107 protein-coding genes and 1 riboswitch (2 of these 108 cut by a window edge) are annotated in these 113,623 nt (G+C 70.6%); of the genes, 66 read left to right on the top strand and 41 right to left on the bottom strand.

Annotated elements, in window-relative coordinates:
• Both ACGFX9_RS01945 and ACGFX9_RS01940 read left to right on the top strand, forming a co-directional pair.
• Positions 1-521 carry the 3' portion of a 6-phosphofructokinase gene (locus ACGFX9_RS01945; RefSeq protein WP_393463315.1) on the top strand. 508 nt of this gene lie to the left of the window's left edge, so 521 of the gene's 1,029 nt are visible here — the last part of the coding sequence; the start codon falls outside the window, past its left edge; the stop codon is at positions 519-521.
• Between the two features lie 160 nt (positions 522-681).
• Positions 682-1,686, top strand: a complete 1,005-nt coding sequence (locus ACGFX9_RS01940; protein ID WP_393463314.1) for a 2-hydroxyacid dehydrogenase — start codon at positions 682-684, stop codon at positions 1,684-1,686.
• Here ACGFX9_RS01940 and ACGFX9_RS01935 read toward each other — a convergent pair.
• From ACGFX9_RS01935 to ACGFX9_RS01925, 3 genes are all read right to left on the bottom strand, one after another.
• Positions 1,683-3,563, bottom strand: a complete 1,881-nt coding sequence (locus ACGFX9_RS01935; protein WP_393463312.1) for an anthranilate synthase family protein — start codon at positions 3,561-3,563, stop codon at positions 1,683-1,685. The two genes, ACGFX9_RS01940 and ACGFX9_RS01935, sit on opposite strands and share 4 nt — an antisense overlap.
• A gap of 113 nt (positions 3,564-3,676) precedes the next feature.
• Positions 3,677-3,733: a trp operon leader peptide gene (locus ACGFX9_RS01930; RefSeq protein WP_351162541.1), complete on the bottom strand. Its 57-nt coding sequence runs from the start codon at positions 3,731-3,733 to the stop codon at positions 3,677-3,679.
• 10 nt (positions 3,734-3,743) lie between these two features.
• The gene (locus tag ACGFX9_RS01925) at positions 3,744-4,331 is read right to left on the bottom strand and encodes a TetR/AcrR family transcriptional regulator (protein WP_393463310.1); all 588 of its coding nucleotides are present in this window, start codon (positions 4,329-4,331) and stop codon (positions 3,744-3,746) included.
• A 51-nt stretch (positions 4,332-4,382) separates the two neighbouring features.
• Between ACGFX9_RS01925 and ACGFX9_RS01920 the strand changes: the two genes are divergently transcribed.
• The 3 genes from ACGFX9_RS01920 to ACGFX9_RS01910 all read left to right on the top strand — a co-directional run bounded on the left by ACGFX9_RS01920 (position 4,383) and on the right by ACGFX9_RS01910 (position 7,111).
• A complete protein-coding gene (locus ACGFX9_RS01920; RefSeq protein ID WP_393463308.1) occupies positions 4,383-5,312 on the top strand; it encodes a DUF2867 domain-containing protein in 930 nt (309 codons plus the stop codon).
• 35 nt (positions 5,313-5,347) lie between these two features.
• Positions 5,348-6,700 carry a class II 3-deoxy-7-phosphoheptulonate synthase gene (locus ACGFX9_RS01915; RefSeq protein WP_393463306.1) on the top strand — a complete coding sequence of 451 codons (1,353 nt, stop codon included), beginning with the start codon at positions 5,348-5,350 and terminating at the stop codon, positions 6,698-6,700.
• Positions 6,701-6,835: 135 nt separating this feature from the next.
• Positions 6,836-7,111 (top strand): bacterioferritin-associated ferredoxin, encoded by a 276-nt coding sequence (locus ACGFX9_RS01910; protein ID WP_393463304.1) that lies wholly within the window; start codon positions 6,836-6,838, stop codon positions 7,109-7,111.
• A 7-nt stretch (positions 7,112-7,118) separates the two neighbouring features.
• On the opposite strand, the gene bfr is transcribed toward ACGFX9_RS01910, so the two are convergent.
• Positions 7,119-7,598: a bacterioferritin gene (gene bfr, locus ACGFX9_RS01905; protein ID WP_160504564.1), complete on the bottom strand. Its 480-nt coding sequence runs from the start codon at positions 7,596-7,598 to the stop codon at positions 7,119-7,121.
• A gap of 174 nt (positions 7,599-7,772) precedes the next feature.
• Here bfr and ACGFX9_RS01900 point away from each other — a divergent pair, with 174 nt between their 5' ends.
• Positions 7,773-8,405 carry a sulfite oxidase-like oxidoreductase gene (locus ACGFX9_RS01900; protein WP_393463302.1) on the top strand — a complete coding sequence of 211 codons (633 nt, stop codon included), beginning with the start codon at positions 7,773-7,775 and terminating at the stop codon, positions 8,403-8,405.
• 20 nt (positions 8,406-8,425) lie between these two features.
• Here ACGFX9_RS01900 and ACGFX9_RS01895 read toward each other — a convergent pair whose 3' ends face one another.
• The 6 genes from ACGFX9_RS01895 to thiO form a co-directional block, all read right to left on the bottom strand.
• Positions 8,426-8,932 (bottom strand): DUF4396 domain-containing protein, encoded by a 507-nt coding sequence (locus tag ACGFX9_RS01895; RefSeq protein ID WP_393463300.1) that lies wholly within the window; start codon positions 8,930-8,932, stop codon positions 8,426-8,428.
• Positions 8,933-9,013: 81 nt separating this feature from the next.
• Positions 9,014-9,913 (bottom strand): deoxyribonuclease IV, encoded by a 900-nt coding sequence (locus ACGFX9_RS01890; RefSeq protein ID WP_393463298.1) that lies wholly within the window; start codon positions 9,911-9,913, stop codon positions 9,014-9,016.
• A gap of 87 nt (positions 9,914-10,000) precedes the next feature.
• On the bottom strand, positions 10,001-11,962 hold the full coding sequence (pknB, locus tag ACGFX9_RS01885; protein ID WP_393463296.1) for a Stk1 family PASTA domain-containing Ser/Thr kinase: 1,962 nt from the start codon (positions 11,960-11,962) through the stop codon (positions 10,001-10,003).
• A gap of 91 nt (positions 11,963-12,053) precedes the next feature.
• On the bottom strand, positions 12,054-12,848 hold the full coding sequence (locus tag ACGFX9_RS01880; RefSeq protein WP_393463294.1) for a thiazole synthase: 795 nt from the start codon (positions 12,846-12,848) through the stop codon (positions 12,054-12,056).
• 7 nt (positions 12,849-12,855) lie between these two features.
• Positions 12,856-13,074 (bottom strand): sulfur carrier protein ThiS, encoded by a 219-nt coding sequence (gene thiS, locus ACGFX9_RS01875; protein ID WP_393463292.1) that lies wholly within the window; start codon positions 13,072-13,074, stop codon positions 12,856-12,858.
• Entirely contained in the window at positions 13,071-14,267 is a 1,197-nt protein-coding gene (thiO, locus tag ACGFX9_RS01870) for a glycine oxidase ThiO (protein WP_393463291.1), read from the bottom strand. Before thiO ends, thiS begins: the two co-directional genes overlap by 4 nt.
• A riboswitch (TPP riboswitch) is annotated at positions 14,265-14,378 on the bottom strand. Its footprint overlaps the gene before it by 3 nt.
• A gap of 181 nt (positions 14,379-14,559) precedes the next feature.
• Between thiO and ACGFX9_RS01865 the strand changes: the two genes are divergently transcribed.
• The 5 genes from ACGFX9_RS01865 to ACGFX9_RS01845 all read left to right on the top strand — a co-directional run bounded on the left by ACGFX9_RS01865 (position 14,560) and on the right by ACGFX9_RS01845 (position 18,830).
• Positions 14,560-15,726 (top strand): NAD(P)/FAD-dependent oxidoreductase, encoded by a 1,167-nt coding sequence (locus ACGFX9_RS01865; RefSeq protein WP_393465528.1) that lies wholly within the window; start codon positions 14,560-14,562, stop codon positions 15,724-15,726.
• A gap of 52 nt (positions 15,727-15,778) precedes the next feature.
• Positions 15,779-16,144: an Rv2175c family DNA-binding protein gene (locus ACGFX9_RS01860; RefSeq protein ID WP_365495396.1), complete on the top strand. Its 366-nt coding sequence runs from the start codon at positions 15,779-15,781 to the stop codon at positions 16,142-16,144.
• 86 nt (positions 16,145-16,230) lie between these two features.
• Positions 16,231-16,881 carry a thiamine phosphate synthase gene (gene thiE / locus ACGFX9_RS01855; RefSeq protein ID WP_393463290.1) on the top strand — a complete coding sequence of 217 codons (651 nt, stop codon included), beginning with the start codon at positions 16,231-16,233 and terminating at the stop codon, positions 16,879-16,881.
• Positions 16,882-16,970: 89 nt separating this feature from the next.
• Positions 16,971-17,891 carry a methylenetetrahydrofolate reductase [NAD(P)H] gene (gene metF, locus ACGFX9_RS01850; RefSeq protein WP_393463289.1) on the top strand — a complete coding sequence of 307 codons (921 nt, stop codon included), beginning with the start codon at positions 16,971-16,973 and terminating at the stop codon, positions 17,889-17,891.
• Positions 17,892-17,936: 45 nt separating this feature from the next.
• Complete coding sequence (locus tag ACGFX9_RS01845) at positions 17,937-18,830, top strand: hypothetical protein (protein ID WP_393463288.1); 894 nt, start codon at positions 17,937-17,939, stop codon at positions 18,828-18,830.
• A 9-nt stretch (positions 18,831-18,839) separates the two neighbouring features.
• On the opposite strand, the gene ACGFX9_RS01840 is transcribed toward ACGFX9_RS01845, so the two are convergent.
• The 5 genes from ACGFX9_RS01840 to ACGFX9_RS01820 form a co-directional block, all read right to left on the bottom strand.
• Positions 18,840-20,366, bottom strand: coding sequence for a phytoene desaturase family protein (locus tag ACGFX9_RS01840; protein WP_393463286.1), 1,527 nt, complete (start codon positions 20,364-20,366; stop codon positions 18,840-18,842).
• Positions 20,367-20,411: 45 nt separating this feature from the next.
• Positions 20,412-21,026 (bottom strand): DUF4126 domain-containing protein, encoded by a 615-nt coding sequence (locus tag ACGFX9_RS01835; RefSeq protein WP_393463284.1) that lies wholly within the window; start codon positions 21,024-21,026, stop codon positions 20,412-20,414.
• 379 nt (positions 21,027-21,405) lie between these two features.
• The gene (locus ACGFX9_RS01830; RefSeq protein WP_393463282.1) at positions 21,406-22,023 is read right to left on the bottom strand and encodes a TetR/AcrR family transcriptional regulator; all 618 of its coding nucleotides are present in this window, start codon (positions 22,021-22,023) and stop codon (positions 21,406-21,408) included.
• A gap of 29 nt (positions 22,024-22,052) precedes the next feature.
• Positions 22,053-24,137, bottom strand: coding sequence for a YhgE/Pip family protein (locus tag ACGFX9_RS01825; RefSeq protein ID WP_393463280.1), 2,085 nt, complete (start codon positions 24,135-24,137; stop codon positions 22,053-22,055).
• Positions 24,109-24,879, bottom strand: a complete 771-nt coding sequence (locus ACGFX9_RS01820; RefSeq protein WP_393463278.1) for an ATP-binding cassette domain-containing protein — start codon at positions 24,877-24,879, stop codon at positions 24,109-24,111. Before ACGFX9_RS01820 ends, ACGFX9_RS01825 begins: the two co-directional genes overlap by 29 nt.
• 162 nt (positions 24,880-25,041) lie before the next feature.
• Here ACGFX9_RS01820 and ACGFX9_RS01815 point away from each other — a divergent pair, with 162 nt between their 5' ends.
• From ACGFX9_RS01815 to ACGFX9_RS01805, 3 genes are all read left to right on the top strand, one after another.
• Positions 25,042-25,521, top strand: a complete 480-nt coding sequence (locus tag ACGFX9_RS01815; RefSeq protein ID WP_393463276.1) for an SAV_6107 family HEPN domain-containing protein — start codon at positions 25,042-25,044, stop codon at positions 25,519-25,521.
• A 149-nt stretch (positions 25,522-25,670) separates the two neighbouring features.
• Positions 25,671-26,447 carry a class I SAM-dependent methyltransferase gene (locus tag ACGFX9_RS01810; RefSeq protein WP_393463274.1) on the top strand — a complete coding sequence of 259 codons (777 nt, stop codon included), beginning with the start codon at positions 25,671-25,673 and terminating at the stop codon, positions 26,445-26,447.
• 274 nt (positions 26,448-26,721) lie between these two features.
• Positions 26,722-27,132 carry a DUF3040 domain-containing protein gene (locus ACGFX9_RS01805; RefSeq protein ID WP_383285357.1) on the top strand — a complete coding sequence of 137 codons (411 nt, stop codon included), beginning with the start codon at positions 26,722-26,724 and terminating at the stop codon, positions 27,130-27,132.
• A 69-nt stretch (positions 27,133-27,201) separates the two neighbouring features.
• Here ACGFX9_RS01805 and ACGFX9_RS01800 read toward each other — a convergent pair whose 3' ends face one another.
• From ACGFX9_RS01800 to ACGFX9_RS01785, 4 genes are all read right to left on the bottom strand, one after another.
• Complete coding sequence (locus tag ACGFX9_RS01800; RefSeq protein ID WP_393463273.1) at positions 27,202-29,643, bottom strand: DUF3488 and DUF4129 domain-containing transglutaminase family protein; 2,442 nt, start codon at positions 29,641-29,643, stop codon at positions 27,202-27,204.
• Between the two features lie 49 nt (positions 29,644-29,692).
• Positions 29,693-31,060 (bottom strand): DUF58 domain-containing protein, encoded by a 1,368-nt coding sequence (locus tag ACGFX9_RS01795; protein ID WP_393463271.1) that lies wholly within the window; start codon positions 31,058-31,060, stop codon positions 29,693-29,695.
• Complete coding sequence (locus tag ACGFX9_RS01790) at positions 31,060-32,079, bottom strand: AAA family ATPase (protein WP_393463269.1); 1,020 nt, start codon at positions 32,077-32,079, stop codon at positions 31,060-31,062. The genes ACGFX9_RS01795 and ACGFX9_RS01790 overlap by 1 nt, the downstream gene beginning before the upstream one ends.
• Before the next feature lie 226 nt (positions 32,080-32,305).
• Entirely contained in the window at positions 32,306-32,926 is a 621-nt protein-coding gene (locus tag ACGFX9_RS01785; protein WP_393463267.1) for a beta-class carbonic anhydrase, read from the bottom strand.
• Positions 32,927-33,282: 356 nt separating this feature from the next.
• Here ACGFX9_RS01785 and rsmH point away from each other — a divergent pair, with 356 nt between their 5' ends.
• The 16 genes from rsmH to ACGFX9_RS01705 all read left to right on the top strand — a co-directional run bounded on the left by rsmH (position 33,283) and on the right by ACGFX9_RS01705 (position 50,923).
• Positions 33,283-34,236: a 16S rRNA (cytosine(1402)-N(4))-methyltransferase RsmH gene (rsmH, locus tag ACGFX9_RS01780; RefSeq protein WP_393463265.1), complete on the top strand. Its 954-nt coding sequence runs from the start codon at positions 33,283-33,285 to the stop codon at positions 34,234-34,236.
• Between the two features lie 22 nt (positions 34,237-34,258).
• Positions 34,259-34,807, top strand: coding sequence for a hypothetical protein (locus tag ACGFX9_RS01775; protein WP_393463263.1), 549 nt, complete (start codon positions 34,259-34,261; stop codon positions 34,805-34,807).
• A gap of 5 nt (positions 34,808-34,812) precedes the next feature.
• The gene (locus tag ACGFX9_RS01770; RefSeq protein ID WP_393463261.1) at positions 34,813-36,780 is read left to right on the top strand and encodes a peptidoglycan D,D-transpeptidase FtsI family protein; all 1,968 of its coding nucleotides are present in this window, start codon (positions 34,813-34,815) and stop codon (positions 36,778-36,780) included.
• A gap of 19 nt (positions 36,781-36,799) precedes the next feature.
• On the top strand, positions 36,800-38,452 hold the full coding sequence (locus ACGFX9_RS01765; protein WP_393463259.1) for a UDP-N-acetylmuramoyl-L-alanyl-D-glutamate--2,6-diaminopimelate ligase: 1,653 nt from the start codon (positions 36,800-36,802) through the stop codon (positions 38,450-38,452).
• 4 nt (positions 38,453-38,456) lie between these two features.
• Complete coding sequence (murF, locus tag ACGFX9_RS01760) at positions 38,457-39,869, top strand: UDP-N-acetylmuramoyl-tripeptide--D-alanyl-D-alanine ligase (protein ID WP_393463257.1); 1,413 nt, start codon at positions 38,457-38,459, stop codon at positions 39,867-39,869.
• Positions 39,866-40,936 carry a phospho-N-acetylmuramoyl-pentapeptide-transferase gene (mraY, locus tag ACGFX9_RS01755; RefSeq protein WP_249590431.1) on the top strand — a complete coding sequence of 357 codons (1,071 nt, stop codon included), beginning with the start codon at positions 39,866-39,868 and terminating at the stop codon, positions 40,934-40,936. Before murF ends, mraY begins: the two co-directional genes overlap by 4 nt.
• Positions 40,936-42,336, top strand: coding sequence for a UDP-N-acetylmuramoyl-L-alanine--D-glutamate ligase (gene murD, locus ACGFX9_RS01750; RefSeq protein WP_393463255.1), 1,401 nt, complete (start codon positions 40,936-40,938; stop codon positions 42,334-42,336). Before mraY ends, murD begins: the two co-directional genes overlap by 1 nt.
• A gap of 88 nt (positions 42,337-42,424) precedes the next feature.
• Positions 42,425-43,747, top strand: a complete 1,323-nt coding sequence (gene ftsW / locus ACGFX9_RS01745) for a putative lipid II flippase FtsW (RefSeq protein WP_393463253.1) — start codon at positions 42,425-42,427, stop codon at positions 43,745-43,747.
• A 6-nt stretch (positions 43,748-43,753) separates the two neighbouring features.
• Positions 43,754-44,848: an undecaprenyldiphospho-muramoylpentapeptide beta-N-acetylglucosaminyltransferase gene (murG, locus tag ACGFX9_RS01740; protein WP_393463251.1), complete on the top strand. Its 1,095-nt coding sequence runs from the start codon at positions 43,754-43,756 to the stop codon at positions 44,846-44,848.
• 45 nt (positions 44,849-44,893) lie between these two features.
• Complete coding sequence (locus tag ACGFX9_RS01735) at positions 44,894-45,691, top strand: cell division protein FtsQ/DivIB (protein WP_393463249.1); 798 nt, start codon at positions 44,894-44,896, stop codon at positions 45,689-45,691.
• 274 nt (positions 45,692-45,965) lie between these two features.
• On the top strand, positions 45,966-47,192 hold the full coding sequence (gene ftsZ, locus ACGFX9_RS01730) for a cell division protein FtsZ (RefSeq protein WP_393463247.1): 1,227 nt from the start codon (positions 45,966-45,968) through the stop codon (positions 47,190-47,192).
• Positions 47,189-47,920: a peptidoglycan editing factor PgeF gene (gene pgeF, locus ACGFX9_RS01725; RefSeq protein WP_393463245.1), complete on the top strand. Its 732-nt coding sequence runs from the start codon at positions 47,189-47,191 to the stop codon at positions 47,918-47,920. The genes ftsZ and pgeF overlap by 4 nt, the downstream gene beginning before the upstream one ends.
• Positions 47,921-47,926: 6 nt before the next feature.
• The gene (locus tag ACGFX9_RS01720) at positions 47,927-48,646 is read left to right on the top strand and encodes a YggS family pyridoxal phosphate-dependent enzyme (protein ID WP_393463243.1); all 720 of its coding nucleotides are present in this window, start codon (positions 47,927-47,929) and stop codon (positions 48,644-48,646) included.
• 124 nt (positions 48,647-48,770) lie between these two features.
• Entirely contained in the window at positions 48,771-49,415 is a 645-nt protein-coding gene (locus tag ACGFX9_RS01715; protein ID WP_393463241.1) for a cell division protein SepF, read from the top strand.
• A gap of 70 nt (positions 49,416-49,485) precedes the next feature.
• Positions 49,486-49,770, top strand: coding sequence for a YggT family protein (locus tag ACGFX9_RS01710; protein WP_384554861.1), 285 nt, complete (start codon positions 49,486-49,488; stop codon positions 49,768-49,770).
• Positions 49,771-49,816: 46 nt separating this feature from the next.
• Positions 49,817-50,923 (top strand): DivIVA domain-containing protein, encoded by a 1,107-nt coding sequence (locus ACGFX9_RS01705; protein WP_393463239.1) that lies wholly within the window; start codon positions 49,817-49,819, stop codon positions 50,921-50,923.
• 164 nt (positions 50,924-51,087) lie between these two features.
• Here ACGFX9_RS01705 and ileS read toward each other — a convergent pair whose 3' ends face one another.
• Both ileS and ACGFX9_RS01695 read right to left on the bottom strand, forming a co-directional pair.
• The gene (gene ileS / locus ACGFX9_RS01700) at positions 51,088-54,228 is read right to left on the bottom strand and encodes an isoleucine--tRNA ligase (RefSeq protein ID WP_393465525.1); all 3,141 of its coding nucleotides are present in this window, start codon (positions 54,226-54,228) and stop codon (positions 51,088-51,090) included.
• A 361-nt stretch (positions 54,229-54,589) separates the two neighbouring features.
• The gene (locus tag ACGFX9_RS01695) at positions 54,590-54,781 is read right to left on the bottom strand and encodes a DUF1059 domain-containing protein (RefSeq protein ID WP_365852823.1); all 192 of its coding nucleotides are present in this window, start codon (positions 54,779-54,781) and stop codon (positions 54,590-54,592) included.
• Between the two features lie 304 nt (positions 54,782-55,085).
• On the opposite strand from ACGFX9_RS01695, the gene ACGFX9_RS01690 reads away from it, so the two are divergent.
• The 5 genes from ACGFX9_RS01690 to ACGFX9_RS01670 all read left to right on the top strand — a co-directional run bounded on the left by ACGFX9_RS01690 (position 55,086) and on the right by ACGFX9_RS01670 (position 59,974).
• Positions 55,086-56,000 carry a TraR/DksA family transcriptional regulator gene (locus tag ACGFX9_RS01690; protein ID WP_393463237.1) on the top strand — a complete coding sequence of 305 codons (915 nt, stop codon included), beginning with the start codon at positions 55,086-55,088 and terminating at the stop codon, positions 55,998-56,000.
• Between the two features lie 78 nt (positions 56,001-56,078).
• Positions 56,079-56,696, top strand: coding sequence for a signal peptidase II (gene lspA / locus ACGFX9_RS01685; RefSeq protein ID WP_393463235.1), 618 nt, complete (start codon positions 56,079-56,081; stop codon positions 56,694-56,696).
• Positions 56,697-56,770: 74 nt separating this feature from the next.
• Positions 56,771-57,712 (top strand): RluA family pseudouridine synthase, encoded by a 942-nt coding sequence (locus ACGFX9_RS01680; RefSeq protein WP_393463233.1) that lies wholly within the window; start codon positions 56,771-56,773, stop codon positions 57,710-57,712.
• Positions 57,709-58,233: a GNAT family N-acetyltransferase gene (locus ACGFX9_RS01675; protein WP_393463231.1), complete on the top strand. Its 525-nt coding sequence runs from the start codon at positions 57,709-57,711 to the stop codon at positions 58,231-58,233. Before ACGFX9_RS01680 ends, ACGFX9_RS01675 begins: the two co-directional genes overlap by 4 nt.
• 148 nt (positions 58,234-58,381) lie before the next feature.
• Positions 58,382-59,974, top strand: coding sequence for a Na+/H+ antiporter (locus ACGFX9_RS01670; protein ID WP_393463229.1), 1,593 nt, complete (start codon positions 58,382-58,384; stop codon positions 59,972-59,974).
• Positions 59,975-60,003: 29 nt separating this feature from the next.
• Here the strand turns inward: ACGFX9_RS01670 and ACGFX9_RS01665 are convergent, their stop codons facing one another.
• Positions 60,004-61,095: a mechanosensitive ion channel family protein gene (locus tag ACGFX9_RS01665; RefSeq protein WP_393463227.1), complete on the bottom strand. Its 1,092-nt coding sequence runs from the start codon at positions 61,093-61,095 to the stop codon at positions 60,004-60,006.
• 30 nt (positions 61,096-61,125) lie between these two features.
• Here ACGFX9_RS01665 and ACGFX9_RS01660 point away from each other — a divergent pair, with 30 nt between their 5' ends.
• Entirely contained in the window at positions 61,126-61,695 is a 570-nt protein-coding gene (locus tag ACGFX9_RS01660; RefSeq protein WP_393463225.1) for a dienelactone hydrolase family protein, read from the top strand.
• Positions 61,696-61,704: 9 nt separating this feature from the next.
• On the opposite strand, the gene ACGFX9_RS01655 is transcribed toward ACGFX9_RS01660, so the two are convergent.
• From ACGFX9_RS01655 to ACGFX9_RS01640, 4 genes are all read right to left on the bottom strand, one after another.
• Positions 61,705-63,363: an alkaline phosphatase D family protein gene (locus ACGFX9_RS01655; RefSeq protein WP_393463224.1), complete on the bottom strand. Its 1,659-nt coding sequence runs from the start codon at positions 63,361-63,363 to the stop codon at positions 61,705-61,707.
• 85 nt (positions 63,364-63,448) lie between these two features.
• Positions 63,449-64,267, bottom strand: a complete 819-nt coding sequence (locus ACGFX9_RS01650; RefSeq protein WP_393463222.1) for a thioredoxin domain-containing protein — start codon at positions 64,265-64,267, stop codon at positions 63,449-63,451.
• Between the two features lie 53 nt (positions 64,268-64,320).
• Complete coding sequence (locus ACGFX9_RS01645) at positions 64,321-65,007, bottom strand: hypothetical protein (RefSeq protein WP_393463220.1); 687 nt, start codon at positions 65,005-65,007, stop codon at positions 64,321-64,323.
• 57 nt (positions 65,008-65,064) lie between these two features.
• Positions 65,065-66,405 carry a DUF2252 domain-containing protein gene (locus ACGFX9_RS01640; protein WP_393463218.1) on the bottom strand — a complete coding sequence of 447 codons (1,341 nt, stop codon included), beginning with the start codon at positions 66,403-66,405 and terminating at the stop codon, positions 65,065-65,067.
• Between the two features lie 190 nt (positions 66,406-66,595).
• Here ACGFX9_RS01640 and dnaE point away from each other — a divergent pair, with 190 nt between their 5' ends.
• Entirely contained in the window at positions 66,596-70,138 is a 3,543-nt protein-coding gene (gene dnaE / locus ACGFX9_RS01635; RefSeq protein ID WP_393463216.1) for a DNA polymerase III subunit alpha, read from the top strand.
• A 76-nt stretch (positions 70,139-70,214) separates the two neighbouring features.
• Here dnaE and ACGFX9_RS01630 read toward each other — a convergent pair whose 3' ends face one another.
• A complete protein-coding gene (locus tag ACGFX9_RS01630; protein ID WP_393463214.1) occupies positions 70,215-70,400 on the bottom strand; it encodes a hypothetical protein in 186 nt (61 codons plus the stop codon).
• 236 nt (positions 70,401-70,636) lie between these two features.
• Here ACGFX9_RS01630 and ACGFX9_RS01625 point away from each other — a divergent pair, with 236 nt between their 5' ends.
• From ACGFX9_RS01625 to ACGFX9_RS01610, 4 genes are all read left to right on the top strand, one after another.
• Positions 70,637-71,911 (top strand): NYN domain-containing protein, encoded by a 1,275-nt coding sequence (locus ACGFX9_RS01625; protein WP_393463212.1) that lies wholly within the window; start codon positions 70,637-70,639, stop codon positions 71,909-71,911.
• Between the two features lie 111 nt (positions 71,912-72,022).
• Positions 72,023-73,057 carry an ABC transporter ATP-binding protein gene (locus tag ACGFX9_RS01620; RefSeq protein ID WP_393463210.1) on the top strand — a complete coding sequence of 345 codons (1,035 nt, stop codon included), beginning with the start codon at positions 72,023-72,025 and terminating at the stop codon, positions 73,055-73,057.
• 55 nt (positions 73,058-73,112) lie between these two features.
• Complete coding sequence (locus ACGFX9_RS01615) at positions 73,113-73,931, top strand: ABC transporter permease (RefSeq protein WP_393463208.1); 819 nt, start codon at positions 73,113-73,115, stop codon at positions 73,929-73,931.
• A 34-nt stretch (positions 73,932-73,965) separates the two neighbouring features.
• Positions 73,966-74,634 (top strand): DUF2567 domain-containing protein, encoded by a 669-nt coding sequence (locus tag ACGFX9_RS01610; protein ID WP_393463206.1) that lies wholly within the window; start codon positions 73,966-73,968, stop codon positions 74,632-74,634.
• Between the two features lie 130 nt (positions 74,635-74,764).
• On the opposite strand, the gene ybaK is transcribed toward ACGFX9_RS01610, so the two are convergent.
• From ybaK to ACGFX9_RS01590, 4 genes are all read right to left on the bottom strand, one after another.
• A complete protein-coding gene (ybaK, locus tag ACGFX9_RS01605) occupies positions 74,765-75,277 on the bottom strand; it encodes a Cys-tRNA(Pro) deacylase (RefSeq protein WP_393463204.1) in 513 nt (170 codons plus the stop codon).
• 17 nt (positions 75,278-75,294) lie between these two features.
• Positions 75,295-76,035 (bottom strand): LON peptidase substrate-binding domain-containing protein, encoded by a 741-nt coding sequence (locus ACGFX9_RS01600; protein ID WP_393463202.1) that lies wholly within the window; start codon positions 76,033-76,035, stop codon positions 75,295-75,297.
• Between the two features lie 11 nt (positions 76,036-76,046).
• Entirely contained in the window at positions 76,047-77,054 is a 1,008-nt protein-coding gene (locus ACGFX9_RS01595) for a hypothetical protein (protein WP_393463200.1), read from the bottom strand.
• 150 nt (positions 77,055-77,204) lie between these two features.
• On the bottom strand, positions 77,205-78,719 hold the full coding sequence (locus ACGFX9_RS01590; protein WP_393465521.1) for an oxidoreductase: 1,515 nt from the start codon (positions 78,717-78,719) through the stop codon (positions 77,205-77,207).
• Between the two features lie 224 nt (positions 78,720-78,943).
• On the opposite strand from ACGFX9_RS01590, the gene hisD reads away from it, so the two are divergent.
• The 10 genes from hisD (at position 78,944) to ACGFX9_RS01540 (ending at position 86,709) form a co-directional block, all read left to right on the top strand.
• Positions 78,944-80,266 carry a histidinol dehydrogenase gene (gene hisD, locus ACGFX9_RS01585; RefSeq protein ID WP_393463198.1) on the top strand — a complete coding sequence of 441 codons (1,323 nt, stop codon included), beginning with the start codon at positions 78,944-78,946 and terminating at the stop codon, positions 80,264-80,266.
• Positions 80,263-81,375 (top strand): histidinol-phosphate transaminase, encoded by a 1,113-nt coding sequence (locus ACGFX9_RS01580; protein ID WP_393463196.1) that lies wholly within the window; start codon positions 80,263-80,265, stop codon positions 81,373-81,375. The genes hisD and ACGFX9_RS01580 overlap by 4 nt, the downstream gene beginning before the upstream one ends.
• Positions 81,372-81,974 (top strand): imidazoleglycerol-phosphate dehydratase HisB, encoded by a 603-nt coding sequence (gene hisB, locus ACGFX9_RS01575; RefSeq protein WP_393463195.1) that lies wholly within the window; start codon positions 81,372-81,374, stop codon positions 81,972-81,974. Before ACGFX9_RS01580 ends, hisB begins: the two co-directional genes overlap by 4 nt.
• A gap of 4 nt (positions 81,975-81,978) precedes the next feature.
• Positions 81,979-82,143: a hypothetical protein gene (locus ACGFX9_RS01570; protein ID WP_361826800.1), complete on the top strand. Its 165-nt coding sequence runs from the start codon at positions 81,979-81,981 to the stop codon at positions 82,141-82,143.
• A 15-nt stretch (positions 82,144-82,158) separates the two neighbouring features.
• The gene (hisH, locus tag ACGFX9_RS01565) at positions 82,159-82,803 is read left to right on the top strand and encodes an imidazole glycerol phosphate synthase subunit HisH (RefSeq protein ID WP_393463193.1); all 645 of its coding nucleotides are present in this window, start codon (positions 82,159-82,161) and stop codon (positions 82,801-82,803) included.
• A 17-nt stretch (positions 82,804-82,820) separates the two neighbouring features.
• Entirely contained in the window at positions 82,821-83,549 is a 729-nt protein-coding gene (priA, locus tag ACGFX9_RS01560) for a bifunctional 1-(5-phosphoribosyl)-5-((5-phosphoribosylamino)methylideneamino)imidazole-4-carboxamide isomerase/phosphoribosylanthranilate isomerase PriA (RefSeq protein ID WP_393465517.1), read from the top strand.
• On the top strand, positions 83,546-83,956 hold the full coding sequence (locus ACGFX9_RS01555; protein ID WP_393463192.1) for a RidA family protein: 411 nt from the start codon (positions 83,546-83,548) through the stop codon (positions 83,954-83,956). The genes priA and ACGFX9_RS01555 overlap by 4 nt, the downstream gene beginning before the upstream one ends.
• Positions 83,953-84,708, top strand: coding sequence for an imidazole glycerol phosphate synthase subunit HisF (gene hisF / locus ACGFX9_RS01550; protein ID WP_393463190.1), 756 nt, complete (start codon positions 83,953-83,955; stop codon positions 84,706-84,708). The genes ACGFX9_RS01555 and hisF overlap by 4 nt, the downstream gene beginning before the upstream one ends.
• 127 nt (positions 84,709-84,835) lie before the next feature.
• A complete protein-coding gene (locus ACGFX9_RS01545; RefSeq protein ID WP_393463188.1) occupies positions 84,836-85,441 on the top strand; it encodes a helix-turn-helix domain-containing protein in 606 nt (201 codons plus the stop codon).
• 14 nt (positions 85,442-85,455) lie between these two features.
• Complete coding sequence (locus ACGFX9_RS01540; protein WP_393463186.1) at positions 85,456-86,709, top strand: MFS transporter; 1,254 nt, start codon at positions 85,456-85,458, stop codon at positions 86,707-86,709.
• Positions 86,710-86,718: 9 nt separating this feature from the next.
• Here ACGFX9_RS01540 and ACGFX9_RS01535 read toward each other — a convergent pair whose 3' ends face one another.
• Both ACGFX9_RS01535 and ACGFX9_RS01530 read right to left on the bottom strand, forming a co-directional pair.
• Positions 86,719-87,126 (bottom strand): VOC family protein, encoded by a 408-nt coding sequence (locus tag ACGFX9_RS01535; RefSeq protein ID WP_393463184.1) that lies wholly within the window; start codon positions 87,124-87,126, stop codon positions 86,719-86,721.
• Positions 87,126-87,761, bottom strand: a complete 636-nt coding sequence (locus tag ACGFX9_RS01530; RefSeq protein WP_393463182.1) for a TIGR03085 family metal-binding protein — start codon at positions 87,759-87,761, stop codon at positions 87,126-87,128. Before ACGFX9_RS01530 ends, ACGFX9_RS01535 begins: the two co-directional genes overlap by 1 nt.
• Positions 87,762-87,842: 81 nt before the next feature.
• Between ACGFX9_RS01530 and hisI the strand changes: the two genes are divergently transcribed.
• Positions 87,843-88,223, top strand: a complete 381-nt coding sequence (hisI, locus tag ACGFX9_RS01525) for a phosphoribosyl-AMP cyclohydrolase (protein ID WP_393463180.1) — start codon at positions 87,843-87,845, stop codon at positions 88,221-88,223.
• On the opposite strand, the gene ACGFX9_RS01520 is transcribed toward hisI, so the two are convergent.
• A complete protein-coding gene (locus ACGFX9_RS01520; RefSeq protein WP_393463178.1) occupies positions 88,204-88,668 on the bottom strand; it encodes a hypothetical protein in 465 nt (154 codons plus the stop codon). The genes hisI and ACGFX9_RS01520 overlap by 20 nt on opposite strands.
• 88 nt (positions 88,669-88,756) lie before the next feature.
• Here ACGFX9_RS01520 and ACGFX9_RS01515 point away from each other — a divergent pair, with 88 nt between their 5' ends.
• The 10 genes from ACGFX9_RS01515 (at position 88,757) to lgt (ending at position 97,139) form a co-directional block, all read left to right on the top strand.
• A complete protein-coding gene (locus ACGFX9_RS01515) occupies positions 88,757-90,259 on the top strand; it encodes an anthranilate synthase component I (RefSeq protein WP_393463177.1) in 1,503 nt (500 codons plus the stop codon).
• Entirely contained in the window at positions 90,243-90,938 is a 696-nt protein-coding gene (locus ACGFX9_RS01510) for a TIGR02234 family membrane protein (protein ID WP_393463176.1), read from the top strand. The genes ACGFX9_RS01515 and ACGFX9_RS01510 overlap by 17 nt, the downstream gene beginning before the upstream one ends.
• Positions 90,939-91,027: 89 nt before the next feature.
• Positions 91,028-91,264 (top strand): HGxxPAAW family protein, encoded by a 237-nt coding sequence (locus ACGFX9_RS01505; protein WP_393463175.1) that lies wholly within the window; start codon positions 91,028-91,030, stop codon positions 91,262-91,264.
• A 97-nt stretch (positions 91,265-91,361) separates the two neighbouring features.
• Complete coding sequence (locus tag ACGFX9_RS01500) at positions 91,362-91,805, top strand: DUF2752 domain-containing protein (protein ID WP_393463174.1); 444 nt, start codon at positions 91,362-91,364, stop codon at positions 91,803-91,805.
• 185 nt (positions 91,806-91,990) lie between these two features.
• Positions 91,991-92,800: an indole-3-glycerol phosphate synthase TrpC gene (gene trpC, locus ACGFX9_RS01495; RefSeq protein ID WP_393463173.1), complete on the top strand. Its 810-nt coding sequence runs from the start codon at positions 91,991-91,993 to the stop codon at positions 92,798-92,800.
• 8 nt (positions 92,801-92,808) lie between these two features.
• Positions 92,809-92,973, top strand: coding sequence for a tryptophan biosynthesis modulator TrpM (gene trpM, locus ACGFX9_RS01490; RefSeq protein ID WP_393463172.1), 165 nt, complete (start codon positions 92,809-92,811; stop codon positions 92,971-92,973).
• Between the two features lie 182 nt (positions 92,974-93,155).
• A complete protein-coding gene (gene trpB, locus ACGFX9_RS01485) occupies positions 93,156-94,442 on the top strand; it encodes a tryptophan synthase subunit beta (protein WP_393463171.1) in 1,287 nt (428 codons plus the stop codon).
• Complete coding sequence (trpA, locus tag ACGFX9_RS01480) at positions 94,439-95,254, top strand: tryptophan synthase subunit alpha (RefSeq protein ID WP_393463170.1); 816 nt, start codon at positions 94,439-94,441, stop codon at positions 95,252-95,254. The genes trpB and trpA overlap by 4 nt, the downstream gene beginning before the upstream one ends.
• Positions 95,255-95,317: 63 nt before the next feature.
• On the top strand, positions 95,318-96,094 hold the full coding sequence (locus ACGFX9_RS01475) for a DsbA family protein (protein ID WP_393463169.1): 777 nt from the start codon (positions 95,318-95,320) through the stop codon (positions 96,092-96,094).
• Between the two features lie 100 nt (positions 96,095-96,194).
• Entirely contained in the window at positions 96,195-97,139 is a 945-nt protein-coding gene (lgt, locus tag ACGFX9_RS01470) for a prolipoprotein diacylglyceryl transferase (protein ID WP_393463168.1), read from the top strand.
• An 80-nt stretch (positions 97,140-97,219) separates the two neighbouring features.
• Here lgt and ACGFX9_RS01465 read toward each other — a convergent pair whose 3' ends face one another.
• The 7 genes from ACGFX9_RS01465 to ACGFX9_RS01435 all read right to left on the bottom strand — a co-directional run bounded on the left by ACGFX9_RS01465 (position 97,220) and on the right by ACGFX9_RS01435 (position 105,081).
• The gene (locus ACGFX9_RS01465) at positions 97,220-98,053 is read right to left on the bottom strand and encodes an HpcH/HpaI aldolase/citrate lyase family protein (protein ID WP_393463167.1); all 834 of its coding nucleotides are present in this window, start codon (positions 98,051-98,053) and stop codon (positions 97,220-97,222) included.
• Complete coding sequence (locus ACGFX9_RS01460; RefSeq protein WP_393463166.1) at positions 98,050-99,264, bottom strand: CaiB/BaiF CoA transferase family protein; 1,215 nt, start codon at positions 99,262-99,264, stop codon at positions 98,050-98,052. Before ACGFX9_RS01460 ends, ACGFX9_RS01465 begins: the two co-directional genes overlap by 4 nt.
• Positions 99,261-100,196 (bottom strand): ribokinase, encoded by a 936-nt coding sequence (gene rbsK, locus ACGFX9_RS01455; protein ID WP_393463165.1) that lies wholly within the window; start codon positions 100,194-100,196, stop codon positions 99,261-99,263. Before rbsK ends, ACGFX9_RS01460 begins: the two co-directional genes overlap by 4 nt.
• Positions 100,193-101,605, bottom strand: a complete 1,413-nt coding sequence (locus ACGFX9_RS01450; RefSeq protein WP_393463164.1) for an ADP-ribosylglycohydrolase family protein — start codon at positions 101,603-101,605, stop codon at positions 100,193-100,195. Before ACGFX9_RS01450 ends, rbsK begins: the two co-directional genes overlap by 4 nt.
• The gene (locus ACGFX9_RS01445) at positions 101,602-102,852 is read right to left on the bottom strand and encodes an ADP-ribosylglycohydrolase family protein (RefSeq protein ID WP_393463163.1); all 1,251 of its coding nucleotides are present in this window, start codon (positions 102,850-102,852) and stop codon (positions 101,602-101,604) included. Before ACGFX9_RS01445 ends, ACGFX9_RS01450 begins: the two co-directional genes overlap by 4 nt.
• Positions 102,740-104,020 carry an ADP-ribosylglycohydrolase family protein gene (locus ACGFX9_RS01440; RefSeq protein WP_393465514.1) on the bottom strand — a complete coding sequence of 427 codons (1,281 nt, stop codon included), beginning with the start codon at positions 104,018-104,020 and terminating at the stop codon, positions 102,740-102,742. Before ACGFX9_RS01440 ends, ACGFX9_RS01445 begins: the two co-directional genes overlap by 113 nt.
• A gap of 71 nt (positions 104,021-104,091) precedes the next feature.
• Positions 104,092-105,081: an ADP-ribosylglycohydrolase family protein gene (locus ACGFX9_RS01435; RefSeq protein ID WP_393463162.1), complete on the bottom strand. Its 990-nt coding sequence runs from the start codon at positions 105,079-105,081 to the stop codon at positions 104,092-104,094.
• Positions 105,082-105,326: 245 nt separating this feature from the next.
• On the opposite strand from ACGFX9_RS01435, the gene ACGFX9_RS01430 reads away from it, so the two are divergent.
• The 4 genes from ACGFX9_RS01430 to ACGFX9_RS01415 all read left to right on the top strand — a co-directional run.
• Positions 105,327-106,058, top strand: a complete 732-nt coding sequence (locus ACGFX9_RS01430; RefSeq protein ID WP_393463161.1) for a VIT1/CCC1 transporter family protein — start codon at positions 105,327-105,329, stop codon at positions 106,056-106,058.
• Positions 106,059-106,401: 343 nt separating this feature from the next.
• On the top strand, positions 106,402-110,982 hold the full coding sequence (gltB, locus tag ACGFX9_RS01425) for a glutamate synthase large subunit (RefSeq protein ID WP_393463160.1): 4,581 nt from the start codon (positions 106,402-106,404) through the stop codon (positions 110,980-110,982).
• Positions 110,975-112,435 (top strand): glutamate synthase subunit beta, encoded by a 1,461-nt coding sequence (locus ACGFX9_RS01420; protein WP_393463159.1) that lies wholly within the window; start codon positions 110,975-110,977, stop codon positions 112,433-112,435. The genes gltB and ACGFX9_RS01420 overlap by 8 nt, the downstream gene beginning before the upstream one ends.
• 275 nt (positions 112,436-112,710) lie before the next feature.
• Positions 112,711-113,623: the 5' portion of a sugar ABC transporter substrate-binding protein gene (locus ACGFX9_RS01415; protein WP_393463158.1), read on the top strand. The gene runs 389 nt beyond the window's last position; 913 of the gene's 1,302 nt are visible here — the first part of the coding sequence; its start codon is at positions 112,711-112,713; the stop codon falls past the right edge of the window.

The following is a 113,623-nucleotide window of genomic DNA, read 5'->3' as shown; positions in this document are numbered from 1 at the left end:
TGGGGCGGCACGCGGGGTGGATCGCGCTGCACTCCGGGCTCGCCGGTGGCGCGAACGTCATCCTCATCCCCGAGCAGCGCTTCGACGTCGACCAGGTGTGTGCCTGGGTGACCTCGCGGTTCAAGGCCTCGTACGCGCCGATCGTGGTCGTCGCGGAAGGGGCCATGCCCAAGGACGGCGAGATGGTCCTCAAGGACGGGACGCAGGACTCCTTCGGGCATGTGCGGCTGTCCGGCGTGGGCGAGTGGCTGGCCAAGGAGATCGAGGGGCGGACCGGCAAGGAGGCCCGGACCACGGTCCTCGGGCACGTCCAGCGCGGCGGGACGCCCAGCGCCTTCGACCGCTGGCTCGCCACGCGCTTCGGCCTGCACGCGATCGAAGCCGTACGGGACGGTGACTTCGGGAAGATGGTCGCGCTCCAGGGCACGGACATCGTCCGGGTGCCGATCGCTGACGCGACGTCGAAACTGAAGACGGTGGACCCGAAGCTGTACGCCGAGGTCGGGGTGTTCTTCGGCTGAGGGAAGCGCCCCGAAGGGGCGCGGGGCCGAGACATGTGCGGCTCCGCCGCGTGGGCGCGCCCAGCCCACCACAAGCGGTAGAAGAATCACGACGGGACGGCCCCCGGCCAGCATCGGCTTCCGGGTGCCGTCCCACCAGGCGGTACATAGACTCGCCGCCATGGAGATCCTCGCCTTCGGCGTGCAGGCCGACGAGAAGCCGCTGATCGAGAAGGCCTTCGAGGGGCAGCACGACGTGCGCTGCCTGGACGTCTTCCTCACCGAGGACACCGCCCCCATCGCCGCGGGCTACGAGATCGTCTCCACCAGCGTCAACGCCGACCTCGGCAACCGCGTCCTGCAGACCCTCGCCGCGGGCGGCACGCGGATGATCGCCCAGCGCTCGACCGGGTTCAACAACATCGATCTCCACGTCGCCGAACGTCTCGGCTTCACCATCGCGCGCGTCTCGTACTACTCGCCGTACTCGGTCGCCGAGTTCGCCTGGACCCTGGCGATGGCCGTCAACCGCCGCATCGTCCGGGCCAGCAACCGCACCCGTGACTTCGACTTCCGGCTCGACGGTCTGATGGGCCGGGACCTGCGGGGCCGCACGGTCGGCGTGCTCGGCACCGGGAAGATCGGTGAGGCGTTCACCCGGATCGCGCACGGCTTCGGCATGAATCTCCTCGGCTGGGACGTCGCGCCGAACCCCGCCTGCGTCGAGCTCGGCATGAAGTACGTCGAGAAGGAACAGCTCTTCGCCGACGCCGACCTGATCAGCCTGCACGTCCCGCTGCTCCCCGCCACGCAGCACCTCATCGGCGCCGACGCACTGCGGATGATGAAGGACGACGTGATCCTGGTGAACTCGAGCCGCGGCGGCCTGATCGACACCGACGCCCTGGTCGGGGAGTTGCGGAGGGGCCGGTTCACGGGTGTCGGACTCGACGTGTACGAGGCGGAGGCCGGGCTCTTCTTCCTCGACAAGTCCCTCGAAGCCGTCGAGGACGACACGCTGGCGCGCCTGGTGACGTTCCCGAACGTCGTGGTCACCTCGCACCAGGCGTACTACACCGTGGACGCGGTCGGTCAGATCATCGACACCACCGTGCGCAACGTCCTGGACTACAGGGAGGGCCGCCGCAGCGAGAACGTACTCGTCCCGGCGGCCCCCACGCCCTAGACGAGGACGCCGGACAGCAGCTCCCGCACGATCGCCGTCCCGCGCAGCGAGAGCACCGACTCCGGGTGGAACTGCACGCCCGCGAACCCCGGGCCCCGCAGCGCGTGCACCTCACCGGTGGCCGTGTCCCGGCTGACCTCGATGCCGTGCGCCGCCAGTTCCGCCGCCGTCTCCTCGTCGCAGTGGGCCACGAAGCTGTTGTAGAAGCCGACCGTCTCCGGGCGCCCGAACAGATCGATCCGGGTCTGGGCGCCCTGGTAGGGGACCTCCTTGCGGACGATGTCCAGGCCCAGTTCGGCCGCGAGGAGTTCATGGCCGAGGCAGACGCCGAGGACGCCATGGCGGTGCTCGCGCAGCGCCTCGGCGGCCAGCGAGCGCAGGAAGGTCATCTTCGGGTCGGCGGGGTCCGCGGGGTCGCCTGGGCCGGGGCCGAGGATGAGCGGGCCCTCGTGTGCGCGGACCGCTTCGCGCAGGCCCGGCTCGTCGTAGCGGCGTACGGAGACCGTGAGCCCCGACGAGCGCAGCAGATGCGCCAGCATCGCCGTGAACGTGTCCTCGCCGTCGATCACCAGGGCGTGCCCGGTCAGCTCCGCCGTCGGCTCCTGCATCCGCAGCCAGAACGGCGCGAGCCCGGCCCGCCTGCTGTCGAGGGCCGCCCGCACCCGCGGATCGTCCGCCAGGGCGGGGCGTACGTCTTCGTGGCGGGGGCGCCCAGGACGTACCCCGAGGGCGGCGAGGACGCCCGCGGCCTTCGCATGGGTCTCGGCTACCTCGCCCGCCGGGTCCGAGCCGCGCACCAGCGTCGCGCCGACCGGGACCCGCAGCTTCCCCTCCGCGGAGATGTCGGCGGTGCGGATCAGGATGGGCGAGTCGAGGGTCTGCGCGCCGCCCGCGTCACGGCCGATGAGGGCGAGGGCGCCCGCGTAGTAGCCGCGCCCGCCGGCCTCATGGCGCTCGATGACGCGGCAGGCGTTCTGCACGGGCGAGCCGGTGACGGTCGCCGCGAACATCGTCTCCTTGAGGACCTCGCGCGCGTCGAGCGACGACTTGCCCCTCAACTCGTACTCGGTGTGCGCGAGATGGGCCATCTCCTTCAGCCGCGGGCCGATGACGACACCGCCCATGTCGCCGACGGTGCACATCATCTTGAGCTCCTCGTCGACGACCATCGACAGCTCCTCGGTCTCCTTGCCGTCGGCGAGGAAGCCGAGCAGGTCCTCCGCCGTGGGGCCCTCGGCGGGGTAGCGGTAGGTCCCGCTGATCGGGTTCATGACCACCGTCCCGCCGGACATCCGCACATGCACCTCGGGGCTCGCCCCCACCAGGGTCCGCTCCCCGGTATGCACGACATACGTCCAGTAGGCGCCGCGCTCGCCCACGAGGAGCCTGCGGAAGAGCGCCAGGGCGTCCGCCCTGGAGAAGCCGGGGATCTCACCCTCGTACGTCCGGCGGATGACGAAGTTGGCGCCCTCGCCCCGCCCGATCTCCTCGCGCAGCACCCGCCCGACGATCTCCCCGTACGCGGCGTCGTCGACGTCGAAGGCCCCGCCCTCGACCCGCACATCATGGGCGGGCAGGGACAGCAGCGCCTCGGAGAGCGGGAGTTCGTACGTCTCATCGGGCGTCAGGACCGTGAGCGGCGTGCCGTCGTCGCGTACGTCGAAACCGCGCTCCCTGATCTGCCGGAAGGGGATGAGCGCGAGGCCCTCGTCGGGGATGTCGGCGAGCCGGTCGTACGTGCCGACCGCGCCGATCAGGACCTCGACCGTGTCGTGGTCGTGGCCGGGCGTGCGGCGGCGCAGGACGGCGAACGGGCGGTCGTCGTCGATGAGATCGAGCAGGTGCGTGTGGTGCGTGCGGTGGGTGTGGGAGTCCATCGGTTCTGTTCCTTCTCACTCGGAGAGGAACGGCCCGCGTCCGGAGGTCATGGTCCGGAAAACACTGAAGGCCGCCCCTCGGGCGGCCTTCGCGAGTCTCGATACGCGCAGAATCAGTGGGCCGCCGGATGAGCGGGCCACCACCAGTTACGGGTTGTCTGCGCGTGCATGTTCCGCACCCTAGCGCATCATCAGGACGTCCAGGGCCTCGTCCAGATACGCGCCGAACTCGTCGGCGGCGGGCAGCGCCGAAGGCACCGCGTGCCCGAGCTGCGCGTGCCCCAGAAACACCGTGTACGCGAGCAGCCCGCGGCGTCGCGCCTCCGGCTCGGGGAAGCCGAGCCCGGCGAAGAGCTCGGCCACGTACGCCACCCGGCGCTCGGTCACGCGGCGCATGACCTCGGCGACCTGGGGGTGCGACGCGGTCGCGAGGAGGGCGACCTCCAAGGGGTCGGAGATGGTCGACGCGATGGCCTCGCGGAAGAGCAGTCGGATGCGCCGCCGGGGGTCGGGCTCGGCCTCGACCACCTGGATCGTCCCCTCGGTGTGGATCTCGGCCCAGCGGTTCAGGGCGGCCTCGATGAGCGCGTCACGGTTCGCGAAGTGCCAGTAGAAGCTCCCTTTGGTGGTGCCGAGGCGGACGGCGAGGGGTTCCACGGCGACGGCCGCGAGACCACCGTCGCCGATCGCGGCGAGGGCGGCGTCCGCCCAGTCCTGAGCGGTGAGCCGGGGCTTCGCCGCGGGCTTCTTCTGCTGCCGTTGCACCATGACCGTACGGTACCGTATGGTCCTCCATACGCCAGCGTATGGAGGTACGGGATGAGTACGGTCCTCGACGAACACGAGCGCGTGATCAAGGCTCCGGCAGAGGTGGTCGGCGCCCTGCTCGACCGGCTCTCCGCCGCTGACGACCCCGTCTTCCCGACCCCGGCGTGGCAGGCGATGACCTTCGACCGCCCGCTCGGCGTGGGCGCGACCGGCGGTCACGGCCGGGTCCGCTACAGCGTCACCGCGTACGAACCGGGGCGCCGCGTCCGCTTCACCTTCGTCGAGCCGGGCCACGGCTACCACGAGATGACGGTCGAGCCCATGGGGGAGCGGCGCTGCCGCGTGCGCCATGTCCTGCGGACCCGGCCGCGCGGCGTGCACCGCTTGCTGTGGCCCACCGTCGTGCGGCCCGTGCACGACTCGATGGTCGAGGAGATCTTCGACAACATCGAGCACGTCGCGACAGGCGCCGTCGCCCGCCCCGTCACGTGGTCACCCAGGCTGCGCCTCCTGAACCGCCTCCTGTGGCTCAGGCCCGAGAGCGTCGACACCCCGGAAGCGGCCCGCCTGATCCGCGAAGCCCTGGACCGCCCGGCCTACGAGGACGCGTACCGCATGAAGCTCCTGCCGGGCCAGCCGCGCGATCCCGAGGCGTGGACCGGCATCCTGCGCGACGCCTTCCCCGTCCTGGCCCGCGAGGGGGACGAACTCCTCCTGGAGATCAACACCTCGGGCCTGACCGCCCGCGCCTCGATCCTGGTCGACGACCGGCACGTCACGCTCAGCACCGCCGTGCGGGCCGACACCCCGCGCGGCCGGATCTACTGGAGCGTCGTCAAGCGCGTCCACCCCTTCATGGCCCGCCTGATGCTGCGGCGCACCCACCGCGAGCTAGCCCTCCGGGCGCCGAACGCGGCGGAGCGGGAGCTGGAGCGCAGGCGCTCGGCTGTGTCGGGTCCGTCTCACTTGGTGAGCGGGTGAATGGACGGCGGACATCACCCCGTAATGTTGTCGAGGTGACCGTGAACGCTAAGACCACCCCTACCGGTGGCAACACCTGGCGAGACCTTCCCGCGGCGCAGCAGCCCGAGTACCCCGATGCCGAGGCTCTGCGCGATGTGATCGCGGACCTCGAGTCGTATCCGCCGCTCGTCTTCGCGGGCGAGTGCGACCAGCTGCGCGCCCGACTGGCCTCCGTCGCCAAGGGAGAGGCGTTCCTGCTCCAGGGCGGCGACTGCGCCGAGGCCTTCGACGCCGTGTCCGCCGACCACATCCGCAACAAGCTGAAGACGCTGCTCCAGATGGGCGCCGTCCTGACCTACGCGGCCTCCGTGCCCGTCGTGAAGGTGGGCCGCATCGCGGGGCAGTACTCCAAGCCCCGCTCCAAGGGCACCGAGACCCGCGACGGCGTGACCCTGCCGACGTACCGCGGCGACTCGGTCAACGGCTTCGACTTCGACGAGAAGTCCCGGATCCCGGACCCCGAGCGCCTGAAGCGGATGTACAACGCCTCCGCGTCGACGCTCAACCTGGTGCGCGCCTTCACCACCGGCGGGTACGCGGACCTGCGCCAGGTGCACGCCTGGAACCAGGACTTCGTGAAGTCGTCCCCCTCGGGCCAGCGCTACGAACAGCTCGCGCGTGAGATCGACAACGCGCTCAACTTCATGCGCGCCTGCGGGACGGACCCGGAGGAGTTCAAGACCGTCGAGTTCTACGCCTCGCACGAGGCGCTGCTCCTCGACTACGAGTCGGCCCTCACCCGCGTGGACTCGCGCACCGGGCGGCTCTACGACACCTCGGCCCACATGGTCTGGATCGGTGAGCGCACCCGTCAACTGGACGGCGCGCACATCGAGTTCGCCTCCAAGGTGCGCAACCCGATCGGCATCAAGCTCGGCCCGACGACGACCCCGGAGGAGGCGCTGCAGTACATCGAGCGCCTCGACCCGGACCGCGAGCCCGGCCGGCTGACCTTCATCGTCCGCATGGGCGCCGACAAGGTCAGGGACAAGCTCCCCGACCTGGTCGAGAAGGTCACCGCCTCCGGCGCGACCGTCGCCTGGATCACCGACCCGATGCACGGCAACACCTACGAGGCGGCATCCGGTCACAAGACCCGCCGCTTCGACGACGTGCTCGACGAGGTCAAGGGCTTCTTCGAGGTCCACAAGGCCCTGGGCACGCACCCGGGCGGCATCCACGTCGAGCTCACCGGTGACGACGTCACCGAGTGCGTGGGCGGCGGCGACGAGATCTTCGTCGACGACCTGCACCAGCGCTACGAGACGGCCTGCGACCCGCGCCTGAACCGCAGCCAGTCCCTGGACCTGGCGTTCCTGGTCGCGGAGATGTACCGCGACCAGTAGGTATTCCCGAGATACGCGGCGGTGGGGCACGGATCCATGTGATCCGTGCCCCACCGGCGTATCGGGGCTTTTGTGGACCCGGGGCGATGGGTAAGGTTAGGTTAGCCTCACCGATTAGTCGGGACGGCGCCGCCGATGAATCCTGCCCGGGAGGTGAACCGCGTGTACGTCTGCAACTGCTTCGGTGTCACCGAGGCGCAGGTGAAGCAGCACGCGGCGGACGGTGCCTGCACACCCCGCCAGATAGCGTCCGCCAGCAAGGCGGGCACCGACTGCGGTTCGTGCGTACGGAGCATCCAGGCGCTCCTCGGCCGGGGCGCGTGCCCCCGCAGGGAGCAGCTCGACCAGGGTCGGCCCGTCCTCACCGGCCTGGATTCAGGCCTGGATTCAGGCCTGAACGAGGCCGCCTAGCCCGCTGTCAGCTCTCCGGCTGCTCGATGAGCTGCGAGATGTAGAGCGGCTCGCCCAGCTTCTCCACCAGTTCGAGCTGCGTGTCGAGATAGTCGATGTGGTGCTCCTCGTCCTCGAGGATCGACTCGAAGATGTTCGCGGAAGTGATGTCCCCCTTGCCGCGCATCACCTCGATCCCGCGCTTGAGGCGGTCGATCGCCTCCGCCTCGATCTGCCGGTCGGCCTGGAACATCTCCGTGACGGTCTGACCCACGCGTACATGGAAGAGCCGCTGGTAATTGGGCAGGCCGTCGAGGAAGAGAATCCGGTCGGTCAGGATCTCCGCGTGCTTCATCTCATCGATCGACTCCGACCGGGTGTACTTGGCGAGCTTCGGCCAGCCGAAGTTCTCCTGCATCTTGGCGTGGAGAAAGTACTGATTGATCGCCGTGAGCTCGGCCGTCAGCTGCTCATTGAGAAACTCGATGACCTCGGGGTCGCCCTGCATCGCAGAGGCTCCTTCCACATGGTGGCTGGGCAGGTTGCGCGCATCCTCGCACCGGCGCGAGAGACCGTCCAGTAAGTGCATGCTTAGTAGGAGTTGCCCCAATCACCTTCCGGGCGGCGCCCGTCGGTGGCCGCCTGGTCACGTCCACCGCCCCGGGTCTGTCAGGATGGAGACATGGGTCAGCCGGCGGATCGCGCATCTCGGGAAGCAGTGGAGCCGGAGCTCCCACCGGGGCAGCGACTGCAGCGTGGCTGGCCGGTGACGCACTACGGCCCGGTGCCGAAGTTCCGCCCGGAACGCTGGGAGTTCAGGGTCTTCGGGGCCACCGCCGACGGCGACAAGCACTGCTGGACGCACGAGGAGTTCTCGGCTCTTCCGTACGACACCGTGGTGGCCGATCTGCACTGCGTCACGAAGTTCAGCATGCTCGGCGCCGAATGGGGCGGTGTGCCCGTGCGCGCGCTCCTCGAACTGGCGCCGCCCGCGCCCGACGCCACCCACGTGATGGTCTGGGCCGAGTACGGCTTCAGCTCGAATCTGCGGATGGCGGACTTCATGTCCGAGCGCGCGATTTTCGCCACCCACAAAGGGGGCGAGCTGCTGACCGCGGAGCACGGCTTTCCGCTGAGGCTCGTGGTGCCCCACCTCTACGCCTGGAAGGGCCCCAAGTGGGTCCGCGGCATCGAGTACATGACGGCCGACCGCCGCGGCTTCTGGGAGGAGCGCGGCTATCACAACGTCGGCGACCCCTGGACCGAGCAGCGCTACTCCTACCAGGAAGAGCCCGGGGACGGCCCCGAGCTCTGAGTTTTCGCCTCTCCGCCTGATCAGTGGTGGTACTGGTGCACCACCGCGTGGCCCTTGCCGCGGCCGATCATCCACTTGTTGACCGGGGTGGTGACCACGAACGCGATGGCCAGCGAGATGGCGAGGATCCACCAGAACATCGCGTCCGACAGGTGCGCGTCCATCGCGCCGGGCCACAGCGCGATCACGCCGTTGTCGATGAGCTCCATCACCGCGATGGACAGGGTGTCCGCGGCGAGCGCCACCCGGAACGCAGTCTTGAAATCGACGCCCGCCTTCAGGATGCCGCGCAGCGTCAGGGCGTATCCGAAGAAGAAGGCCAGGACGATCGCGAGGATCATGGTCGGCATGTTGCCCCAGCCGAGCGCGGTGCCGATGACCATGCCGAGGATCTCGCCGATGGCGCACCCGGTGAGGCAGTGCAGGGTGGCCTGGGCCGCCATGCGCCAGCTGACCTTGCCCATGCCGTGATGACCCTCGTGAGCGTGGTGCTCGTGTTCGGCGTGAGTGTCGTGGCCGTGCTGCATGAGAATCCCCCAACGTCGGATAGCGGTTCCTGTCGCCTGACAAGAACCGTATACCCCCAGGGGGTATTCCTCAAGAGGTCTCTAGCTGCTCCTGAGCTCCTTCAGGCGCGCCACGTCCGCCGCGTGCCCCTCCTTGCCGCCGGGCGTCTCGATGATCAGCGGTACGTTCTCCGTCGCGGGGTGGCTCATCAGCTCGCGGAAGGGCTCCTCACCGATGTGCCCGGTGCCGATGTTCTCGTGACGGTCCTTGTGGGCGCCCACCACGTCCTTGGAGTCATTGGCGTGCACCAGCTTCAGGCGGCCTTCGCCGACGGTGTCGACAAGGAGGTCGAGCGTCTGCTTCATGCCGCCGGGCCCGGCCAGATCGTGGCCCGCCGCGAAGATGTGGCAGGTGTCCAGGCAGACGCCCAGCTTCGGGTGGGCGTCCAGTGCCTCGAAGTACGGGCCGAAGTCCCAGGTGCGGGAGCAGAGCGAGAAGCCCTGGCCCGCGGTCGACTCCAGGAGCAGGAAGGGGTCGTCGTCGTGCGTCAGCTCGTCGAGCAGCGGAAGCATCCGCTCGCGCACCTGCCGCAGCGCGACGGCGCGGTCCCGGCCGCCGGTCGCCGAGCCGGTGTGCACGACGACGCCGAGCGCGCCGATCGCGCGGGCCCGGCGCAGCGAGTGGCGCAGGGAGTCCACGGACTTCTCGGCGGTCGCCTCGGTGTGCGAGCCGAAGTTGATGAGGTAGGGCGCGTGGACGTATGCGGGAATCCCCTGGGCGGCGCAGGCCGCGCGGAACTCCTCGTCCTGCTTCGGGTTGCCGGGCGGCGTGGCCCAGCCGCGGGGGTTGGCCACGAAGACCTGGACGGCCTCGGCGCCCAGGTCGCGGGCGTAGGAGAGCCCTACGGAGGCGAGACCGCCGGCCACCGGGACATGGCCGCCGACGGGGTTACGGGACGCGAAGCCGCTGGTCGCGGCGTGGGGGGACTTGTTGCTGCTCACGTGGTCAAGGGTGGCACGCGCGCGGGGGTGCCTCGTCGGCGGATCCTGGTGGGCGGGGGCCGTGGGCCCCCGCCGGTGACTACCGGATCACCGGATCTCGATGGTGATCGTGGAGCCCTTGGGGGCCTCCTCGCCACCCTCCACGGACTGCCCCTTCACCGTGTCTCCGAAGAGGCCCAGCAGACCGCGGTCCTTCTCGACCCCGAAGCCCTCGTCCTTCAGCTCCTGCGTCGCGTCGTCGACGCTCATGCCCTCGACGTCCGGGACCTCGACCATCTCGGGGCCCTTGGAGAGCGACAGCGTGACCGTGTCTCCCTCGGCGAGTGTCTTGCCCTCGCCGGGGGACTGCCGGGCGACGGCGCCCTTGTCCTCGTCGGAGTGGACCCGCGTGCCGGCGATCTTGACCTTGAGGCCCGCGTCCTCCAGGTCGGCGGTCGCGTCGGCCTTGGACTCACCCGTGACGTCCGGGACCTCGACCTGGGCGCCCTTGCTGACGACCATGGCGATGGCGGAGCCCGCCTTGCGCTTGGTGCCCGCCTCCGGGTCCGTGCTGATCACGGAGCCCCTGGGGACGTCGTCACTGAAGGCCTTGGTCGTCATGCCGGGGGCGAGGCCCGCGTTCTTGAGCTCGCTCTTCGCCTTGGCCAGCGGGGTGCCTTCGAGGCCGGGGACCTTCACGATCTGGGGGCCCCTGGAGACGGTCAGTGTGACCCCGTCGTTTTTGCGGATGCGCTCGCCCGCCTTGGGGTCGGTGGCCATGACCGTGCCGCGCTTGTCCGTGTCGCTGTACGCGCGCTTGACGTCCTTCACGTCGAGGCCCGCTTCGCCGAGGCGCCCCTTGGCCGCCGACTCGGTCTTCGCCAGGAGCGGCGGGACCTTCGTGAACTGGCCGGAGTTGATGTACCAGACGCCCGCTCCGAGGCCCAGGGCGAGCAGTACGGCGGCGACCAGCGCCAGCACGCCGCGGCGCGGGTTGGAGCGGCGCCTTCGGTCGGGTGCGGTGTCCGGGGGAGTGTGCGGAGGCGTCGCCAGAATGCTCGTCCGGTTGAGCTGGTCCTGCTGGTCCTGTTCTTGGCTGCCCTCCGTGGGCAGCGACAGCTGCACGGAACGCACCGCGCGCGGAATCACGCTCGTACGGTCGGCGGAGTTGTCGTGTCCGTCCTCGGCCGCCCGCGCCTGCGGCGGCACCGCGTCCAGCTGGTCCACGGAGAGCGCGGCCCGCGCCTCCCTGGTCAGCCCGAGGAGCGCCACCGCGTCGTACGGGCGGATGTCCGGGGTGCGAGCGGTGGCGGAGGCCACCAGTTCGTCGAGCTGGACGGCGAGCCCGGGGACGGCCGCCGAAGGGGGCGGTACGTCCTCGTGGAGGTGCTGGTAGAGCACCTGGGCGGGCGACTCACCGGAGTGCGGCTTGGCGCCGGTCAGCATTTCGTAGAGCACGACACCGCACGCGTACACGTCGACACGGGTGTCCGCCGTGCCGTGTTCTATCTGCTCGGGCGCGAGATAGGAGACGGTCCCAAGGACCGTGCCGGTCGTGTTCGTGACGGTGTCCACCGCGCGTACGAGCCCGAAGTCGGCGACCTTGACCCTGCCGTCATCCCCTATGAGGACGTTCTCCGGCTTCATGTCGCGGTGCACGAACCCGGCCCGGTGCGCGGCACCGAGCGCGGCGAGCACCGGCTCCAGGATGTCGAGCGCGGCCCGCGGCTGCAGGGCCCCGCGATCGCGCAGCACGTCACGCAGCGTGCACCCGGCGATGTACTCCATCGCCAGATAGACGTACGCGCCGTCGGCGCCCTGGTCGAACACCCCCACCACGTTCGGGTGGGAGAGCCGGGCGACCGACTTCGCCTCACGGATGAAGCGGTCGACGAACGAGGCGTCGGCGGCCAGTGTCGGGTGCATCACCTTGAGCGCGAGCACGCGGTCGAGGCGGGTGTCCACGGCCCGGTAGACCGTGGCCATCCCGCCGACCGCGATCCGCCCGTCCACGCGGTAGCGGCCGTCGAGCACCTGGCCGACGAGCGGGTCCTGAAGGGTCGTGTCCACGCAGGGAGTCTACGAGCCACCGCTGACAGGGTCGCCCGCCCGGTCGGACTCGGGCCTCGACTGCAGCCGAGCTGTAACAGGCGCGGGACGCTCAGAACGCTGGCCGCTCCGGGTCCAGCCGGGCCATCCCCTCGGAGGGGGACGACGCCTCGGCGAAGTGCCGCCGGGGAATGCGCCCGGCCCGGAACGCGAGGCGCCCCGCCTCGACGCCGTGCCGCATGGCCTCGGCCATCAGGACCGGCTCCTGGGCCCGCGTCACGGCCGAGGCGAGCATCACGCCCGCGCACCCCAGCTCCATCGCGAGCGCCGCGTCGGACGCCGTTCCCGCGCCCGCGTCCAGGATCACCGGCACGCCCGCGCGTTCGACGATCAGCTGGAAGTTGTGCGGGTTGCGGATGCCGAGCCCGGAGCCGATGGGGGAGCCGAGCGGCATGATCGCCGCGCAGCCCACGTCCTCCAGCTTCCGGGCGAGCACCGGGTCGTCGTTCGTGTACGGAAGGACCGTGAAGCCGTCGTCGACCAGGGTCTCGGCGGCGTCGATGAGCTCGATCGGGTCGGGAAGCAGCGTGCGCTCGTCCGCGATGACCTCAAGCTTCACCAGGTCGGTGCCGAGCGCCTCGCGCGCGAGCCGGGCGGTCAGGACGGCCTCGCCCGCGGTGAAACAGCCCGCCGTGTTCGGCAGGACGCGAATGCCGAGCCGGTCGAGGACGGAGAGCACGGAACCCTGGACTCCGGGATCGAGGCGGCGCATCGCGACCGTCGTCAGCTCCGTCCCGGAGGCGACGAGGGACTGCTCAAGGATGTCGAGGCTCGGCGCACCGCCCGTACCCATGATCAGGCGGGAGGAGAGGGTGAGCCCGCCGATGAAGAAGGGGTCGTCTGCCATGGTCGGATCAGCCTCCCTGGACCGCGGTGAGGACCTCGACGCGGTCCCCGTCGGCGAGCGGGGTGGTGGACCACCGCGCGCGCGGGACGACGGTTTCGTTGAGCGCGGCGGCCACGCCTGACGGGGCCGCGGTGAGGGTGGCGACGAGGGCTTCGAGCGTGGTGCCCGCTGCCACGTCGCGTGCTTCTCCGTTCACGGAGACGGCGGTAACGGCTGGGAGAGTCATGCGGGCTGCTCCATGAAGCGCTGTGTACGGGGGGTGCCGGCGAAGCGCAGGGGAGTGAACACCCGCGCCTCGTCGGGCAGTTCGCCGGTGGTCAGGGCGTGCGCCATGACGTCGCCGGTGACGGGCGTCAGGAGGACGCCGTTGCGGTAGTGGCCGGTGGCGAGCTGGAGGCCGGGGAGCGCGGTCGGGCCGAGCAGCGGCGCGTTGTCCGGAGAGCCGGGGCGCAGGCCCGCGCGGGTCTCCGTCAGGGGCAGTTCCGTGATGCCGGGCATGAGTTCGTGGGCGTCCCTGAGCAGCTCGTACACGCCGCCCGCGGTGACCGTCGTGTCCCAGCCGAGCTCCTCGCTGGTCGCGCCGATGACGAGCTCGCCGTTCTCGCGCGGCACCAGATAGACATGGCTGCCGCGCACCACGGCGCGCACGGTGCGGCTCAGGAACGGCGCGTACCGCTCCGGCACCGTGAGCCGGAGCACCTGCCCCTTCACCGGGCGAACGGGCGGCAGGACGCCCTCCGGGACGCCGGTGAGCCGCCCGGAGAGGCTGCCCGCCGCGAGCACGGTCTGACCGGCCTCCAGGGCGGTGCCGTCGGCGAGGACGACTCCGGTGGCCCGGTCGCCTGCGACCGTCAGGCGCTCGGCCCACGCGCGGTGGAAGACCACGCCCGCCCGCTCGCAGGCCACCAGGAGGGCCGCGGCGAGCCTGCGCGGATCGATCTGGTGATCGCCGTCGACGCGCAGTCCGCCGCGTACACCCGGCGCGAGCATCGGCTCCAGGCGGCGGCACTCGCGCCCGCTCAGCCACTCCGATTCCAGCCCCGACCGCTGCTGAAGGGCGTGCAGTTCGCGCAGGTGGGCGCGGTCGTCGGAGTCGAGCGCGACCGCGAGGGTGCCGCACGCGCGGTAGCCCAGATCGTGGCCGCTCGCCTCGGCCAGCTCCGCCGCGAACCGCGGATAGCGCCGCGCGGAGGCGAGATTCAGGCCGAGCAGCGTCTGCTCGCCGTAGTGCAGCTCGGTGACGGCGGCCAGCATGCCCGCGGCGACCTGCGCCGCGCCGCCGCCCGGTTCGGGGTCCACGACCGCGGTGGACAGGCCGCGCTGGGCCGCCCGCCAGGCCGTGACCAGGCCGATGATGCCGCCCCCGACGACCAGGACGTCGGCCGTAGTCGTCGTACGGGGTGGTGAAGATGGATGCATGGGCGTCCAGCCCCTCCCTTCGCCGGCATGACCCGGATCAGGTTCGTACGGTCGGAGGCCGTCCCAGCCTCCCTCTCAGCCCGGTGCGTCCGGGCTCCCGCGAGTGCTCTGCACCGGCCACCTTAACGCGTCGCCTCCGACGGCAGTAGGGGAGCTGCCCGTGCACGGGCAGTGACGGTGTGTCAGAGATCTCCCTGCCGCGCCCTGAGACCGGCACCTTCCGCCGTCCTAGAGTGAGCTGGTGATCGAGCAGAGGCAGGCAGGACAGCAGGTTGTCATCGTCGGTGCGGGGATGGCCGGGGTGCAGACCGCCGTGGCCCTGCGCGAGCAGGGTTTCGCCGGTGCGCTCACCCTGATCGGCGCGGAACCGCATCAGCCGTACGACAGGCCGCCGCTGTCCAAGGCCGTGCTGCTCGGCAAGGCGGAGGGCTCCGCCTTCGACATCGACTTCGAGGCGCTCGGCATCGAACTGAGCCTGGGCCACGAGGTCACGGGCCTGCGCCCGGCCGACCACGAGCTGGACACGGCCACCGGCCCGGTGCCCTACGACGCCCTGGTCATCGCCACCGGCGCCGAACCGATCCTGCTGCCCGGCGCCGAAGGGGTCCCCGGCGTCCACCTCCTGCGCACCCTCGACGACGCCGAACGGCTGCGGCCCGTGCTCGCCGAGCAGCACCGCATCGTGGTCGTCGGCGCGGGCTGGATCGGCGCCGAGTTCGCGACCGCCGCACGCGAGGCGGGCTGCGCCGTCACCGTCGTCGAGGCCGCCGGACGGCCGCTCGCCGGGGCGCTGCCCGCTGAGGTCGCAGCGCCGATGGCCGCCTGGTACGCGGGCTCGGGGGCCGAACTGCGCACCCACGCGCGCGTGCGGCGCGTCGAGCCCGGCAGCGTCCTCCTGGACGACGGCACGCGCCTGCCCGCGGACGCGGTCGTCGTCGGCATCGGCGCCCGCCCCGCCACGGACTGGCTCGCGGGCTCCGGCATCACCCTGGGTGCCCACCGGGAGGTACTCGCCGACGACCACCTGAGGACGTCGCAACCCGATGTGTACGCGGTCGGCGACTGCTCCTCCTTCCCTTCGGGAAGGTATGGCGAGCGTCTTCTCGTCCATCACTGGGACAACGCGCTCCAGGGCCCGCGCACGGTGGCGGCGAACATCATCGGCGAGACCCCTTCGGCGTACGACCCCGTCCCGTACTTCTGGTCCGAGCAGTTCGGCCGCTTCGTGCAGTACGCGGGCCACCACGCCTCCGCCGACGAGCTGGTGTGGCGGGGCGACCCCGCGAGTGCGGCCTGGACCGTGTGCTGGCTGCGGGCCGGGGTCCTGGTGGCGGTCCTGGCGGTGGGCCGCCCCCGGGACCTGGCGCAGGGCCGCAAGCTGATCGAGGCGGGCGCACGCCTCTCCCCGGAGGCGGCGTCGGACCCCGCGGTACCGCTGAAGAAGGCGGCACCGGCGTAGGAGGGAGCCCGCTCCACGGCCGTTGTCGGTGGCCAGCGATACGCTTGACCCCGTGACCGAGATTGACGCAAAGACTGATGCTCTCGTCCCCGCCTGGCTCCACCTCCCCGACATCGCAGAAATGCTCGACGTCGAGGTGACGCGTGTGCGCCAGCTGGTCAAGGAAGGCCAGCTGATCGCCGTGCGCCGTGGTGAGAACCGCGCGCTCCAGGTGCCCGCCGCCTTCATCGACGGCGACAAGATCGTCAAGGGCCTCACCGGCACCCTGACGCTCCTGAGGGACGACGGCTTCTCCGACGAAGAAATGCTGGAGTGGCTCTTCACTCCTGACCCGACCCTGCCCGGCACCCCCGCGCAGGCCCTGAGCGAGAATCGCGGCACGGAGGTGAAGCGCCGCGCCCAGGCGCTCGCCGTCTGACCGAAACGGAAAACCGTCCGGCGTACGGGCCGCGCGTCCTTCGGGGCGCGCGGCCCGTGGGCCACCGAAACCGGGGGGACCTCTCCATGGCCACCAAGCCTGCCCGCGAGCAGCTCGCGGACGCCCGCCTCTACCTGTGTGTGGACGCCCGCAAGCGCCAGGGAGACCTCCCGGAGTTCCTCGACGCCGTCCTCGCGGGCGGCGTCGACATCGTGCAGCTGCGCGACAAGGGCCTGGAGGCGGCCGAGGAGCTCGAACACCTCCAGGTCTTCGCCGACGCCGCCCGCCGCCACGGCAAGCTCCTCGCCGTGAACGACCGCGCGGACGTCGCGCACGCCATCGGTGCCGACGTGCTGCACCTGGGCCAGGGCGATCTGCCCGTGCCCGCCGCCCGCGCGATCCTCGGCGAGGACGTGCTCGTGGGCCGCTCCACGCACGCCGACAGCGAGGCCGCCGCCGCGGCCACGCAGGACGGCGTCGACTACTTCTGCACCGGCCCCTGCTGGCCGACCCCCACCAAGCCGGGCCGGCACGCCCCCGGGCTCGACCTCGTGCGGTACACGGCCTCGCTCGGCACGGCCCGCCCCTGGTTCGCGATCGGCGGCATCGACGCGGGCAATCTGGACGAGGTGCTCGAAGCGGGCGCCCGCCGCGTCGTCGTCGTACGGGCGATCACCGAGGCGGACGACCCGGGCGCCGCCGCGGCCGACTTCGCGAAGCGGCTGCGTACGGCCTGATCGTCGATCTTCGGCCAACTTTCGGGGCGGCTGTCCGCAGGTTGGACGGAGATTGGCCGGTAGCGGCACCCCGTCGCTAACCTGCCCGTATGGCCCTAGGCACTGCTTCCACCAGAACTGATCGCGCACGCACCGTGCGTGACATGCTCGCGACCGGCAAGACGACGTACTCGTTCGAGTTCTCTGCGCCGAAGACCCCGAAGGGCGAGCGGAACCTGTGGAACGCCCTGCGCCGGGTCGAGGCGGTGGCCCCCAGCTTCGTCTCCGTGACGTATGGGGCGGGCGGCTCGACGCGTGCGGGCACGGTCAAGGAGACAGAGCAGATCGTCGCCGACTCGACGCTCACGCCGGTCGCCCACCTGACCGCGGTCGACCACTCCGTGGCCGAACTGCGCAACATCATCGGGCAGTACGCGGACGCCGGGATCAGGAACATGCTCGCGGTCCGCGGCGACCCGCCCGGCGACCCGCTCGCGGACTGGGTCAAGCACCCCCAGGGCCTCACGTACGCCGCGGAACTCGTTCAGCTGATCAAGGAGTCGGGTGACTTCTGCGTGGGCGTCGCGGCCTTCCCCGCGATGCATCCGCGCTCGGCCGACTGGGACGCCGACGTCCGGCACTTCGTCGACAAATGCCGCGCCGGCGCCGACTACGCGATCACACAGATGTTCTTCTACCCGGAGGAGTATCTGCGCCTTCGCGACCGGGTCGAGGCGGCGGGCTGTTCGACGCCGATCATCCCGGAGATCATGCCCGTCACGAACGTGCGCATGCTGGAGCGGCTGCCCCAGCTCAGCAACGCGAGCTTCCCGCCGGCGCTCAAAGAGCGCATCCTCACAGCCAAAGACGATCCGGCGGCTGTACGCTCCATTGGCATCGAGTTCGCGACGGAGTTCTGCGCGCGTCTCCTTGCCGAGGGTGTGCCGGGGCTGCACTTCATCACGCTGAACAACTCCACGGCGACGCTGGAAATCTACGAGAATCTGGGCCTGCATCAACACCAGGCCTGACCGGCCGTACCCCAGGGGGCGGCGGCCGTGGGGAGAGGGGCGTACATGGGCTGGACGGTCCTCTACATCGCGTTCGGCGGCGTCGCGCTGTGGCTGCTCGGCGAGGTGCTGCTGCAGTACAAGGCGAGGCTGCGCTGGCGGCTGCTCGCCTTCGGCGGCTTCCTCGGCGTGGTCATCGGCGTGCTGCTGCCGTCGGTGTGGGTCATCGGCGCGGGCGCGATCGCCTTCGCCACGGGGCAGACGTACGTGACGCTGTCGTTCCGCAGGGGCTTCTCGACCGGCTGGGCGCTCGGCGGCCAGCCGGGCCTGAGCAAGCGCCGCAGGACGCCGCAGCGGGGCGCCGCGGCCCCCCAGGAACCGACGCTCCAGGTCTCGGACCTGGAGTACGAAGAGGCCGGCCAGGCGAGCCCGCTGGGTCCGCCTCCTCCGGAGCAGGCCCCGGACGCGGTCTACGCCCCGGAGCCCATGCCCGACGACACCGGGCAGTACGGCATCTACAGCGACGCGGCGTACGCCCAGCAGCAGGCCGCCGCGGCGGACAGCGGCTACGGCTACGAAACGTACTCCGACACGTACTCCAACGCGGGCTATGACCCCCAGCAGCCCTACGCGTACGGGGAGACGGGGCAGCAGCAGTACGCCGCGTACTCCGACCCGTACATCGGCACGCAGACGTACGGCGGCCAGCAGGGCTACGACACCTACGGCGACCAGCAGCAGTACGGCTCCTACCCCGCCGCCGATCCGTACGGCAGCGAGGCCGGGACGTACAACGAGACGCCGCCGGGCGGGGTCTGGGTGCCCCAGCAGCGCAGCGTCGAGGACCCCTACGGGCAGTACGGCGGCGAACTCCCGCCGGAGCAGCCGTATCCGTACCAGGGCGAGCAGGCCCCCGGGAACGGGTACGACGCGGGGTACAACGAGCAGTACCGGTACTGACCGCGCGCCCTACTGCGAGCCCCGGAAGTCCGGTCCCTCCACGACAAGACCGGCGACCAGCGCGCCCGACATGCCCGCGTGCGGAAGCCCGCCGCCGGGGTGCGCCCAGCCGCCGACCGCGTAGAGCCCCGGCAGGCGCGTGCTGTTGGCCGGGTGGAGCAGCCGTCCCTCGCCCGCCGCGAGGGACGGAGGCGGGACCGCGCCGCCGTCGGCGCCGGTGGCCTCGGCGATGTCGGCGGGGGTGCGCACCTCGTGCCACAGGAGCCGCTCCCGCAGCCCGGGCAGCACGGAATCGGCGCGTATCAGCAGCCGCTCCACGTCCGCCTCGGTGACCTCCGCGTGCGCGGGCACCGTGGCCGTCAGCGTCACCGCTTCGTGCCCGGCGTCGGGCGTGAGCGCCGGATCGTCCGGGCGCAGCACCGTGAGCGTGGGGGCGCCGGGCACCCCGGGGCGGTCCCCGAAGAGCCGGTCGAGCTCGTCCTGGCGGTCGGGAGTGTGCAGCACCGTGCGGTGAGGTGTGCCGTCCGGGCGGGCGCCGCGGAGCGCGAGCAGGAGCGTGAGACGGCTGGGGAGTCCTGTTCGGGCCTGCACCTCACCCTCCGCTCGTATGTTCAGACCGGATGGGCCGGACAAGCCGGATACACCGGACAACAAGCCGTCGAATGCGCCGGGCGCGAGACCGGCGACCACGAAGTCCGCCTCCCGCGTCGAACCGTCCGCGAGCTCGACGCCCGCCGCGCGGCCGTCCTTCTCGACGATCCGCGTGACGGGGGAATCGAACGCGAACTCCACCCGCCGGGCCAGGCACCGCTCGTACACGGCCCGCGCGAGGGCGCGCATCCCGCCGCGCACGGACCACGCGCCGAAGGTGTGCTCCAGGTAGGGCAGGACGGCGGCGCTCGCCGGGGTGGTCCGCGGGTCGAGGCCGTGCGCGAGGGCGAACTGCTCCAGGAGCGCGAGGAGCCGAGCGTCGCCGCCCAGTTCCCACTCGCCGACTTCGGTGAGGGTGCTCGCGCGCCGTTCGCGCCGCAGCAGCCGCTTGTGCGGCACCGAGGGGTAGGGCTCCCGGTCGGCGAGGACCTGCCAGTTCGGCCAGAGCGGCTCTTCCAGCAGCGGGCGCCGGGTGCGGTCCCATGCCTCGCGAGCTCGGTTCATGTACGCCGACCAGCGGGCGCCCGCGCCGCCGCCGAGCGCCGCGTCGAGAGCCTCGCCGACGCCCGCGCGCGAGGCGTTGGGCAGATCGGCCGCCGTGCCGTCCGCGAAGACGTGCCGCACCGCGGGCTCCACCTGGGAGAGCTCGACGCACTTCTCCAGGGGCTCCTTGCCCGTCTTCACGAACAAGTCGCGGTAGACGGCGGGGAGGTGCAGGAGGCCGGGGCCCGTGTCGAAGACGAACCCGTCCCGCTCGACGCCGCCCAGCGAGCCGCCGTACGTCGAGGACCGCTCGTGCACCACCACCCGGTGGCCCGCGACGGCCAGCCGGGCGGCGGCCGCCATCGCGCCCATCCCGGCGCCGATCACCACAATCCGTGCCATGCCAGGGACTTTATCGGCCACCACTGACAGTCACGCCGGGAGCCCTCAGTCCGGCCGCCGGCCCGCGTGCGCCGCCAGGCGTTTCTCCTCGCGCCGCTGGGCCCTGCGGCGCAGAAAGCGCCGGATCCGCGAGACCAGGAAGAACAGCAGCACCAAGCCGGTGATCAGCAGCACGGCGGCGATGATCGCCGCCGCCTGTGGATGGAACATCGCGAAGCTGACGATCCCCGCGACGCCGAGATCCTCCGCCATGCTCACCACGATGTTGCTGAACGGCTCCGGCGAGGTGTTGATCGCCATCCGCGTCCCGGCCTTCACACAGTGGCTGGCCAGCGCGGTCGAACCGCCCACCGCGCCCGCGGCCAGATCGGGCAGCGAACCGCTCTGGCCCGCGAGCAGCGCCCCCACCACCGCGCCGGACACCGGCCGGATCACCGTGTGCGCGGTGTCCCACACCGAGTCGACGTACGGAATCTTGTCGGCGACGGCCTCACAGGCGAAGAGCACCCCGGCGACGATCAGCACATCAGGACGTTGCAGCGCCTCGGGCACCTCGTCGGAGATTCCGGTCGCGCCGAAGACACCGAGCAGCAGGACCACGGCGTACGCGTTGATCCCGCTTGCCCAGCCGCTGGTGAAGACCAGGGGGAGTACGGACACGGACGCGATCGTAACCAGTTGCGAACCGGGCGGCCTGGGGATGAGCACCCAGGTCTGAGTATCCGTACCTAGTGATGGAGATGAGTACCAGCGCGGATGGGGCCCGACCTGCGAAGACGGAAGAGTGAGGGACACGGAGAAGGGCGCAGCGACCGTACCGCCGACACGGGGCGGCGGAACGGCGCGGCGCCCTTGGCCGCTCCTCCCGCCCCGCCGAAGGCGGGAGTGAGACACGGGGGTCACGGGGGTGGCTCAGGGGATGACCGCCCTGGGGACCGAACGGGGGAGTTCGGGGGAACGCGAGAAGCGCCGGTCCGGTGCCGCCTGGAGATCAGGAGGCCACCGGACCGGCGCTTCTTTCGTTCACGCCTCAGGGCGCTCAGCGCCCTCCGCTCACCCTGCCCTGCAGCAGCCGGGACAGCGCCGAGTGCACATCGTCCAGGGAGCGCTCCGGCTGGAAGGCCTGCCAGTCGAGCGCAGCCACCAGGACCATCCCGACGAGCGCGGCGGCCGTCAGGGGGATGTCGATCTCCTCGCTGAGCTCGCCGTTCTCGACGCCAGCGCGCAGCACGTCCTCGACGACGGCGACCGCCTGCTGTCTGACCACCAGCAGGGTGGACTGCCAGGCGCGGTTGGTGCGCCACAGCTCGGCCACGTACAGCTGGGTGAAGGCCGGATAGCGGTCGATGAAGACCAGGCCCGCCCGGATCATCGCGTCCAGCGCGTCGACCTTGCTGCCGCCGCTCTCCGCGGCCTTCTCCGCCGCCTCCTTCAGGGAGGCGGTGAGGAGTCCGACGCCATGCCGCAGGAGCTCTTCGAAGAGGACCGACTTGCTCGCGAAGTTGTAGTAGACCGTGCCCTTCGCGACCCCGGCCCGCTCGGCGATCTCGTCGACCGTCGTGGCCGAGAAGCCCTGCTCCGCGATGAGCGTGACGGCCGCCTCGTAGAGCTTCTGCCGGGTGGCCTCGCGCCGGGTGCTGGTTGCGCTGCTGTCCATGGGCCTGATTGTCACAGGTCTTTCGGTTCTCACAGGCTCAGCTCCGGATGCAGCCGGTCCAGGGTCCACACCTGCTTCTGGCGCGCGGAGAGCGCGGTGAGCGCGAGGGCGCCCGCCGTGAAGGCCGTGAGGACCACGCACGCCTGCCAGACGGGGCCGAGACCGCCGCCCGTGATGAGCCTCCGTAGAGCGTCGACGACGTAACTCATCGGCAAGAAGGGGTGGATCGCGCCGAAGAAGGACGGACTCGTCTGGACGGGGTACGTGCCGCCGGCCGACGTCAGCTGCAGCATCAGTACCGCGAGGACGAGGATCCGCCCGGCCGCTCCGAAGCGCGCGTTGAGCCACTGCACGATCGCCGCGAAGCAGCACGTCACCAGGCAGAGGAAGCCCACCGTGCCGGCCGCCCGCGCCATCTGCAGACCAAGGCCCCAGTGCAGCACCGACATCAGGGCCGCCGTCTGGAGTACACCGAGGGCGGCGACCGGCAGCCAGCCCGCGAACGCGATGCGCCAGGCGGAGGCGCCCGCGGCGAGCGCGCGCCGGTTGAGCGGCTGGATCAGCATGTACGCCACCATCGCGCCGACCCACAGGGACAGCGGGATGAAGTAGGGGGCGAAGCCAGTGCCGTAGTTGGGCGCCTTGTGCATCGACTGGGAGGCGAGCTGCACCGGGTCGGCCATGACGTCTGTGCGCTGATCGCGGTCCTTCTTGTCGTAGTCGGGGATCTTCCCGACGCCGTCGTGCAGGCCGCCCGCCAGCTTTCCGGATCCGTCGGCCAGCTTGAACAGGCCTCCCTTGAGGTCACTCGCGCCCGTCTTGAGCTTGCCGATGCCGGTGTCGAGGTCCTTCGCGCCGGTCTTGGCGGTGCCGAGGCCGGTGTGCAGCTTCTTGGCGCCCTTGGCGACCTTGCCCGCGCCCTTGTTGAGGTCGTTGATCTGGGTGACGGCCGTGTTCAGGTCCTCGTCGAGGTGCGGCGCGCGGTCGGCGAGCGCCTGCGACTTCTTCCGCAGCGTGGCGAGGTGCTTGTCGAGCGCCTTGACGTCGCTGTTCTGGTCCTTGATCAAGGTGTTCATGTCGTCCGCGATGGTCGACACGTTCTCCGCGGACTTCTTGGCCTCCTTGAGCTTCGGGCAGAAGGGGGCGGGAAGAGGGGCCGTCTCGCACTGCTCCGTGTAGAGGTCGCCGATGACCTTGGAGCCGTCAGCCGCCCCCTTGGCCGCCACGGGAGCGAGCTTCACCCAGGTGTCCAGGTTGTGCCGCATGGCCTTGGAGGAGTCGGCGACCAGCTGGGCGGTGTCCCCGATGGTCTTGCCGTTGTCCTTCAGGAAGGGCCGCACCTGGTCCGCGGTGCCGTTGACCTTGTCGGCCAGCTTCTGGGTGCCGTCCGAGACGCGCTTGGAACCGTCTTCCAGATCACCCGCGCCCTTGTCGAGCTTCTTGACGCCCCCGGCCAGGTCACTGCTGCCGTCCTTGGCGTCCTTCAGGCCGCTCGCCAGCTTCTTGGAGCCCTTCTTGGCCTCCCCGATGCCGCTGTCGAGCTTGTCGGCGCCCTTGGCCGCCTTCTCGGTCGCCCCGTGGATGTCGGAGAACGAGATGAAGATCTTGTCGAGGAACGAACGTGAGGCCTTCGTGGAAGCCGCCGTGCGCACCTCGGAGAAGACCGTCCGCGAGATCTGCCCGACGATGTAGTTGTTGGCGTCGTTCGTACGGACCTGGAGCGCGCCTGTCTCCGGGCTGTCCCCCGAACTCGACGCGACGCGCTTGCTGAAGTCGGACGGCATCGTCAGCGACAGGTAGTACGTCCCGTCCTCGACGCCCTCACGCGCCTCGGCGGAGCTCACCTCATGCCAGTCGAACGTCTTGCTGTCCTCAAGGCCGTCGACGATGCCGTCGCCCACCGCGAGCTTCTTGCCCGCGGCCGTGGCGCCCTTGTCGTCGTTCACGAGCGCCACGGGTATGCGGTCGAGACGGCCGTACGGGTCCCAGAACGAGCACAGGTACAACGCGCCGTACAGCAGGGGCAGCAGCAGGAGCGCGACCAGGGCCGCGCGCGGCATCTTTCCCCTGCCGAAGCGCCTGAGCTCAAGCGAGGCGAGCTTCGGCGAGCGCATCAGCCGTCTCCTTGTCGTCGTTTTCGGGAGTCCGAGTCGTCGACACCGACACGGCGTCCACACCGTCAGGCACCTCGCTGCACACCGCCACGACCGTCGTGCCGCTGTCGGCGATGGACCTCAACAGGGCCCAGGCCTCTGCCCGTTCGGCGTCCGACAGCTTGAGGTCGAGATCGTCGACGCCCAGCAGACGGGGCCGGCCGATCAGGGCAAGGGCCACGGAGAGCCGCAGCACTTCGAGGCGTTCCAGATCGCGTACGGAAGTCCGCCGCCCCTTGGGCAGCGACTCCATGTCGAGCCCGGCGGCGGCCAGCGCGGTGTCGACCCGCAGCCGTGCCTCGGCCGCCCGCTCGGCCCGCGGCCTCAGGAGGTCCCGCAGTGAGCCGTCGAACCGCCGCGCCAGAAGCGCCCGTTCGCGCAGATGCTCGGCGACGGTCAGTGCCGGGTCGAGATCCGTCACGCCGGGCACGGGCCCGAGCGCGCTGATCCGGCGGACCGCCGCCAGCTGCTTGGGCAGCCGGAAACCCCCCACCGCCGCCTCGCCCTCCGTGGGGCGCATCCGCCCGGTGAGCGCGAGCAGCAGACAGGTGCGGCCGGTCCCCGAAGGGCCCTTGACCGCGATCAGCGACCCGGGGCCGGCGTCGACGCCGACCCCGCGGAACGCCCAGCCCCGCGGTCCCTTGAGCCCGAACCCCTCCGCTGTGACGGCGGCTCCCCGCGCACCGTCGGTCGGACCGTCCACCGTTCCCCCTCGCACCCACTTTTTGAACTGACTGGTCAGTGCAAAAACTAACGCGAACCATCGGTCGGGGCAAAGGCGCAGGTCAGAGCCGATTGTCAGTGGCGTACTCCACGATGTGCACATACGGCCACCGCGCCGTTACGCGACGACAGGAGGTTCGTCATGGCCAGCACTTCCGCAGCAGCCGCGAGCGACGTCCACCCCGTCCTGCGCCGGGCAACGGCCCCGCCCGCCGCACTCGAACTGCTCGCCCAGGCCCGCGCCGGCATCGACGAGGCCGCGCACCTGGAAACCCCGAACGAGCGCTACGCCACGGCCCATCTCGCCGCCCTGCGCACCGCCGCCGCCGTCCTGGCCGCCCGCGGCCGTCCCGAGACGACCCCGCGGCGCAGGCAGCGGATCCGCAGCGCCTGGGAAGTGCTCCCCGAGATAGCACCCGAACTGACCGAGTGGAGCGCCCTGTTCGCCTCCGGCGCGCCGCGCAGGGCCCGCGCCGAGGCCGGCATACAGGGCGCGGCCACCAGCCGCGACGCGGGCGACCTGCTGCGTGACGTGGCGATGTTCCTGCGCATCGTCGAGCGGATGCTGGTGCTGCAGCCCGTGCTGCCCCAGCCCAGGCAGGAGCCGCCGGACGCGAGCTGAGACGGGTTTCGGGGCAGTCGGCCGCAGGCAATAGGGTGGGAGCGCCCGCACCCTCCTCCACGCCGTACGAGATGCCGTACGAGCAGGCGGAGGGAACCCCCTAGCTCCGCCGCGGACCATGCGGTGGACGCGCCGAGGAGTCAACTGCCGTGTCGGACCCGATGCGCCCCCGCGCTTCTCTCCGTACCGCCGTGGTCTGGGAGGTCCTCAAGGACGCCCTGGACCGCAGGGTCAAGGCCACGGGCCGGGAGTCACACTCCCTCGACGTGCTCGACACCGGAGGCGGCAGCGGCAACTTCGCCGTGCCCGTCGCCCGCCTCGGCCACCGCGTCACCGTCGTCGACCCCAGCCCGAACGCCCTCTTCGCGCTCGAGCGCCGGGCCGCCGAGGCGGGCGTCGCCGACCGGGTCCGCGGCGTCCAGGGCGACGTACACGGCCTGTTCGACGTCGTGGAGCGCGGTGGTTTCGATGCCGTCCTGTGCCACGGCGTCCTGGAGTACGTGGACGACCCCGCCGAGGGCGTGCGCAACGCGGTCCACGCGCTGCGGCCGTCCGGCACCCTCAGCCTGCTCGCCGCGGGCCTCGGCGGAGCCGTGCTCGCCAGGGCGCTCGCCGGGCACTTCACCGAGGCCAGGCAGGCGCTCAGCGACCCGGCGGGACGCTGGGGCGACGGCGACCCCGTGCCCCGGCGCTTCACCGCCGAGCAACTGACCGAACTGGTCGAGGGCGCGGGAGTCCGGGTCGACGCGGTGCACGGAGTGCGGGTCTTCGCCGACCTCGTTCCCGGCGTCCTGGTGGACACCGAGCCCGGCGCCCTGGAGGCCCTCCTCAAGCTGGAGGCGGCCGCAGCCGAGCTCGCCGCGTTCCACTCCGTGGCCACCCAACTGCATGTGCTGGGCGAGACGCGGGATGCCGACGAGGGCTGACATTCGCCCTGGCCGCCCCGCTGATCAGCAGCGCAGCGGCACATGGAGTACGGCACATACCCCCCGAACGGGCTATGGGCGCCGTATGATCGAGGCAGACCGCCCGGCATGCCGGGCCGGCCGCTGGGGAATGCACGCTTCAGCGAGCCGGAGCGACAGGGTGGTCCGGTTTGGCGAAGTTGGCGCAGAGGGGCGGGTTTCACGGGGGCGATTCCCTGCCTATCCTGAAGGGGACCCCCGGTCGCCCCGGCGACTGCACGATGAGGAGGACTCCGTGCCGCTCTCGGAGCACGAGCAGCGCATGCTCGAGCAGATGGAGCGAGCGCTGTACGCCGAAGATCCCAAGTTCGCGACAGCGCTCGAGGGAAGCGGGCTGCGTACGTACACCCGGCGACGGGTTTACCAAGCGGTCGCGGGCTTCCTTGTGGGTATCGCCCTTCTCATGGCCGGAATGGTCGCCCAGCAGATCTGGGTGAGCGTGGTGGGATTCCTCGTCATGCTGGGATGTGCGGTGCTCGCGGTCACCGGATGGCGCAAAGCGCCCAAGCCGGGTGAGCAGCCGGCAGCCGGCACGCCCACGGCACCGGGCAGCGCCCCGGCCCGTCGGCAGACCAGGCAACGCAAGTCGATGATGGACCGGATCGAGCAGCGCTGGCAGCGCCGCCGCGACGAACAGGGCCAATGAACTTCTGAGCTTCTCAGCAGTACGTCAGTAAGGGGTAACCGCCCATAGCGGTTACCCCTTACGCGTGCCTCAGCCCTCCTGCTGCGACGGCTGCGATGGCTGCGACGGTCCCGAAGGCCTCCGCAGCGCCGCCCACCGCTTCGCGATCCGCTCGGACCACCGCTCCTTGACCCCGGCCCAGCGCTCGGACGCCGCCCACACCACCCGGGCGGCGGAACGCGGGGCGAAGGCCGCCCGCAGCCGGCCCGCACGGCCCGCCGTGGCCCGCAGCCCGTCGCACACCCGGCGTACGTCGTCGGCCAGGCCCGCCACCGGCTGGGGACGCGGTGCATAGAGGACCTGCTCGACCGCGGCCGCGAGCCGGTGGACGGACTCCGCGGGCGCCGTACCGAGCTCACCGATCCGTACGATCCGGGCCGCCGCCTTGCGCGGGGTCTGCGACTCGTCCGGCGTGATCCCGTGGTCCCAGGCCGTGTCGGTCACCTCGAGCCAGGCGGCAAGGGTGCGCGCCGCCCCGTCCGCCTCCGTACGCCCGGTCGAGCCCAGGCGCACCGCCCGGATCCGCTTGCGCCACAGCATCGGCAGCAAAGGCACACCGATGACCACGAGCGCCCCGAGGATCACGGTCACGATCCAGCCGATCGGCGGTCCGTCACCCCCGGACCCGCCCGCGAGCTGCGGGATCGTACTCGCGCAGCCGCCCTGCTTCTGCTGGTCGGGTGGGCAGGCGGTGGAGGCCGAAGGCTCGCTGGACGGCGCGGTCGACGAGGTCGGCTCGGGCGCGGCCGGATCACTCGCGCCGTCGGACGGGGTGTCCGGGCGGGTGTAGTCAGGGACCGTGCCGCGGTTGGGTGTCGGCTCGAAGCGGGTCCAGCCCACGCCCTCGAAGTACAGCTCGGGCCAGGCGTGCGCGTCCCGCAGACCGACCGACATCGAACCGTCCGCCCGCGCGGTGCCCGGCGTGAAGCCGACCGCGACGCGCGCCGGGATGCCGAGGGTCCGCGCCATGGACGCCATGGCGAACGAGAAGTGGACGCAGAAGCCCTGCTTCTGCTCCAGGAAGCGGACTATCGCCGCCGGTCCGCTGCCCGCGCGCACCTGCGTGTTGTACGTGAAGCCGCCCTCCGACGCGAACCAGTCCTGGAGCTTGACCGCCTTCTCGTAGTCGTTCGCCGAGCCCTCGGTGATCTTGCGGGCCTCGGCCGCCACCACGGGCGGCAGCGAGCCCGGCACCTTGGTGAACTCCCGGGCGATGTCCCTGGGCGGCGCGGACGCGTTGGCCAGCTGGGTGGCCGTCGGCTCCACGATCAGGCTCTTGACCTCGTACTGCGCACCGCGTGTCGTCTGCCCGCGGTCACCGACCAGCGCACGTCCCACCGGCTCGTAGCGCCAGCGGCCGTTGATCTTCACCTCGCTCGCCGGGTAGGGCATCGGCAGCCAGTTCTGGGCGTAGCCGTCGGCGGCCGAGATGTTGGTCTGGATCTCGCTCCTGCGGACGTCGGGGAAGAGCCCGGGCGGGTCCTCGAGGCGCGAAGGCACGTCCCTGATGCTCCGGACAGTGGTCTTCCAGGTCGTGCCGTCGAACTGGTCGAGGGAGACGATCCGCAGGTACAGGTTGTCGGTCTGCTTGGCGTTCGTCTTGTACGAGATGACCTCGCGGTCCTCCGGTTCGTTCAGGCTGTCCTGGAGCGCGACCAGCGGATTCACCGCGGAGATCGTGCCACCGCCGCCGGAACCCGAGCCTCCGGGACCACCGGAACCGTCGAGGAGACCACCGTCGAGAGCGGGCAGCGCGAGCGGCACCACAAGGGCGATGCCCAGCGCGACCGCGCCGATGCGCCGCCCCGTGCGGACCGGGGCGATGGCCCCGGTGTCGCTCTCCAGGCCCCCCGCGATCCGGCCGGGCGCCCGCGCCGCGCCCCCGAAGACGCGTCCCCACTGGGAGAGCCGGTCCCGGCCCTCGGCAAGGAGCAGCAGCAGATACCCGGCCGCGGCGAGCAGGAACCACAGCCAGCCCGCGCCGTCCCCGGAGAGCCCGGCGGCGACCGAGTAGAGCGCGAGCAGCGGCAGGCCCGCGGGAGCCGCCGTACGGAACGTCACCGCGAGGGCGTCCACCGCGAGGCCGATCACCAGGACGCCGCCGACCATCATCAGCCGGATGCCGTCGCTGAGCGGCGCCGGTATCGCGTACCGCCCGACGTCCTGGCCGCCCGCCTGAAGCAGCAGCCCGAACTCCCGGAACACGTCGGGCCCCGGAACGATCCCGGCGATCGCCTGCTCACGGGCGAACACCAGCGTGAGCAGCAGCAAGGTCACCAACGCCTGCACCGCGACCGTGACCGGCCGGGCCAGCGGGACCCGCCGGGTCAGCGCGCCCACGCCGCTCTGCAGCGCGAGCAGGATCGCCGCCTGGACGAACCACGTCGCCGGATCGACGAGCGGCAGCAGCGCCCCCGACGCCATCAGCGTCGCCGCCGTGGCACAGAGCGCGAGTCGCGCGCGCCCACTCATGAACGTCCCCCTGTTGTCGTGCCCGTGGTCCTGCCGGGCCGGCCGCCGCTCATCCCCAGCCCCCGGTGGTCGTCCCCGTGGCCGGAGCCGGGCCCGTGCTCGCGCGCAGATGGTCCGCCTGGCGCCACAGGTCCGCCAGCGCGACCCCAGGAGGGACCGCCACGGCCGTCCAGCCCGCCTGGCGCAGCATCCGGACCCGCTCGTCGCCGGGGCCCGACGGCCCGCCGCCGGGGCCCTGGGCCCAGCCCGTGCTGTCCAGGACGAAGGCGACCGCGGCGCCGGTCCGCTGGCGCATCTTGGCGGCCACGGTCGCCTGCTCCTCGTCGAGGTCGCCGAGGAAGGCGATCAGCAGGCCTTCGTTGCCGCCGCGCAGCACGTCGTACGCCGGGGAGAGCCCCGCGCCGTCCGAGTGGTCGATCACCGCGAGGGTGTCCATCATCAGTCCTGCCGCGTCCGCCGACTCCTGGCTCGCACCGGCGAACCCGTCCGAGCCCTCGCCGGGCACGGAGTTGCCGGTGTCGGTCAACAGCCGCACCGAGAAGCCGCGTTCGAGCATGTGCACAAGCGCGGACGCCGCGCCCGACACCGCCCACTCGAAGGCCGAGTCCGGGCCCGCGCCCCTGAAGGCGTGCGCCCGGGTGTCAAGGAGCACCGTGCAGCGGGCCCGCTGCGGCTGCTCCTCGCGGCGCACCATCAGCTCTCCGTAGCGAGCCGTCGAGCGCCAGTGGACGCGGCGCAGGTCGTCGCCGTGCCGGTAGCCCCGGGGGATCACGTCGTCCTCGCCCGCGAGGGCCAGCGAGCGGTGCCGTCCGTCGCCGTACCCCTTGGCCTCGCCGGTGAGCCGCACCGGAGGCAGTGCCTCCACGCGCGGGATGACCGTCAAGGTGTCGTACGTCGAGAAGGAGCGGGTCAGTTCACACATGCCGAAGGGGTCCGTAAGCCGCAGCTGGAGGGGCCCCAGCGGATACCGCCCCCGCAGGTCCGAGCGGACCCGGTAGGACACCTCCCGGCGGCCCCCGGCCTCCACCCGGTCGAGCACGAACCGGGGCCGCGGCCCAAGGACGTAGGGCACCCGGTCCTGGAGCATGAGCAACCCCGTGGGGAGCCGTGAGACGTTGTCCATGCGCAGATGGACGCGGGCCTCCGAACTTGCGGGCACGCGCGCGGGGGAGAGCCTTCGGCTGCCCGCGACGCGGTAGCGGGTGCGGTAGAGGACCGTCGCGCACACCGGGGGCAGCACGGCGAGCAGCAGTCCGACGCGGAGCAGATCGCTCTGCCCGAGGACGTACGCGCAGACGGCGGCGGCGATTCCGGCCGCGAGGAACGAACGCCCGCGCGTGGTCAGCCCCGCGAGCGCCGTCCGCAGCCCGCCCTTGCCCTCCTCGGGCTGCGCCGGCTGCGGCCCCCCGTCCGTCATCACAGCCTCCGCGCCCCGGGCGGCTGCTGGCCGAAGTAGCCGGTGCTCGGCTGGGCGGCGGCCGGGACCGGAGTCCGCTGGAGGATCTCCAGGACGACCGATTCGGCCGTACGCCGGTTCAACTGGGCCTGCGCGGTGGGCAGCAGCCGGTGCGCGAGCACCGCCACGGCCAGGGCCTGTACGTCGTCCGGCAGGGCGAACTCCCGGCCGCTGAGCGCCGCGGAGGCCTTGGCGGCCCGCAGCAGATGCAGCGTCGCGCGCGGTGACGCGCCGAGTCTCAGGTCCGGGTGGTTACGGGTCGCGGAGACCAGGTCCACCGCGTACCGCCGTACGGCGTCGGCGACATGGACCGTGCGGACGGCGTCGATGAGCTTCAAGATCTCGTGCGCGTGCGCCACCGGCTGGAGGTCGTCGAGCGGCGAGACACCGCCGTGCACGTCCAGCATCTGCAGCTCGGCCTCCGCGTTCGGATAGCCGATCGACACGCGCGCCATGAAGCGGTCGCGCTGCGCCTCGGGCAGGGGATAGGTCCCCTCCATCTCGACGGGGTTCTGCGTCGCCACCACCATGAAGGGGCTCGGCAGTTCGTAGGTCTGCCCGTCGATGGTGACCTGGCGCTCCTCCATGGACTCCAGGAGCGCGGACTGCGTCTTCGGAGACGCGCGGTTGATCTCGTCGCCGATCACGATCTGCGCGAAGATCGCGCCGGGCTTGAACTCGAAGTCCCGGCGCTGCTGGTCGAATATGGACACACCGGTGATGTCCGACGGCAGCAGATCAGGCGTGAACTGGATGCGCCGCACCGAGCAGTCGATGGACCGCGCCAGTGCCTTGGCGAGCATGGTCTTGCCCACGCCCGGCACATCCTCGATCAGCAGATGCCCCTCGGCGAGGAGCACGGTCAGCGACAGCCGTACGACCTCTGGCTTGCCCTCGATCACACCCTCGATTGAGCTGCGGACACGCTCCGCTGTGGTGGTCAGATCTGTGAGGCTCGCTCGATCGTCATAGGTCGTCACCCGGCCCTCCTCGGACACGTTCTCCGGGCCGAAGCTTCTGTGTGCGGCCCGGCCCACCCCGAATCACGGACATCACGCGGGAATGGTTCCGCGTGATGCCCACCCCGCATTCTTGTTGGGTGTACCGGGTTGTGTCACTCGCCTGTGGACAACTGGCGGCGATATGTCGGGTCTTACGGCCTTTTGACCGCCGATCCGGTCCGGAAAGGTCCCGGTCCGGGCCTGGCTAGGCGGGGTCGATCTCCCGCAGCAGACCGGTGGTCACGTCGAAGACGAATCCCCGCACATCGTCGGTGTGCACAAGGAACGGCGAGGTCCGCACGCGCTGCATCGACTGCCGTACGTCCTGATCGACGTCGCGGAAGGCCTCCACCGCCCAGGAGGGCCGCTGCCCGACCTCGAGCTCGAGCTCGTGCCGGAACTCCTCGGTGAGGCTCTCCAGACCGCAGCTGGTGTGGTGGATCAGTACGACGCTCCTGGTGCCGAGCGCGCGCTGGCTGATGGTCAGGGAGCGCATGACGTCATCGGTGACCACGCCGCCCGCGTTGCGGATGGTGTGACAGTCGCCGAGCTCGAGGCCGAGCGCGTCGTGGAGGTCGATGCGGGCGTCCATGCAGGAGACGACGGCCACACGCAGGACGGGGCGGGCGTCCATCCCCGGATCGGTGAAGCCGGAGGCGTACTGCTTGTTCGCCTCCACGAGGCGGTCAGTGACGGTGCCACCGGTGGCTATGTCACCGATCGGCTCTGCGGGGAGGCCCGTAGGGGATGCGGAAGTCGACATGGCTATGACGTTAGTCGGCACTGATCGCGCGGGCCCGCTGTGAGAAGGGACAAAGAACGTCAATGAGTCTTGTTGTGAGGTAACCCACAGGCGCGGAGCGGCTCACCCGAACGGGTGACGGAACCCGATTCGCGGCTCCCGTGACGACCCGTCCGCGACGCGCAGGCCAGTTGATTGACCGGGCGACAGGGTGGACTAAAGTGACGCGAAGTGGGAGCCGTGACCTGCTCCCCGCTGGACTGTTCACCCGGAGATTCCCTGAATTTCCCCACGTGCGCGGCGCGTACGTACGGCTCGGCCTCCTCCCGCTCCCGGTCGGCTGACGCCACTTCCCCGGCGCCAGCAGGCCATTCCCCTTCCCGAGCGGGCGGGGACCCGGCCGTGCGCATCGCTCTTAGCGCCGGACCTGAGAGGGCCCTTTGAGTCAGCGACACGTCCCGGTGATGCTCCAGCGATGCCTGGACCTGTTGGCCCCCGCGCTCGCCCAGCCGGGCGCGGTCGTCGTCGACTGCACCCTCGGACTCGGCGGCCACAGCGAGGCGCTGCTCTCCACCTTCCCGTCGGCCCGCCTCATCGGCCTGGACCGCGACAAGGAGGCGCTGCGGCTCTCCGGAGAGCGGCTCGCCCCCTTCGGCGACCGGGCCGAGCTGGTGCACGCGGTGTACGACGAGATCCTCGACGTGCTCGACCGGCTCGGCATCGCGAAGGTCCAGGGCGTCCTCTTCGACCTCGGCGTCTCCTCCATGCAACTCGACGAGGCGGACCGGGGGTTCGCCTACGCGCAGGACGCGCCCCTGGACATGCGCATGGACCAGACGACCGGCATCAGCGCCGCCGAGGTCCTCAACACGTACGCACCGGGCGAACTGGTGCGGATCCTGCGCCAGTACGGCGAGGAGAAGCAGGCCAAGCGGATCGTCGGCGCCGTCGTGCGCGAGCGCGAGAAGGAGCCGTTCAGCAACAGCGCGCGGCTCGTCGAGCTGATCCGTGACTCCCTGCCGCAGGCGGCCAAGCGCACCGGTGGCAACCCCGCCAAGCGCACCTTCCAGGCCCTGCGCATCGAGGTCAACGGCGAACTGAGCGTCCTGGAGGCCGCCATCCCGGCGGCCGTGAAGGCGCTCGCCGTCGACGGCCGGATCGCTGTCCTTTCGTACCACTCGCTCGAGGACCGGCTGGTCAAGCAGGTGCTCGCGGCCGGCGCCGCGACGACCGCGCCGCCCGGCCTGCCCGTCGTCCCCGAGCGCTACCAGCCCCGGCTCAAGCTGCTCACGCGCGGCGCGGAACTCCCCACCGAGGAAGAGGTCGCCGAGAACCGCCGGGCGGCCCCGGCACGGCTGCGGGGTGCGCAGCGCATCCGCGAGGAGGCTCCGTGACAGGCGCCCGCGAGGAGGCCCCATGAGCAAGAAGCCCGAGCTGCGCGGGCGGGCCGCCCGGCTCGCGCGGCTGCTGCCGTCGTCGGGGCCGAGCCAGGCCGCGCGCACGCCCTTCGTGCTGCTGGTCGTGCTGCTGCTCGGCGGCGGCCTGATCACACTGCTGATCCTGAACTCCTCGCTCAACGAAGGCTCCTTCCAGCTGAGCGAGCTCAAGAGGGAGACCACGGAGCTCACCGACCAGGAGCAGGAGCTCCAGCGGGACGTGGACGCCTACGCGGCCCCCGACGCCCTGCAGCAGCGCGCCCGTGAGCTCGGCATGGTGCCCGGCGGCGACCCGGCCTTCCTGAACCCGAACGGCACCGTCCGCGGCGTTCCCGGAACCGCCTCCCGGTCCTCCGCCCTGTGGGAGCCCGCGCCGCGCCCCCAGGAGGTGGCCTCCCCGGCGCCCTCGGTCTCGATCCCGGTGTCGCCCGCGCCCGCGTCCCCGCTGCCCTCCGCCGCCCCCTCGGCCCTCACCACGCCCGTGCCCACCCCCTCCGCGAAGCCCGGCCCCACGACCTCCGGCAGGTGACGTAAGTGACGGACCGCCAACCGCCGCGACGCAGGGTCCCGGGTCCCGCGCGGCCCTCGCGCCCCGCCCGCCCCGGCGAACAGCGCCGCTCGGGGTCAGGGGCTTCCCGCCCCGCCGCCCGCCGCCCGCGCCCCGCCGCCAGGCCCAAGGCCCGCACCATCCGGCTCGGCAGCCCGCGGCCCCGGCTTCGCATGGTGAGCCTCGGTCTGACCCTGGTGATGCTGGCCTTTGTCGTACGCCTCCTCCAGGTGCAGGCGGTCGACGCGAGCGTGTACACCGCCAAGGCCGAGAAGAACCGCTACTTCAGCCATGTCCTTGCCGCCGAGCGCGGGGGCATCACCGACCGCGGCGGCGTCGAACTGGCCACCAGCGTCGACGCGTACGACATCACGGCCGACCCCACGATGTTCACGGCGAAGGAGATGGGGATCAAGGACGCGCCCGAACAGGCGGCGGCGCTCCTCGCCCCGATCCTCGACAAGGACGTCGACCGGCTCACCGAGCAGCTCAAGACCCCCAAGACGCGCTACGTCCTGCTCGCCCGCCGGCAGACCCCGCAGGTCTGGAAGCAGATCAAGGACCTGCGCGGCGCGCTCGCCGACAAGGAGCGCACTGACAAGAAGAGCGCCAACATCCTCGCCGGCGTCTTCCAGGACCCCAGCAGCAAGCGCGTGTACCCGAACGACAGCCTGGGCGCCGGGATACTGGGCTGGGTCAACGCCGAGGGCAAGGGCGCGGGCGGCCTGGAGCAGCAGCTCGACAAGAAGCTCGCGGGCAAGGACGGGAAGATCAGGTACGCCCAGTCCGGCGGCCGCCAGGTGCCGACGGCGGGCAGCACCGAGACGCCCGCTGTGCCCGGCTCGGACGTCGAGCTCACCATCGACCGCGACATCCAGTGGGCCGCGCAGAACGCCATCACCGAGCAGGTGGAGAAGTCCAAGGCGGACCGCGGCTACGTGATAGTGCAGGACAACCAGACCGGCGAAGTCCTCGCGATGGCCAACTCCCCGGGCTTCGACCCGAACGACCTCTCGCAGGCCGACGGCACGGCGCTTGGCAACGCGGCGCTCCAGGACGCCTTCGAGCCGGGTTCGACCGCCAAGGTCATGTCGATGGCCGCCGTCCTGGAGGAGAACGCGGCCACGCCCGCCACGCACGTCACGGTCCCCAACCGGCTGCACCGCGGGGACCGGCTCTTCAAGGACGACATCGACCACCCGACCTGGCACCTCACGCTCAGCGGCGTGCTCGCCAAGTCCAGCAACATCGGCACGATCCTGGCCACCGGCGAGCTCGGCAAGACCCAGCGGGAAGCCAACGGCAAGCTCTACTCGTATCTGCGCAAGTTCGGCATCGGCAGGGAGAGCGGGCTCGGCTTCCCCGGCGAGACGTCCGGCATCCTCGCGCCGGCCGCCAAGTGGTCCACCTCGCAGCAGTACACGATCCCGTTCGGCCAGGGCGTCTCGATAAACGCGATGCAGGCGACCTCGGTCTACTCGACCATCGCCAACGGCGGCGTACGCATCGAGCCCACGCTGGTGCGCGGCACCAAGGGCCCCGACGGCCGCTTCACGCCCGCGGCCAAGCCCAAGAAGACCCGTGTGGTGAGCGAGAAGACCGCCAAGACGGTGTCGCGGATGCTGGAGTCCGTCGTCGACGACGAAGAGGGCACGGGCACCAAGGCCCGCATCTCCGGCTACCGGGTCGCGGGCAAGACGGGTACGGCCAACCGGGTCGACCCCGAGACCGGCAAGTACAAGGGCTACACCTCGTCGTTCGCCGGGTTCGCGCCCGCCGACAAGCCGCGCGTCACCGTCTACTGCGCGATCCAGAACGCCACCAAGGGCAGCTACTTCGGCGGCCAGATCTGCGGTCCCATCTACAAGGAAGTCATGCAGTTCGCCCTCAAGACGCTCCAGGTCCCGCCCACCGGCAAGGGCCCGGCCCGGCTGCCCGTCTCCTTCGAACCCTGAGCCCCACCAGGACATACCCGTGACAACGATCACTCCGGAGCCGGGGAACCAGTCCCCGCCACACCGCCCGCTTCGCTCTACGGCCGGTGCGCCCGGTACGCTCACCGCCGTGCCACACGCCGATCAGTCCCAAACCACCCAGAAGGGCGTTCCCGTGACATATCCGGGACCGCCGCGGCCGGTCCAGGTCTCCGCGACGCCGCTCGCCAGGATCGCCGATCAGCTGGGCGTCGCCGCCCCGGGCACGGGGGAGGTCAGCGGCATCACGCACGACTCCCGCGCGGTCCGGCCAGGCGACATCTACGCCGCGCTGCCCGGCGCCCGGCTGCACGGCGCCGACTTCGTCGCCCAGGCGGCCGACCTCGGTGCCGCCGCGATCCTCACCGACCCGACGGGCGCCGACCGCGCGTCCGCCACGGGGCTGCCGGTCCTGGTCGTCGCCGACCCGCGCGGCTCCATGGGCGAGCTCGCGGCCACCGTGTACGGCCACCCGGGGCGCGATCTGCTGCAGATCGGCATCACCGGTACGTCCGGCAAGACCACCACGGCGTACCTCGTCGAAGGCGGTCTCAAGGGCATCCGGTCGACCGGGCTCATCGGCACGGTGGAGATGCGCATCGGTGAGGAGCGGATCAAGTCCGAACGTACGACCCCTGAAGCGACCGACCTCCAGGCGCTGTTCGCGGTGATGCGCGAGCGCGGCGTCGAGGCCGTCGCCATGGAGGTCTCCAGTCACGCCCTCGTGCTCGGCCGGGTGGACGGCTGCGTCTTCGACGTCGCCGTCTTCAACAACCTCAGCCCGGAGCACATGGAGTTCCACTCCGGCATGGAGGACTACTTCCAGGCCAAGGCGCAGCTGTTCACCAAGCAGCGCTCCAAGGTCGGAGTGGTCAACTACGACGACGAGTACGGGCGCCGGCTCATCACGGAGTCCGAGGTGCCCGTCACCTCCTTCTCCGCCGAGGGCCACCCCGACGCCGACTGGCGCGCGGAGGACGTCGACGTCCGGCTGTTCGACTCCACGTTCGTCGCGGTCGGTCCGAAGGGGGAGCGGATCACCGCCAAGTCCCCGCTGGCCGGTCCTTTCAACGTCGCCAACACGCTCGCCGCGATCGTCTCGCTGGCCGTCGCGGGGATCGACCCGCAGCAGGCAGCCGACGGCGTCGGCGCGGTGGCGGGCGTCCCGGGCCGCCTTGAGCGCGTCGACGTGGGCCAGCCCTACCTCGCGGTCGTCGACTACGCCCACAAGACGGACGCCGTCGAATCGGTCCTGCGCGCCCTGCGCAAGGTCACCGAGAACAAGCTGCACATCGTGCTCGGCTGCGGCGGCGACCGGGACAAGACCAAGCGGATGCCGATGGGCGCCGCAGCGGCCAGGCTCGCCGACACCGCCGTACTGACCGCGGACAACCCCCGTGGCGAGGACCCCCTCGCGATCCTCGCCACGATGCTCGCCGGCGCCGCCGACGTGCCCTCCCACGAGCGCGGTGACGTCGCCGTCTTCGAGGACCGCGCCGCCGCCATCCGCGCGGCCGTCGCCCGGGCCGAACCGGGCGACACCGTGCTCGTCGCGGGGAAGGGGCACGAGCAGGGACAGGACATCGCCGGGGTGGTACGTCCCTTCGACGACCGCCAGGTACTTCGCGAAGCTATCCAGCAAACCCAGGGATGAATCTGTGATCGCCCTCTCCCTCGCCGAGATCGCCACTGTTGTCGGCGGGCAGACGTACGACATACCGGATCCGTCCGTCCAGGTCACCGGACCGGTCGTCAGGGACTCCCGTGAAGTGGAGCCCGGCAGCCTCTTCGTCGCCTTCGCCGGCGAGCGCGTCGACGGCCACGACTACGCGTCCGCCGTGGTCGAAGCGGGCGCCGCCGCCGTCCTGGCCTCGCGCCCCGTCGGCGTACCCGCCATCGTCGTCGACGATGTGCAGGCGGCGCTCGGAGCCCTGGCACGGCACGTCGTGGAGCGGCTCGGCGCGACGCTCGTCGCGCTCACCGGCTCCGTGGGCAAGACCAGTTCCAAGGACCTGCTCGCCCAGGTCCTGCGGAGCAAGGCGCCCACGGTCTTCACGCCGGGCTCGCTCAACAACGAGATCGGCCTGCCGCTCACCGCGCTCAGCGCCACCGACGAGACGAAGTTCCTCGTCCTGGAGATGGGTGCCCGCGGCGTCGGCCACATCCGCTACCTCACCGGCCTCACCCCGCCGAAGATCGGCCTCGTGCTCAACGTCGGCACCGCCCACATCGGCGAGTTCGGCGGACGCGAGCAGATCGCACAGGCGAAGGGTGAACTCGTCGAGTCGCTCCCCGCGGAGGGCACCGCCGTCCTCAACGCCGACGATCCGCTGGTGCGCGCCATGGCCTCGCGCACGAAGGCGCGCGTCCTGCTCTTCGGAGAGGCCGCCGACGCCGACGTACGTGCCGAGAATGTCCGGCTCACGGAGATCGGACAGCCTGACTTTACGCTGTACACACCCTCCGGGTGCAGCGACGTGACCTTGCGGCTGTACGGTGAGCACCATGTGTCGAACGCGCTTGCCGCGGCCGCCGTCGCCCATGAGCTGGGCATGTCCGCAGACGAGATCGCCCGCGCGCTCTCCGAGGCGGGCACGCTGTCCCGCTGGCGGATGGAGGTCACCGAGCGCCCGGACGGCGTGACGGTCGTCAACGACGCCTACAACGCGAACCCCGAGTCCATGCGAGCCGCCCTGCGCGCGCTCGCGGCCATGGCCAAGGGACGTCGTACGTGGGCGGTGCTCGGTCACATGGCCGAGCTCGGTGACGAGGGGCTCGCCGAACACGACGCGGTCGGGCGGCTCGCCGTCCGGCTGAACGTGAGCAAGCTCGTGGCAGTCGGGGGCAGGGAAGCGTCCTGGCTCCAACTGGGCGCATACAACGAGGGTTCGTGGGGTGAGGAGTCGGTGCACGTGTCCGACGCACAGGCGGCGATCGACCTGCTGCGCAGCGAGCTGCGCCCGGGAGACGTCGTGCTGGTGAAGGCTTCCAGATCGGTCGGTCTCGAGCGGGTCGCCACGGCGCTGCTCGATGACGCCGCGTCTTCCGAGGGGCAGGTCGCCGGCCGATGAGGCAGATCCTCTTCGCGGGTGTGATCGGGCTCTTCCTGACCCTGGTCGGAACCCCGCTCCTTATCAAGTTCCTTGCCCGCAAGGGCTATGGCCAGTTCATCCGGGACGACGGCCCGCGCGAGCACCACAGCAAGCGCGGTACGCCGACCATGGGTGGTATCGCCTTCATCCTGGCCACGCTCATCGCGTACTTCCTCACGAAGATCATCACGGGTACGGAGACCACGCTCTCCGGGCTTCTCGTGCTCTTCCTGATGGCGGGCATGGGCCTCGTCGGCTTCCTCGACGACTACATCAAGATCGTCAAGCAGCGCTCGCTCGGCCTGCGCGCCAAGGCGAAGATGGCGGGCCAGCTGATCGTCGGCATCGGCTTCGCCGTGCTCGCGCTGAACTGGCCGGACAGCCGCAACCAGACCCCGGCCTCCACCAAGCTGTCGTTCGTCACGGACTTCGGCTGGTCGATCGGCCCGGTGCTCTTCGTGGTCTGGGCGCTGTTCATGATCCTGGCGATGTCGAACGGCGTGAACCTCACCGACGGCCTCGACGGCCTCGCCACGGGCGCCTCCGTGATGGTCTTCGGCGCGTACACCTTCATCGGTGTCTGGCAGTACCAGGAGTCCTGCGCCAACGCGGTCACGCTGACCAACCCACAGGCGTGTTTCGAGGTCAGAGACCCACTCGACCTCGCCGTGGTGGCCTCCGCGCTGATGGGCGCCTGCTTCGGCTTCCTGTGGTGGAACACCTCGCCCGCCAAGATCTTCATGGGCGACACCGGCTCGCTCGCCCTCGGCGGCGCGCTCGCCGGCCTCGCGATCTGCTCCCGCACGGAGTTGCTCATCGCGCTCCTCGGCGGCCTTTTCGTCCTGATCACCATGTCCGTCGTGATCCAGGTCGGCTCCTTCAAGATGACCGGCAAGCGGGTCTTCAAGATGGCGCCACTGCAGCACCACTTCGAACTCAAGGGGTGGTCCGAAGTCCTTGTGGTGGTCCGCTTCTGGATCATCCAGGGCATGTGCGTGATCGTCGGACTCGGCCTCTTCTACGCAGGATGGGCAGCGAAGAAGTAATGACCTGGGCAGGCAAGAACGTCACCGTCGCCGGTCTCGGCGTCTCCGGGATCCCGGCGGCCCGTGTGCTGCACGGCCTCGGAGCCGTCGTCACGGTCGTCAACGACGGCGACGACGAGCGCTCCCGTACGCAGGCCGCGGACCTCGAGGCGCTCGGCGTCACCGTCCGCCTCGGCGACGGGGCCAGCCTGCCCGAAGGCACCGAACTCATCGTCACCACGCCCGGCTGGCAGCCGGACAAGCCGCTCTTCGCGGCCGCCGCGGCTGCCGGGGTCGAGGTGTGGGGCGACGTCGAGCTGGCGTGGCGCCTGCGCGGCCCCGACGCCGCGCCCTGGCTCGCGGTCACCGGCACGAACGGCAAGACCACGACCGTGCGCATGCTGGCCTCGATCCTGGAGGCGGCCGGTCTGCGGACCGCCGCCGTGGGCAACATCGGGATCTCGCTGCTCGACGTGGTCACCGGCGACGAGCCGTACGACGTCCTCGCCGTCGAGCTGTCCTCGTACCAGCTGCACTGGGCGCCCTCACTGCGCGCCCACTCCGCGACCGTCCTGAACCTCGCGCCCGACCACCTCGACTGGCACGGCTCCATGGAGGCGTACGCCGCCGACAAGGGCCGTATCTACGAGGGCAATCAGGTCGCCTGCGTCTACAACGTGGCCGACAAGGCGACCGAGGACCTGGTCCGCGAGGCCGACGTCGAAGAGGGCTGCCGCGCCGTCGGTTTCACGCTGAACGCGCCCGCGCCCTCGCAACTGGGCGTCGTGGACGGCATTCTGGTCGACCGTGCCTTCGTGCCGGACCGCCAGAAGCAGGCCCAGGAGCTCGCCGAGATCTCCGACGTCCAGCCGCCCGCGCCGCACAACATCGCCAACGCCCTGGCCGCGGCAGCTCTCGCGCGCGCCTACGGAGTGCCGGCGACGGCCGTACGCGACGGTCTGCGCGCCTTCCGTCCCGATGCCCACCGCATCGAGCACGTCGCCGACGTGGCCGAAGTGGCGTACGTCGACGACTCCAAGGCCACCAACACCCACGCCGCACAAGCCTCGTTGGCCGCGTACGAATCGATCGTCTGGATCGCGGGCGGGCTCGCCAAGGGCGCCACCTTCGACGAGCTGGTCGCCAAGTCCGCGGGGCGGCTGCGGGGAGTTGTCCTGATCGGCGCCGACCGCGCGCTGATCCGCGAAGCCCTCGCGCGACACGCCCCCGAGGTCCCGGTCGTCGACCTCGACCGGACCGACACTGGGGCGATGTCCGAGGCGGTACGACAGGCGGCACGGCTCGCCGAGCCGGGGGACACCGTACTGATGGCTCCGGCCTGTGCGTCGATGGACATGTTCACCAATTACAACAAGCGTGGTGACGCGTTCGCGGACGCGGTCCGCGAACTCGGCGCGTAGCGCCTGACGCGGGCCCCTGTGGTCCGGGGGCGCCCGGCACCCTGAGGAGGGCACGTGGCAGCGTCGTGGTGGCTGGGCGGGGGCCTAGATGGCCGGCGGTAGCGGGCGCGCGCCCACGCGCCTCGCCAAGAGGCCCGCGCCGATCCGTTCCGCGGGTGCGCCGCGCCCGCCGCGCGACGGTTCCCTGCGGCGGCTGCGCACCCGTGTCCGCAAGGCCTGGGACCGGCCGCTGACCGCGTACTACCTCATCTTCGGCAGCAGCCTGCTGATCACCGTGCTCGGCCTGGTGATGGTCTACTCGGCGTCGATGATCCAGGCGCTGCAGCTCGACCTGCCCGCCTCGTACTTCTTCCGCAAGCAGTTCGTCGCGGCGATCCTCGGGACGATCCTGCTGCTCGTCGCCATGCGCATGCCCGTCAAGCTGCACCGGGCGCTCGCCTACCCGATGCTCGCGGTGACCGTCTTCCTGATGGTGCTCGTGCAGATCCCCGGGATAGGGCGCAGCGTCAACGGCAACCAGAACTGGATCTATCTGGGCGGCCCCTTCCAGCTCCAGCCCAGCGAGTTCGGCAAGCTCGCCCTCGTCCTGTGGGGCGCGGACCTGCTCGCCCGCAAGCAGGACAAACGGCTCCTGACCCAGTGGAAGCACATGCTGGTGCCGCTCGTCCCGGTCGCCTTCATGCTGCTCGGACTGATCATGCTGGGCGGCGACATGGGCACCGCGATCATTCTCACGGCGATCCTTTTCGGCCTGCTCTGGCTGGCGGGGGCGCCGACGCGGCTCTTCGCCGGGGTGCTCTCGATCGCGGCCCTGCTCGGCGTGATCCTCATCAAAACAAGCCCCAACCGCATGGCGAGGCTCGCCTGCATCGGCGCGACGGATCCCGGTCCCGGCGACCAGTGCTGGCAGGCCGTACACGGGATCTACGCTCTGGCCTCCGGCGGATTCTTCGGTTCCGGGCTCGGCGCGAGTGTGGAAAAATGGGGTCAACTGCCGGAACCGCACACCGACTTCATCTTCGCCATCACGGGGGAGGAACTCGGCCTGGCGGGGACACTGTCGGTGCTCGCTCTGTTCGCGGCTCTAGGCTATGCGGGTATCCGCGTGGCCGGACGCACGGAGGACCCCTTCGTGAGATATGCCGCGGGAGGTGTGACCACCTGGATCACGACTCAGGCCGTGATCAACGTAGGTGCGGTGCTCGGCCTGCTGCCGATCGCCGGTGTCCCGCTCCCGCTGTTCTCGTACGGGGGTTCGGCCCTGCTGCCGACCATGTTCGCCATCGGACTCCTCATCGCCTTCGCGCGGCAGGACCCGGCGGCGAAGGCGGCCCTGGCCATGCGGCAACCTCGGGTGAGATGGAACACGATGAGACGGCGCGTCAAGGCGCGTTCGTCCGGAGAGCGGTGAATTTCGGTGCATGTCGTACTCGCCGGTGGGGGGACCGCCGGCCACATCGAGCCCGCGCTCGCCCTCGCGGACGCCCTGCGGAGGCAGGACCCGACCGTGGGCATCACGGCCCTGGGCACGGAGCGTGGACTCGAGACCCGGCTCGTACCGGAGCGGGGTTACGAACTCGCGCTGATCCCGGCCGTACCGCTGCCGCGCAAGCCCACCCCTGAGCTGATCACCGTCCCGGGGCGGCTGCGCGGCACGATCAAGGCGGCCGAGCAGATCCTGGAGCGTACGAAGGCGGACTGCGTGGTCGGCTTCGGCGGCTATGTCGCACTGCCGGGCTATCTCGCGGCCAAGCGGGCCGGGGTGCCGATCGTCGTGCACGAGGCCAACGCGCGTCCCGGCCTCGCCAACAAGATCGGTTCGCGGTACGCCGCCGGGGTGGCCGTCGCCACACCGGACAGTAAGCTGCGCAACTCCCGCTACATCGGCATCCCGCTGCGCCACACCATTGCCACGCTCGACAGGGCCCGGGTCCGCCCGGAGGCGCGCGCCGCCTTCGGCCTCGACCCGAACCTGCCGACGCTGCTCGTCTCCGGCGGCTCGCAGGGTGCCCGGCGGCTCAACGAGGTCGTCCAGCAGATCGCTCCGGTCCTGCAGCGCGCGGGGATCCAGATCCTGCACGCGGTCGGCCCGAAGAACGAAATGCCGTACGTCGAGAACATGCCCGGTATGCCGCCCTACATCCCGGTACCGTACGTGGACCGGATGGACCTCGCGTACGCCGCGGCCGACATGATGCTCTGCCGCGCGGGCGCGATGACCGTCGCCGAACTCTCCGCCGTCGGGCTTCCGGCCGCGTACGTCCCACTGCCCATCGGCAACGGCGAACAGCGGCTGAACGCCCAGCCGGTGGTCAAGGCCGGCGGCGGACTCCTCGTGGACGACGCCGAACTGACGCCCGAGTGGGTCCAGGGCAACGTCCTCCCGGTGCTCGCCGATCCGCACCGGCTGTACGAGATGTCCCGCGCGGCATCGGAGTTCGGCCGCAGGGATGCCGACGACCTCCTCGTCGGCATGGTGTACGAGGCGATCGCGTCGCGCCGCAACGGGTGACACGGCATGAGACGGAACTAGAAGGCACATAGAAGGCAGGGGACCGTGGCCGGACCGACCACCGCCGAACGGCAGAAGGCTGCTTCTGGTGGGTCCCGCCCGCCCCGCCCTCCGCGCTCCCGCGTACGCCTGCCGCGTACCCGCACCCTGGTCCTCTCGCTGATCGCACTGGTGCTGATCGGGGCGGGAAGCGTCTGGCTGCTCTACGGCTCGCAGTGGCTGCGCGTGGAGCGCGTGACGACTTCGGGGACCCGGATCCTGACGCCCGAAGAGGTACGTGAGGCCGCCGCCGCCCCGGTCGGGGCCCCCCTGGTCTCCGTCGACACCGAGGCCCTTGAGGAGCGGCTGCGCAAGAAACTTCGGCGCATCGACTCGGTCGACGTCGTCCGTTCCTGGCCGCACGAAATCGCTCTGAACGTGACCGAACGTGAGCCGGTTCTCCTTATCGAAAAGGGCAGAAAGTTCGTCGAAGTGGACGCCGACGGAGTGCGGTTCGCCACGGTCGGACACGCGCCCAAGGGCGTTCCCCTCCTTGAATTGACACCGGATCAGGAGAAGGCGGAGTCGAGTCTGCGCCGTTTCGGCTCCGACCGTCTTCGGCGCGAGTCGGTACGGGTCGCGGGCGCGCTTCCCGAGGCGGTGGCCCGCGATACCCGGGTCGTCAAGGTCCGTTCGTACGACTCGATCTCGCTGGAGTTGAGGGGCGGTCGCACCGTAGCGTGGGGCAGCAGCGAGAAGGGCCGGACGAAGGCGAGCACACTCACTGCCCTCATGAAAGCCGCCCCGAAGGCAAGGCACTTCGATGTGAGTGTCCCCACGGCCCCTGCTTCATCGGCGAGTTGACGCATATCGTCGCAGGCCAGCACCCTGGTTCAGCAGCGCTACGGCTGATCACATAGGGTGAAAAGAAAAACGGGAGGTTCGGCGTGTTCGTTGAACGTGCGCCACTTGTCGACTTAGTGTCCTGTTCGGAGAGTCCAAGGAACAGACACACTGGTAACCCTAAACTTCAACGTTAGGGTTCGGGTCGGCGTTCGGACCGTCCCATTCGGCATCAGTCGTCGCGGCGCGAGACCGCGAGGCGGCGACACGTAACTCGAGGCGAGAGGCCTTCGACGTGGCAGCACCGCAGAACTACCTCGCAGTCATCAAAGTCATCGGTGTCGGCGGCGGTGGTGTCAATGCCATCAACCGGATGATCGAGGTCGGTCTCAAGGGCGTCGAGTTCATCGCCATCAACACCGACGCGCAAGCCCTGTTGATGAGCGACGCCGACGTCAAACTCGACGTCGGCCGTGAACTCACCCGTGGACTCGGCGCCGGAGCCAACCCGGCAGTCGGCCGCAAGGCGGCCGAGGATCACCGCGAGGAGATCGAGGAGGTCCTCAAGGGGGCCGACATGGTCTTCGTCACCGCCGGCGAAGGTGGTGGCACCGGCACCGGCGGCGCACCTGTCGTCGCCAACATCGCACGCTCCCTCGGCGCCCTGACCATCGGCGTCGTCACCCGGCCGTTCACCTTCGAGGGCCGTCGTCGCGCCAACCAGGCCGAGGACGGGATCGCGGAGCTGCGCGAAGAGGTCGACACCCTCATCGTCATCCCCAACGACCGGCTCCTGTCCATCTCGGACCGGCAGGTCAGCGTTCTGGACGCCTTCAAGTCGGCGGACCAGGTCCTGCTCTCCGGTGTCCAGGGCATCACCGACCTCATCACGACCCCGGGTCTGATCAACCTCGACTTCGCCGACGTCAAGTCGGTCATGTCCGAGGCCGGTTCGGCCCTCATGGGCATCGGCTCGGCGCGCGGCGACGACCGCGCGGTGGCCGCCGCCGAGATGGCGATCTCCTCGCCCCTGCTCGAGGCGTCCATCGACGGAGCGCGGGGAGTCCTGCTCTCCATCTCCGGCGGATCGGACCTCGGCCTCTTCGAGATCAACGAAGCGGCCCAACTGGTCAGCGAGGCGGCCCACCCCGAGGCCAACATCATCTTCGGCGCCGTCATCGACGACGCCCTGGGCGACGAGGTCCGGGTCACCGTCATCGCGGCGGGCTTCGACGGCGGACAGCCGCCGTCCAAGCGGGACACCGTCCTCAACTCGGCCTCGTCGAACAAGCCGCGCGACGAGCAGCCGGCGGCCCCGAGCCGTCCGGCCGAGTCCCGCTCGCCCTACGGCGGCCTCGGCAGCGTCACGTCGCACGACGAGTCGTCGGCCCCGGAGCCCGTCGAGGTGACTCCGGCGAACGAAGCCCCGTCCGCCCCCGTGACCCCGCCGCAGGTTCCGCCGGCCCGTCCGTACCAGGACAGCCAGGCCGAAGAGCTGGACGTGCCGGACTTCCTGAAGTGATAGACCGGCACAGCACCGTGAGCGGCGCGCACTTCGCCTTCACCGACAGGTGGGGCGGGGTGAGCGCCGTTCCGTACGAAGAGCTCAATCTCGGCGGCGCGGTCGGCGACGACCCGCAGGCCGTGCGGACGAACCGCGAACTTGCCGCCAAGTCGCTCTCCGTCGACCCGGCACGCGTCGTCTGGATGAACCAGGTCCACGGCCCCGACGTCGTCGTGGTCGACGGGCCCTGGGGCTCCGACGCCGAGATCCCGGCCGTCGACGCGGTGGTCACCGCACGCCGGGGCCTCGCCCTCGCGGTCCTCACCGCCGACTGCACGCCCGTCCTGCTCGCCGACCCGGTGGCCAAGGTGGCCGCCGCGGCTCACGCGGGGCGGCCCGGCATGATCGCCGGGGTCGTTCCCGCCGCCGTCGAGGCCATGGTGAAGCTCGGCGCGGACCCGGCCCGCGTGGTCGCCCGCACCGGACCCGCCGTCTGCGGGCGTTGCTATGAAGTGCCGGAGGCGATGCGCGCCGAAGTCGCCGCCGTCGAGCCCGCGGCGTACGCCGAGACGAGCTGGGGTACGCCCGCGGTCGACGTGACCGCGGGGGTGCACGCTCAGCTGGAGCGTCTGGGGGTGCGCGACCGGGAGCAGTCGCCGGTGTGCACCCTGGAATCCGGTGACCACTTCTCGTACCGCCGCGACCGGACCACCGGTCGTCTCGCGGGCTATGTCTGGCTGGACTGATAGGGCATGACGGAACGCAAGTCTCAACTCGCCGCGAACCTGGCGAAGGTCGAAGAGCGGATCGCCGCCGCGTGCGCGGCGGCCGGCCGGAAGCGGGAGGAGGTGACCCTCATCGTGGTCACCAAGACCTATCCCGCGAGCGATGTGCGGATCCTGGCGGAGCTCGGTGTGCGTCATGTCGCAGAGAACCGCGACCAGGACGCGGCTCCCAAGGCCGCCGACTGTGCCGATCTTCCCCTTACTTGGCACTTTGTCGGTCAATTGCAGACCAATAAGGTCCGCTCCGTGGTCAGTTATGCCGATGTAGTGCAGTCTGTGGACCGCCCCAAGCTCGTCACGGCGCTCTCGTCGGGTGCCGTGCGCGCGGGGCGGGAGCTCGGCTGCCTGATCCAGGTGGCACTGGACGCGGAGGAGAACGGGCGGGGCGAGCGCGGGGGCGTGGGCCCTGGCGGAATCGGGGAGTTGGCCGGGCTCGTGGCCGAGGCCCCGGGGTTGCGGCTCGACGGTCTGATGACCGTCGCACCGCTGACCGGACCGTACGCGGGCCGGCAACAGGCGGCGTTCGAGCGGCTGATGGAATTCTCAACCCTCATGCGCGCGGCTCATCCGGCTGCGAACATGGTATCGGCAGGGATGAGTGCGGACCTCGAACAGGCCGTCGCGGCCGGGGCGACACATGTGCGCGTCGGAACGGCGGTACTCGGAGTCCGACCCGGGCTCGGGTAACGTCGCCAAGAAGTCGGACCACAGCAGAAAATATGGTCATTCTCGCTGTTGGGCGGGGATACCTCGTGGATCGCGGGCAGTTGGTGACGACAGCCGATCCACCACAGAGCGGAGGACTCAGAGCATGGCCGGCGCGATGCGCAAGATGGCGGTCTACCTCGGCCTCGTGGAGGACGATGGGTACGACGGTCCGGGGTTCGACCCCGATGACGAGTTCGAACCCGAGCCGGAGCCCGAGCGGGACCGCCGGCGGCATGAGCCGCCACATCAGTCGCACCAGTCCCGCCAGGCACACGTGTCTGATCGGGACGAATCGGTACGAGTGGTGCAGCCCCCCGCACAGCGTGAGCCAGTCGCCCATTCCGCTTCGCTACCCGCGGAATCCGGACGTCCGGCACGTATCGCCCCCGTGGCATCCATCACACCTGAACGCCAGAGCCTGGAGAAGAACGCACCGGTGATCATGCCCAAGGTCGTGTCCGAGCGGGAGCCCTACCGCATCACCACGCTGCACCCGCGGACGTACAACGAGGCCCGTACCATCGGGGAACACTTCCGCGAAGGCACTCCGGTGATCATGAATCTGACCGAGATGGACGACACGGATGCGAAGCGACTTGTCGACTTTGCCGCCGGTCTGGTGTTCGGTCTCCATGGCAGCATTGAACGAGTGACGCAGAAGGTGTTCCTGTTGTCGCCTGCTAACGTCGATGTAACGGCGGAGGACAAGGCTCGCATCGCAGAGGGCGGGTTCTTCAACCAGAGCTGAGATGTAAGTGACGCAGTAACGCAGGACTGGCTAAGAAGCACGAGTTAACAGGGGAGAGGGAACCGCGAACATGGGCGTGGTCTTGCAGGTGCTCTACATCGCGCTGATGTGCTTCCTCATCGTGCTGATCTTCCGGTTGGTCATGGACTACGTCTTCCAGTTCGCCCGCTCATGGCAACCCGGCAAGGCGATGGTGGTCGTTCTGGAGGCCACCTACACTGTCACTGATCCACCGCTCAAGCTTCTGCGGCGGTTCATTCCGCCGCTGCGTCTCGGGGGCGTGGCGCTCGACCTGTCCTTCTTCGTACTGATGATCATCGTCTACATCCTGATCTCCGTCGTGAGCCGGCTGTGAACGATACGGTCTTGCCGAATGCCGACGACTACGTTGAGGTGAAGAGATGCCGTTGACCCCCGAGGACGTGCGGAACAAGCAGTTCACGACCGTCCGCCTCCGAGAAGGCTATGACGAGGACGAGGTCGATGCCTTCCTCGATGAGGTCGAAGCCGAACTGACTCGCTTGCTCCGCGAGAACGAGGACTTGCGCGCCAAACTGGCCGCAGCCACCCGCGCCGCTGCGCAGAACCAGCAGCAGGGCGGCATGCGCAAGCCTCCGGAACCGCAGGACCAGCGCGGTCCGGGCGCCCCCGTGCCCGCCGCAATATCAGGTCCGCAGCCGGTGCCGCCGCAGCAGCAGCACCCACAGCAGCATCAGCAGCACCAGCAGATGGGCGGTCCGCCCCAGCTGCCCGGTGGCGCGCCGCAGCTTCCCGCGGGACCCAGTGGGCACGGCCAGCAGGGTGGTCCGCAGGGCCCGGGCCCGATGGGTCAGGGTCCGATGGGCGGCCCCATGGGCGGTCCCATGGGCGGCCACGGTCCGCAGATGCCGCAGCCCGGTCAGGGCCCCGGTGGCGACAGCGCCGCGCGCGTGCTCTCCCTTGCTCAGCAGACCGCCGACCAGGCGATCGCGGAGGCCCGTTCCGAGGCCAACAAGATCGTCGGCGAGGCCCGTTCGCGTGCCGAGGGCCTCGAGCGTGACGCCCGTGCCAAGGCCGACGCTCTGGAGCGGGACGCGCAGGAGAAGCACCGCGTCGCGATGGGCTCCCTGGAGTCCGCCCGCGCCACCCTTGAGCGCAAGGTCGAGGACCTGCGAGGCTTCGAGCGCGAGTACCGCACGCGTCTGAAGTCCTACCTGGAGTCGCAGCTCCGTCAGCTGGAGACCCAGGCCGACGACTCGCTCGCTCCGCCGCGGACTCCGGCGACGGCTTCCCTTCCGCCGTCCCCGGCGCCTTCCATGGCACCGGCCGGCGCGGGCGCCCCGTCGTACGGCGGCCAGCAGTCGATGGGCGGCAACCAGCCCACCGCCGGTCCGTCCTACGGCGGCCAGCAGCAGATGTCACCGGCGATGACCCAGCCGATGGCGCCGGTGCGGCCGCAGGCCCCGCAGCCCATGCAGCAGGCTCCGTCGCCGATGCGTGGCTTCCTCATCGACGAGGACGACAACTGACGGCCGTTTCCACGCCTTAGGCGTCGGCAGCGTTCAGGGCGAGGCCCCCAGTTCTTCTGGGGGCCTCGCCCTTTTGTGCGGGCACACGTGTCCCCACAACGCCGAAGGCCCGGCCCCGCCAGAGATCTCTGGCGGGGCCGGGCCTTCGTTGCTTCCCGGTGTGGCTACGCCTTGCGGAGGCGGAACGTGAGCGACAGTGACTCGTCCGTGAACGTCTCGCCGTACGCGCCGTCGGCCTCGCCCTGCTCGAAGGACGTGGCGAGGACCTCGTCCGCGATGAGACCGGAGTGGTCGGACAGGGCCGTGATCACCGCCGGGTCCGTGGAGGTCCAGCGCAGGGCGATCCGGTCCGCGACATCCAGGCCGCTGTTCTTGCGGGCCTCCTGGATCAGGCGGATCGCGTCACGGGCAAGGCCTGCCCTGCGCAGCTCCTCCGTGATCTCCAGGTCGAGGGCGACCGTGGCACCGGAGTCGGACGCCACCGACCAGCCCTCGCGCGGGGTCTCCGTGATGATGACCTCATCCGGGGCCAGCGTCACCGTCTCGCCGTCGACCTCGACCGACGCCGTGCCCTCGCGCAGGGCCAGGGACAGCGCGGCCGCGTCGGCGTCCGCGACGGCCTTGGCGACCGCCTGGACGCCCTTGCCGAAGCGCTTGCCCAGGGCACGGAAATTCGCCTTCGCGGTCGTGTCGACCAGGGAGCCGCCGACCTCGGAGAGCGAAGCCAGCGAGGAGACGTTGAGCTCCTCGGTGATCTGGGCGTGCAGCTCCGGGTTGAGCGACTCGAAGCCTGTGGCCGCGATCAGGGCGCGGGACAGCGGCTGGCGGGTCTTGACGCCCGACTCCGCGCGCGTGGCCCGGCCCAGCTCGACGAGACGGCGTACGAGAACCATCTGCTTCGACAGCTCCGGGTCGATCGCCGTCAGGTCGGCCTCGGGCCAGGACGTCAGGTGGACCGACTCCGGGGCGTCCGGGGTGACCGGCACCACCAGGTCCTGCCAGACGCGCTCCGTGATGAACGGCGTCAGCGGGGCCATGAGGCGCGTGACCGTCTCCAGGACCTCGTGCAGGGTGCGAAGCGCCGCCTTGTCGCCCTGCCAGAAGCGGCGCCGGGAGCGGCGTACGTACCAGTTGGAGAGGTTGTCGACGAACGTGGACAGGAGCTTGCCCGCGCGCTGGGTGTCGTAGCCCTCCAGGGCCTGGGTGACCTGGTCGGTGAGCGCGTGCAGCTCGCTGAGCAGCCAGCGGTCCAGGAGCGGGCGGTCGGCGGGCGCCGGGTCGGCTTCGCCGGGGGCCCACTGCGACGTACGGGCGTACAGGGCCTGGAAGGCGACCGTGTTCCAGTACGTGAGGAGCGTCTTGCGGACGACCTCCTGGATGGTGCCGTGGCCCACGCGGCGGGCCGCCCAGGGGGAGCCGCCGGCCGCCATGAACCAGCGCACCGCGTCGGCGCCGTGCTGGTCCATCAACGCGATCGGTTCGAGGGTGTTGCCCAGGTGCTTGGACATCTTGCGGCCGTCCTCGGCGAGGATGTGGCCGAGGCAGACCACGTTCTCGTAACTCGACTTGTCGAAGACGAGCGTGCCCACCGCCATCAGCGTGTAGAACCAGCCACGGGTCTGGTCGATGGCCTCCGAGATGAACTGCGCCGGGTAGCGGCTCTCGAAGAGCTCCTTGTTCTTGTACGGGTATCCCCACTGCGCGAACGGCATCGAACCGGAGTCGTACCAGGCGTCGATGACCTCGGGGACGCGCGTCGCGGTCTCCTGGCAGGTCGGGCAGGGGAACGTCACCGAGTCGACGTACGGGCGGTGCGGGTCGAGCTCCGAGTGGTCGGTGCCCGTCAGGTCGGAGAGCTCGGCGCGCGAACCTACGCACGTCAAGTGGCCTTCCTCGCAGCGCCAGATGGGCAGTGGGGTGCCCCAGTAGCGGTTGCGGGACAGCGCCCAGTCGACGTTGTTGGTCAGCCAGTCGCCGAAGCGGCCGTTCTTGACCGAGTCGGGGAACCAGTTGGTCTTCTCGTTCTCCTGGAGGAGGCGGTCCTTGATGGCCGTGGTGCGGATGTACCAGGACGGCTGCGCGTAGTAGAGCAGCGCCGTGTGGCAGCGCCAGCAGTGCGGGTAGCTGTGCTCGTACGGGGTGTGCCGGAAGAGCAGACCGCGGTCCTGGAGGTCTTCGGTGAGCTTTTCGTCGGCCTTCTTAAAGAAGACACCGCCTACGAGCGGGACGTCCTCTTCGAAGGTGCCGTCGGGGCGCACCGGGTTCACGACCGGGAGGCCGTACGAGCGGCAGACCTTGAGGTCGTCCTCACCGAAGGCGGGGGACTGGTGGACCAGACCGGTGCCGTCCTCGGTGGTCACGTAGTCGGCGTTGACCACGTAGTGCGCGGGGGCGGGGAACTCGACGAGCTCGAAGGGGCGCTGGTAGTTCCAGCGCTCCATCTCGGCGCCGGTGAAGATCTGGCCGGTGACCTCCCAGCCCTCGCCGAGGGCCTTCTCGAGGAGCGGCTGGGCGACCACGAGCTTCTCTTCGCCGTTCGTCGCGACGACGTACGTGACGTCCGGGTGCGCGGCGACAGCGGTGTTGGAGACCAGGGTCCAGGGGGTCGTCGTCCACACCAGGAGGGCGGCCTCGCCCGCGAGGGGGCCGGAGGTGAGCGGGAAGCGGACGAAGACGGACGGGTCGACGACCGTCTCGTAGCCCTGCGCGAGCTCGTGGTCGGAGAGGCCGGTGCCGCAGCGCGGACACCAGGGGGCGACGCGGTGGTCCTGGACCAGGAGGTCCTTGTTGAAGATCTCCTTCAGGGACCACCAGACGGAGTCGACGTACTCGGGGTTCATGGTCCGGTACGCGTCGTCGAGGTCGACCCAGTACCCCATGCGGGTCGTGAGGTCGGCGAAGGCGTCGGTGTGCCGGGTCACGGACTCGCGGCACTTGGCGTTGAACTCGGCGATGCCGTACGCCTCGATGTCCTTCTTGCCGTTGAACCCGAGCTCCTTCTCGACCGCGAGCTCGACCGGGAGGCCGTGGCAGTCCCAGCCGGCCTTGCGGGCGACGTGGTAGCCCCGCATGGTGCGGAAGCGCGGGAAGACGTCCTTGAAGACGCGGGCCTCGATGTGGTGGGCGCCGGGCATGCCGTTGGCGGTCGGCGGGCCCTCGTAGAACACCCACTCGGGGCGTCCCTCGGACTGATCGAGGCTCTTGGCGAAGATCTTCTGCTCGCGCCAGAAGTCGAGCACGGCGTGCTCAAGGGCGGGCAGGTCGACCTGGGCGGGCACCTGGCGGTACTGCGGCTGCGTACTCAACGGCTGCGTGTTCAACGCGCTTCCTCCGGCGGACGATTCCGTTCCGTCGGAGGGACGAGAGCCGCTTGTCGCGCTCCCGCGGTACCACCCTCCTTGGCCTTCCCGATGCGCGGTTGCGCGGGGAAAGCCCCCTCATTGGGGTCGCGATGCCGGGTCTACTGGTCCGCTTCGGGCCAGGCCCGCTGCGGACGGTTCTTCCGGCGGCTCCGGGGTGATCTTCGCGTCGCGCCTGCCCCCGGGCTCTCACCGTCCCCGGGTCGCTCATGGCCGCGTACGCCGCTACTCGTCCCCATCCACGCTTCTCGCTCCGCCCAGTGTACGGGGCCGGGGCGGAGGGGGCCGACCGGTTATCCGTGGTTTCTCAGGCGTGCTGGGGCACCTCGTCCCTGAGGGATTCGCGGACCATCCTCCGCAGCTCCGGGCTGTCGGTGTGGCCGTGGACGGACACGGCGTGCTCGCTCGCGGCGCGGACCACTTCTTCCTCTTCACCGGAGATGGCGAGAGTGCAGTTCGTCTCGCTCGGGAATTCTCTGCAGTCGGCTGTCTTGCGCATATCGCACCTTCTTGGTTATTTCTCAGCTTATGCCTCATTTTCGGCCTATGGGCTGGTTCGTGTCCGAGGCCGGCGAGACACCGGGACTGACCCGAATGGCGACATGGCTGTTGTCCGGATCCTGGGCCGGTGCGCCGGGCGGATTACCCGGCGGGGAGTTGGGCACAACGCTTGCATGCTTGCCGCACGGCACCCGTGGGGCGGGCGGATCGGGCGGCGTGCCCCGTTGCCGCGGGCTCTGAGTCGATTTATCGTCCCAGCACGATTCGCGAGCAAGATCACAAAATGTGAAGGGGCCGCGGCCATGGTGGCGAAGAAGACCGCCGTACAGCGTTCGGCGTCGGGCAGATCCACGGGCGCGGCCACGCAGCGGGGAGCCAACGGGACGCACGGTTCTCACGGCGCGCACGGGGCCAAGAAGGCGGCCACCAAGAAGGCGGCCACCAAGGAAACCGTGGCCAAGAAGACGGTCGGCAAGAAAGCGCTCGCCAAGAAGACAGCCGCTGGGGAGGATGCCGCCGAGGGGTCCTCCGCGGCCAAGAAGGCCCCCGTAGCGAAGAAGGCCGCCGCGGCGAAGAAGGCTCCCGGGCCGAAGAAGGCCGCCGCGGCGAAGAAGACAGCTGCCAAGAAGAGCACGGCCAAGAAGAGCACGGCCAAGAAGAGCACAGCCAAGAAGACGGCCGCGGCAGCGGCCGAGGGTGCGGCTCAGGCCGCGGAGACGACGGGAGCCACGACAGTGGTCGCGAAGAAGACTCCGGGCACGGCGACGGCGGCGGAGAAGCCGACGGCGGTGCCCAAGGCGCGTGTCGCCGCTGCGGAACCCGGTGAGCTGGCGGTCAGGCCCGGTGAGGACCCCTGGACTCCGGAGGAGGTCGAGGAGGCGCGCACCGAGCTGCAGAGCGAGGCGCTGCGGCTCGGCAGCGAGATCGCCGCCTCCGAGGACGCCCTGGCGGGTCTGATGCGGGACTCCGGGGACGGTGCGGGCGACGACGAGGCGGACACCGGGACCAAGAACATCACGCGGGAACATGAGATGTCGCTGGCCGCCAACGCGCGCGAGATGCTCGAACAGACCGAGCGCGCCCTGGAACGGCTTGACGCCGGGACGTACGGCATCTGCGAGAACTGCGGCAATCCCATCGGCAAGGCGCGGATGCAGGCCTTCCCCCGCGCGACCCTGTGCATGGACTGCAAGCAGAAGCAGGAACGGCGCTACTGAACGCGGCCTGGCCGCCTGGTGCCGTACGTGTGTGCCGTACCCTCGTCCCCAGTCAGGTACCTAGGTTGAGGGACTCACGTGGCAGAGGCGGAGCGCATCATCGGTACGCCGGATATCCCTGAGACGGATGGGGACGAGCCGGAGCAGGCGGCGTCGGACGAGCAGGCTTCGTCCGACGAGACGCCCTCGCCGGGCGACAAGCGGTCCAAGGGCAAGCGCAAGATCCTCGTCCTGTTCGCGGTGGCCGTGCTGGCGTACGCCCTGGACCTCATCAGCAAGATGATCGTCGTCGCGAAGCTCGAGCACCACGAGCCGATCGAGATCATCGGTGACTGGCTCCAGTTCAACGCCATCCGGAACGCGGGCGCCGCCTTCGGGATCGGTGAGGCGTTCACCGTGATCTTCACGTGCATCGCCGCGGCCGTGATCGTGGTGATCGCCCGCCTGGCGCGCAAGCTGTACAGCCTGCCGTGGGCGATCGCGCTCGGCATGCTGCTCGGCGGCGCCCTCGGGAACCTCACCGACCGGATCTTCCGCGCCCCCGGAGTGTTCGAGGGAGCGGTGGTCGACTTCATCGCGCCGAAGGGCTTCGCGGTCTTCAACCTCGCGGACTCGGCGATCGTGTGCGGCGGCTTCCTGATCGTGATCCTGTCCTTCCGCGGCCTGGACCCGGACGGGACCGTCCACAAGGACTGAGCCCTCGGGCCCTCGGCCCCCGGCGAAGGGCCTCGTGGTGCGGGAGTGTCAGTGGCCTCCTGCATACTCAATGGGTGAGCACGATTCCCGAGATCCGTACCCTGCCCGTGCCGGACGGCCTGGAGGGCGAGCGCGTCGACGCCGCCATCTCCCGTATGTTCGGTTTCTCCCGCACGAAGGCCGCCGAGCTGGCGGCGGCAGGCAAGGTGATGGTCGACGGCAGCGTGGTCGGCAAGTCCGAGCGTGTGCACGGTGGCGCCTGGCTGGAGGTGGAGATGCCGCAGGCGCCCGCTCCGGTGCAGATCGTCGCCGAGCCCGTCGAGGGCATGGAGATCATCCATGACGACGACGACATCCTGGTGATCGTGAAGCCGGTCGGCGTGGCCGCCCACCCGAGCCCCGGCTGGACCGGCACGACGGTGATCGGCGGCCTGGCAGCGGCCGGGTACCGCATCTCGACCTCCGGTGCCGCCGAGCGCCAGGGCATCGTGCACCGCCTCGATGTGGGCACTTCCGGCCTGATGGCGGTCGCCAAGTCGGAGCGCGCGTACACCTCCCTGAAGCGCCAGTTCAAGGAGCGCACGGTCGACAAGCGCTACAACGCGCTGGTGCAGGGCCACCCCGACCCGATGAGCGGCACGATCGACGCCCCCATCGGCCGCCACCCGAACCACGACTACAAGTGGGCGGTCACGGCCGAGGGCAAGCCCTCCGTCACGCATTACGACCTCATCGAGGCGTTCCGGGCGGCCTCGCTGCTCGACATCAAGCTGGAGACGGGGCGCACCCACCAGATCCGCGTGCACATGGCGGCCCACCGGCACCCGTGCGTGGGCGACCTGACGTATGGCGCGGACCCGACTCTCTCCAAGCGGCTCGGCCTCGAGCGCCAGTGGCTGCACGCGGTGCGGCTCGGCTTCGAACACCCCGGGACCGGCCAGTGGGTGGAGTTCGAGAGCCAGTACCCCGACGACCTCCAGCAGGCCCTCGACCGGGTGCGGGCGGAAAGCTCGTGAGCGTCGGCGTCAGCTGCCGGGTCGCCGAGGGCGCCGACGACCTGGAGGCCTGCTTCGCGGTCCGCAAGGAAGTCTTCGTCGTCGAGCAGCAGGTCCCCCAGGATCTTGAGTACGACGAGTACGACGCCGGGGCGGTCCACGTCCTGGCGGTCCGCGAGGACGGACTGCCACTGGGCACAGGGCGTCTGCTGTCCGGTGCGGCCGCCGCAGCCAAGAACGGCGGCGACACCGAGGTGGGCTCACTGGGCCGCCTCGCGGTGACACAGGCGGCGCGCGGACTCGGCGTCGGTGCGGCCCTGGTCCGGGCGATCGAGGACGCGGCACGCGCGCGTGGCCTCACCGGGGTCGACCTCCACGCGCAGACGCACGCGCTGGGGTTCTACGAACGACTGGGATACGTGGCCTACGGCCCGGAGTTCCCGGACGCGGGAATGCCGCACCGGGCTATGCGGAAGCCCCTTGGCCAGGAAGCTGCGGCTCAGGCAGCCCCCACCGCGCCCACTGGCCCATCGGACACCTGACCGCCGCGCGGCGTGACCACCGCGGTCGCGCCCCGCAGCCGATCATGACTCCGGGTGTGCCGGGAAGGGCATTGGCCCGGTTCAGGTGGAACGCGTGGCAGGGTTGAGGTCTTGATCGACCGAGTCTCGAACCGCCGGAGGGCGCACCGTGGACCAACTGGCGCTGCTGCTTGTTCTGTTGCTCGGAGCGGTGGTGACGGTGCCGCTGGGGGAGCGGCTCGGGCTGCCCGCGCCCGTGCTCATGACGCTGGCCGGGATCGTCCTCGCCTTCGTGAGCTGGGTTCCGAACATCGAGATCCCGCCGGACTACATCCTGCCGCTGATCCTTCCGCCCTTGCTGTACGCGTCGGTTCAGCGCACCTCCTGGCGGCAGTTCACGGCCAACAGACGCCCCATCTTCCTGCTGGCGGTGGCCCTCGTCTTCGTGACGACGGCAGCGGTCGCGGCGATCGCCAACTCGGTCGTCCCGGGGCTTCCGATCGCCGCGGCCGTGGCGCTGGGTGCGCTCGTGGCGCCGCCCGACCCGGTCGCCGCGACCGCCGTCGCCGGATCGCTCGGGCTGCCGCGTCGGCTCGTGTCGATCCTGGAGGGGGAGGGACTGTTCAACGACGTCACGGCGATCGTGCTCTACCACGTGGCGATCGCGGCGGCGGTCAGCGGGACTTTCTCCTGGCCCGCGGCGGTAGGGCAGTTGGTGCTCTCGGCGGTGGTGGCCGTTGTCGTGGGGCTCGCGCTCGGCTGGCTCACCAACAAGCTCATGGGGCTGCTCGGCGACGCCACCCTGCAGACCGGTCTGACGCTGCTCGTGCCCTTCGCGAGCTACGTACTGGCGGAGGAACTGCTCGGCTCAGGTGTGCTCGCCGTGCTGACCACGGCGCTCTATCTCGCCGAGCACAACGCCGACGCGGACGACGTGCTGGGGCGGATCACCGGGCAGACGTTCTGGCAGATCGTCGACACGCTGGTCACCGGCATCGCGTTCGGGCTCATCGGGCTCGAGCTGCACAACGTCTTCGGTACGGCGAACGGCCGTGAGCTGCGGATGGTCGGCTGGGGCGGCGCGGTCGTCGCCGTCGTCATCGGCGTACGACTGCTGTGGCTGCTGCCCGCGACCTGGCTGGCCAAGCGGCTGCACAAACTGCGGGACTACGACGAGGAGATCCCGACGACGTGGCGCGAGACCGTCGTCATGTGGTGGGCGGGGATGCGCGGGGTGGCGTCGGTCGCCCTGGCCCTGGCCATTCCGCTGAAGACGGAGAACGGGGATCCCTTCCCGGCCCGGGACGAGATCATCTTCATCGCGTTCTGCGTCATCATGGCGACCCTCGTCGTCCAGGGGCTCACCCTGCCCTGGCTGGTGAAGAAGCTCGGGGTGCGGGCGGACACCGACGCCGAGCGGGCCATCGAGCGGGAGCTCGCCATCCGGGCGGCCAAGGCGGCCAAGCGCCGCCTGAAGGAGATCGAAGAGGTCGAGGAACTGCCGGAGGATCTCTCGGAGCGGCTGCTGCGCGGGGCGTTCGACATCGGCGCAAGGATCAGCCCCGACATCGTCGACGACGAACGGCGTGAACGGTTCTCCAAGCGCGTCGACCGCCTCAAGGCGGTCCAGCGCATCCAGCGCGACATGATGTCGGCCGCCCGCCACGAGGTGCTCGCCGCGCGCAGCGAGCCCGGCGCCGACCCCGAGATCGTCGACCGGGTGCTGCACCACCTCGACGTGCGCAGCCTGCGGTCTCCCTGACGCGGGCAGCGGGCCGGGCCGGGGTGCTTTCAGCCCCGGCCCGTGCGCGGCACGATCGGCGGCTGCGGGTGCGGACGGTCGCCTTCCGGCGGCAGTTCGGCCCAGGCCGTGTTGACCCGCGGCAGCGCGTAGGGATGGTGCTCGGCCAGCCAGCGGACGAGGTGCTCGCGCACCACGACCCGTACCGTCCAGATGTCGTCGGCGTCCTTGGCGGTGACCAGGGCCCGCACCTGGATCGTGTTCGGCGTCGTGTCCGTGACCGCGAGCCCCCAGTCCCTGCCGTCCCAGGCCGCGCACTCGCGCAGGACGTCCTGGAGCTTTTCACGCATCTCGGTGACGGGCGCCGTGTGGTCCAGCTGGAAGAAGACCGTGCCGGTCATCTGGGAGCCGCCGCGCGACCAGTTCTCGAAGGGCTTCGACACGAAGTACGACACCGGCATGGTGATCCTGCGCTCGTCCCAGGTCCGTACGGCCAGGAACGTCAGGGTGATCTCGTCGATCGTGCCCCACTCGCCGTCCACCACGACGGTGTCGCCGATGCGCACCATGTCGCCGAAGGCGATCTGCAGTCCCGCGAAGAGGTTGGCGAGCGTGGACTGTGCGGCGACGCCCGCGACGATGCCGAGGAGGCCCGCCGAGGCGAGCAGTGACGTTCCGGCCGTCTGCATGGCGGGGAAGGTCAGCAGCATCGCGCCGACGGCCACGACGCCGACGATCGCGGTGACCACCCGCTGGATGAGCGTCACCTGCGTACGCACCCGGCGGACCCGGGCCGGATCGCGGTGGGCATTGGCGTAGCGCGCGTACGTGGACTCGACGATGGCCGTCGCGATGCGGACGAGGAGCCAGGCCACCGACCCGATGAGCACCAAGGTCAGGGTCTGCGCGATGCCCGCCGAATGGTCCTTGGCGATCTCCGCTTGTTCGAAGGAGCCGCGCAGCAGGGCGGCACAGAGGGAAAGTTGAAGTGGCAGCCGACAACGGCGCAGCAGCCCCCACAGTGGGGTGTCGCGGTGGCGGTCGTCGGTCCGGCGCAGCAGCACGTCGGCCAGCCAAACCACGGCCAGCGTGAGCACGACCGAGCCGCCGACCACGATCAACGGACGCAGTACGTTCTCCATGCCCCCGAGGGTAGGTGGCACGATGGCCTCATGAACATCATGCTTATCCACTCGACCTACGGGCTGCGGCCCGCGGTGCACGCGGCGGCCGACCGGCTGCGGGCGGCGGGCCACGAGGTGTGGACGCCCGATCTCTTCGACGGGCGCACCTTCGAGACCGTCGAGGAAGGCATGGCCTTCAAGGACGAGCTCGGCAAGGACGAGCTCCTCAAGCGCGCCATTCTGGCCGCCGCGCCCTACTCCGAGCGGGGTCTCGTCTACGCCGGTTTCTCCCTAGGCGCCGCCACCGCGCAGACCCTCGCCCTCGGGGACGACAAGGCCCGCGGGCTGCTGCTCCTGCACGGCACATCCGACATCGCGGAGAACACGAAGGTGGACGAGCTGCCGGTGCAGCTGCACGTCGCCGAGCCGGATCCGTTCGAGACGGACGACTGGCTGAGCGCCTGGTATCTGCAGATGCAGCGGGCCGGCGCCGACGTCGAGGTCTACCGCTACGCGGGCGCCGGCCACATCTACACCGACCCCGGCCTCGACGACTACGACGCCGACGCGGCCGAGGCGACGTGGCGTACGGCGATCGGCTTCCTGGAATCCCTTTAGCAGGCCCGGTCAGCGCACCGGGAAGTCCGCCCGCTCGATCTTCTGCGTGCCGCTGAGCGTGCGGTACGAACGGGCCCACCGGGACGTGGCCTTGGGGTCCTTGCGGTCGGACAGGACGTAGTAGTCCATCTGCGAGCGCTCGGCGGTGACGTCGAGGACGCCGTAGCCGTGCGAGTCCATGTCCAGCCACTTCACATGGCGGTTGGCCGCCTTGACCGCGCCCACCGCGACCAGCGAGACGGTGTGCGGGGCGACGTGCAGGATGTCGTCCAGGTTGTCGGAGGTCACGGAGGTGACCACGAACTCCGTGGCCGCGGAGGGCGATCCGGGGTACGTGGCCGCCTTCACCGGCACGTCGTTCGCCCAGGCCATGTGGATGTCGCCGGTGAGGAAGACGGTGTTCCGGACGGCGTTGTCGACCAGGTGCGAGATGAGCTCCTTGCGGTCGTCGGTGTAGCCGTCCCACTGGTCGCCGTTGACCGCGAGGCCCTCCTTGGGCAGGCCGAGCAACTCAGCGATGGGTTCGAGCAGATGGGCCGGTACGGAGCCGAACGCGACCGGCGAGATCATCACCGAGGTGCCGACCAGCTTCCAGGAGGCGTCGGACGAGGCGAGTCCCGCCTTCAGCCAGTCGAGCTGGGCGCGGCCCGTGATCGTACGGTCCGGGTCGTCGACGTCACCGCTGCCGAAGCCCGCCTGCTCGGAGCGGAAGGAACGCAGGTCGAGCAGGTGCAGATCGGCCAGCTTGCCGAAGCGGATGCGGCGGTAGACGGTGCCTTCAGTAGAAGGACGTACGGGCATCCACTCGAAGTAGGCCTGCTTGGCGGCCGCCATGCGCTGCGCCCAGCCGCCCTCGGTCTCGGGGGAGTGGTTCACGCCGCCGCCCGACCAGGCGTTGTCGGCGAACTCGTGGTCGTCCCAGATCGCGATCACGGGGTGTGTCGCGTGCATTGCCTGTGCGTCGGGGTCGGTCTTGTGGACGCCGTGCCGGACGCGGTAGTCGGCGAGGCTGACGATCTCGTGCCGCGGCTCGTGCTGCCGCACCCCGTACTTGGCGGCCGGGTACTCGCCGCTCTTGTACTCGTAGATGTAGTCGCCGATGTGCAGGACCGCGTCGAGTTCGGTGCGGGCCGCGAGATGGCGGTAGGCGGAGAAGTAACCGGCTTCCCAGTTGGCGCAGGACACCACGCCGAACCGGACACCGGGGGCCGCTGCTTCGTGCGCGGGAGTCGTGCGGGTGCGGCCTACGGGGGAGTGCGCGTCGCCCGCGGAGAAGCGGAAGTAATAGGTGGTGGCAGGGTTCAGGCCCCTTACGTCGGCCTTGACCGTGTGGTCGGCCGATGCCCGCGCGGTCGTGCTGCCGTGGCCGACGACCTGGGTGAAGCCCTTGTCCTTGGCTATCTCCCAACTCACCGCGGTGTCCGGCCCCTTGCCGGAGCCCGGCGTGGCCTCCGGTATTGGCGTCACGCGGGTCCACAGCAGCACCCCGTCGGGCAGCGGGTCACCGGAGGCGACTCCGTGGTGGAACGCGGGGCCTTCGGCGGCGTGCGCGAGGGGAGTGGCGGCGAGCGGTGCGAGGGCCGCGGTGGCGGCAGCGGCCTTGACGACCGTTCGGCGGCGCGGGGCCGGGGAGTTGGGCGATCTCTGGGCGTTGATTCGACTGGTCACGGACGATCACCTTACTGATCAGTAATCGCCAAGAGCGGGCGAACCGCGGAAAGTTCGCCCGCTCTTCTCAGGTGGTTCAGTCGGTTCAGCCCTTGAGCGCCGCGTCGATGGCCGTCTTGTACTCCTCGACCGTCGTCGGGGCGTTCTTCTTGTCGGCGCCGGTCAGCTTCTTGCCGTCCATGACGAACGAGGGCGTGCCGTCGACGCCGTCCTTGTTGTCGTCGAACTTCTTCGACATCTCAAGGGCCCAGCGGTCGTACGTCCCGTCCTTGACCTCCTTCTTGAAGGCCGCGCTCTTCTTGAGGTCGGGCACTTCGTCGGCGACCTTCAGCAGGTAGGAGTCGTCCTTGAACTTGTCGGAGGTCTCCTCGGGGTGGTTCTCCTTGGAGAACAGCGCCTTCTTGTAGTCGAGGAAGGCCGTGTCGCTCACGTTCAGGGCGGCACCGAGAGCGCTGAGCGCGTTCTTGGAGCCCTCGCCCTGGAGGTTGCGGTCGAGGAACGAGGCGCCGATGAACTGGATCTTGTACTTGCCGTCCTCGACGTCCTTCTCGACCGTGGGGCCGACCGTCTGCTCGAAGCTGGCACAGATCGGGCAGCGCGGGTCCTCGTAGACCTTGAGGGTCTTCTTGGCGCTGTCCTTGCCGATGACGACGGTCGTGCCGTCCGTGCCCGTGGAGTTCGCCGGCTTGACCAGCTTCTCGTCCTTGGCCGCTTCCCAGTGGTCGGGCTTGTTGGCCTGCATGACGGCGTAGCCGACGCCGCCCGCGATCGCCAGGACCGCGATGACGGATACGCCGACGATCATCGACCGCTTCCGCTTCTCCCGCTTGCGCTCGGCTTCCTGCTGGGCGCGGATCCGCTCGCGGGCCGCCGACTTGGCCGCCTGGCTGTTGCGCTTGCTCATGATGGTGTTCTCCGTAGGGGTGGCATACGTGACGTACGTGGTGACGGTGGTGCTCAGGCGAAGACGGCCGAGCACGGCGGTCCACGCCGTCCCACGAAGTGCACGAGCAGTCGCGTCCGCGCGGCCTGTACCCGGCGCGCGGGGCGCGGCAGGCGGCGCATGGGCCGCGGACGGACGCTCACCGCGGCGACCGCGATGAGCAGCGGCCGGAAGGTGGAAGCGGCCACCGCGCGCAGCAGCTGGGCCAGGGCGCGCTCACCGCGCCGTAGCCAGGCCGCCGCGAGCAGGCCGACCCCGATGTGCGCGCCGAGGAGCAGCCAGGCGGCGCCCGGTTCGGCGTCGGCGAGCAGCACCGCGCCGCGGTGCCCCTCGCCGCCGGTCATCCGGGCCAGCGGGGTGCCGACGCCGCCACCGCCGCACAGCACGTCGAAGCCGACGGAGCGGAGCGGGCCCGCGACGGGGCCGCCCGCCTGGCCGTAACAGACGTGCTGGCCCGCGGTGAACACAGTGTCGGCAGCCAGCTCAAGGGGGATCAGCAGGGCGGCGATCCGGCCGTAGCCACGCTCGCGCCCCGCCAGTGCGTACGCGATGACGAAGACCGCCGCCGCGAGCGCGGCGACGGTGGTCAGCGGCAGCGGGGCGCGGGACAGCAGGACGTGCGACGCGGCGGAGAGCGTCACGACGAGCGCCGTGAAGAGTGCCGCGCGCACGGCTCTGAGCTGGGTCCCGGATATGTCCATCGCGCAGCCGAGTGTGCCATGTGCTCCCATAAGGCAGCCCTAAAGGGTGCCTATGAGTTACACGATGGACCGCAGCCCCGGAATCCGGCCGTTACGGAACAGGTCGACGAAGATCTGGTGGTCCCGGCGCGCACGTGCGCCGTACTCGTGCGCGAAGTCCACGAGCAGGTCTCCAAAGCCCTCCTCGTCGGCCGCGATGGCGGCGTCGATCGCGCGCTCCGTGGAGAACGGCACCAGGTCCGAGTGGCCGCTCTCGTCGTCCGCCGCGGAGTGCATCGTGGCGGTGGCGCGGCCCAGGTCGGCGACGACCGCGGCGATCTCGTCCAGGTCGTCGATGTCCGACCAGTCCAGGTCCACGGCGTACGGAGAGACCTCGGCGACCAGCTGCCCGGAGCCGTCGAGCTCCGTCCAGCCGAGCCACGGGTCGGCGTGCGCCTGGAGCGCGCGCTGCGAGATGACCGTGCGGTGGCCCTCGTGCTGGAAGTAGTCACGAATCGCGCCGTCGGTGATGTGCCGCGAGACGGCCGGGGTCTGGGCCTGCTTGAGGTAGATCACGACGTCGTTCTCCAACGCGTCGCTGTTGCCCTCCAGGAGGATGTTGTACGAGGGCAGTCCCGCGGAGCCGATGCCGATGCCTCGGCGCCCGACGACGTCCTTCACTCGATAGGAGTCGGGCCGGGTCAGTGAGGACTCGGGGAGGGTCTCCAGATAGCCGTCGAAGGCGGCGAGGACCTTGTAGCGAGTGGCCGCGTCGAGCTCGATCGAGCCGCCCCCGGAGGCGAAGCGGCGCTCGAAGTCACGGATCTCCGTCATCGAGTCCAGGAGCCCGAAACGGGTCAGCGAGCGCGCGTCACGCAGGGCGTCCAGGAGCGGGCCCTGGGCGGTGTCCAGGGTGAAGGGCGGCACCTCGTCGCTCTTGGCGCCGGTCGCCAGGTCGTGGATCCGCTCGCGGTACGCCGCGGCGTAGATCCGCACCAGATCGGTGATCTGCTCGTCGCTGAGCGCCTTCGTGTACCCGATCAGGGCCACCGAGGCGGCGAAGCGCTTCAGGTCCCAGGTGAAGGGCCCGACATACGCCTCGTCGAAGTCGTTCACGTTGAAGATCAGACGGCCCTGGGCGTCCATGTACGTGCCGAAGTTCTCCGCGTGCAGGTCGCCGTGGATCCACACCCGGCCCGTGCGGTCGTCGAGGTACGGGCCGCCGTGCTGCTCGCGCTCCAGGTCGCCGTAGAAGAGGCAGGCCGTGCCGCGGTAGAACGCGAAGGCGGAGGCGGCCATCTTCCGGAACTTCACCCGGAACGCGGCGGGGTCGGCGGCAAGCAGCTCGCCGAACGCTGTGTCGAAGACGGCGAGGATCTGCTCGCCGCGCTGCTCAGCGGTGGGCTGCGGGTCCGACATCGCGGGGTGCCTCCAGGTAACAGGTGGTGCCAGGTGGTGCATGACATTTGAGACAGGGGTTCCGACCTGTCCAACGCACGACGGTACCCCCGAGTGCCCAACGTCTGTCAGTGCTCCGGATTAGACTTCCCCGCTGTCCCCCCAGACTGCCCGCAGCCTGTCACCGACTGTTCTCCGGAGGCCTCCCGCCGTGACCAAGCCGCCCTTTACGCACCTCCACGTCCACACCCAGTACTCGCTGCTGGACGGTGCCGCGCGGCTGAAGGACATGTTCGACGCCTGTAATGAGATGGGCATGACACACATCGCCATGTCCGACCACGGCAACCTGCACGGGGCGTACGACTTCTTCCACTCGGCGCAGAAGGCGGGCGTGACGCCGATCATCGGCATCGAGGCGTATGTGGCGCCGGAGTCCCGCCGTAACAAGCGGAAGATCAAGTGGGGGCAGCCGCACCAGAAGCGGGACGACGTGTCCGGTTCGGGTGGTTACACCCACAAGACGATCTGGGCGGCGAACAGCACGGGCCTGCACAACCTCTTCCGCCTCTCCTCGGACGCGTACGCCGAGGGCTGGCTGCAGAAGTGGCCGCGTATGGACAAGGAGACGATCTCCCAGTGGTCGGAGGGTCTGATCGCCTCCACCGGCTGCCCGTCGGGAGAGCTCCAGACACGGCTGCGCCTCGGGCAGTACGAGGAGGCCCGCAAGGCGGCGGGTGAGTACCAGGACATCTTCGGCAAGGACCGTTACTTCCTGGAGCTGATGGACCACGGCATCGAGATCGAACGCCGGGTCCGCGACGACCTCCTGAAGATCGGCAAGGAGCTGGGCATCCCGCCCCTGGTCACGAACGACTCGCACTACACGTACGCCCACGAGTCGACCGCGCACGACGCCCTGCTCTGCATCCAGACCGGCAAGAACCTCTCGGACCCCGACCGCTTCCGCTTCGACGGCACCGGCTATTACCTGAAGTCCACGGACGAGATGTACGCCATCGACTCCTCCGACGCCTGGCAGCAGGGCTGCGCCAACACCCTGCTGGTCGCCGAGCAGATCGACACCACCGGGATGTTCGAGAAGCGCGACCTCATGCCCAAGTTCGAGATCCCGGACGGCTTCACCGAAGTCACCTGGTTCCAGGAGGAGGTCCGGGTCGGCATGAACCGCCGCTACCCGGGCGGTGTCCCCGATGACCGGCAGAAGCAGGCCGAGTACGAGATGGACATCATCATCCAGATGGGGTTCCCGGGGTACTTCCTCGTGGTCGCCGACTTCATCATGTGGGCCAAGAACAACGGCATCGCGGTGGGCCCTGGCCGTGGCTCCGCGGCCGGCTCGATCGTCGCGTACGCCATGGGCATCACCGACCTCGACCCGATCACGCACGGCCTGATCTTCGAGCGGTTCCTCAACCCCGAGCGCGTCTCCATGCCCGATGTCGACATCGACTTCGACGAGCGCAGGCGCGTCGAGGTGATCAGGTATGTGACGGAGAAGTACGGCGCCGACAAGGTCGCCATGATCGGTACGTACGGAAAGATCAAGGCGAAGAACGCCATCAAGGACTCCGCGCGCGTGCTCGGATATCCGTACGCGATGGGCGACCGCCTCACCAAGGCGATGCCCGCCGACGTCCTCGGCAAGGGCATCGACCTCTCCGGCATCACCGACCCCAAGCACCCGCGCTACAGCGAGGCGGGCGAGATCCGGGGGATGTACGAGAACGAGCCGGACGTGAAGAAGGTCATCGACACCGCCAAGGGTGTGGAGGGCCTGGTCCGGCAGATGGGCGTGCACGCGGCCGGCGTGATCATGTCCAGCGAGCCGATCGTCGACCACGCCCCGCTCTGGACGCGGCACACCGACGGCGTGACGATCACGCAGTGGGACTACCCCCAGTGCGAGTCGCTCGGCCTGCTCAAGATGGACTTCCTGGGTCTGCGCAACCTGACCATCATGGACGACGCCGTCAAGATGGTGAGGAACGACAAGGGCGTCGACCTGGAGATGCTCTCGCTCCCGCTGGACGACGCGAAGACCTTCGAACTGCTCTGCCGCGGTGACACCCTCGGCGTCTTCCAGTTCGACGGCGGCCCGATGCGTTCGCTGCTCCGCCAGATGCAGCCCGACAACTTCGAGGACATTTCCGCCGTCTCGGCCCTCTACCGGCCGGGCCCGATGGGCATGAACTCGCACATCAACTACGCGGAGCGCAAGAACGGCCGCCAGGAGATCACGCCGATCCACCCGGAGCTCGAAGAGCCCCTGAAGGAGACGCTCGGCCTGACCTACGGCCTCATCGTGTACCAGGAGCAGGTGCAGAAGGCCGCGCAGATCATCGCCGGCTACTCGCTCGGTGAAGCCGACATCCTGCGCCGCGTGATGGGCAAGAAGAAGCCCGACGAGCTGGCGAAGAACTTCGTCCTGTTCCAGGAGGGCGCGAAGAAGAACGGCTACTCGGACGCCGCGATCCAGGCCCTGTGGGACGTCCTGGTCCCCTTCGCCGGATACGCCTTCAACAAGGCGCACTCCTCCGCGTACGGCCTCGTCACGTACTGGACCGCCTACCTCAAGGCGAACTACCCCGCCGAGTACATGGCCGCGCTGCTCACCTCGGTGAAGGACGACAAGGACAAGTCGGCCATCTACCTGAACGAGTGCCGGCGCATGGGCATCAAGGTCCTGCCGCCCAACGTGAACGAGTCCGTGCACAACTTCGCCGCCCAGGGCGACGACGTGATCCTCTTCGGCCTGGAGGCCGTCCGTAACGTCGGCACGAACGTGGTCGAGTCGATCGTCCGCTCGCGCAAGGCCAAGGGGAAGTTCGCCTCCTTCCCCGACTACCTCGACAAGGTCGAGGCCGCCGCCTGCAACAAGCGGACCACGGAGTCGCTGATCAAGGCGGGCGCCTTCGACACCATGGGGCACACCCGCAAGGGCCTGACCGCGCAGTACGAGCCCATGATCGACAACGTGGTGCAGGTCAAGCGCAAGGAAGCGGAAGGGCAGTTCGACCTCTTCGGGGGCATGGGCGACGAGTCAGGCGGGGACGAGCCGGGTTTCGGGCTCGACGTGGAGTTCTCCACCGACGAGTGGGAGAAGACGTATCTCCTCGCCCAGGAGCGGGAGATGCTCGGCCTGTACGTCTCCGACCACCCGCTGTTCGGCCTGGAGCACGTCCTTTCCGACAAGGCCGACGCGGGCATCGGACAGCTCACCGGCGGCGACTACTCGGACGGCTCGATCGTCACCATCGGCGGCATCATCTCCGGCCTCCAGCGCAAGATGACCAAGCAGGGCAACGCCTGGGCGATCGCGACCGTCGAGGACCTCGCGGGCTCCATCGAGTGCATGTTCTTCCCGGCGACGTATCAGCTCGTCTCGACCCAACTCGTCGAGGACGCCGTGGTGTTCGTCAAGGGCCGCCTCGACAAGCGCGAGGACGTGCCGCGCCTGGTCGCGATGGAGCTCCAGGTCCCCGACCTGTCGAACGCGGGCACCAACGCGCCCGTCCTGATCACCATCCCAACGGTGAAGGTCACCCCGCCGATGGTCAGCCGCCTCGGTGAGATCCTCAGCCACCACCGGGGCAACAGCGAGGTGCGGATCAAGCTCCAGGGGACGCAGAAGACGACGGTCCTGCGCCTCGACCGGCACCGCGTACAGCCGGATCCCGCCCTTTTCGGTGACCTGAAGGTGCTGCTCGGCCCGTCCTGCCTGGCCGGGTAGACCGGACATATCCGAGAGAAGGGGCGCGCCCGGAAATCCGGGTGCGCCCCTTCACACATATGCGCCTGTGTACGCGTCAGTTGTGGCCGAAGCGACGCTGGTGCTTGCGGGCCACCTCGGCCGGGCTGCCCTGCGACTGCACAGAGGACTGCACTCGCTGCTCGGCCTGCTCCGCGGACGACTTGGCCTGCTCCGACGCCTGCTCCGCGGCCGAAGCGCGGTTCTGATCGTCGCCCTGCTTGCGGTTCTTGTTCTTGGCCATGGTGATCTTCCTCCTGAAGGGGATCTGGGGGCCAGGACGCGACCAGATTCACATACCGCGACAAGCGGCGCATTTCAGAGAATTACCGTGCGTAATAAGCCCTGTCGGGGAGTGAAGTCGCGGTACGCCACGCCGAAGATCGAGTTCCGGCCGTTAACCTCCGCCGGGTCGGGCAGACTCGAAGGAAACCCGAACCATTACTTCCAGGGAATCTCCAGGGAAAGAGGGTGGATCGCGTGGACCGCTGCATCGTCCTGGTGGACGCCGGGTATCTGCTGGGTGCGGCCGCGAGCCTCCTCGCGGGCGAGCCGTCGCGCTCCCGGATCACCGTCGATCACACCGCCCTGATCCAGGGCATCCGTGAGCGCGCCGAATCCGACACCGAGCGCCCGCTCCTGCGGATCTACTGGTTCGACGGCGCCCCCGACCGCGTACCCCAGCCCGAGCACCGAAGGCTGCGCGTCATGCCGCGGGTGACGGTCCGCCTCGGCGCCCTGACCCGGAGCGACGGACGGTGGGCCCAGAAAGGCGTCGACGCCGCCATGCACGCCGAGCTGACCGAGCTGGCCCGCAACCGCGCCTGCTCGGACATCGTGCTCGTCACCGGCGACGGGGACCTGCTGCCCGGCATGATGGCCGCCAAGGAGCACGGCGTCGCCGTCCACCTGTGGGCCGTGCAGGCCGCCGACGGGGACTACAACCAGTCCGAGGACCTCGTCGCCGAGGCCGACGAGCGCCGCGTCCTGGACCGGGCCTGGATCACCAAGGCCGTACGGCCCAAGGAGCTCACCGGCGTCTGCGCGCCCTCTCCCGCGCCCCGCCCCGAGATCGCCGCGATCCTCTCCGCGCCGCTGCCGGAGTCCGCGCTCGCGGCCAGCGTCCAGCGGGCCGACGAGGCCGCCGGCAGCCAGAACGGGCAGCACGGCGGGCACGGCGAGCACGTCGGTGCCACGGCCAACGGCGACAGCGGCGAGCCCCACCACACCCCCGGCAAAGGCGTCCCCACCCCCAAGGACCTGGCCGCCCTGCGCGGCCCCGGCGCACCGCCCGCCCAGCATCCGGCCCAGCACCCCGCCAACGCCACGCTGCGGTGGTCCTCCGACAAGGGCTGGGTCGAGCGGCCCGGCGGCGCCCCCGAGAGCCCGGAGGCCGCGGCGCTGCCGACCCTCGCCCAGCTCACGACGGCCGAGCAGCGCTGGGCCGACCGCGAGGAGGACATCACCACCGTCGGCGGTGACCCCTTCGAGGTCGGGCAGGTGTTCGCGCGCCGCTGGATGGGCCGCCTGCCCGAACAGCACAACCTGCAGAAGCTCTCGACGATGTACCCGCGCATCCCGCACCGCGTCGACGGCGAGCTGCTGCGGTACGCGGCCCGCTTCGGCCTGCTCGCCCACAAGGACGACCAGATCGACGAGCACGACCGGTACGCGATCCGGGCGGGCTTCTGGCGCGAGATCGACGTCCACACGGCCGTGGAGCACGCGCCGGTGGGCGACCGGTCCGGCGAGTGACGGGACAGGTACGCAGGAGAGTGCCCGGACACGTCCGCAGATGACTGATACGGGGCGTACGGGGCGCCCCGGGCGTCGTACCGGGCACGCGACCCCGTACCCTCGTCCTTCGTGAGTACGCGCTCGGCACAGGCAGTCCGACAGGGGCTCCGACAGGGTCACGGCAGCGATGCCGTCTGCGCGGTGCGCGACCTCGTCAAGACATATCCCGCCGCCCGCGGCAGGCGCGGCACACCCGCGACGCCCGAGGTGCGCGCCACCGACGGCATCAGCCTCGAGGTGAGGCGCGGCGAGATCTTCGGCCTCCTCGGGCCCAACGGCGCCGGCAAGTCCACCCTCGTACGCCAGCTGACCGGTCTGATGCGGCCCGACAGCGGGAGCGTCGAGATCCTCGGGCACGACATCCTGCGCCACCCCGAGCGGGCCGCGCGGATCCTCGCCTACCTGGGGCAGGAGTCCACCGCGCTCGACGAACTGACCGTCTCCCTCGCCGTCGAGACGACCGCGCGGCTGCGCGGCCTCGATGTGCGCGCCGCGCGGGCCGAGCGGGACGCCGTACTCGACGAACTCGCGCTCACGGAGCTCGCCCCGCGACCGCTGAAGAAGCTCTCCGGCGGGCAGCGCAGGCTCGCCTGCTTCGCCACCGCGCTGGTGGGGGAGCGGCCGCTGCTCGTCCTCGACGAACCGACGACCGGCATGGACCCCATCGCGCGGCGCGCCGTCTGGGGCGCCGTCGACCGGCGCAGGGCCGAGCGCGGCACGACCGTGCTGCTCGTCACCCACAACGTGATCGAGGCAGAGACGGTCCTCGACCGCGTCGCCGTCCTCGACCACGGCAAGGTCATCGCCTGCGACAGCCCCCAGGGGCTGAAGGAACAGGTGGCGGGCGAGGTGCGGGTGGAGCTCGTGTGGCGGGAGCGGGCGCCGCTCGACGTCCCCGAGGTCGCCGCCCTGCGCTCCTCCGCGGTCGAGTCCGGCCGGAAGTGGTCCTTGCGCCTGGCTCCCGACGAGGCGCGTGCCGCGGTCGCCGCCGTCACCGGCGGGGCCGCCTTCTCCGCGCTCGACGACTTCACCCTGGCCACCCCGAGCCTGGAGGACGTGTATCTGGCACTGGGCGGCAACGGCGAAGGGCTGGTGAAGGCGTGACCTTCCAAGGTGTGACCTTCCCCCGGCGAACGAACAGCAACAGGAGGGTCGTTCGGTGAGTGCCGTTCCCCTGGAAGCCGCGGTGCGGACCGACGACCGCGAGTGGCGGTCCGACGCCGCCGCGCCGCTCGGACCCCGTGCGCGGCTGTTTCCCGCGCTCGCCGCCGTCTACCGGGCGCAGCTGTCCCGGGCCCGGGTCGCGCGGATCCCGCTGCTCTTCGTGGCGACCTTCCAGTCCGTCGGGATCATGATCCTGATGCGGGGCGTCGTCGACGGAGGTGGCGAGGCGCGTGCCGTCGTCGCCGGGTCCTCCGTGCTCGTCGTCGCGTTCGTCGCGCTCAACCTGCTCGCCCAGTACTTCGGGCAGCTGCGGGCCGACGGCGGCCTCGACCACTACGCCACGCTGCCCGTGCCGCCCGCGTCGGTGGTCCTCGGCGCCGCGGCGGCCTACGCCTCGTTCACCGTGCCCGGCACGCTGGTCACCGCGGTCGTCGGGTGCGGCCTCTTCGGGCTTCCGATGGCGAACCTGTGGGTGCTCGCCGCGGTGATCCCGCTGGCCGGTGCCGCGCTCGCGGGGCTCGGCGCCGCCCTCGGGCTGCTCGCTCCCCGCCCCGAACTGGCCACGCTGCTCGGGCAGTTGGGCATGTCCGCCGCGCTTCTGCTCGGTGTGCTCCCGGCCGAGCGGATGCCGGAATTCCTCCAGTACGCGCGTGACCTGCTGCCCTCCACGTACGGAGTCGAGGCGTTCGCCCGCACCTTCGGGCCGCATCCCGACTGGGCGGCCGTGGCCCTGGACCTCGGGGTCTGCGCCGGGGTCGGCGTCGCCTCGCTTGCGATCGCCACCTGGGCGTACCGCCGTGCGGCTGTGCGGTGACGCGGGTGACAGGCGGGCCTGGCACCATGTGTGGGTGACTGCACCGCTGACGCCCTCCCAGCCGCCCCACGACCGGCCCCAGCACGACCCCTGGCAAGCCGCTCAGCCGTCCGGAGCCTCTCCGGCGTACGAGGAGGACGGACCCGGCATGAAGACCGAAGTCCGGCAGGCCGCGGTGATCACGGTCGCGGTGGCCGTGTGCGGCGTACTGCTCGGCCTGCTTTGGATGTGGCTGTCCCCCAGGGTCCCGCTGATCGCCGACGGCGAGGCGGTGTACCTCAAGGACACCGAGGGGGAGCAGGCGATCGGGGTCGACGGAACGTTCACTCTGCTCGCCCTTGCGTTCGGCGTGGTGAGCGGGGTCGTGGTGTTCCTGCTGCGCAAGCGCGGCGGGATCCCCCTGGTGGTCGGGCTGACGGCCGGGGCGCTGCTCGCCGCGGTGATCGGCTGGCGGCTCGGGATCTTCCTGGGCCCCGAGACCGATGTCGCCGCGCACGCGAAGTCCGTGGGCAAGGGTGTGGCGTTCGACGCGCCCCTGGAGCTCAAGGCCAAGGGGGCGCTCCTTGCCTGGCCGGTCGCCGCGCTGCTCGTGCACCTGGGCCTTACCGGCCTCTTCGGGCCCCGGGATCCCGAGCCCTACCCGTTCGACTACGGGGATCCGGGGCGTTCTGAGGGCGGCCCGGAGTCCCCGGGCGCCGTCTGACGGTACGGGTGGCGGCTACGAGGGGCGCCTGCCGTGGTTCGCTTTGCCCTTCCTGGCCCGCCACTTCCGCTTGCGCGTCTTCTTCGACATGGGGTTGGTACTAGTCGAGCCCCGGGCCGCCGTCGAGGGCCTATTCGCGCCCGATCGGGGCCAGTACCGCGCCGGTGAGGCCCGCGAGATCGCCGGGAGCCAGTTCCACCTCAAGGCCTCGGCGGCCCGCCGAGACGCAGATCGTGGCGTGGGCCGACGCCGAGTCGTCCAGGACCGTGCGGAGCTTCTTGCGCTGGCCCAGGGGAGAGATGCCGCCGCGGACGTACCCCGTGGCGCGCTCGGCCGCCGCGGGATCCGCCATCACCGCCCGCTTGCCCGCGACCGCCGTGGCCAGCGCCTTGAGGTTCAGGGTGCCCGCCACGGGGACCACGGCCACCGTCAGCTCGCCGTCGACGTCCGCGACCAGAGTCTTGAAGACCCGCTCGGGCGAGACGCCCATCGCCTGCGCCGCCTCTTCGCCGTACGAGGGATGCGCGGGGTCGTGCTCGTAGGCGTGGACGGTGTAGGCCGCGCCCGCCGCGGTCAGCGCGACCGTCGCGGGGGTGCCGCCCGCGCCCGACTGCTTCTGCTGTTTCTTCTGCTTCTTCGCCAAAGCGCTCGCGCCTTACGTCAGTTGAGGCTTGTGGTGCCGCGCGTGAGGTCCGTCGCGGGCAGCGAGGGCAGATTACGGATGATGGCGGTCTCGGCGCGAAGGAGTTTCAGCTCCTCGTGCAGGCGCGACGCCGTGTCCGGTGCTTCCAGGAGCCGCTGCTTCGTGGGGGTGTCGAGGACGGCCGCCGCCGCGACCAGATACGACACCACGGACGGGTCGTCGGGCAGCTCGGCGCCCGTGGACAGCGACCGCTCGCGCGCCCCCGCGAGCCGCTTCTGGTAGGCGCGGAACGCCCGCAGGACGCCCTCGGCCAGCGTGCCGGCCTCCTCGCCGGGTTCCTCGGGCAGCTCCTCGACCTCCGCGGTCAGGAAGGCTCCCGAGGCGTCCACCGAGTGCAGGCGCACCCGTGAGGTGCCGGTGGCCAGGACCTCGAAGCCGCCGTCGGCGCGCTCCCTGATCGTCGCCGCGTCCGCGATGCAGCCCACCGCGTGGAACGCCTTGAGCGGGTCGTCGCCGAAGCCGGCGGTCGGCCCCTGTTCCGGCTGTGCGGTCGGGTCGGGGAGGCCGGGAGCGCTCGGCGCCACCTCCAGGCCGTCGCGGATCGCGACTACCGCGAAGAGGCGCTGCTCCTCTTCGGGAGTCTTGAGCAGGTCGCGCATCATGGCGCGATATCGCTCCTCGAATACGTTCAGCGGGAGCACGAGTCCCGGGAACAGCACCGAGTTGAGCGGGAAGAGCGGAAGCCGGACGGTGGTCACGAGCCTCAAGCCTAATGGTCGCCGGAGTGCGGACGTCCGCGACCGGTGCGCAGCGGGGTCGTGGACGCCACCTCGATGCGCACGCCGTCACGCAGTTCGAGGAACTGGCCCAGCGGATCGTCGGCCATCCGCTCCCAGGGGAAGGACGTCGCGTAGGGGCCGATGAGGCGCAGCTGCTCGAGGGCGTCGGCCCAGCGTTCAAGGCGCACCAGGACGTACGCGAGGAGATTGCGGACCTCCGCGGGCCAGGGGTCCCCGGCGTCGTACTCCGCGGACAGGGCGATCCCGAGGTCGGCCGCGGCGTCCAGGCGCTCGCGCGGCACGCTCCCCGAAGCGCTGGTGAGATACGCGAACGCCGCCCGCGCCGGCAGCGCCTGGATCAGCGAACCGGGCAGCGCGTCCCGTGCGGCGCGCTCGGCGAAGTCGAAGCACTGGCGGTGCGAGCCGTACCAGTCGGCGGAGAGGTACTGCAGGGCCGAGGCGTGGCAGCCGTAGTGGTGCGCGGAGCGGTGCACCGCCTGGGTCCAGATCTCGTGGAAGACCGAGTGCGGGGCATGGGTGCCGCGCGCGTGGTCCAGGGCGATCCGCCACGGCACGGGGTCACGCGGGTCGGCCTCGGCGGCGGCGGTGAGCAGGGGCGCCGTTTCGCGCAGGAGTTCGGCGCGGGCGGGCGACTCCCAGCCGCGGACGACCGCGAGCTCGGCCTTGACGAGCAGCGCGTCCGGGTCGTGCGGCGCGGCGCACCGCCAGTTGTCGAACCACTCGGAGCGGGAGCGGGCGAAGGCGGCGAGGCGCGTCGTGTAGCGGTCGCGGTTCTCCCACTCGTTGCCCTCGCGGGTGGTGGCGAGCAGCTTGGCCGCGGGGTCGTAGTCGCCCCGGCCCGCGGCGACGAGCGCGGGGCCGAGCCGGTCGTCGGGCGCGTCGAGGAGGACCTCGTCGTCGGGGGTCAGGCCGACGGCCAGGAGTGGGGTGTTCCTGACCATGCGTGCGGTGCGGATCAGAGCGCGCAGGAGTGCCATGGTGTGGGTATTGAAAGCCGCAGGTGGGGGCTGTGTCAGGGGGTAGCGGGTGACGCTTTCGTATCGGTCGTTCGGTTGCCTGACACACGGTCAAGGGAAGGTAAAATCTCCCGCCCCCTGTGTGCGGTCCGCCCCCTCAGTTCCGCCCCCTCAGTTCCTCCGCAGCAGTCTCGTCGCCCCCGCCGCGACCGTCGTGGCAAGGACCCAGCCGAGCAGGATGAGGATCGCCGCGAACCACTGCCAGCCGCCGCGCAACTGCCAGTAGCTGTCCTGGCCGAGGTCGATGACCGGCAGCAGCAGGTCGAGGGAGAACAGCGCCGGGTTCCAGTTCGGATGCTCGCCCGGTTTGATCGCCGGGTGGTCGGCGCGCGAGAAGGCCACCGCGCTCACCGCCCAGAGCACCGCCATCCACAGGGCGGCCCGCCCCGGCCGGTAGCCGTAGGCCACCGTCCAGTCCTGGGCGAAGCCCCAGAGCTTCGCCGCGATCGGCAGGGTCTCGCGGCGCCTGCGCTGCTTGGCGAGCAGCACCTCACGGGCGTCGGCGTCCTCTCCGCCGTTGCGCAGGACCGTGGCCAGCTTCTCGTACGGCTCGGGGTTGTACTCGGCGGTCGCGGCCGCCACCCAGCTCAGCCGCCGGGCCAGCGGGAAGCTGCCGAGGGGGACGAGGTTCTCGTAGCTGAAGCCGCCCATCTGGAGGCCGCCGGGGCCGGGCCAGCTGGTCGACTTGTCGATGAGGTTGACCACCTTGGCGCCGGACAGAATGATCTTTCCGCGCTCCGGTGCCTCGCCGAGGAACCGCAGCTCGGGGGTCTGGACCCGGCGCAGCGACACCTCCTGGTCGTTCTCCAGGACGAAGCGGGCCTGGGCCAGGTCGACGGCGTCGCCGAAGCGGCCGTCGTCGAGCCGGATGCCGCCCTGGCACTCGAAGCGCTGGACGCGGGTGCCGCGCGCGGGGGTCGTGCCGCTGGTCATGGGCGGATCGCCCAGCGCGGCGGGCGTCATGTAGAGCGTGCGCTCCACGGTCATCTGCGGGGCGTTCAGCGCCCGGCGGCCGTACGGATTGGCGAGCTTGCTGCCGCGCAGGCTGAAGGAGACGCCGATCTTCGCGCCGCGCAGGCTCAGCTCGCCGTGCGACTCCATCATCTCGGCCTGGAGGTCCTGGCCGACCGAGAGCCCGTCGCCCATGATCGAACGGCCTCGCCGGTCGCGGTAGATCACGGCCTGGTTGATCAGCAGGTCGGTGCCGATCTGGGCGTCCGTGAGCCGCATCCCGTTGTGGATCCGGCAGCGCGGCAGATGCAGATCGCCCTCCGTGTGCACCCGGGCCGCCTCCACGCGCGGGATCGAGCAGTTGACCAGGCGCAGCGTCGTGAACTTCGCCTCCGGCAGAAGCACTTCCTTCTCGAAGCGGCAGTGCTTCAGCTCGGCGTAGGGGAGCACCTCGCCGCCCGCCAGATCGAGTACGTCCGTGATCTGCAGTCCCGCGAGCTTCAGGGAGGAGACGCGGCCGGAGAGCGCGGGAGGCCCGTCGAGCAGGAGCATGCACACGATGCGCGCGCGCACGCTGCGCTCGGGTCCCCAGGGGTGGCCGCCGTGCGGATCGTCCGCCATCGCGTCCCCCGACCGGAGGTCGTAGACGCTGCCGTTGCGGAAGGCCTGCCACATGCCGTGCTCCGCGGCGGTCAGTCCATCCGGCGGATCCCCGATGCCGGTGTCGTCGACCACTGCTGGTGTCCTCCCCGTACTGCGATGCGATTGTTTCTCGTACACCTGTTCATGCCCGCTCGGTGACGGGCTGAACGCTAGTGGTGAACGTGGTCTGCCGGGAGATATATCAGCCAGTGATACGGGCGTCCGACCGTGAATGCGGGTCTGAGAGAATTGGCCCTGTGATCTCCCGAATCGATCTGCGCGGCGACGCCCTCCCCGAGGGCCCCGCCCTGCGCGCCCTGCTGCCCCGTGCCGACTTCGACGTCGCGGCCGCCCTGGAGAAGGTGCGGCCCATCTGCGAGGACGTGCATCATCGTGGCGACGCGGCGCTGATCGAGTACGCGGAGAAGTTCGACGGCGTAGGCCTTACGCAGGTCCGCGTGCCCGCAGCCGCCATCGCCGACGCCCTGACCGGCCTCGACCCGCTCGTACGCGAGGCGCTCGAGGAGTCCATCCGGCGCGCCCGCGTCGTCCACCGCGAGCAGCGCCGCGCCCCGCACACCACCCAGGTCGTGCCCGGCGGCACCGTCACCGAGAAGTGGGTACCGGTCGAGCGCGTCGGCCTTTACGCACCCGGCGGCCGCTCCGTCTACCCGTCCTCCGTGATCATGAACGCGGTCCCGGCGCAGGAGGCGGGCGTCGAGTCGATGGCGCTCGCGTCCCCGCCGCAGAGCGACTTCGACGGACTGCCGCACCCCACGATCCTCGCCGCCTGCGCCCTCCTCGGCATCGACGAGGTGTACGCGGTGGGCGGCGCCCAGGCCGTCGCGATGTTCGCGTACGGCACCGAGACCTGCGCCCCCGCCAACATGGTCACAGGGCCCGGCAACATCTGGGTCGCCGCCGCCAAGCGCTACTTCACCGGACGCATCGGCATCGACACCGAGGCAGGCCCGACCGAGATCGCGGTCCTCGCGGACGACACCGCCGACGCGGTGCACGTCGCGTCCGACCTGATCAGCCAGGCCGAGCACGACCCGCTCGCCGCCGCCGTCCTCGTCACCGACTCCGTGGCCCTGGCCGACGCCGTCGCCAAGGAGCTGGAACCGCAGGTCGCGGCGACCAAGCACGTCGAGGACCGGATCGTCCCGGCCCTGAGCGGCCGCCAGTCCGCGATCGTCCTGGTCGACGGCCTGGACGAGGGGCTGCGTGTCGTCGACGCGTACGGCGCCGAGCACCTGGAGATCCAGACCGCGGACGCCGCCGCCGTCGCGGAGCGCGTCAAGAACGCGGGCGCGATCTTCGTGGGCCCCTGGGCCCCCGTCTCGCTCGGTGACTACTGCGCGGGCTCCAACCACGTGCTTCCGACCGGCGGCTGCGCCTGCCACTCCTCGGGCCTCTCGGTCCAGTCGTTCCTGCGCGGCATCCACATCGTCGACTACACGCGCGACGCGCTCGCCGACGTCGCGCACCACGTGGTGACGCTCGCCGAGGCCGAGGACCTGCCGGCGCACGGTGCGGCCGTCAAGGCGCGGTTCGGATGGAAGGTGCCGGGCCAGTGAGCACCGTACGCATCGACGATCTCCCCGTACGCGACGAACTGCGCGGCAAGACCCCCTATGGCGCGCCCCAGTTGGACGTACCCGTACGCCTGAACACGAACGAGAACCCCTACCCGCTCCCCGAAGCGCTCGTCGAGCGCATCGCCGAGCGCGTGCGCGAGGCGGCCCGCGACCTCAACCGCTACCCGGACCGGGACGCGGTCGAGCTGCGCACCGAGCTGGCGCGCTACCTCACCCGCACCGGCGGCCACGAGGTCACTCTCGCGAACGTCTGGGCGGCCAACGGCTCGAACGAAGTCATCCAGCAGCTCCTGCAGACCTTCGGCGGCCCCGGACGCACCGCCATCGGCTTCGAGCCCTCGTACTCGATGCACGGACTCATCGCACGCGGCACCGGCACCGGCTGGATCTCGGGCCCCCGCGGCGAGGACTTCACGATCGACGTCGACGTGGCGGTGAAGACCATCGCCGAGCACGAACCCGACGTCGTCTTCATCACCACGCCCAACAACCCCACGGGCAACGCCGTCCCGGCCGACACGGTCCTCGCGCTCTACGAAGCCGCCCAGGCCGCCAATCCCTCGATGGTCGTGGTCGACGAGGCGTACGTGGAGTTCAGCCACGGCGACTCGCTGCTCCCGCTGCTCGCGGGACGCCCGAACCTCGTCATCTCCCGCACCATGTCGAAGGCCTTCGGCGCGGCCGGGCTCCGGCTCGGCTATCTCGCGGCGGATCCGGCGGTGGTCGACGCCGTACAGCTCGTACGCCTGCCCTACCACCTGTCGGCCGTCACCCAGGCGACCGCGCTCGCCGCCCTTGAGCACACCGACACGCTCCTGAAGTACGTCGAGCAGCTCAAGCGGGAGCGCGACCGTCTGGTGAGCGAGCTGCGGGCGATCGGCTACGAAGTGACCGACTCGGACGCCAACTTCGTCCAGTTCGGGCGATTCGAAGACGCCCACGCGGTCTGGCGGCGGATCCTCGACCGAGGCGTCCTGGTCAGGGACAACGGAGTACCGGGCCGACTGCGCGTCAGCGCGGGAACCCCGGAAGAGAACGACGCGTTCCTCGATGCGGTACGCGAACTGAAGAAGGAGCAGCTGGCATGACTCGCGATGGCCGCGTCGGAAGAACAGAGCGCACCACCAAGGAGACGTCGGTCCTCGTCGAGATCGACCTCGACGGCACCGGCAAGGTCGACGTCTCGACGGGTGTCGGCTTCTACGACCACATGCTCGACCAGCTCGGCCGCCACGGCCTCTTCGACCTCACGGTCAAGACCGAGGGCGACCTGCACATCGACACCCACCACACCATCGAGGACACCGCCCTCGCCCTGGGCGCCGCCTTCAAGCAGGCGCTCGGCGACAAGGTGGGCATCTACCGCTTCGGCAACTGCACGGTCCCGCTCGACGAGTCGCTCGCCCAGGTGACCGTCGACCTGAGCGGCCGCCCCTACCTCGTGCACACCGAGCCCGAGACCATGGCGCCGATGATCGGCACGTACGACACGACGATGACCCGGCACATCCTGGAGTCCTTCGTCGCGCAGGCCCAGATCGCCCTGCACGTGCACGTTCCCTACGGCCGCAACGCCCACCACATCGTGGAGTGCCAGTTCAAGGCCCTGGCCCGCGCCCTGCGCTACGCATCCGAGCGCGACCCGCGCGCCGCCGGGATCCTCCCCTCCACGAAGGGCGCGCTGTAAAGCCATGACCGGTCTCAACACCATCCTCATCGTCGTCGGCCTCTTCCTGATCGGCGGCATCATCTCCTTCGTCAAGCAGGGGATGCCCAAGGGCCTGATCACGCTGCTCTCCATCGGCGCGGCCATGTGCCTCGTCGCGGGGATCATGCGGCTCGACTACTGGAACTGAGGGGACGTACGCGACATGAGCACTCCCCAGAAGAAGGTCGTCGTCTTCGACTACGGCTTCGGGAACGTCCGTTCCGCCGAGCGCGCCCTCGCGCGGGCCGGCGCCGACGTCGAGATCACCCGTGACTACGACACGGCCATGAACGCCGACGGCCTCCTCGTCCCCGGCGTCGGCGCCTTCGCCGCCTGTATGCAGGGGCTCAAGGAGGCGCGCGGCGACTGGATCGTGGGCCGCAGGCTCGCGGGCGGCCGTCCCGTGATGGGCATCTGCGTCGGCATGCAGATCCTCTTCGCACGCGGCATCGAGCACGACGTGGAGGCCGAGGGCCTCGACGAGTGGCCCGGCACCGTCGAGCCGCTGAAGGCCGACATCGTCCCGCACATGGGCTGGAACACGGTCGAGGCGCCCGAGGGCTCCCAGCTGTTCGCGGGCCTCGACGCCGAAGCCCGCTACTACTTCGTGCACTCGTACGCCGTGCACCACTGGGACTTCGAGGCCGGCAACCCCGCCTTCCGCGCCCCGAAGGTCGCCTGGACCACGCACGGCGAGCCCTTCGTGGCCGCCGTCGAGAACGGCGCCCTGTGGGCCACGCAGTTCCACCCCGAGAAGTCCGGCGACGCCGGCGCCCAGCTCCTCACCAACTGGATCGGAACCCTCTAGGGATGTCAGGGATTTCTGTGAGCAAGCTCGAACTCCTCCCCGCCGTCGACGTCCGCGACGGCCAGGCCGTACGCCTCGTCCATGGCGAGTCCGGATCGGAGACCTCCTACGGCTCCCCGCTGGAGGCCGCCCTCTCCTGGCAGCGGTCGGGCGCCGAGTGGCTGCACCTCGTCGACCTGGACGCCGCATTCGGCACCGGCGACAACCGCGCGCTCATCGCCGAGGTCGCGGGCGCCATGGACATCAAGGTCGAGCTGTCCGGCGGCATCCGCGACGACGACACGCTCGCCGCGGCCCTCGCCACCGGCTGCACCCGCGTGAACCTCGGCACCGCCGCCCTGGAGACCCCGGAGTGGGTCGCCAAGGTCATCGCCGAGCACGGCGACAAGATCGCGGTCGGCCTCGACGTGCGCGGCACGACGCTGCGCGGCCGAGGCTGGACCCGCGACGGCGGCGACCTCTACGAAACCCTTGCGCGCCTCGACTCCGAGGGCTGCGCCCGCTATGTCGTCACCGACATCGCCAAGGACGGCACGCTCCAGGGCCCGAACCTGGAGCTCCTGCGCAACGTCTGCGCGGTCACGGACCGCCCGGTCGTCGCGTCGGGCGGCGTCTCGTCCCTCGACGACCTGCGCGCGATCGCCGAGCTCGTCCCGCAAGGCGTCGAGGGCTCGATCGTCGGCAAGGCGCTGTACGCGAAGGCCTTCACGCTCGAAGAGGCCCTCGCCGCGGTGGCGACGTCATGAGTGACCTCGTCCGCAGGGTGAGCTCGGGCGGACCGTGGGAAGAGGCCATCGGCTACTCCCGCGCCGTCGAGCTGCCCAACGGCCTTGTCCTGGTGTCGGGTTGCACGTCGGTGGTGGACGGCGTCATAGACGCGGGAACCCCCTACGAGCAGGCAGCCAACGCCTTCCACGTCGCCATCGAGGCGCTGAAGAAGCTGGGCCTCGGCCGCGAGCACGTCGTACGCACCCGCATGTATCTGACCCACGCGCGCGACGTGGAGGAGGTCGGCAGGGCCCACAAGGAGCTCTTCGACGACGTCCGCCCCGCCGCGTCGATGCTCATCGTCTCCGGCTTCATCGACCCGAGTCTGGTCGTCGAGGTCGAGGTCGAGGCGTACGGCCCCGGGGCACGGGGAGGCGTGGAATGACGCTCTCCGTACGAGTCATCCCCTGCCTGGACGTGGACAACGGCCGCGTCGTCAAGGGCGTCAACTTCCAGAACCTGCGGGACGCGGGCGACCCCGTCGAGATGGCCAAGGTGTACGACGCCGAGGGCGCCGACGAGCTCACCTTCCTGGACATCACGGCGTCCTCCGGCAACCGCGAGACGACGTACGACGTGGTCCGCCGCACGGCGGAGCAGGTCTTCATCCCGCTCACGGTGGGCGGCGGCGTCCGCACGGCGGAGGACGTCGACAAACTCCTTCGGGCCGGCGCGGACAAGGTGGGCGTGAACACGGCCGCCATCGCGCGCCCCGAACTGATCCGCGAGATCGCGGAGCGGTTCGGCCGTCAGGTGCTCGTGCTCTCTGTGGACGCGAGGCGGACCCCCTCCGGAAGCTTCGAGGTGACGACCCACGGCGGCCGAAAGTCCGCCGGGATCGACGCCGTCGAGTGGGCGCATCAGGCCGCCGAGCTCGGCGCGGGGGAGATCCTCCTCAACTCGATGGACGCGGACGGCACCAAGGACGGCTACGACATCGAGATGATCGCGGCGGTACGCCGTCACGTCACCGTCCCGGTCATCGCGTCCGGCGGCGCGGGCCGCCTGGACCACTTCCCGCCCGCGATCGCGGCGGGCGCGGACGCGGTGCTCGCCGCGTCGGTCTTCCACTTCGGGGATCTGCGGATCGGCGAGGTCAAGGACACGCTGCGGGAGGCGGGCCACCCGGTTCGCTGAGCTGCTCTTCCCGCTTTTCGCGTAAGCCCTGGTCACTGGGTGGCCAGGGCTTCGCGTTGCCCAGTTGGGAAGGGAAAGTTGCGCAATTTATATTGCGCAAGTTTCCTTTTGTATCTACGGTCGAAGCATGAACGACAAGCAGGAGCCTCCGCCCCGCGAGAACCGCCGGATCACCGACGTCGGCACGCTGAAGGCCTTCGGACACCCGCTGCGGCTGAAGATCTACGGCACCCTGCGCGTCTCGGGTCCGTCGACCGCCTCACAGGTCGCCGCCCAGGTCGACGAGGCGGTCTCCCTGGTCAGCTACCACCTGCGCAAGCTCGCCGAGCACGGCCTCATCGAGGAGGCCGAGGCGCAGAGCGGGGACGCGCGGGAGCGGTGGTGGCGGGCCGCGCAGGACAACCTGAGCTTCCGCCACGAGGACTTCAAGGACACCCCGGAGGGCGCCGCCGTGCACACGTCGGTCATCCGGACGCTTATCGCGCGGCGCCACGAGCAGTACGAGACCTACCTCGACCAGCAGGCCGCCTGGGGCGAGCAGTGGCGCTTGGCAGCCGACCAGTCGGACTTCCTCGCCCGTCTGAACTCCGCCGAACTCACCCGCCTCAACGCCGAGATCCACGCCCTGATCAAGACGTACGAGGAGCAGGGCAAGGCCGCCGAGGCGGCGGGCGACACCGAGGGGCGCGAGAACGTCGCGCTGCATCTGGCCAGCTTCCCGTTCCGGCTCTGAGAGGGCTGACCCTTGTGACCACCACCGGCATACGCACGGCTCCCGCTCCCGTCTCCGAGAAGCCCGCTCACCGCGACGGCAACGTCCTGCGCTGGCTCAGCGCCTACACGGCCTCGATGGTCGGCGACAGCGTCTACTTCGTGGCGCTCTCCTGGGCCGCCACCCGCGGCGGCAGCCCTGCCCAGGCAGGACTCGTCCTCGCCGTCGGCTCCGTCCCGCGGGCCGCGCTCATGCTCGGCGGCGGCGTGATCGCCGACCGGTTCGGACCGCGCAGGGTGGTCATCGGGAGCGACGCGGTGCGCTGCGCGGTGATCCTCGCCGTGACCGCGCTGCTCCTGGTGACCGCTCCCGGGATCTGGCTCCTGGTCCTGGTCGCCCTGGTTTTCGGCGCCGTCGACGCGCTGTTCCTGCCGAGCGTCGGTGCCCTGCCGCCCCGCATCACCGCTCCGGGCCAGCTCGGCCGGGTGCAGGGCATGCGGGGCTTCGCGCAGCGCGTCGCCACGGTGGCCGCCGCGCCGCTGGGCGGTTTCGCGGTGGCGTTGGGCGGGCCCGCTGCCGGGTTCGGCGTGGCGGGGGCGCTGTTCGCGGTGTCGCTGGTGCTGCTGATGGCGGTCCGCGTCCACGAGTTGCCCCCGGACGAGCGGGCGGGCGCGGCCGACGGCGTCCGGAGCCAGCTCGTGGGCGGCCTGCGGTACATCCGAAGGCACCAGGTGCTCGCCCCGCTGCTCCTCGTCGCCGCCGTGATGGAGCTGGGCTTCGCCGGGCCCGCCAACATCGGCGTCGTCCTGCTCGCCGAGGAGCGGGGATGGGGCGCGCCCGGCATGGCGTGGACCGTGGGCGGCTTCGGTGTCGGCGCGGGCGCCGCGGCGCTGCTGCTCGCCGTGCGGGGGCGCATAGGGCGGGCCGGAGCCGTACAGGCCTGGGGAGTGGTCGTGGGCTCCGTCGCGCTCGCCGCGATCGGCTTCGCCCCTTCCGTCGCCATGGCGGCGGTGGCCGGGCTCTGCGTCGGCCTCTGCACCGGCCTCGGCGGCGCGCTGATCGCCGCCCTCGTCCAGACCGTCACCGAGCCCGCCTACCTGGGCCGCGTCACCTCCGTGGCGACGCTCTTCACGGTGGGCATCGCCCCCATGACCTACCCCGTGGCCGGCGCGGCCATCGGCGCCTGGGGCATCGAGCCGGTCTTCGCGGCAAGCGCGGCGGTGAGCGCAGCGGGCGGGGTGCTCGGCCTCTGCTCCGGCGCCCTGCGCCACGCCGAGCTGCCTCGCTGAGGGAGGCGGCTAGTCGCCGGACGGCAGCCCCTGCATCAACTGCACCAGATTCCCGACGGAGTCATCAAGCACCGCCGTGATCACCGGCCCCTGCTCCTCAGGCCCCTGCGCGAACCGCACCCCCAGGCCGACGAGCCGTTCATGCTCGGCCCGTACATCGTCGACCCCGAAGACGATGCAGGGGATCCCCGCCTCGTACTGAGCCTTGCGATAGGGCTCCGCGATGGGTCCGTCGCCCGGCTCCAGGAGCAGCTCGGCGTCGTTGCGCCCACCGCCCGCCGTGCCCACCGTGACGAAGGGCTCTCCGCCCCCCGGTACGACGTGATGCCGGGTCTCGAAGCCCAGTACGTCCGTGTAGAAGGCGTGCGCTCTCGCCACGTCGTCGACATAGACGCCGGTCATCGCGACCCGGATCATCAGATGCCCAGCTGCTTCGTCTCGTGCAGCTTGGCGATCGCGTCCTTGTCGCCGTCCAGTTCGACGTTCGCCGCGTCCTGCCGTCCGTGGACGAACATGAGCAGCTCGGACGGCTCGCCGGTCACCGTCACCACGGGCGTGCCCCGGTGCGCCACCGCCGTCTGGCCGTCCGGGCGCCGCAGGACCATGCCCACCGGCGCCTTGCGGCCCATGAGGCGGGCCATCCGTTCAAGGCGGGACCACAGGGTGTCGGAGAAGACCGGGTCGAGCTCGCGCGGCGTCCAGTCGGGCCGGGCGCGGCGCACGTCCTCGGTGTGGACGTAGAACTCGACGGCGTTGGACGCCTCGTCGATCTGCTTGAGGGAGAAGGGCGAGAAGCGGGGCGGTCCTGTCCTGATCAGCTGGATCAGTTCCTCGTACGGCTTCGCGGCGAACTCGGCCTGCACCCGTTCGAGGCGCGAGGCGAGCTGCTTGATGAGAAGCCCGCCCGCGGCGTCCGCGCGGCGCTCGCGGACCACCACATGGGCCGCGAGATCACGGGTGTTCCAGCCATCACAGAGGGTCGGGGCGTCAGGGCCCTCGGCCTCCAACAGGTCGGCGAGGAGAAGTCGTTCACGCTTGGCATGGGTCGACATGCCATCCACCCTACGACCGCATACCCCGTCCGCCCAGTAGACGCGGGCCTGCGGCCCCCAAGAGCGCGGCACAATGGCCCAATGACCGCCACGCCCCCGCCCAGCAGCCTCGACCCCGAGATCGCCGCCCGCCTCAAGCGCGGCGCGGACGGACTCGTCCCCGCCATCGCCCAGCAGTACGACACCGGCGAGGTGCTGATGCTGGGCTGGATGGACGACGAGGCGCTGCACCGCACGCTCACCACGGGACGCTGTACCTACTGGTCGCGCAGCCGCCAGGAGTACTGGGTCAAGGGCGACACCTCCGGGCACTTCCAGTACGTGAAGTCCGTGGCCCTCGACTGCGACGCGGACACCGTCCTGGTCCAGGTCGACCAGGTCGGCGCCGCCTGTCACACCGGCACCCGCACGTGCTTCGACGCCGACTCCCTCACGGTCACCTTCACCGGCACCGGAGCGTGATCGTCTCGCCGTCCCGCAGCACGATGCGGGACGGGTCGCCCGCCCAGCGGCGCCCGGCGACATCGCCGCGGCACTTCTCCCGTACGCCGCTGACGCCCCACTCCGTCATGAACTGACCCAGCGTGAAGTCCCGCCACTTCTCCGACTCCACGTGCAGCGTGCCGGTCGTGTCGTGCGTGTGCAGCGGGCTGTAGCGCGGCTTCGGGCCCGAGCGGTCGATGCCGATGTCCGCGGGGACCGTGACGGGACGCCCGTCCGAGTACACCTTCAGGGTGGTGTGGATGTGCATGTCCATCGCCTCGGAGTCGAGCATCTCAAGACCGGCCGCCTTGACCCTCTCGGGTACGTCCTTGGGGGCGGGCCAGACCACGGGTTCGGGGGCGGCGGCCGCGAACGCGGTCGAGGCGAGGAGGAGGGCGAGGGCAGGCACCGTACGGCGCTTCATAGTCGTCACCGTCCACTTCTAGTGGCTCGCGTTCCACGAACCGACCAGCAACACAGCCTCCCACCCGCACGGCCGTAAGCTCCTCCCCATGGATGTCGAGACCTTCCGCAAGCTCGCGACCGACCGCCGAGTGATCCCCGTCAGCCGCAGACTCCTCGCGGACGGTGACACTCCCGTCGGGCTCTACCGCAAGCTCGCCGCCGAGCGCCCCGGCACGTTCCTCCTGGAGTCCGCGGAGAACGGCCGCTCCTGGTCCCGCTACTCCTTCGTCGGCGTCCGCAGCGCCGCCACCCTCACCACCCGCGACGGCGAAGCCCACTGGCTGGGCACCCCGCCCGTCGGCGTCCCCACGACGGGCGACCCGCTGGACGCCCTGCGCGCCACCGTCGAGGCCCTGCACACCCCGCACGACCTGGCGTCCGGGATGCCGCCCTTCACCGGAGGCATGGTCGGCTATCTCGGGTACGACATCGTGCGGCGCCTGGAGAAGATCGGCCCGGGGGAGCGGGACGATCTCCAGCTGCCCGAGCTGACGATGCTCCTCACCAGCGACCTCGCCGTCCTGGACCACTGGGACGGCTCCGTGCTCCTGATCGCCAACGCGATCAACCACAACGACCTGGAGACGGGCGTCGACGAGGCGTACGCCGACGCCGTCGCCCGGCTCGACGCCATGGAGGCCGACCTGTCGCGGGCGCTCTCCCAGCCCCCGGCCGCGCTCCCGCCCTCAGAGCTTCCGGAGTACACCGCGCTGTGGGGCGGCGAGCAGTACCAGGAGGCCGTCGAGGACATCAAGGAGCGCATCCGCGCGGGCGAGGCCTTCCAGGTCGTCCCCTCGCAGCGCTTCGAAACCCCTTGTGACGCGAGCGCCCTTGACGTCTACCGCGTGCTGCGGGCCACCAACCCGTCGCCGTACATGTACCTCTTCCGCTTCGACGGGTTCGACGTGGTCGGGTCCTCGCCGGAAGCCCTCGTCAAGGTCGAGGACGGGCGCGCCATGGTGCACCCCATCGCGGGCACCCGGCCGCGCGGCGCCACCCCGCGGGAGGACCAGGCCCTCGCCGACGAGCTGCTCGCCGACCCCAAGGAGCGGGCCGAGCACCTGATGCTGGTCGACCTGGGCCGCAACGACCTGGGGCGCGTCTGCGAACCCGGCTCGGTCGAGGTCGTCGACTTCATGTCCATCGAGCGGTACTCGCACGTCATGCACATCGTCTCGACGGTCACCGGACAGGTCGCCGAAGGCCGCACCGCCTTCGACGTCCTCACCGCCTGCTTCCCCGCGGGCACCCTCTCCGGCGCCCCCAAGCCCCGCGCGATGCAGATCATCGACGAACTGGAGCCCTCCCGGCGCGGCCTGTACGGCGGCTGCGTCGGCTACCTCGACTTCGCGGGCGACTCCGACACCGCCATCGCCATCCGCACCGCGCTCCTGCGCGAGGGCACGGCGTACGTCCAGGCGGGCGCCGGGGTGGTCGCCGACTCCGACCCCGTGGCCGAGGACACCGAGTGCCGCAACAAGGCGGCGGCCGTCCTGCGGGCCATCCACACGGCGAACCGGCTGCGGCGCACCGATGGACGTGAGGGATAGTGGAGGGGTGACTTCAGCCGTACCACCGCCCCGCACCCAGGCTGCCGACGCCGTCGAGCCCGACGCCGAGCCCGAGACCCGGGCCCAGCGCAGCGGCCGGCGCAGCATCGCCGTGGCCCTGCTGCTCGGTGCCGTCGGCGCGGCCCTCGCGCTGCTCGCGTCCCGCCAGACGTGGGCCAACGGCACCGCCACCGTGGCGGGCGGCGAACTGCCGCTGAGCGCCACGGGCAGCGACGTCACGGGCGTGCCCGCGGCCCTGGCGATAGTGGGCCTCGCCTCGCTCGTCGCCGTCTTCGCGGTCCGCAGGGCAGGGCGCATGCTCGTCTCGCTGCTGCTCGCGCTGAGCGGCGCGGGCACCGTGGCCGCCGCCCTGCTCGCCGCCGACGACAGCGGCGCGCTCGACGAGAAGGCCGCCGAGGCCTCCGGCGACACCGCCGCCACGATCGGTGATCTCAGCCACACCGGCTGGCCGTACGCGGCGGCCGCCGCCGGCGCGCTGATCCTGATCGCCGGGCTGCTGGCGCTGACGTACGGCAAGTCCTGGCCCGCCATGTCGGGCCGCTACGAACGCGACGGCGCGCCGCGCCCCCGCAAGGCGCCGCCCACGGTGGACCCGGACCGGCCCGAGGACCTGTGGAAGGCCCTCGACCGCGGCGAGGACCCGACCCGCGAGGCATGACCCCGCGCTCACCCACGGGCGCGCGTACGGGACAATGGACCGGTGAGTGTTCGACTCACCACCATGCATACAGCAACGAGGAGCAAGTCATGGCGGGCAACAGCCACGGACACACCCCGGCCGCCTGGACCGGTGTCATCATCGCCTTCGTCGGTTTCTGCGTATCGGGTGCCTTCATGGTGATGGCCAACCCGATGGGCTTCTGGGCCGGAATGGTCATCATCGCCATCGGTGGCGTCGTGGGCATGGCCATGCGCGCCGCGGGCCTCGGCCAGGAGAAGCGCACGGCGCAGTCGAAGGGGCAGCTCGCGCACTCCGAGGGCTGAGTTCCCGCAGACGTACGTGGAAGGCGGTACCGGCGGTGGCCGGGGCCGCCTTCTTTCGTGTTTCCCTGCCGGGCGCAGGCCGCCGCCGAGGGGCACAATGCATCGGGTGAACGCTGAACCCGAGAGCGCGGCACCACCCGTCGGCCCCGCCCTGCGACGGCTCGCCGTGCCCGTCGGCGTGCTCGCCTCGGTCGCCGCCGCCTTCGCCTACGTGGGGACGGTCGACCCGAACGAACCGGGCCACTACCCCGCGTGCCCGCTGCTGCGGCTCACCGGCGTGTTCTGCCCCGGCTGCGGCGGACTGCGCAGCGCCCACGCGTTCATCCACGGTGACTTCGCGACGGCACTGGGCGCCAACGCGCTCGCCGTCGCCGGGTACGGCCTCTTCGTGGTCGTGTGGACCCTCTGGGCGGTGCGGGCGGCGCGCGGGCAGCGGCTGCGGATCGACTTGGGGACCGCGCAGCTGTACGGGATCGGGGTGCTGATCGCGGTGTTCACCCTCGTACGCAATCTGCCGTTCGGGGCATGGCTGCACCCCTGATATTTCGAGAAAGCGCAGGCAGAGGCGGTATCGGGTGTCCAGGACGTGGGACTGGCGTCAACCGGATGCGAGCCCTTCGCCCTCCTGCGGATACCATCGCAAGTGACCATCGGAATGCCTGAACAGGCAGCCGAACAGCTTGAGGTGCAACAGCAGCTTCACCGTCAGGGAAGGGGGCCGCTCGCGTGAGTGTGCTCGACGAGATCATCGACGGAGTCCGTGCCGACCTCGCGGAACGGCAGGCGCGCGTCAGCCTCGACGAGCTCAAGGAGCGCGCGGCGAAGGCTCCTGCGGCCAAGGACGGGGTCGCCGCGCTGCGTGGCGACGGCGTGAAGGTCATCTGCGAGGTCAAGCGCTCCAGCCCGTCCAAGGGCGCTCTCGCCGCGATCGCCGACCCGGCGGGGCTCGCCGCCGACTACGAAGCCGGTGGCGCCGCCGTCATCTCCGTGCTCACCGAGGAGCGCCGCTTCGGCGGTTCGCTCGCCGACCTGGAGGCCGTCCGGGCCAAGGTCGACATCCCGGTGCTCCGCAAGGACTTCATCGTCACCTCGTACCAGCTGTGGGAGGCCCGCGCCTACGGCGCCGACCTCGCCCTGCTGATCGTGGCCGCCCTGGAGCAGCCCGCCCTGGAGTCGCTCATCGAGCGTGCCCATTCGATCGGCCTCACGCCGATCGTCGAGGTGCACGACGAGGACGAGGCCGAGCGGGCCGTGGACGCGGGCGCGCGGGTCGTCGGTGTCAACAACCGCGACCTCAAGACCCTGAAGGTCGACCGCTCCACCTTCGAGCGCGTCGCGCCCGAGCTGCCGGACAGCATCGTCAAGATCGCCGAGTCCGGTGTGCGAGGCCCGCACGACCTCATCGCCTTCGCCAACGCGGGCGCCGACGCGGTGCTTGTCGGAGAGTCCCTCGTCACCGGCCGCGACCCGAAGTCCGCGGTCTCCGACCTGGTGGCCGCCGGCGCGCACCCCGCGCTGCGGCACGGACGGAGCTGACCTCACCCATGTCCCTCGCCGCCCGCCTCGCACCCGGCTGCCGCCCCCGCGGCTGCCGGGCGCCCGCGCGACGCGTGCGGGGCAGGCGGGTGCGGTACCACATCGGGGCAGAACCGGGCCAGATCCCTGGGATGCGATGGCAGGGCGGCGCCTTGACCGCCGCCGCGAGCTGAAGCGCCCCTTCTTTTAGGGGCGCGGGACTGTGTCTATTTGCGGCTCCGCCGCGTGGGCGCGACCAGCCCAGGACGGGCCGCAGCCGCGATAGAAACCTGACCAGCAACGGCGCCAGGGCGTACCCATGCCAGACGTCCATCCCAGACCCGGGGCTCCGCAACGCCCCAGGGAGGTATCCGCCATGCCCAGCCAGTTCTTCATCCCCGACCCCGAGGGTCAAGTCCCCACCGCCGAGGGCTACTTCGGCGCGTTCGGCGGCAAGTTCATCCCGGAGGCCCTCGTCGCCGCCGTGGACGAAGTCGCCGTCGAGTACGAGAAGGCCAAGAACGACCCAGCCTTCGCCGCCGAGCTCGACGACCTCCTCGTGAACTACACCGGCCGCCCCAGCAGCCTCACCGAGGTGCCCCGGTTCGCCGAACATGCCGGTGGCGCACGGGTCTTCCTCAAGCGCGAGGACCTGAACCACACCGGCTCGCACAAGATCAACAACGTGCTCGGCCAGGCCCTGCTCACCAAGCGCATGGGCAAGACCCGCGTCATCGCGGAGACCGGCGCCGGACAGCACGGCGTCGCCACCGCCACCGCCTGCGCGCTCTTCGGCCTCGACTGCACCATCTACATGGGCGAGATCGACACCGAGCGCCAGGCCCTGAACGTGGCCCGCATGCGCATGCTCGGCGCCGAGGTCATCGCCGTGAAGTCCGGCAGCAGGACCCTGAAGGACGCCATCAACGAGGCGTTCCGCGACTGGGTCGCCAACGTGGACCGCACGCACTACCTCTTCGGGACCGTCGCGGGACCGCATCCCTTCCCCGCCATGGTCCGCGACTTCCACCGCGTCATCGGCGTGGAGGCACGCCGCCAGATCCTGGAGCGGGCCGGGCGGCTGCCCGACGCCGCCGTCGCCTGTGTGGGCGGCGGCTCCAACGCCATCGGGCTCTTCCACGCCTTCATCCCGGACGCCGGTGTCCGCCTCGTCGGGTGCGAGCCCGCGGGCCACGGCATCGAGACCGGCGAGCACGCGGCCACGCTGACCGCCGGCGAGCCCGGCATCCTGCACGGCTCACGCTCGTACGTCCTCCAGGACGAGGAGGGCCAGATCACCGAGCCCTACTCGATCTCCGCCGGACTCGACTATCCCGGCATCGGCCCCGAGCACGCCTTCCTCAAGGACAGCGGGCGCGGCGAGTACCGCGCGGTCACCGACGACGCGGCCATGCAGGCCCTGCGCCTCCTGTCGCGCACCGAGGGCATCATCCCGGCCATCGAGAGCGCGCACGCGCTCGCCGGGGCGCTCGACCTCGGCAAGGAGCTCGGCAAGGACGGGCTGATGATCATCAACCTGTCCGGCCGTGGCGACAAGGACATGGACACGGCCGCGCGCTACTTCGGCCTGTACGACACGGACGCCGCCGTAGAGGCGGACGCGGCCGGCAGCGGCGCGGAGATCGAGGGAGACGCCAAGTGAGCGGCAACATCCAGCTGTTGGGCGACACCCTCGCAGCCGCGAAGTCCGAGGGGCGCTCCGCCCTCATCGCCTACCTCCCGGCCGGGTTCCCGACCGTGGACGGCGGCATCGCGGCCATCAAGGCCGTCTTCGACGGCGGCGCCGACGTCGTGGAGGTCGGCCTCCCGCACAGCGACCCCGTCCTCGACGGTCCCGTCATCCAGACCGCGGACGACATCGCGCTCAAGGCGGGCCTGAAGATCGCCGACGTGATGCGCACGGTGCGCGAGGCATACGAGGCGACGGGGAAGCCGGTGCTCGTCATGACGTACTGGAACCCGATCGACCGCTACGGAGTCGAGCGCTTCACCGCCGAACTCGCCGAGGCGGGCGGCGCGGGCTGCATCCTGCCCGACCTGCCCGTCCAGGAGTCGGGCCTGTGGAGGGAGCACGCCGAGAAGCACGGCCTCGCGACGGTCTTCGTCGTCGCGCCGAGCAGCAAGGACGAGCGCCTCGCCACCATCACGGCGGCCGGCTCCGGCTTCGTGTACGCGGCGTCGCTGATGGGCGTCACGGGTACCCGCGCGTCCGTCGGTGAGCAGGCGCAGGAGCTGGTACGGCGCACCAAGGCCACCACCGACCTGCCGGTCTGTGTGGGCCTCGGCGTCTCCAACGCCCGCCAGGCCGCCGAAGTCGCGGGCTTCGCCGACGGCGTGATCGTCGGTTCCGCCTTCGTCCAGCGGATGCTGGACGCCGAGGACGAGACCGCGGGCCTCGCCGCCGTCCGCGCGCTCGCGGGTGAGCTCGCCCAGGGAGTCCGCGGCAACGTGTAACTCGTATGGGTGGACCTGGGACCGGGGAGGCTGCTCGTGCCTCCCCGGTTCGTTGGCCGGGGTGTGAGCGAGAAGAACCGTGAGGGAAAGCGCGCGGCCCGCGACCGGCTGGCGGAAGAGCGAGAGCGGCAGAAGTCGCGGGACAAGCAGCGCAGGGTGTTGATCGTGAGCGCGGCTGTCGTGGGCGTGCTCGCCCTGGCCGCCGTGGCGGGCCTGGTCGCCGCCAACTCGGGCGACGACAAGGACACTTCGGGCCCCTTGTCCGCCCCCGAGGGGGCGACCGGCAAGGACCGGCTCGCGATCCCCGTCGGCAAGGCCGGCGCCAAGTCCACCCTCACCGTCTGGGAGGACTTCCGCTGCCCCGCCTGCAAGCAGTTCGAGGACACGTACCGCGCGACGATCCATGAACTCACCGACAAGGGCCAGCTCAAGGTCGAGTATCACCTGGCCACCATCATCGACGGGAACATGGGCGGCAGCGGCTCCCTGCGCGCCGCCAACGCGGCGGCCTGCGCCCAGGACGCCGGGAAGTTCACCTCGTACCACGACGTGCTGTACAAGAACCAGCCCGCCGAGACGGACGACGCCTTCGCCAAGAACGGCAAGCTGATCGAGCTCGCGGGTCAGGTGGACGGCCTCGACACAGCCACCTTCAAGAAGTGCGTGAACGACGGCAAGCACGACAGCTGGGCCACCAAGTCGAACAAGGCCTTCCAGGACGCGGGCCTCCAGGGCACGCCGAGCGTGCTCCTCGACGGGAAGAACATCTTCGGCGACCAGAAGAACCCGCTGACCCCGGCGAAGCTCAAGGCGAAGGTCGAGGAAGCGAACAAGGGCTAGCGTGGGCCGGCGCGGCTCCCCACCATGGGGCGCCTGTTATGGAGACGTAGCCGGGCTGGTTGCCTCGGGCACCGCCCGGCACGGTAGCGTCGGACCTGCCATGGACCTTGCCTTCATTCCCAGCCCGTCACGCGGTGTGGTCGAACTCGGACCCATCCCGCTCCGCGGCTACGCGTTCTGCATCATCATCGGCGTCTTCGTCGCCGTCTGGCTCGGCAACAAGCGGTGGATCGCTCGCGGAGGCCGACCAGGCACCGTGGCCGACATCTCCGTCTGGGCCGTGCCGTTCGGCCTCGTCGGCGGACGGCTCTACCACGTGATCACGGACTACCAGCTGTACTTCAGCGAGGGCCGTGACTGGGTGGACGCCTTCAAGATCTGGGAAGGCGGCCTCGGAATCTGGGGCGCGATCGCGTTCGGCGCGGTCGGTGCCTGGATCGGCTGTCGCCGCCGCGGCATTCCGCTGCCGGCCTGGGCCGACGCGCTGGCCCCCGGTATCGCCTTCGCCCAGGCGATCGGCCGCTGGGGCAACTGGTTCAACCAGGAGCTGTACGGCAAGGCCACGGATCTTCCCTGGGCGCTGAAGATCACGTCGGCGGAGGACGGGCGCGTGCCCGGCACCTACCACCCGACGTTCCTGTACGAGTCCCTCTGGTGCATCGGCGTCGGCTTCCTGGTCATCTGGGCCGACCGCCGCTTCAAGCTGGGCCACGGCCGGGCCTTCGCGCTGTACGTCGCGTCGTACTGCGCCGGACGCGGCTGGATCGAGTACTTGCGCGTCGACGACGCCCACCATGTGCTGGGCCTGCGCCTCAACGTCTGGACTGCCATCGCGGTGTTCATCCTCGCGGTCGTCTACTTCGTCCTCTCGGCGAAGAAGCGCCCCGGGCGCGAGGAGATCGTCGAGCCCGCACCGGATGGCGAGGACGGCGACAAGGACAAAAACAAGGACAAGGACAAGGACGAGGACAAGGACGGGGCTGCGGCCGAAGCCGAAGCCGAAGCCGAATCCGAATCCGGGGCCGAATCCGCCAAGAAGGGCTGAGGCTCCTTCCTCTTCGTACGCCACTTCGTACGCCACGACAGGGCCGCCGGACTTCGATCCGGCGGCCCTGTCGCATGCGCTCACTCGTCGCGGTGTGCCAGCGCCAGGACCCGCTGCGCCCCCTCCACCACCGCCTTGTCCACGAAGGTCCCGTCCGGCAGGGCAAGCGCGCCCGACTCCGACGAGGACGCCTTGATGATCTGCTCGGCCTGCTCGATCTCCTTCGGGGTCGGCAGATAGGCCTGTTCGATGACCGGGAGCTGGCGGGGGTGGATCGCCGCACGGCCGAGGAAGCCCAGGGAACGGCCGTGCGCGCAGGAGGCGGCCAGGCCCGCCAGGTCACGGATGTCGGGGTACACCGACTGGGCGGGCGGGGCCAGACCCGCCGCCCTGGCGGCGACCACGACACGGGCGCGGGGCCAGTCGAGACCGGCGTCGTCACTCGCTCCCAGGTCCGCCTTGAGGTCCGTCTCGCCGAGGGAGAGACCGCGCAGGGACGGGTGCGCGGTGGCGATCGAGAAGGCGCGTTCCAGGCCGACGGCCGACTCGATGAGGGCGTGCAGGGCGAGGGCGCCGCCGTCCGCAGGGGCGGATCGCTCCGCGACGCGGACGATGTCGGCGGGCCCTGTCACCTTGGGCAGGCGCAGGCCGCTGACGCCGGGGAGATGGGCGATCGCGCGGAGGTCGGCCTCGGCGAGGGGGCCGTCGAGGGCGTTCACGCGGACGTGGACCGGGGTGAGCTGCGGCTGGGCAAGGAGTTCGGCCGTCGCCTCGCGCGCATACTCCTTGCGGTCGGGGCCGACCGCGTCCTCCAGGTCGATGATGACGACGTCGGCACCCGCGAGCAGCGCCTTCGCCACTACGGAGGGCCGGTCTCCGGGAGCGTACAGCCAGGTCAGGGGTGTGGTTCTCATAGTGCGCCCTTCTTGCGCAGATTCCGGATCTCTTCTTGCGTCAGGCCCAGTTCGGTCAGTACCGCCTCCGTGTCCGCTCCGTGCGGGCGGCCCGCCCAGCCGATCGAGCCCGGGGTCTCGGAGAGGCGGAACAGGACGTTCTGCATCCGCAGCGGGCCCAGTTCCGGGTCGTCGACCGTGGTGACGGTGTCCAGGGCCGCGTACTGGGGGTCCGTCATGACGTCGCGTACGTCCTGGATCGGGGCGACCGCCGCCTCCGCCTTCTCGAAGGCCTCGATCACCTCGGTGCGGGTGTGCCGGGCGATCCAGCCGCCGACCGCCTCGTCGAGTACGTCCGCGTTGGCCGCCCGGTCCGAGCCCGTCGCGAACCAGGGCTCGGCGATCAGCTCCGGGCGGCCCACCAGGCGCATCACGCGCTCGGCGATCGACTGGGCCGATGTGGAGACGGCGACCCAACTGCCGTCCGCCGTACGGTAGGTGTTGCGGGGCGCGTTGTTGGTGGAGCGGTTGCCCGTGCGGGGCTGTACGTGGCCCAGCTGGTCGTACCAGAGCGGCTGCGGGCCGAGGACCGTGAGGATCGGCTCGATGATCGCCATGTCCACCACCTGCCCCGCGCCTGTCCTGTCCCGGGCCGCGAGCGCCGTCATCACCGCGTACGCCGTCGCAAGACCCGCGATCGAGTCGGCGAGCCCGAAGGGCGGCAGGGTCGGCGGCCCGCCCGGCTCCCCGGTGACCGCGGCGAAGCCGCTCATCGCCTCCGCGAGCGTGCCGAAGCCGGGGCGGCGGGAGTAGGGGCCGAACTGGCCGAAGCCCGTGACGCGGGTCAGGACGAGGCGGGGGTTGGCCGCGTTCAGTTCCTCCCAGCCCAGGTCCCACTTCTCCAGGGTGCCGGGCCGGAAGTTCTCGATGATCACGTCCGCGGTGGCGGCCAGGCGCAGGAGCGTCTCGCGACCGCCGGGTGTGGAGAGATCGAGGGTCATCGTGCGCTTGTTGCGGCCCAGGAGCTTCCACCAGAGGCCGACGCCGTCCTTCGACGGGCCGTGTCCCCGGGACGGATCGGGCTTGCTCGGATGCTCGACCTTGATGACCTCCGCGCCGAAGTCGCCGAGCATCGTGGCGGCCAGCGGGCCCGCGAAGAGGGTCGCCAGGTCGAGGACGCGGAGGCCGGTGAGGGGCGCGGGTGCCGTTCTTTCATGTGTCGGTGCCGTCATGACGCTTTGCCCTTCTGCGGGGCGCCGTCGCCTTGAGCGCCGTGCGCCTGCGTGTCGATCTCCGCGCGGTACGGCATGGACGCCGACGCTCCCGGGCGCTGGACGGAGAGCGCCGCCGCGCACGACGCCCAGGCGAGCGCCTCCGGCACGGCGACGCCCTCCGCGAGGGCCACGGCGAGGGTGCCGACCAGCGTGTCGCCCGCCCCGGTCGTGTCCACGGCGGTGACCCGGGGGGCCGCCACCATGACGGGCTCGGCGCCCCGGGCCGCGTACAGGCTGCCGCGCGAGCCGAGCGTGACGACGACCTCGGGGACCTGGGAGAGGAGCGACTTGGCCGCGTCGTGCGGGTCGGTGAGGCCGGTGAGGGTGGCCGCCTCGTACTCGTTGGGCACCAACAGGTCGATGGCGTCCAGGAGTTCGGGAGGCAGGGGCTGGGCGGGGGACGGGGTGAGGACGGTGCGCACTGCGTGGCGGCGGGCGGCCCGCGCGGCGGCGAGCACCCCCTCGACGGGGATCTCCAGCTGGAGCAGCAGGGCGTCGGCGGAGGCGATCAGGCCCTCGTCGCCGGGGGTGAGGGCGGTGAGGGTGGCGTTGGCGCCGGGGATGACGACTATGGCGTTGCCGCCCTCGTCGTCGACCACGATGTGCGCGGTGCCGGTGGCGGTCTCGACGGTGCGCAGCAGGTCGGTGTCGACTCCGGAGTGGTCGAAGGCGGCGCGGAGCTGTGTGCCGAAGGCGTCGGTGCCGACGGCGCCGATCATCGACACGGCGTCGGCACCCGCGCGGGCCGCGGCGACGGCCTGGTTGGCGCCCTTGCCGCCGGGGAGCGTACGGAACTCGCGCCCGGTGACGGTCTCTCCGCGCTGCGGGGCCTTGGCGACGTACGCGACGAGGTCCATGTTCGTGCTGCCGAGCACGGCGATGTGGGTCATGGGAGGGGGGTCTCCTGGGTCTCCTGGGCGAGTTCGGTGGTGAGGTCCGCGAGGGCGTCGAAGCCGGCGTCGTCGAAACCGGGGACGGAGCTGGCGAGGCGGTTGTGGAGCGGGGACGTCCAGCGGTCGGGGAGCGCGTCCGGGTGCCCGGCGAGCAGGCCCGCGATCGATCCCGCGGTCGCGCCGTTCGAGTCGGTGTCCCAGCCGCCGGAGACCGCGCGGGTGATCGAGCCGCTGAAGTCGCCGTCGGCGTGGGTGAGGGCGGCGGCCAGGAGGGCGGCGTTGGGGATGACGTGGACCCAGTGGTGGTGGCCGTAGGTGGCGTGCAGGTCGTCCACAACTTGGTCGAAGTCCGTTGTGCTGTGCGCCAGTTGGATGCCGTGGTGGACCGCGCGGGACAGGCGTGAATCTTCGGGTACGACGGTGAGGCCGGTGCGGAGGCAGTGGTGGACGTCTCCGGTGCCCGCCGCGGCCTCGGCGATGGTGGCCGCCGCGAACATCGCCCCGTACACGCCGTTGGCGGTGTGGGTGAGACACGCGTCGCGGTACGCGCTGTCGGCTGCCGCCGCCGGGGCGCCCGGGTTGGTCCAGCCGTGTACGTCGGCGCGGATCAGGGCGCCGATCCATTCGCGGAAGGGGTTCTGGTGGGTGGCGGTGTGCGGGGGCTCGATGCCGTTGAGGAGGTTGCGGTAGGCGATGCGTTCGGCGGTGAAGGTGCGGGCCGCGGGGAGCTCGTCCAGCCAGAGCCTTGCCACGTCCGCGGTGGTGAAGTCCCGGCCGTGGCGTTGGAGTAGGCGGAGGTTGAGGAGGGGGTAGTTGAGGTCGTCGTCCTCGGGCATGCCGTTGATGTTTTCGGCGAGGGAGGTTTTTGCGGAGCGCTTGTTCCAGGGGTGGGCCGCTGCTAGCTCCGGGGGGAGGCCCTTTGCGGTGAACCAGGTGGTGAGGGGCCAGTTGCCTGTTGCTTTGGCGAGGCTTCTGATGCCGGTCAGGGGGAGCTTTTCTACCGGTTTGCCCAGTAGGCAGCCTGCTGCTCTGCCTAGCCAGGCGGTGTGGAGGCGGTGGCGTAGGGCGTTTCTTTCCCCAACCCCGCCCCTTCCCGAAACCGCTTGGCGCGGGGCCTTGTTCTCCGGTGCGGGCCGGTTCGTGGTGTTGTGCCCACCCGTTCCGCCTTGCGGAACGCCTGCCCACAACACGGGTAGTTGGGACAGCTCTGCTAGTAGCTTTTCCGCGAAGGCCCGTAGGTGGGGGGAGGGCGGTGTCGGGGATGCGCCTGCTCTGGTGGGGGCCAGGTGGCCGCCCGCTGTCAGCCAGCGGGTGCGTACGGAGGTTGCGTCCTTGCCCTCCTCCTCCGCCTGGCGGAGTTCGTGGCCCACCAAGTCCTCCGGCTGGACCCAGGTCAGGCGGATCACGGGGTTGCCGTCAGGGCCGTGTACGCCGCCTCGTGGGCGCGGCGGCGGCGTACGTCTCGGGTGAAGATTTCCTGGGTGACCTCCGTCAGCGTCGCCGCGGGGGCGTGCAGGTCGAGGCGGCTCGCCTCCGCCACCGCCTTGGACCACTCGGGCGGGGCGCCGGAGCCAAGGGCGCCCGCGATCGCGCCGCTCATCGTCGCGATGGAGTCGCAGTCACGGCCGTAGTTGACCGAGCCGAGGACCGTGTGGCGGTAGTCGCCCTCGCCCACCAGGAGCATGCCGAGGGCGATCGGGAGTTCCTCGATGGCGTGCAGGCGGGAGGGGCGGCGGGCGCCGAGGGACGGGGCGCGGTAGTCCTGGCCGACCGTGTCGAAGGGGGAGACCGCGGTGCGCAGGGGCTCAAGGGCCGACTCGAAGTCATGGTGATGGGCCGCCGCTTCGGCCACCGACTCGATCGCGGCCCGCGTGCCGTCCTTCGCGAGGGACAGGGCGGTGTCGATCACCGAGGTGGGCGTCGCTCCGGGCGCGCACGCCGCGGCCACCGCGGCCGCGAAGACTCCGGCCGCCTCACGCCCGTACGAGGACTGGTGGGCGCCCGCAATGTCGAGGGCCTCGGCGTACGCGGCTGCCGGGTTCGCCGCGTTGACCAGGCCGACCGGCGCCATGTACATCGCGGCACCGCAGTTGACGATGTTCCCGGTGCCCGCCTCGCGCGGGTCGACGTGGCCGTAGTGGATGCGGGCGACGATCCACTTCTCGGCGAGGAAGACGCGGTGGAGGGGGATGGCCTCCGCTTCGAGCTCCGGGATCCAGCGGGGGATCGTCATCAGGTCGGGTACCAGATGGTCGGCGACCGAGTAGGCGTCCAAGTGGTCGCGGACCGCGGCGTAGACGCGGATGAGCGCGTGCGTCATCAGGGTGTCGTCGGTGACGTTTCCGTCGCCCTTGTGGTACGGCGCGATGGGGCGGGCGGTGCGCCAGTGGCCGCCGTTCCACGGGCCGACGATGCCGTGGACGCGTCCGCCGTGCCGTTCGACGATCTGGTCGGGGGAGTAGCCCTCGACCGGACCCCCGAGGGCGTCGCCGACGGCCGCGCCGACGAGGCAGGCGGTGACGCGTTCGGCCAGCGGCAGGTCAGGGGGCGGAAGCGCCAGGGAGGGAGCTGTCGGAGAGGGGGGTGTCGGCGACGGGGATGTCGGGGGAGGGGACGTCAGGGGCGGAGGCGTCTGCGGCATCTGTGGCGTCATGCCTGAATTGTCCTCCCGGAGCGGTCAGTTCCGTGGCTGCCAGGTGCCCGGCGAGTTCCACCAGGTCGGTGCCCGCGAGGCGGGGGAGCGCGCAGCCGGAGAGAGTGCGGCAGGCGTCCCGCCACGCTTCGGGTACGGCGGCGGCCGTGCCGAGCGCTCCGGTGAGCGCGCCTGCCAGGGCGGGCGCGGAGTCGGCGACGCGGGAGAGGCAGGCGGCGGAGGGCACCGCCTCGCGGATGTGGCCGCGGGCCGCGGTGGTCAGGGCGAGGGCGACGGGGACGGTCTCGGCGGCGGCGATGCCATAGCTGTAGACGTGGTCGACGATCTGGTGCTCAAGGAGGGGGACGAGACCGAAGGCGCCGTCCTCTGCCTGGGCGCGGGCGAGTTTGACGGCGTGCCAGGCGTTGCGGCCGATCTCGGTGTGCTCGGGGAGCTGGGCGAGAGCGGCGTCCACGGTCGCGTCGACATCCGCGCCGCCGAGCGCGGTGGCGATCGCCGCGGCCATGGCGCGAGCGCCGTGCACGCCGTCGCCGTCCTGGGTGTAGCGGGCGTCGAACTCGGCGAGATCGGCGGCCTGTTGGGGGTCGCCGGGGTGCACCAGGGCGAGGACGCAGGCGCGTACGCAGGCCGCGTCGTCGAAGAAGTGCGGGTTGTCGTGGCCGGTGGCGGGCGGGCGCAGGCCCGTGGCGAGGTTGCCGAGTCCCGCGCGTACGGAGATGCGGGCACGGAGGGGGAGCACGGCGGACTCGACCTCGGGGGCGCGGGCCGCCGCCGCGGCGATCTCGCAGGCGAGGGTGGACCAGGCGAGGTCGATGGCCGCGCGGACCCGGCGGTCCGGGCTCAGCGTGGCGCTGAGGGTGCCGTCCGCGGCGCGGAGCAGGGACTCCGCGGTGAAGGCGGCCCATTCGGCGTCGTCGGACGGGCCCAGGCGCAGGGGCTCCGGGGGCTGGTTGAGGGCGATGGGGACGGGGAGGGTGGTGGTGGCGTTCTGTTCGGCGAAGGTGTCCAGTTCCCGGGTGAGCCTGCGGGTCCACTCGGGCATACGGGCGGCGCGGTGCCTGGCAGCGGGCCAACCGGCGGCGTCGCCCGCGGCGAGGCCGAGGAGGAGCCCCTCGATCTTCGTGGCGGAGGCAGCCGCGGGGTGAACGGGCGGGTGGGCGGGAGGCATCCGCCGCGAAGCGGCGGGCTTGTTCGCGGGGGTGGCGACTCCCGGCCAAGACGCGGCAGCGTAGTCGGTGCTCACGAGACCCCCAGGTCAGAAGCAAGCAACTCGGCGACGTCCAGCACATGCTGCCCCCGCATAGAGGGAAGGCAGCTCCCCCGCGCAGGCCCGATCGCCGCGGCCCAGCGCGGCGGAACGCCCGATGCGCCGCACATCGCCCCGGCCAGCGCCCCGGCCACCGCGGCAGTCGTATCCGCGTCCCGCCCCATGTTCACGGCCATCAGCACCGCCTCGGAGAAGCGCCCCGCCGCCGACGCGTACGCCCCGAAGGCCAGGCCCACCGCCTCGGGAGCGAGGTCGGTCCAGGGGTAGCCCCCGATCACCACGGCGGAGCGCACCGCGCGTTCTCCCCGGTGGGCCACCGCCACCGCCCGCCGCAGCGAACGCGAGGTCCAGCAGTCCTCCGGGATGACGGACAGGGCGGCGTCCACCACGGCGTCCACCGGCGCACCGCACATCGCCGCGGCGACCCCCGCCGCCACGGCCTGCCCGCCGTAGATGCCCTCCCCGTCATGGCTGACCGAGCCGTCGATGGCCACGAGCCGGGCCGCTTCGGCGGGCCGGCCCGCCGCGTAGACCCCGAAGGGAGCGGCCCGCATCGCCAGGCCGTCGCTCCAGGCGTGCCGGTGCTGGGCCGAGATCGGCGCCGCGAGACCCCTCCGCAGGTTCTCCAGCGTTCCGCGTTCACTGAAGCCCGCGCCGCGGAACGGGCCCTCGTCGAGGTCGGCGATCCACTCGTGCCAGGCCGCCTCCACGTGCGCGACGGTCAGCGCCGAACCGTGCCGCGCGAGCAGCAGCCCCGAGAAGATCGCGTACTCGGTGTCGTCCGTGCCCGCCGGGCGATCGGCGACGTACCCGGTGATGCGCCCCCAGCGGCGTCGGATCTCGGAAGGCTTCATGTTCTCGGCGGGCGCGCCCAGCGCGTCCCCCACCGCCAGGCCGAGCAGCGCGCCGCGCGCCCGCTCTCTGAGGCCCGTCACTTCTGTCACACCCGTCAAGCCCGTCATGCTGTGCCTCCTGGTGCCGAGACGTGTGCCCGCATCGCTGGCTGCGGCTGCCGGCGTCTCTGTCTGCATCCCTGCCACGCACCACCCCCGACGCGAGCACCGCGGCGCCGACATCACTCCTTCGACACCCTCCCAAGCCCCGGAAGGCCCCAGGTTCTGGCGTAGGTAAGTACGGCCTTCCTTGCTGGCGAGAGCGATTTTTCGCGCGTACTTTCGAGATCGTCCAAGTATTGAGGGGGATCACCATGGCGATCATCGAGACCGAAGCGGCGCTGCACGAGGCGCATCGCGACAACCACACCCACCGCGACGTCAACGGTGGTTGGCTGCGCCCCGCCGTCTTCGGCGCGATGGACGGCCTGGTGTCCAACCTGGCCCTGATGACCGGCGTCGCCGGCGGCTCCGTCGCCCAGCAGACCATCGTCGTCACGGGTCTGGTCGGCCTCGCTGCGGGCGCCTTCTCCATGGCCGCCGGTGAGTACACCTCCGTCGCTTCGCAGCGCGAGCTCGTCGAGGCCGAACTCGACGTGGAGCGCCGCGAGTTGCGCAAGCACCCCGCGGACGAGGAGCGGGAGCTCGCGGAGCTGTACGAGTCCCGTGGCGTCGAGCCCGCGCTCGCCCGCGAGGTCGCCAAGCAGCTGTCCAAGGACCCCGAGCAGGCCCTGGAGATCCACGCCCGCGAGGAGCTCGGCATCGACCCCGGCGATCTGCCCTCGCCGGCCGTCGCCGCGGTCTCCTCCTTCGGCGCCTTCGCGCTCGGCGCCCTGCTGCCTGTGCTGCCGTATCTGCTCGGCGCCGACACGTTCCTGCCCGCGCTGCTGCTCGCGCTCGTCGGGCTCTTCGGCTGCGGTGCGGTCGTGGCGAAGGTGACCGCGCGTTCCTGGTGGTTCAGCGGACTCCGGCAGCTGGCGCTCGGCGGGGCGGCGGCGGGTGTGACGTACGCCCTGGGCAGCTTGTTCGGTACCGCCGTAGGATGAACTCTTGCAGTCCTATGCGGGGCCATGCATAAGTAGTCGTTACTCGGCGGTTTCGAGTCCTTAACCAGCGGGCATGAGCCGTAAGCGCTGCGGGCAATGAGGCCTGTGCCGCTGTCGGGCCCTCGGTCATGGATCTGTCCGCATCGGTCCCTTCCTTGCCGCTCTCCACAGACTTGAGCGGTGTCCACATGGTGGAATGAGCTATCCGCTTTTCGAGAAGCGTTCCATCATGTAACCTGCACGAAATTTTGCCAGGGCCAACGTCGTCCCTCACTCATGCGCCCCCAGAGCCCCAAGGGCCTGGGAGGTAGTACCCCCCTCCACGACGACGACGGGAGAGCCAATGCGTACGCACGCCTGGTCGCCCATGGATGGTCGCCCCGCCCCCCAGGGCATGTACGACCCCCGTAACGAGCACGACGCCTGTGGTGTCGGGTTCGTGGCCACCCTTACCGGTGTAGCCAGCCATGAGCTGGTCGAACAGGCGCTGACCGTATTGCGCAATCTCGAACACCGCGGCGCCACCGGCTCCGAGCCGGACTCCGGCGACGGCGCGGGCATCCTGCTCCAGGTGCCGGACGCCTTCCTGCGCGAGGCCACTGATTTCGCCCTCCCCGAGGCCGGTTCCTACGCCGTCGGCATCGCCTTCCTGCCGGTCGACACCGCGGGCACCGTCGACGCCGCCGTCTCACAGATCGAGACGATCGCTTCCGATGAAGGCCTGACGGTTCTCGGCTGGCGCGACGTTCCCGTCGCCCCCGAGCTGCTCGGCGCCACCGCCCGCTCGACGATGCCGGTCTTCCGGCAGATCTTCGTGGCCGACGGCGAGAACTCCGGCATCGCGCTCGACCGCAAGGCGTTCACGCTGCGCAAGCGTGCCGAGCGTGAGGCCGGGACGTACTTCCCCTCGCTCTCCGCCCGGACCATCGTCTACAAGGGCATGCTCACCACCGGCCAGCTCGAACCCTTCTTCCCCGACTTGTCCGACCGCCGTTTCGCCACGGCCGTCGCGCTCGTCCACTCGCGCTTCTCCACCAACACGTTCCCGAGCTGGCCGCTCGCGCACCCGTACCGCTTCGTCGCGCACAACGGCGAGATCAACACGGTCAAGGGCAACCGGAACTGGATGCGGGCCCGTGAGTCGCAGCTCGCCTCCGACCTCTTCGGCGGCGCCGAGACGCCGGGAAGCCTCGACCGCGTCTTCCCGATCTGTACGCCGGACGCCTCCGACTCCGCGTCCTTCGACGAGGTGCTCGAACTCCTCCACCTCGGTGGACGTTCGCTTCCGCACTCGGTCCTGATGATGATCCCCGAGGCGTGGGAGAACCACGGCTCGATGGACCCGGCCCGCCGCGCCTTCTACCAGTACCACTCCACGATGATGGAGCCCTGGGACGGCCCGGCCTGTGTCACCTTCACCGACGGCACCCAGGTCGGCGCCGTTCTCGACCGCAACGGTCTGCGCCCCGGCCGCTACTGGGTCACGGACGACGGCCTCGTCGTCCTCGGCTCCGAGGTCGGCGTCCTCGACATCGACCCCGCGAAGGTCGTCCGCAAGGGCCGTCTGCAGCCCGGCCGCATGTTCCTCGTCGACACCGCCGAGCACCGCATCGTCGAGGACGACGAGATCAAGGCCGCCCTCGCCGCCGAGAAGCCGTACCAGGAGTGGCTGGAAGCCGGCGAGATCGAGCTCTCCGACCTGCCCGAGCGCGAGCACATCGTGCACACGCACGCCTCCGTCACGCGCCGCCAGCAGACCTTCGGCTACACCGAGGAAGAGCTGCGGATCATCCTCGCGCCGATGGCCAAGTCCGGTGGCGAACCGCTCGGCTCCATGGGCACGGACACGCCGATCGCGGCACTCTCCGAGCGCCCGCGGCTGATCTTCGACTACTTCACGCAGCTGTTCGCGCAGGTCACGAACCCGCCCCTTGACGCCATCCGCGAAGAGCTCGTCACGTCGCTGCACTCCTCGCTGGGCCCGCAGGGCAACATTCTGGAGCCGACGTCGGCGACCTGTCGCAGCGTCACGCTGCCCTTCCCGGTCATCGACAACGACGAGCTCGCCAAGCTCATCCACATCAACGCCGACGGCGACATGCCCGGCATGAAGGCCGCGACCCTCTCCGGCCTCTACCGCGTCGGCGGCGGCGGCGACGCGCTCGCCGCCCGCATCGACGAGATCTGCTCCGAGGCCGACGCCGCCATAGAGGCCGGCGCCCGCCTGATCGTGCTCTCCGACCGGCACTCCGACGCCGAGCACGCGCCGATCCCCTCGCTGCTGCTCACCGCGGCCGTCCACCACCACCTCATCCGTACGAAGCAGCGCACCCAGGTGGGCCTGCTCGTCGAGGCGGGCGACGTCCGCGAGGTCCACCACGTGGCCCTCCTCATCGGCTACGGCGCCGCCGCGGTCAACCCCTACCTGGCGATGGAGTCCGTCGAGGACCTGGTCCGCGCGGGCACGTTCCTCCCGGGTATCGAGGCCGAGCAGGCCATCCGGAACCTGATCTACGCGCTCGGCAAGGGCGTCCTGAAGGTCATGTCCAAGATGGGCATCTCCACCGTCGCCTCCTACCGGGGCGCGCAGGTCTTCGAGGCCGTCGGCCTCCAGGAGGACTTCGTCGCGAAGTACTTCGTCGGTACGACGTCCAAGATCGGCGGAGTCGGCATCGACGTCGTCGCACAGGAGGTCGCCGCCCGGCACGCCAAGGCCTACCCGGTCTCCGGCGTGGCCTCCGCGCACCGCGCGCTCGACATAGGCGGTGAGTACCAGTGGCGCCGCGAGGGCGAGCCGCACCTCTTCGACCCGGAGACGGTCTTCCGCCTGCAGCACTCCACGCGCAACCGCCGCTACGACATCTTCAAGAAGTACACGGACCGCGTGAACGAGCAGTCCGAGCGCCTGATGACGCTGCGCGGCCTGTTCAACCTGAAGTCGGACCGCCCCTCGATCTCCATCGACGAGGTCGAGTCGGCCGCCGACATCGTCAAGCGGTTCTCGACCGGCGCCATGTCGTACGGCTCGATCTCCCAAGAGGCGCACGAGACCCTCGCCATCGCCATGAACCAGCTGGGCGGCAAGTCCAACACCGGTGAGGGCGGCGAGGACGCGGACCGCCTGTACGACCCGGCCCGCCGCTCGTCCATCAAGCAGGTCGCGTCCGGCCGCTTCGGTGTGACCTCGGAGTACCTGGTCAACGCGGACGACATCCAGATCAAGATGGCCCAGGGCGCCAAGCCCGGCGAGGGCGGCCAGCTGCCGGGACACAAGGTGTACCCGTGGGTCGCCAAGACGCGTCACTCGACGCCGGGCGTGGGCCTGATCTCCCCGCCGCCGCACCACGACATCTACTCCATCGAGGACCTGGCCCAGCTGATCCACGACCTGAAGAACGCGAACCCGCAGGCGCGGATTCACGTCAAGCTGGTCTCCGAGGTCGGCGTCGGCACGGTCGCCGCCGGTGTCTCCAAGGCGCACGCGGACGTCGTCCTCATCTCCGGCCACGACGGCGGTACGGGCGCATCCCCGCTGACCTCCCTGAAGCACGCGGGCGGCCCCTGGGAGCTCGGCCTCGCCGAGACCCAGCAGACGCTGCTGCTCAACGGCCTGCGCGACCGCATCGTCGTACAGACCGACGGCCAGCTCAAGACCGGCCGTGACGTCGTCATCGCCGCGCTGCTCGGCGCCGAGGAGTTCGGTTTCGCGACCGCGCCGCTCGTCGTCTCCGGCTGCGTCATGATGCGCGTCTGCCACCTGGACACCTGCCCGGTCGGCATCGCCACGCAGAACCCGGCGCTGCGCGAGCGGTTCTCCGGCAAGGCCGAGTACATCGTCAACTTCTTCGAGTTCATCGCCGAAGAGGTCCGCGAGATCCTCGCCGATCTTGGCTTCCGGACCATCGAGGAGGCCGTCGGTCACGCCGAACTCCTCGACACCGAGCGGGCCGTGAACCACTGGAAGGCGCAGGGCCTGGACCTGGAGCCGCTCTTCCACGTGCCGTCGCTGCCCGAGGGCGCGGCGCGCCACCAGATCGCCGTCCAGGACCACGCCCTGGAGAAGGCGCTCGACAACGAGCTGATCAAGCTCGCCGCCGACGCGCTCTCCGCGTCCGGCGCGACCGAGGCCCAGCCGGTCCGCGCGCAGGTCGCGATCCGCAACATCAACCGCACGGTCGGCACCATGCTCGGCCACGAGGTGACGAAGAAGTTCGGTGGCGCGGGCCTGCCCGACGACACCATCGACATCACCTTCACCGGCTCGGCGGGCCAGTCGTTCGGCGCCTTCGTGCCGCGCGGTGTGACGCTGCGCCTGGAGGGCGACGCCAACGACTACGTCGGCAAGGGCCTCTCCGGCGGCCGTATCGTCGTCCGCCCCGACCGCGGCGCCGACCACCTCGCCGAGTACTCGACGATCGCGGGCAACACCATCGCGTACGGCGCGACCGGTGGCGAACTGTTCCTCCGTGGCCGCACGGGCGAGCGCTTCTGCGTCCGCAACTCCGGCGCGACGGTCGTGTCCGAGGGCGTGGGCGACCACGGCTGCGAGTACATGACCGGTGGCCACGCGGTGGTACTCGGCGAGACGGGCCGTAACTTCGCGGCCGGTATGTCGGGCGGTATCGCGTACGTCATCGACCTCGACCGGGACAACGTCAACCCCGGCAACGTGGGCGCCGTCGAACCCCTGGACGACTCCGACAAGAAGTGGCTGCACGACGTCGTGCGCCGCCACCAGGAGGAGACGGGGTCGACCGTCGCCGAGAAGCTGCTCGCCGAGTGGGAGACCTCCGTCGAGCGCTTCAGCAGGATCATCCCCAGCACGTACAAGGCAGTGCTCGCCGCCAAGGACGCCGCCGAGCGAGCCGGTCTCTCCGAGACCGAGATCACCGAGAAGATGATGGAGGCGGCGATCAATGGCTGATCCCAAGGGCTTTTTGAATCACGGCCGCGAGGTCGCGCAGACCCGCCCGGTCGGTGAGCGCGTCCAGGACTGGAACGAGGTCTACGTTCCCGGCTCCCTCCTCCCGATCATCTCCAAGCAGGCGTCGCGCTGCATGGACTGCGGTATCCCGTTCTGCCACCAGGGCTGTCCGCTGGGCAACCTGATCCCGGAGTGGAACGACTTCGCGTACCGCGAGGACTGGTCGGCCGCCTCCGAGCGGCTGCACGCCACGAACAACTTCCCTGAGTTCACCGGGCGCCTGTGCCCGGCTCCCTGTGAGTCGGCGTGCGTGCTCGGCATCAACCAGCCCGCCGTCACCATCAAGAACGTCGAAGTCTCGATCATCGACAAGGCGTGGGACACCGGCGACGTGCTGCCGCAGGCGCCCGAGCGGCTCTCCGGCAAGACCGTCGCGGTCATCGGTTCGGGCCCGGCCGGCCTTGCCGCCGCCCAGCAGCTGACCCGGGCAGGACACACGGTCGCCGTGTACGAGCGCGCCGACCGCATCGGCGGCCTGCTGCGCTACGGCATCCCCGAGTTCAAGATGGAGAAGCGCCACATCAACCGCCGCATCGAGCAGATGCGCGCGGAGGGCACCAAGTTCCGTACGGGTGTGGAGATCGGCCGCGACATCGACGCGGCCAAGCTGCGCCGCCGCTACGACGCGGTGGTGATCGCCGCGGGCGCCACGATGGCACGTGATCTCCCGGTCCCCGGCCGTGAGCTCAAGGGCATCTACCAGGCGATGGAGTACCTGCCCCTGGCCAACAAGGTCCAGGAAGGCGACTACGTCACCACGCCCGTCTCCGCCGAGGGCAAGCACGTCGTGGTCATCGGCGGCGGCGACACCGGCGCGGACTGCGTGGGCACGGCGCACCGCCAGGGCGCGGCGTCCGTGACCCAGCTGGAGATCATGCCGCGGCCGGGAGAGGAGCGCAGCGCCAACCAGCCCTGGCCGACCTTCCCCATGCTCTACAAGGTCACCTCCGCGCACGAGGAGGGCGGCGAGCGGGTCTACGCCGTCTCGACCACCCACTTCGAGGGCGACGAGGACGGCAACGTCCAGTCCCTGCACCTCACCGAGGTGGAGTTCATCGAGGGCAAGCTGACCCCGAAGCCCGGCACGGAGCGCAAGATTCCGGCCCAGCTGGTCACCCTCGCCATGGGCTTCACGGGCACGGACCGCGAGAACGGCCTGGTCGAGCAGTTCGCCCTGGACCTCGACGAGCGCGGCAACGTCGCGCGCGACGCGGAGTTCCAGACGAACGTGCCCGGCGTCTTCGTCGCCGGTGACGCGGGCCGCGGCCAGTCGCTCATCGTCTGGGCGATCGCCGAAGGGCGCTCGGCCGCGCGGGGAGTGGACACCTTCCTCACCGGTGCGAGTGATCTTCACTCCCCGATCCGCCCGACGGACCGTTCTCTGACAGTCTGATCCAGGTTTCGTAGAGTTCGTACGACAACCCCTCATACGTCCCGTACAACGGCGTACGGAACTGATGCGACGCCCGCCTTGTCCCCGACCGGACTGGGGCGGGCGTCGTGGCGTTCCCGGGCCGCCGCCCCGTGCAACGTTCATTGCGTGCAACGCAAATTACGTTTCGGCCCCCTTAGCCGAATGGGTCTAGACCGCGCCGAGCCCCTGTGCCCACAATCGCTCCCACAAACGGATCGGCGCAGGAAGCAGCACGTACCCATGAGGGGGCCGGCATGAAGCGACGGGTCATCGCGGCAGGTATCGCCATGACGCTCGGACTGACCGCGACGGCATGCGGCAGCGATGACGGGAGCGACAGCGGCGGCAAGGCCACCGACGGCAAGGGCAAGACCCTCACCGTATGGATCATGGAGGGGACCAACCCCGACGCCAGGCCCTTCTTCAACGAGGCCGGGAAGGCCTTCGAGAAGAAGACCGGCGCCAAGATCCACGTCGAGTACCAGCAGTGGGCCACCGCGCAGAAGAAGTTCACGACCGCCATCGAGGGCGGCGAGGACCAGGTCCCCGACGTGGCCGAGGTCGGCACGACCTGGGTGCCGCAGTTCGCCGAGACGGGCGGCCTCGTCGACGTCACCGACGAGGTCAAGAAGTCCGGCCTCAACGACGACCTCGTCGCGGGCCTCAAGGACGCGGGCACCCTGGACGGCAAGCAGTACGGCATGCCCTGGTACGCGGGCGTACGCAGCATCGTCTACCGCAAGGACATCTTCGAGAAGCACGGCCTGAAGCCCCCGACCACCTGGAAGGAGCTCAAGGCGGCCGCCAAGACGCTGAAGGAGAAGGAGCCGAAGATGGTCTCCTTCCCGGTGGCGGGCGGCGCGGAGATGTTCGCGACCCCCTTCATCTGGGGCGCCGGAGGTGAACTCGCCACCGAGTCCGGCGGCAAGTGGAAGTCCGGCATCAACTCGCCAGAGGCCATCAAGGGCATCGAGTTCTACACGGGCCTCGCCACCAAGGACAAGGTCTCCCCGGCCAAGGTCAACACCTGGACGGAGAAGGAGGTCGGCGACGCCTGGGGCAAGGGCGAGATCGCGATGTCCGTCAACGGCAACTGGACCCCGAAGGCCATCATCGAGGCCAAGCCGGACCTCAAGGGCAAGCTCGGCGCGGTGCCGATCCCGGGTG

The sequence above is a fragment of the Streptomyces sp. NPDC048436 genome (assembly GCF_043200355.1).
GTDB lineage: Bacteria > Actinomycetota > Actinomycetes > Streptomycetales > Streptomycetaceae > Streptomyces.
This window is presented reverse-complemented; position numbering and strand designations above follow the sequence as displayed.

Bases quoted from the DNA above. Each gene is read 5' to 3' on its own strand.
- ACGFX9_RS01940 (WP_393463314.1), top strand. From the start codon at position 682: ATGGAGATCCTCGCCTTCGGCGTGCAGGCCGACGAGAAGCCGCTGATC.
- ACGFX9_RS01935 (WP_393463312.1), bottom strand. From the start codon at position 3,563: ATGGACTCCCACACCCACCGCACGCACCACACGCACCTGCTCGATCTC.
- ACGFX9_RS01925 (WP_393463310.1), bottom strand. From the start codon at position 4,331: ATGGTGCAACGGCAGCAGAAGAAGCCCGCGGCGAAGCCCCGGCTCACC.
- ACGFX9_RS01920 (WP_393463308.1), top strand. From the start codon at position 4,383: ATGAGTACGGTCCTCGACGAACACGAGCGCGTGATCAAGGCTCCGGCA.
- ACGFX9_RS01910 (WP_393463304.1), top strand. From the start codon at position 6,836: ATGAATCCTGCCCGGGAGGTGAACCGCGTGTACGTCTGCAACTGCTTC.
- bfr (WP_160504564.1), bottom strand. From the start codon at position 7,598: ATGCAGGGCGACCCCGAGGTCATCGAGTTTCTCAATGAGCAGCTGACG.
- ACGFX9_RS01900 (WP_393463302.1), top strand. From the start codon at position 7,773: ATGGGTCAGCCGGCGGATCGCGCATCTCGGGAAGCAGTGGAGCCGGAG.
- ACGFX9_RS01895 (WP_393463300.1), bottom strand. From the start codon at position 8,932: ATGCAGCACGGCCACGACACTCACGCCGAACACGAGCACCACGCTCAC.
- ACGFX9_RS01880 (WP_393463294.1), bottom strand. From the start codon at position 12,848: ATGGCAGACGACCCCTTCTTCATCGGCGGGCTCACCCTCTCCTCCCGC.
- thiS (WP_393463292.1), bottom strand. From the start codon at position 13,074: ATGACTCTCCCAGCCGTTACCGCCGTCTCCGTGAACGGAGAAGCACGC.
- thiO (WP_393463291.1), bottom strand. From the start codon at position 14,267: ATGCATCCATCTTCACCACCCCGTACGACGACTACGGCCGACGTCCTG.
- ACGFX9_RS01865 (WP_393465528.1), top strand. From the start codon at position 14,560: ATGGCCGGGGTGCAGACCGCCGTGGCCCTGCGCGAGCAGGGTTTCGCC.
- thiE (WP_393463290.1), top strand. From the start codon at position 16,231: ATGGCCACCAAGCCTGCCCGCGAGCAGCTCGCGGACGCCCGCCTCTAC.
- metF (WP_393463289.1), top strand. From the start codon at position 16,971: ATGGCCCTAGGCACTGCTTCCACCAGAACTGATCGCGCACGCACCGTG.
- ACGFX9_RS01845 (WP_393463288.1), top strand. From the start codon at position 17,937: ATGGGCTGGACGGTCCTCTACATCGCGTTCGGCGGCGTCGCGCTGTGG.
- ACGFX9_RS01840 (WP_393463286.1), bottom strand. From the start codon at position 20,366: ATGGCACGGATTGTGGTGATCGGCGCCGGGATGGGCGCGATGGCGGCC.
- ACGFX9_RS01830 (WP_393463282.1), bottom strand. From the start codon at position 22,023: ATGGACAGCAGCGCAACCAGCACCCGGCGCGAGGCCACCCGGCAGAAG.
- ACGFX9_RS01825 (WP_393463280.1), bottom strand. From the start codon at position 24,137: ATGCGCTCGCCGAAGCTCGCCTCGCTTGAGCTCAGGCGCTTCGGCAGG.
- ACGFX9_RS01815 (WP_393463276.1), top strand. From the start codon at position 25,042: ATGGCCAGCACTTCCGCAGCAGCCGCGAGCGACGTCCACCCCGTCCTG.
- ACGFX9_RS01800 (WP_393463273.1), bottom strand. From the start codon at position 29,643: ATGAGTGGGCGCGCGCGACTCGCGCTCTGTGCCACGGCGGCGACGCTG.
- ACGFX9_RS01795 (WP_393463271.1), bottom strand. From the start codon at position 31,060: ATGACGGACGGGGGGCCGCAGCCGGCGCAGCCCGAGGAGGGCAAGGGC.
- ACGFX9_RS01775 (WP_393463263.1), top strand. From the start codon at position 34,259: ATGAGCAAGAAGCCCGAGCTGCGCGGGCGGGCCGCCCGGCTCGCGCGG.
- mraY (WP_249590431.1), top strand. From the start codon at position 39,866: ATGAGGCAGATCCTCTTCGCGGGTGTGATCGGGCTCTTCCTGACCCTG.
- murD (WP_393463255.1), top strand. From the start codon at position 40,936: ATGACCTGGGCAGGCAAGAACGTCACCGTCGCCGGTCTCGGCGTCTCC.
- ftsW (WP_393463253.1), top strand. From the start codon at position 42,425: ATGGCCGGCGGTAGCGGGCGCGCGCCCACGCGCCTCGCCAAGAGGCCC.
- ACGFX9_RS01720 (WP_393463243.1), top strand. From the start codon at position 47,927: ATGACGGAACGCAAGTCTCAACTCGCCGCGAACCTGGCGAAGGTCGAA.
- ACGFX9_RS01715 (WP_393463241.1), top strand. From the start codon at position 48,771: ATGGCCGGCGCGATGCGCAAGATGGCGGTCTACCTCGGCCTCGTGGAG.
- ACGFX9_RS01710 (WP_384554861.1), top strand. From the start codon at position 49,486: ATGGGCGTGGTCTTGCAGGTGCTCTACATCGCGCTGATGTGCTTCCTC.
- ACGFX9_RS01705 (WP_393463239.1), top strand. From the start codon at position 49,817: ATGCCGTTGACCCCCGAGGACGTGCGGAACAAGCAGTTCACGACCGTC.
- ACGFX9_RS01695 (WP_365852823.1), bottom strand. From the start codon at position 54,781: ATGCGCAAGACAGCCGACTGCAGAGAATTCCCGAGCGAGACGAACTGC.
- ACGFX9_RS01690 (WP_393463237.1), top strand. From the start codon at position 55,086: ATGGTGGCGAAGAAGACCGCCGTACAGCGTTCGGCGTCGGGCAGATCC.
- ACGFX9_RS01665 (WP_393463227.1), bottom strand. From the start codon at position 61,095: ATGGAGAACGTACTGCGTCCGTTGATCGTGGTCGGCGGCTCGGTCGTG.
- ACGFX9_RS01660 (WP_393463225.1), top strand. From the start codon at position 61,126: ATGAACATCATGCTTATCCACTCGACCTACGGGCTGCGGCCCGCGGTG.
- ACGFX9_RS01650 (WP_393463222.1), bottom strand. From the start codon at position 64,267: ATGAGCAAGCGCAACAGCCAGGCGGCCAAGTCGGCGGCCCGCGAGCGG.
- ACGFX9_RS01645 (WP_393463220.1), bottom strand. From the start codon at position 65,007: ATGGACATATCCGGGACCCAGCTCAGAGCCGTGCGCGCGGCACTCTTC.
- ACGFX9_RS01640 (WP_393463218.1), bottom strand. From the start codon at position 66,405: ATGTCGGACCCGCAGCCCACCGCTGAGCAGCGCGGCGAGCAGATCCTC.
- ACGFX9_RS01630 (WP_393463214.1), bottom strand. From the start codon at position 70,400: ATGGCCAAGAACAAGAACCGCAAGCAGGGCGACGATCAGAACCGCGCT.
- ACGFX9_RS01595 (WP_393463200.1), bottom strand. From the start codon at position 77,054: ATGGCACTCCTGCGCGCTCTGATCCGCACCGCACGCATGGTCAGGAAC.
- ACGFX9_RS01590 (WP_393465521.1), bottom strand. From the start codon at position 78,719: ATGTGGCAGGCCTTCCGCAACGGCAGCGTCTACGACCTCCGGTCGGGG.
- hisB (WP_393463195.1), top strand. From the start codon at position 81,372: ATGACTCGCGATGGCCGCGTCGGAAGAACAGAGCGCACCACCAAGGAG.
- ACGFX9_RS01570 (WP_361826800.1), top strand. From the start codon at position 81,979: ATGACCGGTCTCAACACCATCCTCATCGTCGTCGGCCTCTTCCTGATC.
- hisH (WP_393463193.1), top strand. From the start codon at position 82,159: ATGAGCACTCCCCAGAAGAAGGTCGTCGTCTTCGACTACGGCTTCGGG.
- ACGFX9_RS01555 (WP_393463192.1), top strand. From the start codon at position 83,546: ATGAGTGACCTCGTCCGCAGGGTGAGCTCGGGCGGACCGTGGGAAGAG.
- hisF (WP_393463190.1), top strand. From the start codon at position 83,953: ATGACGCTCTCCGTACGAGTCATCCCCTGCCTGGACGTGGACAACGGC.
- ACGFX9_RS01545 (WP_393463188.1), top strand. From the start codon at position 84,836: ATGAACGACAAGCAGGAGCCTCCGCCCCGCGAGAACCGCCGGATCACC.
- ACGFX9_RS01535 (WP_393463184.1), bottom strand. From the start codon at position 87,126: ATGATCCGGGTCGCGATGACCGGCGTCTATGTCGACGACGTGGCGAGA.
- ACGFX9_RS01530 (WP_393463182.1), bottom strand. From the start codon at position 87,761: ATGTCGACCCATGCCAAGCGTGAACGACTTCTCCTCGCCGACCTGTTG.
- hisI (WP_393463180.1), top strand. From the start codon at position 87,843: ATGACCGCCACGCCCCCGCCCAGCAGCCTCGACCCCGAGATCGCCGCC.
- ACGFX9_RS01520 (WP_393463178.1), bottom strand. From the start codon at position 88,668: ATGAAGCGCCGTACGGTGCCTGCCCTCGCCCTCCTCCTCGCCTCGACC.
- ACGFX9_RS01515 (WP_393463177.1), top strand. From the start codon at position 88,757: ATGGATGTCGAGACCTTCCGCAAGCTCGCGACCGACCGCCGAGTGATC.
- ACGFX9_RS01510 (WP_393463176.1), top strand. From the start codon at position 90,243: ATGGACGTGAGGGATAGTGGAGGGGTGACTTCAGCCGTACCACCGCCC.
- ACGFX9_RS01505 (WP_393463175.1), top strand. From the start codon at position 91,028: ATGGCGGGCAACAGCCACGGACACACCCCGGCCGCCTGGACCGGTGTC.
- ACGFX9_RS01500 (WP_393463174.1), top strand. From the start codon at position 91,362: ATGCATCGGGTGAACGCTGAACCCGAGAGCGCGGCACCACCCGTCGGC.
- trpM (WP_393463172.1), top strand. From the start codon at position 92,809: ATGTCCCTCGCCGCCCGCCTCGCACCCGGCTGCCGCCCCCGCGGCTGC.
- trpB (WP_393463171.1), top strand. From the start codon at position 93,156: ATGCCCAGCCAGTTCTTCATCCCCGACCCCGAGGGTCAAGTCCCCACC.
- lgt (WP_393463168.1), top strand. From the start codon at position 96,195: ATGGACCTTGCCTTCATTCCCAGCCCGTCACGCGGTGTGGTCGAACTC.
- ACGFX9_RS01465 (WP_393463167.1), bottom strand. From the start codon at position 98,053: ATGAGAACCACACCCCTGACCTGGCTGTACGCTCCCGGAGACCGGCCC.
- ACGFX9_RS01460 (WP_393463166.1), bottom strand. From the start codon at position 99,264: ATGACGGCACCGACACATGAAAGAACGGCACCCGCGCCCCTCACCGGC.
- rbsK (WP_393463165.1), bottom strand. From the start codon at position 100,196: ATGACCCACATCGCCGTGCTCGGCAGCACGAACATGGACCTCGTCGCG.
- ACGFX9_RS01445 (WP_393463163.1), bottom strand. From the start codon at position 102,852: ATGACGCCACAGATGCCGCAGACGCCTCCGCCCCTGACGTCCCCTCCC.
- ACGFX9_RS01440 (WP_393465514.1), bottom strand. From the start codon at position 104,020: ATGCCTCCCGCCCACCCGCCCGTTCACCCCGCGGCTGCCTCCGCCACG.
- ACGFX9_RS01435 (WP_393463162.1), bottom strand. From the start codon at position 105,081: ATGACGGGCTTGACGGGTGTGACAGAAGTGACGGGCCTCAGAGAGCGG.
- ACGFX9_RS01430 (WP_393463161.1), top strand. From the start codon at position 105,327: ATGGCGATCATCGAGACCGAAGCGGCGCTGCACGAGGCGCATCGCGAC.
- gltB (WP_393463160.1), top strand. From the start codon at position 106,402: ATGCGTACGCACGCCTGGTCGCCCATGGATGGTCGCCCCGCCCCCCAG.
- ACGFX9_RS01420 (WP_393463159.1), top strand. From the start codon at position 110,975: ATGGCTGATCCCAAGGGCTTTTTGAATCACGGCCGCGAGGTCGCGCAG.